The organism is uncultured Tenacibaculum sp. (assembly GCF_947494125.1).
Classification (GTDB): Bacteria; Bacteroidota; Bacteroidia; order Flavobacteriales; family Flavobacteriaceae; genus Polaribacter.
In genome coordinates, this window is record NZ_CANLTU010000003.1 from 173,015 (window position 1) to 288,357 (window position 115,343).

The following is a 115,343-nucleotide window of genomic DNA, read 5'->3' on the forward strand; positions in this document are numbered from 1 at the left end:
GTTACTAAAAAATCATTTCCCCATAAATATGTCGATGCTTTTTCAAACAATTTTTTATTTTCTTTTTCCTCAAAAAACAAAGGTCTCATTAATGGTTTCCCATATTGATTATTCTCATAAACTAAATGATAATTATACGGTAATAACTGATATCTTAATTCTATTGATTTTTTTGCTAATGCTTTTGTTTTTGGTTCTCTAAACACTGGCTCACTGGCTACTTCTTCTTGTGCATGAGGTCTGTATATTGGTTGAAACACACCATATTGTAACCATCTTGTGTACAATTCATCATTCAAATTTGCTCCTGCAAAACCTCCTAAATCTGAATGCATATACCCCAATCCTTGCATTGCCATTTGTAATGCTATTTCTGGCTGACTTTGTAATCCTCCCCAAGTTCTATTTACATCTCCTGACCAAGGTACCATTCCAAATCTTTGTGATCCTGAATATCCTGCTCGCATTAAAATAAATGGTCTTTCATTTGGAAACTCCTCTTGATATCCTTCAAAAATTAATCGTGCCCAATCGTGCCCGTAAATATTATGCACTTCGTCTGCACTTCCTGTTGCATGTTGTACCCAAGTTGGATGCACTTCTGGCTCTCCTAAATCTCCCCAGAAACCTTGTACTCCTAAATCTTTAATATCTTTATAAATATTCCAAAACCACTCTTTTCCTTGTTTGCTATAAATATCTACAATTCCGGTATTTCCAAAATAAAAATCATAAGTAGCTGGCTTACCTATTGAATCTTTTGCCAATACATTTTTTGCTACTGCTTCTTTCCATTTTTTAGAAGTCGATAAAATAAATGGTTCTGTTATTAAAACAGTTTTTACTCCTTTTTTTCTAAAGTTTGAAACCATCTTTTTCATATCTGGAAAAGAATCTTTGTACACTTCTAAATTACCCATTGTGCCTTGAATATCTTTTCCAAACCAGTATAAATCAAGAATTACTGCATCTACAGGTATTTTTTCTGATTTAAATTTAGCAATGGTATTTTCAGTTTCTTTTTGTGAGTGATATCCAAATCGACTAGAAAAATTTCCTAAAGCCCAACGTGGTAACATTGGTTGTTTTCCTGTTAAATTGGTATAATTATCTATTAAATCTAACCATGAATTTCCTGCTATTACTTGATAAGTTTTTCTACCTGAAATAGTTTCATAGGTTAAGGTGTTATTTTGCTTACTATCTAAATCTAAATAACCAATCGGAGCATTGTCAAAATGAATCGCATACAGATTAGAAGAATATACCAAAGGCATCGTAAAGTTCATTAGTTTAGACTTTTCTTCGTAACCATAATGTGCTTTATTATATAACTGTAAGCGGTTACCTCTTCTATTCATACCTAAAGCTCTAGACCCTCCTCCATATAGAACTTCGCTTGGCTTTAAATTGAATTGTAATGTTTCAAAATTATCATTTCTTTGATATCCATTTTTCTCAGAAACTAATTCTTTTCCTTTGTACCAATAAGAAACATTGAATGGTTTTTTCTTAATAATGACTGATACATCATTAGTTTTAAACTTTATTTTCTGTTTGTCTTCTTTAAAATCGACATCAGCATACGTTTCTTTTAAAACGACTGCATGTGAAGCTTTTTGTGTTGTTTTTTGATTTTTAGGTGTAAATGTTGTTTCTGCTATTTTTGAATTCAAAAACTTAATAGAATAAGAACCGTCTGAAACTTTTAAATGCAATTCGTTGTTTAAAAATTCTGCTGATTTAAATTCTCTTTCTTCAATCTCGTCTTTAAATAACCACAAAATGGTTTCTTCAAAATTAGTTCTCCATAATTTTTCATTATGCTTTCCTTCTGGAACAACTTTAGAGTGGATATTTTTTGATGGGAAGTTTTGCTCTTTAAGAACATCTACCATCAAGTTCATATCTCTAACTGTTTTATTTATTTCATTAAAAGCAGTGTTATCTCCTTCTTTTCCTCCTGCTAAAAAATACATTTTTGTGTCAGATAAATTCCCTCGAGTCTTAGAAAAATCTACAATTTCTGGAGCAAACCAAAAAGCTGGTGAGTACACGCCTATTTTTCCAAAAACCTTAGGATAATTTAGCCCTGCATAATGAGAAATTAATCCTCCCATAGAACTACCAATAATTCCTGTATTTGATTTATTTTTTAGTGTTCTGTAATTTTTATCTATATAGGGTTTTAATGTGTTTACTAAAAAATCTAAGTAAGCTTTACCTTCTCCTCCACCGTATTTACTATTCTTCCAAGGAGAATATTCATCTAATCGTTTAGCACCTCCATTATCTATTCCAACAACAATTAGCTGTAAATTTTTATCCTCGTATAATTTATTTAAAGTTTCATCTACACTCCATTCTCCTGAAAAAGAAGTTTTTTTATCAAAAAGATTCTGACCATCGTGCATATACACTACTGGATACGATTTTTTCGATTTAGAATAACCCGGTGGTAAATACAACCGAACTGTTCTTTTTCTTTTTAATTGTGGAATTTCAAACGTTTCTGATATAACCGTTACATTTTTAGAAGCTGTTGAGCTTTTTTCTGAACTCGTTAAATGTGTCCAACCTTCTATCTTTACTTTTAATGTATCATTAGCTTTATTGAACTTATACGTTCTGTTATCTATACTTGTTCCGTCTTCTGCAGACTCTACTGTTTGCCAAGATCCTTGAGTTAACTTAAATAGGATGTTTTTTGATTGATGCGGAAGCGTTATAGAATAAACACCTTCTTTTTTATCTAGTTGATATTCTTTTTTTCCTCCAGACCAACCTTCAAAACTTCCTGATATAAATATTGAAGCTTCTTTTGGTGTTTTATTTGGTAACTCATCTACAATAATGGTTACTTGGGCTGATATATTTAATCCAATTAATATAAATAATATGTTTAAGAGTTTTTTCACTTAAATTTATTGTTTTGTAGTTAATAACAAGCTTCCTTTTTCTTGTAAAACAAGACTATCTTTCCATACAATAGTTTTGTCTGTTATTATATTTTTAAACTCTTTTCCTTTTAGATTCATTTCTTTAAAACGGTTTAAATCTATCGTTAAAGGTTTATCATTCTTATTCAAAATTAAGGCAACTATTTCGTCTTTATATTTTCTAAACAAGAAATATACTCCGTCTTTTGGAGCAAAATGAATTGTTTTCCCTTCGTGTATTGCTTTACTATTTTTACGATAATTCAACAGTTTTGTAACAAAAACCTGCATTTCTTTCTGCTCTTGAGACAATCCTTCTTTTGTAAATACATTTACTTTATCTCCATCCCAACCTCCAGGGAAATCTGTACGAATTAATCCGTGATCTCCAGGATTGGCTGTATCATCCATTAAGATTTCTGTTCCATAATACATTTGCAAAATTCTTGGTAAAACTGCATACGTAGCTAATGCCATTTTTGTATTTATAACATCTTCTTTTAACTGTGTAAAAATTCTACTTTTATCATGATTGTCTGGAAAAATCAGAATGTCTTTAGGTGATTCGTAATGAAAATCATTAGCTAAACCCTCATAGATTTTCACTAAACCTTTATCCCAACTTTCTGATTCATTTAAAGCATCTACTACATTTTTTTGCATTGCAAAATCCATTGTAGATTTCAAATTCGATTGATAACCGTCTTTATTCTTTTTTCCTTTTTGCCAATAACCAATTAATAAAGGATTATAACTCCACTCTTCTCCAACAATTGAAAAATTAGGGTATTCATTCATAATTGCATTTACCCAATTTGCCATAAACTCTTTATTTGGATAAGGATACGTATCTTGTCTAATTCCGTCTAAACCTAATGTTTCTATCCACCAAATAGAATTTTGAATTATATAGGTTGCCATAAAAGGATTTCTCTGATTTAAATCTGGCATGTCAGATACAAACCATCCATCTGTATTTCCTTTTTTATCAATTTCTGAAGCATACAAATCCTGATTAGTGGTTCTCCTATGATTAGAATGTTTTACTGTTTTCCAAGACCAATTCTCTTTATTTTTCTCATAGTGCGCTTGATAATTAATCCAATCTTCAAAAGGTAAGTCTTTCATCCACCAATGCTCTAATCCGCAATGATTTGCTACTTGATCCATTATTAACTTCATCCCTCTGATAGATAACTCTGATGATAATCTTTTATAATCATCTAAAGTCCCAAATCGAGGATCTACTTGATAATAATCGGTCATAGCATACCCATGATACGATCCACGAGACATATCATTAACTAAAACGGGAGTTGGCCAAATAGCGGTAAATCCAAGATTTTTTATATAATCTAAATGATTTGTAATTCCTTCTAAATCTCCTCCGTGCCTTTTGTAATTGTGTTTTCTATCTACTTCTGTTTCCTTAAGGTTTTGAAAACTATCGTTTTTAGGATTAGCATTTGAAAAACGATCTGGAGTTATTAAATAAATAGCATCTGAGCTATTAAAACCTGTAAATTTATCTGCAAGCTTTTCTCTTGATTTTAATTCGTAAGTATATCTCTTTTCTGAATTGTCTTTTAAAGTAAAAACTATATCAAACTTTCCTGCTTTTGTTTTTTTATCAATCTTTAAATCAATAAACAAGTAATTATTACTTTTAGACTTATGAACTTTGTCTATTGTAACTCCTTTATAAGAAATTGTAGGTTTTGCGCTAGCTATATTATCTTCTTTAACTAAAAGTTGAAGTTTGTTGCTTTTAAAATTAACCCACCAATTTGGCGGTTCAACTCGCTCTAAAGATGCGTTAGACACATTTATTTGGACTTCATTTATTTCATTTTCTTTTCTACTAGAATTGCATGAAATAAAAACTAAAATAACAATATATAAACCTATTTTTCTCATAAGATAAAAACCTCACAGATTACTCTGTGAGGAATTAATTTAATTACACAGTAATCATACTATTAGGGGTAATCTTTATACTTTTATCTTCAAATAAGACTTCTAAATCTTCTGTTCCGTCTAATTCAAACTTTGTTTCTTCCTGATTTACAGATACTTTTAAAATTTGATTTCTAAAGTTTACTTTAAAAGAGTATCCTTTCCATTGTTTTGGAATTTTTGGTTCAAAAGAAAGTGTATTTCCTTTAATACGCATTCCTCCAAAACCTTCTACAATACTCATCCAAGTTCCTGCCATTGAAGTAATATGTAATCCTTCTTCTACTTCTTTATTATAATCGTCTAAATCTAAACGAGAAGTACGCAAATAGAATTCATACGCTTGCTCCATTCTACCCAACTTAGCTGCTTGAACACTATGAACACAAGGAGAAAGTGAACTCTCATGTACAGTAAATGGCTCATAAAAATCAAAATGCTTTTCTAATTCTTCTTTTGAAAAGTGATCTTCAAAGAAATAGAAACCTTGTAATACATCTGCTTGTTTAATATATGGTGATCTTAATATTCTATCCCAACTCCATTTTTGATTAATTGGTCGATGAGACTTATCTAAATCTGCTACTGAAACCAATTCTTTATCTAAAAAACCATCTTGTTGTAAAAATACATTATGCTTTTCTGAATATGGAAAATACATGTTCTTTGCTACTTCTTTCCATTTCGCTAATTCTGTATCGTTAAAACTTACTTTTTCTTTTATTCTAATGTAATCTGAAATATGTTCTTTTTGAACTTTCTCAATAGACTCTAAAGCATACTCAATACACCATTTTGCAGCATAATTGGTATACCAGTTGTTATTTACATTATTTTCGTATTCATTTGGTCCTGTTACTCCTAGAATAACATACTTATCTCTTGCCGATGAAAATGTTGCTCTTTGTTGCCAAAAACGTGCAATTCCAATTAAAACTTCTAATCCTTTTTCTGGGATATAAGATTCATCATTAGTATATCTTTCATAATTATAAATAGCAAAACTTATGGCTGCATTACGATGAATCTCTTCAAAAGTAATTTCCCACTCATTATGGCATTCTTCTCCATTCATAGTTACCATTGGATATAATGCTGCCCCATTATTAAATCCTAATTTCTCAGCATTCTCAATAGCTCTATCTAAATGTTGATAACGGTATTCTAATAAGTTTCTTGCTACTTTTTCATCTTTAGTTGCCATATAAAATGGTATACAGTATGCCTCTGTATCCCAATAGGTGCTTCCTCCGTATTTTTCTCCTGTAAATCCTTTTGGGCCTATATTCAATAAAGGATCTGTACCTAAATATGTTTGATTTAATTGAAAAATATTAAACCTTATTCCTTGTTGCGCTTTTACATCTCCAGAAATAGTTATATCTGCAGTTTCCCAAATCTTTGCCCAAGATTTTTTCTGTAATTCTAACAAATCATTAAATCCTAATGATGTTGCTTTCGTTAAAACAGATTTTGCAGCTAAAGTTAGTTCTGCTTTGTCATGATTTCTATCTGCTGTATATCCAGCAAATTTATAAATGGTAAAGCTTTCATTTTTCTTTACTGAAGTACCATAGTTAAACGAAATATTTTTATCAGTTTTAACTACTTCTGGGTCAATATTTATTTTTTCTTCGTTCAATTCAAATTGAGATTCCATGAAAGTACAAGTATGAAAATCTGTTTTCATTGTATGTGCCTCTATAAAAGCTTGAGAACCTTCTGAAGAAACACTTAAAGTATTCCAAAATTGAGCATCCCAATTTGTATCTTCATTTGTAATTTCACTATCTAAATAAGGTTCAAAATTAATTGTTGCATCTGAACTTAAAGGTGTAATTGTATATTTTATAGCTCCTACTTCATCTAATTCTAAACTTAAAAAACGCTTTGCTTTTACAGCTATTTCTATTCCGCTTTTTAAAGTTGCTTTGAAGGTTCTTGCTAACCAACCTTCCTTCATATTCAATTCTCTTCTAAACTCTGTAACTTTCAAACACGTATTTAAATCTACCTGTTCTCCATTTACTTTTACATTAATTCCTATCCAGTTTGGAGCATTTAAAACTTTTGCAAAGTATTCTGGATATCCATTCTTCCACCAACCTACTCTTGTTTTATCTGGATAATAAACTCCAGCTATATAACTTCCCTGAAAAGTTTCTCCTGTATACGTTTCTTCAAAATTGGCACGTTGCCCCATTGCTCCATTTCCTATACTGAAAAGGCTTTCTGAAGATTTTACACGTTCTGTATTAAATCCTTCTTCTATAATACTCCATTCGTTGGATTTGATATAATCTTGATTCATTTTAAATCATTCTATTTTTTAAAACTCTAAGTAAGTTTTGTTTTCTATTTCTTAATTAACTCTTTTAAAAAGTCTACACTTATCTCTGTAAAATCATTAAAGACATAATCTGCTTCCTTTAAAACTTCTTTTTCTCCAATACCTATTGATATCATACTTGCATTATTAGCTGCTTGCACCCCTGCTAAAGAATCTTCAAAAACAATACAATTCTCCGGTGCTACTTCTAATAATTTTGCTGCATTTAAAAACACTTCTGGATCTGGTTTTGCATTTGACACATCATTACCATCAACAATAGCGTTAAAATTCGAGATCAAATTAACTTTTTCTAAAATTTGTCTAGCATTTTTACTTGCTGAACCCAATGATATTGGCTGCTGTTCTTTTATTAAATAGTTTAATATTTTAGGAACATCTGGCAAAATCTCACTTTCATCCATCTTAGCTATATAACTCAAATAATCATTATTTTTTTTTGCCATGAGTTCCATAAATTCATCTTGAGAGATTGTTTTATTTCCCCAAGACAATATTTTTTCTAAAGATTTTACTCTACTTACTCCTTTTAATTGTTCGTTTTGAGTTTCTGTAAAATCTATCCCTATATCATTTGCAAGTTTTTTCCATGCTAAAAAATGATATTTCGCGGTATCTACTATGACACCGTCTAAATCGAATATAAATCCTTTCTTCATTTTATTCTTCTACTGTTTGATATGTAATTGCTTTGGGATTTGTAATTAAAAAGTTTGCTAACCCGGCTAATAATAAACTTATACCCGCTACAGTCATAGCGTTAATAGCTTGTTCTCCCAATAAACCAGATATAAAATTAACTCCCCCAAGAGCTGCAACTATTTGTGGTATTACAATAAACATGTTAAATATTCCCATAATTACCCCCATTTTTTTAGGATCTACAGAACTTGATAACATTGCATATGGCATTGATAATATACTTCCCCAAGAAAAACCTATTAAAATAAATGAGATTGTTAAATACTCTGGTGATGGTATAAACTTCATCATTAAGAAACCTAATCCCCCAAGGATTAAAGAAACCATGTGCACATATTTTCTATTAATTCTTCTTTTTGATGTATACAACACTAATAACAAAGCAAAAACCATAGATGATAATCCATATGTCCCCATATACGACCCTACTAAATTTGACGATTTTTGAAATGCAGTATTGGCTATATTAAAAGCTTCTGCTTGTGCAGTTACTGCCATATCATAATTAGCTTCAATTGGTGCTGGTGTATTAAATACATGCTCGGTAAGTGCTGGATTTGCCATACTCCACATTGTAAAAAAAGCAAACCAACTAAAAAATTGTATTACCCCTAACCTTTTCATTGTTGAAGGCATACTTCCTATATTATTTAAAATATCAGGTATAAATTGGTTCTTTTTTGCCTTTTCTTTTTCAAAAGCCTCCATATCTTCTGGTGGATACTCTGATGTAGTAAAAACTGTGTATAGAATGCTTATTAAGAATACAAAAGCTCCAATAGCAAAAGCTACTTTTACAGACATTGGTACAACTCCTAAAGTAGCTGAATCACTTACTCCGAATTGTGATACCATCCACGGTAAATTACTTGCCACCCAGGTACCAATTCCTATTATTAAAGTTTGTACAACAAAACCATAAGAACGTTGCGATTCTGGTAATTTATCTGCAACCAAAGCCCTAAATGGCTCCATAGACACGTTAATAGAAGCATCAAGAATCCAAAGAAATCCTGCTGCCATCCATAATGCTGATGAATGTGGCACAAAAAATAATGCTAGTGAGCTTAAAACTGCTCCTATTAAAAAATAAGGACGCCTTCTTCCCCATTTCACACTCCATGTCCTATCACTTAAATATCCTATAATAGGTTGTACTAATAATCCTGTTAATGGAGCGGCAATCCAAAGCATTGGAATGTCATCCTTAGCAGCACCAAGAGTTTGAAATATTCGAGACATAAAGCCTCCTTGTAAGGCAAAACCGAACTGAATCCCTAGGAAACCGAAACTCATGTTCCAAATTTCCCAAAAACTTAATTTACGCTTATTCATTATCGTAATTAATTAGTTTATACTACGATAAGCGCTATGACTTATCTATTTATGTGTGGAATATAAATTATTGATAAGTCTTTTTGTCGTGATAAAGATATAATTTAGATCTTTAATTATAAAAAAAAATCACTATTACGATTTCGTAGATTCTCTAATTTTCAAATTACTAGAGATCACTTTTGTTTGAAACCTTCTATTTTCATCTTCATTTTCTATTCTATCAATTAACATTTCTGCAGCTTGTTTTCCCATAGTAAACCCATGTTGAACAACAGTTGTTATTGATGGTGATGAGTATTCAGATATTAAACCATCTGTAAAACCAACTACAGAAATATCTTCAGGAATTCTCATTCCTTTTTCTTTTGCTATTCTTATAGCTATAGCCGCATAAATTTCGTTTACTGCAAATACAGCATCTATTTTTTGTTTAAACAACTCATTTATTTGTGTATAGATATCTCTATCTTCATCTACTTCTATAATTAAGTTTTTATCTATATCTTCACCTACTTCTTTTAATGCTTTCTCATAACCTTGTTCTCTATGTAAACCAACTGTAACATGCTCTGGAGTAGTTACAATTGCAATATTCTTACATCCTAAATCTAATAAATGTTTCGTTGCTTTATAACCCGCTCCAATATCGTCTACAATTACTTTGTCACAATTTATAGAAGAATGTGTTCTATCAAACAAAACTAAAGGAACTTCATTAGATGTTAATCTTTCAAAGTGTGAAAAAGTATTATTCTCTAAAGTTTCTTTTGCTATAGATACTAATAAACCATCAACGCTTCCGTTTGTTAATACATCTATGGTTTCAGCTTCTTTTTGTTCATTATTATTAGAAAAACAAACCATTATGTTATACCCCTTCTTATTTGCTTCATCTTCTATACCTTTTATTACTGTGGAGAAAAAATGATGTACAATTTTGGGTAAAATAATACCAATAACTTTCGTCTTTTGATTTCTTAATTGTAATGCTAAGTTATTAGGTCTATAGTTATAATAATCTGCGTATGCTTTTATACGATCTTTAGTTTCCTTACTAATCTCATAGCTATCTCTTAAGGCCTTAGAAACTGTAGACACTGACACTCCTAACTCCTTTGCTATTATCTTTATGGTAATTTTTGGCTTCATATTTTACAAAACTGATAAATTTTTCGTTTAATATTATCGATATGTTAAGTTAAAGTAAAAAAGTTATTAACACGAAAACGTTTTCGTAGTGTTAATAGTACTTAGATAGACATTTTAATGACTACCTTCACGGGGTGGAATTTAAATTATTGATTGCTTATAAATCAAATTTACAGTTATTATTTAATAATTTATACATGAAAAATTTAAAATTATTGTTCAGTGGAATTCTACTACTTTCCTCTATAACAATGTTTGCTCAACAAACTGTTACAGGTAAGGTCACAGAAAAAGCCACAGGCGAATCTTTGCCAGGTGTAAGTATTATCATAAAAGGAACAGTCAAAGGGACTGAAACCGATTTTAATGGTAATTACAGTCTAGAAAATGTTAAACCTACAGACATCCTAATTTACTCTTTTATAGGCTTAAAAACAAAAGAAATTTTAGTAGGTAATCAAACAAGCATTACTATTACTTTAGAAAACGACGATCAAAACTTAGATGAAGTTGTTGTAATTGGTTATGGTACTACTACAGTTAAAGATGCAACTGGTTCTGTAGAAGCTATAACATCAAAAGATTTTACAAAAGGTAACGTTGTTACTCCTGAAAATCTATTAAGCGGTAGAGTTTCTGGTGTAGAAGTTAAAACAAGTGGAGCTCCAGGTTCTGGATCACAAATTACTATCCGTGGAGGTTCATCAATTACTGCTTCAAACACTCCCCTAATTGTTATAGATGGTTTGCCTATTGAAGAAAATAGTGTAGCAGGTTCTCGTGGTGTTTTAGCTAATATAAACCCAAATGACATTGAATCATTCTCTGTTTTAAAAGATGCTTCTGCAACTGCCATTTATGGTTCTCGTGCTTCTAATGGTGTTATTATTATTACCACTAAAAAAGGTAAAAAAGACTTCACGTTAGATCTAGATTACCAATTTACTTATGGTGAAGTTAGAAATAGAATTAATGTTTTCTCTGCTGACGCATTTAGAAATATAATTCAACAAAAAAGGCCAGGAGATGTTGGTTTATTAGGAACAGCTAATACAAATTGGCAAAATGAAATTTTTAGAACAACAGGTTCTTCTTTAACAAACTTAACTGCAAAAGGTCAAATTTTTGGAGCAATACCAACAAGATTATCTTTAGGTTTTGCTAATCAAGAAGGAAGTTTATTAACATCAAATTTTGATAGAAAAACTATATCGTTATCGATGAATCCTTCTTTTTTAAACGATCATTTAAAAATAAACTTAAACTATAATAGAAATTTTGAAGATAGTCGATTTGGTGATTCTGGTCAAATAGGTGCTGCTTTACGCTATGACCCTACACAACCAGTTTACGATGCTTCTTCTCCTTTTGGAGGTTTTTATCAACATAGAAACGGAAACTTAGTGTTAAACGGAACACAAAACCCTGTTGCGGCTTTATTATTAGCCAATAGTTACGGTAAAGTGTTTAGACATTTTGGAAATTTAAATTTTGATTATAAATTTCACTTTTTCCCAGATTTAAGAGCTGTTGTTAATGTTGGTTTTGATAAAGCTGAGGGAAAAACTTCTTACACAAACGCATTTGATATAGGAAACGCAGATGAAACATTACGTTTTGCAGGTATAGAATCTTCTAGTTACTCAGAAAGAAGTAACCAACTATTAGATGGGTATTTAAATTATACTAAAAAACTAGAGAAAGTAAGCTTCGATGTTACTGCTGGGTATTCTTACCAAAAATTTAAAAATTTTGGAGGAGGTTCAGGAAATATATTAAATCCAACATCTTTTGCTACAACATTTGCAGATCCTAATGTTGTTAATATTGGTTTCTTTGGTAGAATAAAAGTAGATTATTTAAATAAATATTTACTTACCTTAAATTATCGTAAAGATGGAACTTCTCGTTTTAGTAGTGAAAATCGTTGGGGTGATTTTGGAGGTGCTGCCTTGGCTTGGAAAATAAGCGAAGAAGATTTCTTAAAAGACTCTGAGGTTATATCTAGTTTAAAATTGAGAGCTAGTTATGGTTTAACAGGGCAACAAAACTTGCCTGGAGTAAATGATATTTATTTAAATAGATATCGTTTTGGGAATCAAAACTCACAATTCCAATTTGGAAATAACGTTATTAAAGCTACAATTCCATCAGTAATTAATCCAAATTTAAAATGGGAAGAAACTGCTACTTTAGAATTTGGTATTGATTATGGATTATTCAATGATAGATTTGATGGTTCTTTAAATTATTTTAATAAAAAATCAACCGACTTATTATTCAATACTGGTTTACCAGATGGTATTAACTTTAGTAACCAAGTAATACAAAATGTGGGAGATTTAGAAATAAAAGGTATTGAGTTTACTTTTAATGGTGATATTTTAAAATCCGAAGATTTTAACTGGAATTTCACTTCCAATGCAACGTACCTAGATAGAAAAATTACTGCTTTAGCTAATAATAGTGATATTAGAACTGGAGGGACTGCAGGTGGTACTGGTAATACAATACAACTTTTAAGAGAAGGGTTTGCCCCAAGTTCTTTTTATGTATTTAAACAATTATACAACAGTGCTGGTAAACCTATAGAAGGTTCTTATGCAGATTTAAATGGTGATGGTATTATAAATGATAACGATCGTTATTTAAAAGAAAATCCAGCAGCAGATATGATCTTTGGTTTCCAATCTAATTTTAATTATAAGAACTTTGATTTATCTTTTAATTTAAGAGCAAATATTGGTAATCATGTATATAACAATGTAAATTCTGCGAGAGCTCAATATGCGTTATTACAAGACAATGCTTTATTAGGAAACATTCCTACTTCTGTATTAGCTACCGATTTTATAAATACTTCAGATGTTTTAAACTCTGATATTTATATAGAAAACGCTTCTTTCTTAAAAATGGATAATATAACTATAGGATATACATTCGATAGACCTATTAAAAAGTTTTCTAAAAATAGTATTCGTATTTGGGCAGGTATGCAAAATGTATTTACAATTACAAACTATAGTGGTTTAGATCCTGAAGTTTTCGGAGGACTTGACAATACAATTTACCCAAGACCTAGAAACTTCCTTATCGGTACTAATATTAAATTTTAATACTAAAAAAATGAAAAAATATATTCAATCAATAAAGTTCTTATCGTTCTTTGCAAGTATAGCCTTGGTTGTTTCTTCGTGTACTAAAGATTTAAATATTACACCACAAGATGATCAAACGGTATTAAGTGAAGAACTGTTTAAAAACGAAAGTGCTTATAAAGAAGTTTTAGCAGGTGTTTATGCTAATCTTTCATTAACAGGTGTAGATGGACCTGGAAGTTCTAACATACAAGGTTTAGATGCAGGTACTAGTCAATACGGTCGTGTATTATTATATCTACAAACTTTATCTGCTGATCAAATGATTTGGTCGTATGAAAATGATCCTGGGACAAGAGAAATTCAACGTAATATATGGACTGCTCAGAACCCGTTACTATATGGTATGTTTGGTAGAGCATTTGGTTCTGTATCATTTGCTAATAACTTTTTAAGGGAAACTACCGATGATAAATTAGATGCTAGAAATGTTTCAACAGCTACAAGAGCAGAAATTAAAACTTTTCGTGCAGAAGCAAGGTTATTAAAAGCATTAGCTTACTATCATTTATTGGATTTATTTGGAAAAGCTCCAATGGTTACAGAAACAGACCCTGTTGTTAATTTCTTTCCTCCTCAAGCAGATAGAGCCCAATTATTTACGTTCATAGAAAGTGAATTAAAGGCTATAGAAGCTGATTTATTAGATCCTATGTCAAATGAATATGGTCGTGCAGATAAAGGCGTTGCTTGGATGATTTTAGCTAAAATTTATTTAAATGCTAAAGTATATACAGGACAAGATAAATATACAGAATGTTTAACGTACGTTAATAAAATTATTAATGGAGGTTATACATTAGCTCCTAATTATTTAAATAATTTTATGGCAGACAACAATACAAACCCTGCTAGAAATGAAATTATTTTTCCATTAATTTCTGATGGACTTACAACTCAAAACTTTGGTCCAACTACAGTTGCCGTTAACGGAGAAGTTGGTAGTATTGAAGCAAACGGACTTTCGTTAGGTGTTGGTGCCGGCGGATGGGGTGGTGCCTTAAGAGTGAGAAAGCAATTTGCCGATTTATTTAATGGTGGTGTGTTTTCTGGAGATGCTAGAAACACTTTAATTACTGCCCAAAGAGACGCGAATATTACAGATATTTCAGATAAAGATCAAGGATACATTATTGCCAAATATTCTAACCGTACTTCAACTGGAACTAATGGTAGTGATCAGACATTTGTAGATACAGATTTCCCTTTATTTAGACTTGCTGATGTATATTTAATGTATGCAGAAGCTGTTTTAAGAGGAGGAACAGGTGGTACAAATGCCAATGCTGTTACTTATGTTAATCAATTAAGAACTCGTGCAAACAATCCACAAGCAATTACCGCAGCTGAATTAACATTAGATTTTATTCTAGATGAAAGAGCTCGTGAATTACATTGGGAAGCACACAGAAGACAAGATTTAATTCGTTTTGAAAGATTTACTGGTGGTAATTATAATTGGGCATGGAAAGGTAATGCTAGTAATGGTATTTCTATCCCTAATCATATGAATGTATACCCTATACCTAGTAACAGTTTGGCTTCAAACCCTAACTTAACTCAAAACACTGGTTACTAAAACTTGAAAACATTAATTATGAAAAATAAATTTTTAAAACTAACAAGTTTAGTTATAGCATTAGTAATGCTTACCGTATTTAATGCTTGTGACGATACTTCAGAAATATTTACAGTATCAGATGGAACTGCAGCTGTTTTAGCAGATGTTACTATAAATAAAATCACATTAGATCCTATTAATACAAATACACCTGCATTAACTTTAAACTGGTCTGATGCAGATTATACACAACAAACTGCTATAAATTATGCTATTCAGTTTGCTAGCGATGAAGCTTTTACTTCTCCAGTAACAGCTACAACTTTAACAGGTAAAAATGACGTAACATTTTCGATGGCGGAATTAAATTCTGCTGCAGGAAATGCTGGTTTAAATCCATTTGAATGGAGTACTATATATGTAAGAGTTGTTTCTTCTTTAGGTACTCAGAATGGAAATCCGGTAAATTCAAACGTAATTAACTTAATGGTATACCCATACTTTAACTATGTATTTAACGACTTTTACTTAGTTGGAAACGCTACAGCTGCAGATTGGAATAACAACAATAACAACCCAGCTTTATTCCGTAATCCAAATGATGAAAATGAGTATAGTTATACTGCTTATTTTGGAGCAGGAGAATTTAAAATACTTGAAACAAAAGGTTTATGGCAACCACAATGGGGAACAAATGATGGTGTATTAGCTGGTGGTGAATATTCTGGGACTATTGAAGTAAATCCTGGTGGAGGAACCGACCCTGGTACTTTCCCAAATAATAACAATGCAATTACAGCTGGTTTTTATACGCTAACAATAAACTTTGCTAGTAAAAAATATTCTTTCAAATCGTACGATGCTTCAGGAACAACTAGTCCTGCTTCATTAGCTTTAGAAGGGTCTTCCGTAACTGCATCTACGCCGTTAACTGCATTAACCTTCGATGGTCATATTTGGAATATTAGTGGTGTACATTTAACGCCAGGGAATTTAAAATTTGTAACAGGAGCAGGAAGCTCTTGGGGTAGTAACACTTCGTTCTCTGGAACTGCAATAGATGGTGGTGCAGATATTCCAGTAATTGTTGAAGATGATTACGATGTTTGGTTTAATGATTTAACAGGAGAATACATTCTTGTTCCGTTAAACTTATAAAAAATAGATTTTAATATAATCACAATAAAAATGAAATATTTACATAAATTAAGTCTGATATTAATAGCTTTTACGCTAATATTCAGCTCTTGTGATACAGAAGAAAGTTTAAATATTGTTACTCCAGAAGCAAAATTTGTTTTGAATACTCCTGGAATATCAAATGTGTTTTTAAATTTTTCTTTACCAGATAACCCTGCTTTTACGATTACTTGGGTAGATGAAGTTACTGGTAGTTCAGACTATATGGTAGAAATGTCTTTAGAAGATACTTTTGCTAGTCCTATTCTTTTAGGTACAACCGATAAGAATAGCTTTACAATGACAGTTACAGAATTTAATACTGTCTTAAGTAACGCTAATATTAAATCATTTACAGAAACTGGTGTTTATATCAGATTAAAAGCAGGCAGCGTAACTTCTAATACTATCTTATTTCAAGTATCTAAATTTGCTGTAAAAGTTCCTGTAATAACAAGTCCTGATAATACTTTTATTAAGGTATTATCTGATACTGATCCTAGTTTAACTGCATTAACATTAACTTGGGATGATCCTGAAGCAGCAGACAATAGCAGTGTAAAAATTAGCTATGAAGTTGAAATGGCACTTGGAGGAACAAATTTTGCTACAGTTAGTAATATTGGAAGTGTAGAAACTAAATCATTTGAAATTTCTCATGAGGCTTTAAATGATGCTATAATAGCTGCTGGAGGAGTTGCTAGTACTGCTGCTAACTTTGATTTCAGAATAAAAGCCGTTGCAAAAACTGCCTCAGGAGATTTATTCAGAACTTCAGAAATGATTACTATTTCTTTGACTCCTTATAAAGGTGCTGTGCCAGATAACTTATTTATGGTAGGTGCTCATAATGGATGGAATAATGCAGATGCTACGCAACAATTTTATAATGACGGAAATGGTGTATTCTCAAAAGTACAAATGTTCAGTGCAAACGATGAGTTTAAAATGTTACCTACTTCAGGGTCTTGGGACGGAGACTGGGGTGAAGATCCAACAAACGCTGGTAAAATAGTTCAAGATGGTGAGCAAAACATTAAAGTTACAGATGCAGGAAACTATATCGTAATTATCGACTTTAACACTTTAAGTTATAAAATTTCAAAAATAGATAACTTATACATGGTTGGTGCTCATAATGGATGGAACAATGCAGATGCTACACAACAATTCAATACTTCAGGTAACGGAGTGTTCACAAGAATGCAAGCTTTTTCAGCTGGAGATGAATTTAAATTATTACCTACATCAGGATCTTGGGATGGAGATTGGGGTGAAAACAAAAACTCATCAGGAAAAATTATACAAGATGATGAGCAAAACATAAAAGTAGCAGATGCTGGTACTTATATGGTAACTGTTGACTTTAATAATTTATCATATTCTTTAGTTTCAGTTCCTGCAGCTTTACATTTAGTAGGATCGCCAAACGGATGGGATAACACTACTGCTCCAGCATTTACAAAACTTTCAGAAGGTGTGTTTGAAATTTCTCAAGTTTTAACAGCTTCAGATGAATTTAAATTTTTACCAGTACAAGGATCTTGGGATAACGATTGGGGTGAAAGCTCTAAATATCCTGGAATGATTGTAAGAGATGGTGAAAGCAATGTGAAATCTCCCGGAGATGGTACATATAAAATAACTGTAGATTTTAATAAAGGTACAGTAACTGTTGAATAATTTTTTAAAGACTGGTTTAATATTAAGCCAGTCTTTTCTTTTTCTATCAAACTACAATGAAAAAAATCTTACTACTCTTTTTTACATTTATAGTATCAGTTAGTTTGTTTTCTCAACAACAAACTATTGATTTTTCTATAACTCCTAATACATTCAATGAAACAGATGATATTACAATTACTTTTTCAAATATAAATACTGCCACATGGGCTGTGAGTGATTTATATTTATGGAGCTGGTCTTATGATACAAATGATTTAAACTCAATTGATGCTCCAAATAATGGTGCTTGGACAGATTCTAATGAAGCTCATAAATTAACAAATAACAATAACGGAACCTATTCAATTACATTAAAACCTACAACTTTTTATAACAGAACCGGAATTGGTAAAATAGGTTTTTTGGTTAAAGCTAAAGATGGTACTGGAGATAAAAAATCACAAGATATGTATGCCGAAGTTGGTGGATCTACTCCCCCTCCTACTGTTACTGAGGCTCCATTGCCTAGTGGAATGAAAGATGGATTAAATTTAGATCCTAATGATAATACTAAAGCTACTTTTGTTCTTTATGCTCCTCTAAAAGATTTTGTTAACCTTATAGGAAGTTTTAACAATTGGCAAAGAGACGACACAAACTATCTATTAAAAAAAGATAGCAGTAAAGATCGTTTTTGGATTGAGTTAACCAATATAACCCCACAAACAAATATTACTTATCAATATTTAGTAGATGGAAATTTAAGAATTGCTGATCCATACTCAACAACAATATTAGATCAAAATAATGATCCTAATATTAATGCATTAACCTATCCAAATTTACCAACCTACCCTGCTGGTAAAACCGAACACGCTGTTTCACTTTTTAAAACAGGAGAGACAGCATATAACTGGCAAATAACCAATTTTACAAAACCTGCAAAAACAGATTTAGTAATATACGAGTTACTTATAAGAGATTTTGATCAATTACACAGTTTTGATGCAGTTAAAAATCGTTTAGATTATATAGAAAACCTAGGTGTAAATGCTATTGAACTAATGCCTGTTAGCGAATTTGATGGAAATGAATCTTGGGGTTACAACCCTTCTTTCCACATGGCTTTAGATAAATATTACGGAACAAAAGAAGCTTTTAAACAATTTATTGATGAATGTCATAAACGTGGAATAGCTGTTATTTTAGATGTTGTTTATAATCATGCTACAGGGCAAAACCCATATTACAGAATGTGGAATACTAGTAATGGTGGTTATGGTGGACAAGCTGCTGCTGATAGTCCATTCTTTAATGAAACTGCTAAGCATTCATATAGTGTTTTCAACGATTTAAACCATAGTAAACAAGCTACAAAAGACTATGTAAAAAGAACTTCTCAATACTGGATTGATGAATTTAAAATTGATGGATTCCGTTGGGATTTAACAAAAGGATTTACTCAAAATTGTTCAGATGGTAACGATTCTTGTACCAATGCATTTCAAGCAGATAGAGTTGCTGTTTTAAAAGAATATGCAGACTATCAATGGGAAAAAGATGCAGATTTCTATGTTATTTTTGAACATTTAGGAACAAATCAAGAAGAAACCGAATGGGTAAACTACCGTTTAAATGAAGGAAAAGGTATTATGCTTTGGAGTAATTTAAATCCTAAATATAATGAAGCAACACTTGGTTTTAATACTAGTGGAAAATCAGACTTTTCATGGATAGATTATCATAATAGAAACTGGACTGTTCCTGCTAATATAGCCTATATGGAAAGTCATGATGAAGAACGATTAATGTATAAAAACCTTCAATTTGGTAACTCAAATGGAAGCTATAACGTGAAAAATTTAGCTACTGCTTTAGAAAGAATGAAATTAGCAGGAGCATTTTACTTTACCATTCCAGGTCCAAAAATGATTTGGCAATTTGGTGAGTTAGGTTATGACATAAGTATTGAAGAAAATGGAAGAACAGGAAACAAACCTATTCTTTGGAACTACGAAAATGAGCCTAATAGAAAAGCTATCTATGATACTTGGAAAGATCTAATAAAATTAAAAACCGAAGAACCTATTTTTAAAACTGATAATTTCACTCTAAATGTTGCAGAAAGTACTGGGTTAAAAACAGTACACTTAACATTAAATTCAGCAACAGGAAATGAGATAAAATATGTTACAATAATTGGTAATTTTGGTGTTACAGAACAATCTATAGACCCTAAATTTCAAGAAACTGGTGATTGGTATGAATTCTTAGATGGAAATAAAAAAACTGCTATTACCAGTGTAAATAATCTAATAACATTAGCTCCAGGAGAATTTAAAATCTTTGGAAATAATCCTTCAAGCTTATTTACTAATAATGATACAGATGGAGATGGTGTTTTAAATGCTAATGATAGCTGTCCTAATACGCCAGCTGGAGCAACAGTTGATGTTTCAGGCTGTGAAATATTTTCATTACCAGCAGACAATTTTTCATTACAAATATTAAGTGAAACATGTAGGGTTAGTAACAATGGTGTTATTATAATTTCTGCACAAAAAAATCTAAATTATACAGCTACGCTTACAGGAAATTCAGTTTCATTAACTAAAACATTTAATACAACACATAGTTTTGAAAATCTTTCTGCAGAGAAATATGAAGTTTGTATAACTGTAGATGGACAACCTAATTATAAAATATGTTTTAATTCGGTTATTACAGAACCAGAAGATATCACCGTAGCTTCTAAAGTAGTAAAAGAAAATAAAACACTTGAACTTAAACTTGAAGGTAGTAAAAACTATAGCATAACATTAAATGATAAAATATATAAAACATCTAATTCATTTATAGAATTACCTCTTGTACAAGGAGAAAATACGCTAAAGGTTGTGGGAGATAAAGACTGTCAAGGAATTCATGAGAAAACAATTTATCTAGGTGAAGAAGTTAGCACCTTCCCTAACCCTTCAAATACACATATTAATGTCTATTTAGGTACTTTAAATGAGAAAGCATCAATAGCTATATACTCATTAAATGGAAGTTTAATTTATCAAGCATCAGCTAATTCTGAAACAAAAAGAATAGATATTTCAAACTTAACTAAGGGAATGTACATTTTATATGTAATAAAAAACAATGAAAGTAAATCGTTTAAAATAATTAAAGAATAATGACTTTTCGTAATATATATATTGTCCTTTTTTCAAGTATAATTTTAACTTCTTGCGGAGGAGGTGGTGGTGCAGAGGATATTCCTCCTGCAGCTCCTACTAAAGCTACCTTAGTCTTTCCTGAACAAAATTCAGAATGCAACGAAGGAACTATTATAAGTGATGTTCAAAGTTCAGTAACATTTAATTGGTCAGATGCCACAAACACTACCAATTATGAAATTTTTGTGAAAAACTTGGATTCTGATGTTACTTCTACGTACACAAGTAGTACTTCTGAAAAAATAATTACTATTAATAGAGGTACTCCATATTCTTGGTATGTAGTTTCAAAAAATACTGGAACACAAGTAGCGCAAAGTAGCACTTGGAAGTTTTATAATGCAGGAAAACCAGTATCGTCGCATGCTCCTTTCCCTGCAGATATAGTAAGTCCAACAATGGGAGCAAATTTATCAAATACAACAACGTCTGTTAATTTAAAATGGACAGGTAGCGATGTTGATAACGATATAAGTAAATACACTATTTTATTAAATACAACAAGCCCCCCTACTACCGATATTGGTAATACAACTACAACTGCATTAGATACAAATGTAAGTTCTGGTAATACTTATTATTGGAAAGTGATAACTGAAGATTCGCAAGGAAATACATCTTCTTCCGAAATATTTCAATTTAAAGTTATCTAATAAAAAAGGCATTTACTAAGTAAATGCCTTTTTTATTCTCTTCATTTAGGTGTAAACACTAGCCCTAACCTCTTATTTTTCAAAAAAATAAAAAACAATAGCATTAATTCAAAAAAAAGTATACATTTGAAATGATGTTAAACAACAAAAGAAATATTAATTCTTTACCAGTCGTAAATCTTACGACTACTTTTGTTGGCACAACAATTTCTACAATTATTACGGGTACCCTTTAGGGGGTTCGTTATTTACATATCATCTTAGGTTATAGTTATATTTTTGAAAAACTCAAAAAGAAGATAACTCCCACAAAATCAATTTATTATTTTATACATTTAACAATGAAAGTTTTAAAATTTGGCGGATCATCTGTAGCCAATCATCAAAACATCAAAAGAGTTTTACATATAGTAAAACAAGTTTCGAACCAAGAAAAAACAGTGGTGGTGGTATCTGCTTTTGGTAAAACTACCGATAAGTTATTAGCCACAGCTCAAGTAGCTTTAAAAGATAACGATCTTGCCGCACAAGCTGTTTCTGAATTAGAGGAGTTACATTTCTCGGTAATTAATGAGTTAATTTCTGAAGAAAAACAAACAGAAGTAATACAGGAAATACAGCGTCTTTTTAGTAGGTTAAAAGCTATATACGAAGGTATATTTCTTCTACAAGAGCTTTCTTCTAAAACACTGGCAACTGTTGCTAGTTTTGGAGAAAGACTATCTTCATATATTATAGCACATGCAGCAAAAGAATTATTAAACGCAGCACATAAAGATAGTAGAGAACTTATTATTACTAATAATGATTCTTTAAACGCTCAAGTTAACTTTAACCTTACTAACAAAAACTGTAACAACTACTTTAAAGAAAATTCTTTTGATGCAATAATTTTAGGTGGTTTTATAGCTTCTGATGAAAAAGGAGAGACTACTACTTTAGGGCGTGGAGGTTCAGATTATTCTGCAGCTATATATGCGGCAGCTTTAGAAGTAAATGAATTACAAATTTGGACAGATGTTAGTGGTATGTATTCTGCCAACCCAAGAGTTGTAAAACAAGCTTTTCCTATTACACAGATATCATACGAAGAGGCTATGGAATTATCCCATTTTGGAGCAAAAGTTTTATACCCTCCTACTATTCAGCCAGTATTAGAAAAAGAGATTCCAATTCGAATAAAAAACACTTTTGATCCAGAGAATAAAGGGACTCTTATATCAAAAGAATCAACAAACAACAAGCCCGTAAAAGGAATTACACATATTGAGAACATTAATTTATTAACTCTTGAAGGTAGTGGCATGATTGGTATTCCTGGTTTTTCAAAACGTATGTTTGAAACACTGTCACTTCAAAATATAAATGTTGTATTTATTACCCAAGCTTCATCAGAACATTCAATATGTATTGGTATATATCAAGAGGATGCTTTACTTGCTAAAGAATCTTTAAATGAAGCTTTTTCTTTTGAAATTCAACAACATAAATTAAACCCTGTTTTAATTGAAAGTAATCTAGCTATTATAGCATTGGTGGGTGATAGTATGAAAAACCACCAAGGCTTAAGTGGTCAAATGTTTAGTGCATTGGGAAAAAACAATGTAAATGTAAGAGCAATTGCACAAGGAGCTTCTGAGAAAAATATTTCAGCGGTTATTAATAGTTCCGATGCAAAAAAAGCTTTGAATACTTTGCATGAGCAATTTTTTGAAGAAAAAATAAAACAATTAAATCTGTTTGTTACTGGAATTGGAAATGTAGGTGAACGCTTTTTAGCACAAATACATCAACAAAAAGAATTTTTAAAAGAAAATTTAAAACTCAATATTCGAGTAATTGGAATTTCTAATTCTCGAAAAATGCTTTTTAATGAAAATGGGATCGATTTATCTAATTGGAAAGGTCAATTAATTACAGGAGAAAATAGCTCTTTACAATCATTTTTTGAACGCACTAAATCATTTAACTTACGAAACGCTGTTTTTGTTGACAACACAGCGAATCAATTAGTTTCAGAAGTTTATGAAAACTATTTACGTAATAATATAGCTGTAGTTACTTGTAATAAAATTGCATGTGCTTCCAATTTTGAGAATTATAAAAAGCTAAAGAAAATTTCAAGTAAATACAATGTTCCGTTTTTATTTGAAACCAATGTAGGTGCTGGATTACCTATTATTGATACTTTAAAAAATTTAATTGCTTCTGGAGATAGAGTTCATAAAATACAGGCTGTTTTATCAGGTAGTTTAAATTTTGTTTTTAATAACTTTAATGCAGGTTCAACTTTTCACAATGTAGTTCTTGAAGCTCAAAAACAAGGATATACAGAACCAGATCCTAAAATTGATTTAAGTGGTGTAGATGTAGCTAGGAAAATTCTAATTCTTGCTCGTGAAAGTGGATTCGATTTAGAATTATCTGATATTAAAAACAATGCCTTTTTACCTGAAAAAAGTTTAAATTCCTCTAATAATGATGATTTTTACGCAAATTTGACTGAATATGAGGCTGTTTTTCAAAAAATATTCAAAGAAGCAAATGATAAAAACTGTCGCTTAAAATATGTTGCTGAATTTGAAAATGGAAAAGCAAATGTTGGTTTACAACATATTCCTTCAGATCATCCTTTTTATAATTTAGAAGGTAGCGATAATATTGTGCTATTCTTTACAGACAGATACCCAGTAAATCCTTTACAAATAAAAGGTGCTGGTGCAGGTGCTGAAGTTACAGCTTCGGGGATTTTTGCAGATGTAATTAGAATAGGCAACAATTAGATTATGGCAGTGGATAAATATCAAAATATTATACAGACCTATAATAAAGTATCACAACAGTATTATGATAAATTCATGAATACAACTGTATATCATCATAGTTATGGTAAGCTTTTAAAACATACTCAAAAAGCTCATGAAACAGTTTTAGATGTGGCTTCTGGACCTGGAAATATTACTAAATATTTATTAAATAAAAGAAGTGATTTTAAAATCCTGGGTGTTGATGCTGCTGAAAACATGATTCAGTTAGCTAAAGAAAATAATACCGATGCTAATTTTACAGTATTAGATTGTAGAAATATTAAAAAATTAGAACAGAAATTTGACATTGTAATTTTCGGTTTTTGCTTTCCTTACATTTCTAAAGAAGATTGTATCCAACTAATTGAAGATGCTTATAAAGTTTTAAATAAAAATGGATTACTTTATATAAGTACTATGATTGGAAATTACAATACTGATTCTGGTTACAAAACTAGTTCCGATGGAAAAAACAGCATGTTTATTCACTACCATAATCCAGAATATTTAATTGAAACTATACACAATAACAAGTTTCAATTGTTAGAAAATTATACAAAAGAATATCAAGAAGGTACTACTATTGGTGATACTGACTTGTTTTTAATTGCAAAAAAATGAAGTATATAAAAATATTTGCTCCTGCTACTGTGGCTAATGTTTCTTGCGGTTTCGATTCTATGGGTTTTGCTGTAGATACTGTTGGAGATGAAATGTCTTTTACTAAAACCGTAGAAAAAGGAGTAAAAATAACACAAATAACAGGGGCTAATGGATTATCATTAGATCCTACAAAAAATGCAGCAGGTGTTGTTGCCTTAGCCATGCTAAAAAAACATCCTGCAGACTTTGGGATAGAAATTAGTATGCACAAAGGCTATTCACCAGGTAGCGGTTTAGGAAGTAGCGCTGCAAGTTCTGGAGGAGCTGCTTTTGGTATAAACGAACTTTTAGATAGACCCTTTTCTACTTTAGAACTAACAAAATTCGCTATGTTAGGTGAAGAGGCTGCTTGCGGTACTCCTATTGCCGACAATGTTGCTTCTGCAATATTTGGAGGTTTCGTGTTGATTAGAAGCTACGAACCTTTAGATATTGTAAAATTACCTGTACCAGATGAATTACAATTAGTCGCAATCCATCCACAAATAGAGGTTAAAACAAAAGATGCCCGAGAAGTTTTACCTAAAGATGTACCTTTAAAAGATGCCATTACACAATGGGCAAACGTTGGCGGTTTGGTTAGTGGCTTGTATACAAATGATTATCAATTAATAGCTAATTCATTAACAGATGTTATTGTTGAACCAGCTAGAAAACATCTGATTCCTCATTTTGATTTGGTAAAAAATGAAGCAATCAAAGCTGGCGCCTTAGGTGCAGGAATATCTGGTTCTGGCCCAACTATTTTTGCTTTATGCAAAGGTGAAGAAGCGGCAGCCAATGTATACAAAGCCATACAAAATGCTTATAGTGATAAAAACATTGATTTTAATCTTTTTACGTCAAAAATAAATACGCAAGGAGTTAAAATATTAGAAACAAAATAAACACAACTATGAACTATTATAGTCTTAATAAAAAATCGCCCAAAGTTAATTTTCAAGAAGCTGTTGTAAACGGATTAGCTCCAGATCGTGGATTGTATTTCCCCGAGAGTATTACGCCTTTAGACAACGATTTTATTCAAAATATTGGAGAATATTCTAATGAAGAAATTGCTTATCAAGCTATTAAACAATTTGTAGGTGATGAAATACCTACCGAAACATTACAACAAATCATCAAAGAGACATTATCCTTTGATTTCCCTGTAGTTGAAATTGAAAAAAATGTAGGCACTTTAGAGTTATTTCATGGGCCAACAATGGCTTTTAAAGATGTAGGCGCTCGTTTTATGGCTCGTTGTTTAGGTTATTTTAATAGAAATAATGATAATAAAGTTACCGTTTTAGTAGCTACTTCTGGCGATACAGGAGGTGCTGTTGCTGATGGTTTTTTAGGTGTAAAAGGTGTAGAAGTAGTTATACTCTACCCTAGCGGTAAAGTAAGTAATATTCAAGAAAAGCAATTAACTACTTTAGGGCAAAACATTACTGCTTTAGAAGTTGATGGTGTTTTTGATGATTGTCAGGATATGGTAAAAACTGCTTTTTTAGATACCGAAATAAACCGTGTATTAACCTCAGCTAATTCAATTAATATTGCACGTTGGTTACCTCAAATGTTTTACTTTTTCTTTGCTTATAAGCAAGTCTATAAACAAAATAAAGAGGTAGTATTTTCTGTTCCTAGTGGGAATTTCGGAAACATTTGTGCTGGTATTATGGCTCAGAAATTAGGCTTACCTATTAAACATTTTATTGCAGCGACTAATGTTAATGATACTGTTCCTAATTATTTAAAAGAAGGAGTTTATAACCCAAAACCATCAAAAGCAACTATTTCTAATGCAATGGATGTTGGAAATCCAAGTAACTTTATTCGTATTCAAGAATTGTTTAATAACGATTTAGCTTCTTTAAAAAATGCTTTCTCATCCTATTCCTTTACAGATGAAGAAACTCGTAAAGCAATGAAAGTTATTTATAAAAACAGTAATTACGTTGCTGATCCACATGGAGCTGTTGGGTACTTAGGAGCAAAAGAGTATTTAAAAAACAACTCAGACACACTGTGTCTATTTTTAGAAACTGCACACCCTGTAAAATTTTTAGATGTTGTTGAAGATACTCTAGATACACAAGTAACCATACCGGAAAAGATTGAAGCTATTCTACATAAAAAAAAGAGTGCAATTAAAACAAGCTCTTATGATGGTTTAAAAGAATTTTTAAACAGTTAAATAAAAAACCTCATTAAGTGAGGTTTTTTATTTAAAGTTTTAATCTTTCTAAAGCATTCTTTTTATACAAATCTCCAATAGGTATCTCAATTTTATCTATCTCAACATCTTGTTTTGTGTAAGCAGTTATTTTTTGAGAATTAATAATATAAGATCGATGGACTCTTATAAAGCGATTATCTAATTTATTTTCGAAAGCAGAAATTCCGTGTTTAATTACAAGTTTTGATTTTTTAGTATGAATTTTAATATAGTCTTTTATACTTTCTATATATAAAATATCGTTTAATAAAATTTTAATATTCTTTTTGTTACTTTGAACAAAAATATGAGTTGATTCTAATTGTTTTTCACCTGATTCTTTTATTACAATTTGAGTATCTAAAAACTTCTCTATTGCTTTAAAAAAACGATTAAAAACTATAGGTTTTAATAAATAATCTACCACATTTAACTCGTAACTTTCAATTGCATATTCCCTGTGTGCAGTGGTAAATATTACCTTAGGCTTTTTTGCTAAATTTTTTAAAAAATCTGTTCCCTTTAAAACAGGCATCTCAATATCAAGAAACATTAAATCGATATTTTCATTTTTTAAAACTCTATTGGCTTCAATTGCAGAAGCGCAAGTTGCTATAATTTCAAAATCTAGTAATTGACTCAAATGTGTAGCTATTAATTCTCTCGCTAATTCTTCATCATCTACAATAATACATCTATATTTTTTCATCTAGCTTAAGTATTAATTCTAAAATATACTCTTTATTAGTCTCCTCTATTTTTAAAGAATAAGCATCTGCATATAACAAATCTAATTGCTTTTCTATATTCTGCATTCCTATAGATTTTCTGGAAGATTTTTTAGTATCTATATGAGAACTAGGTCTTGTGTTTTTTAACTTAAAGCTCAATTCTTTTTCTGATGCTAAAATATTTAATTTTATCAATCCTTTTTTAAGTTCTTGACTTATTCCATGCTTAAAAGCATTCTCAACAAAGGTTAGTAGAATCAAGGGAGCTATTTTTACATCATACTTAATTTCTTTTTCAAAAATTACCTCTACCCTATTTCCATACCTTACTTTTTCTAAGGCTATATAATTTTCTAACAATTCTATTTCTTTATATAAAGGAACATAACTCTCTTTACATTGATATAAAATATAATCTAATATTTCAGAGAGTTTGGCTATTACTTCTGGGGTTTTATCAGATTTCTTTAAAGCCAAGGCATATAAATTATTTAAAGTATTAAATAAAAAGTGTGGATTTAATTGATGTTTAAGTAAGTTTAATTCTGTTGTTTTTTTCTGTTCTCTTAAAGTTATCATATCCTTTTGATCTCTATAATATTTTATAGCAATCAATATTACAGTTGGAAAAAGAACCCAAGTAATGTTTCTTATGAATACCAGAACTGAAACCATTCTTTCTTTCAAAATATATGGAGGCATTCTACTATAAACCTCTGGATAATTTCTTTCAAAATAATAAACTCGAACTATACCGTAGAGTGATTGCATTAAATATATTGCTATAAGACTAAACATAATAAATAGAAAAGTCTTTCTTTTATTCAATAAAAATGGAATTAGAGTGTATACTATAATTATACTTAATAAAAACTGTAAAAGAACTTTAAACCCTATATAGGTTACTATATAAACTTTATCATGTTCTCGATACCAATATGAGCTCAAAAGGTATAAAAACATAATAACCCAAAAAGTTATATTCCTTATTGTATTTTTTGATAATATCTTGTTCATTAATGCTAAAATATAATAATAAAATACATTATGCCGTCACCCAAATTAAGTAACAAATTTAATTATATAAGTTTCTTTTCAGTATTTAAATAGATAGATACTCATTTAAAGATGCTAAAAACAGTTTTCCTAACTACAAATAATTCCAAACTTAAGAAATCTCTATCTATTTACTAAAAAATACCCTACATCTATTTTTTTAAAAAAAATATAGCTCCTTTTCTAGATTGCAATTAATTATAAAACAAATACAAATGAAAAGATTCCTTTCCTTACTATTTATAATACTATGCTCTATAATAACCTTAACGGCACAAAACAACACAAAAAAGTACTCAGAACTAATTCGAGAAGGTTGGAAACTGTGTTTAAAAAAAGACTTTACAAACTCGGCAAAAATTTATGAACATGCATTTAAAATAAATCCAAAAGCACCTTTGAATGATAGATATAATGCAGCATGTATTAATTCTTTAGCTAAAAATATAAATACTGCATATAAACATTTATTTATAGCTGTTAGAGAATTAAAATGGCATGATATAAACCATCTTAACAACGATACAGATTTATCCAATATGAAAAAAGATAAAAGGTGGGATCAACTAATTTCTTTAATGCGAAAAAATAAGAATAATATTGAAAAGGATTATGATCAAAAATTGGTTTCAATTTTAGATAAAGTCTATTTTGATGATCAAAGTACTCGTAGTCAAATTAGAACAAAAGAAAAAAAATACGGGAGAGATTCGAAAGAGATGAGAGCTTTCTGGGAAACAATTTTAGAGAAAGACTCAATAAACCTACTAAAAGTGAGTAGAATCTTAGATTCACAAGGTTGGCCTAGTAAAAAGAAAATTGGTCAAAGAGGAGCATCTACGCTATTCTTAGTTATTCAACATGCCAATCAAGATACAAAATTGAAATATTTAACAATGATTACAACTGCTATGAAAAACAACGAATTACCTAAAAGACAATATGCAATGTTTTATGACAGATTAGTTCTTGGTCAAGGGAAAAGACAAATATATGGGACACAATTAGCTATGGATAAAAATAGTAAAAAACCATATGTATTACCATTAGAGGATGTTAAAAACGTTGACAAAAGAAGAGCTCAAATGGGCTTAAATTCGATGCAAGAAAACTTAAATAGATGGGACTTAACTTGGGATGTTGAAATATATTTAAAAACGTTGCCAAATATTGAAGCAAAAGAAAAAACATTAAATAAAAAGAATAAATAATGAAATTAAAAAGTTTACACATAGCATTAATTATATTGTGCATAACTAGTTTAACATATGCACAAAACTCTACTAAAAAATATTTTAGACACTTAAAATACAATCATGTTTCTCCTTATATCAAACTTACAGGAATTTATCCAATAGATGAATTAACTGCAAGAAACACATCTCATTATATTTTTATATACAATAACGATAATCAATTAATAGAAATCACTAATAATCATTATTTCACCGAAAGAAGACATCCGTTGGCTTCTATTGGAGCTTATAAAACAATTATTTCCCATAAAAATAATAAAGAAACGAGGGTCTTTTTAAACAAAAATGGAAAACGTATAACAAATGATAGACAAGTTTATAAAGAAATTTTTACTACAAATAAAAATGGCGATTATAAGAAACTAGCCTTTTTTGACTTGAATGATAAAACAATGGAATCCAATTGGAAAATATCAGAATATAATTGGTTTAAAAAAAATGAAATGATAATTGAAAAAAGGTATGGTTTAAAAAAAGAACCTAGAAATCTTTCTACCTATTTTGAGTTCGGTGTAACTGGAATGACGTTCAAAAAAGATGGGTCTCCAATAGGAAATTATAATTTAAATAAAGATTATAAAATAACTAATAATTCTGTAGGAGTAGCTTCTTATCAAGATACCTATGATAAAAATGGTAATCATATAAAATACACTTATCATGATAAAAACAATAAACTTGTAATAAATCAATTTGGTTTAGCAATAGGAAGGAAAGAATATGACAAACTTGGAAACTATATAAAACAAGGACATTATGATATTGATGATAATTTTATAAGAGGTAGAGACATCGCAAACAACCAACATATTGTATTAAGTAAAAAAGCATCTAGAAAAGATACTTTAGAAATTAAAAGAGTTTCATTGGGTTATTTAATTGCTTTACAGGAGTTAAAACCTAACCTAATGAAAGTAGTGATGAATGATAGTTTAAACAAAGTTACCCTAGGCTATAACAGAAAAATAAAAAAAGAAGTTGTTACTGCTATTTCAAGAAAAAGAATGATTCAAAATGCAAAAAATTGGAATAAATCTAATACTAAGTTTCCTCCAGTACCTAATAATCAAATAAAAATATTAGATATCTACCATAGAATTGCTACCGTTAAATTATATTCTGATAACTGGATAGAGTATTTACATTTAATTAAAACAAATGATAAATGGAGTATTATTAATTTATTATGGCAGCATAAAAACACAAAAATGTATCCTTTTTAAATTATTTTTTTATAACCCAAAAGGCACTTCCAATTGGAAGTGCCTTTTGGGTTATAAAAATATTTTCTTTAAAGTAAATATTTATAAGTTATTTTTTGATTTTTTTACCCCTTCTCTCATTGCTTTATCAAATTGAGAATTAGGATATTTTTTTATTCCTTTTTCAAAGAATATAACAGCATTTTTATAATCTTTATGCTTTAAATAAAATTGCCCCAGTCTATTTTTCCAATAGGCACTATCATATCTTTTAGTTTCTAAAACGCCTTTAAACTCTTCCATAAAGAAACTAAAATATTTAAAATTATCACGCTTCCATGCTAACCAAATTAATGAGTTCTTTGTACTGTCATCAATTTTCTCATCTCCTCCAAAACGTTTTGCTCTCTCCTTGAAAAAAGATTTTAAATATGGAATTCCTCCTACTTTCTTATAGGCCTCTATACTTTCAAACACCAATGAATCGTAATTATGATAATAATACATAATACCTTTATACATGGCTAAATGTGGCATTGTTTCATGTACCTCTTCATTAAACAGTTCATACTTCCAAATCAAATTTTTGGGATTATATTTTTTTAATCTTTCATTAAACTTTTCTGTTGAGGCTATATAATAAATATCTCTTTTAGAATTAGCTATATATAAATAAACATCTTTATCTGATTTAAAATCTTTAACAGTTTTCTCTGGTGCTAATCCCCCATCTGTTATAATTGCTCCTTGAAATAAATCTTTTTCTTCTAGAATAAGCTTGCTTATATAATACGCTGCAGCTTCCCATCCATAAATTACTCGCTCGTTCGTAGTTCTAAACTTAGTATCTATAAAGCCAATTACTTCTTTTTTTAAGAATGATGTAAACTTTGCTCGTTCTTTATTAAATAATGTTCTCCTTAATGGATTTTTAGTTTTAATTCCAACGATAATCATTTCAGGAATTGCTCCTGGAGTTCTTAATGATTTCTGTATGGCAACACCATTCGCAAAAAACCACTGACCGTCTAAAACGTACAGTACTGGATATTTTTCTTTAGTAGTATTATAACTTTCTGGTAAATAAACTTGAATTTCCCTATCCTGGTTTAAAACACTAGATTTAATTGTATAATTGGTACCAATAGTAATCTTACTTTCTTCTATTTGAGAATAAGAATGAAAAGTGCAAATTAGAGTCAGTATTAAAATAGCGTGCTTCATCATTTGTTTAAAAGTTAAACTCAAATGTAAAAATATGATTGTCATATGATTCACATTTGAGTTACTTTATATTTTTTTTAACTAAAACTAAAATCTTACTGTATTGTCTACCAAATTCTCATCAGATCGTGTTCCATATGGATCGATGCTGATATAACTAGGCTTTTCCTTTACAATAATTTTAATCTCAGTTTCTTCTTTATTAATTTTTGAAGATTGGTAATATAAAACTGAACTATCATCTTTTACCATAGATGGATGCTTAGTAAATACTCCTATCTTAATAGGTTCATTAATAGAAATTTGTTTAATTTCTCCAGTATTCATTGTTTTCAAACGTTTCGATTTTACTTTAACAGTAACTTCGTATGTTCCATTTGCTAACTCCTTATATGAACTTTCTTCAATTCCTAAATCATAAGTAATCACTTTTTTAAACCAATCATCAATTAATTTATGATGTTCTTGAGGTGTTACTTTATAAAGTTCATCTAAAAATTCAATAGAGTTAGCCTCTAACTTATTAATGTTACGATGTTTGTCTGTAATAGTTTTCAACACATTATTTACTTGCTTCTCGCCTATTAAATCTCTTAATGCCATCATTACAGTAAATGCTTTTCCATAAGCAATATAGCTTTGACCTTCTACTTTGTAAACTGGAGGTTCAAGTTCGCTTGCAAAAGATCTACCTCTAAAATATCTACTTCTAACATTTTCAGTTAAAGTATATAATGCTCTTTTTCCATACATTTTTTCTAGAACAACTGCTTCTGTATATTTTGCAAACCCTTCTACAAATAATGAACCTCCAGCAACTGGTTTAGCTGATAAAGTATGTCCCCACCATTGATGAGCAACTTCATGAATTGTTCTTTTTGCTACAACATTAAAAATATCTTCATTAGTTACATTGGTTAAATACAATCTATCTTCTACCATACTTATAACTCCTGGGTGTGCAAATCCTCCAAATGGCCAATATGCAGGAACTTCTGCTATTCTAACATGATTAAAAGCATATTTCCCAAAGTTTTCCTGACAATAATCTAAGGTATACTTTACACTATTTTCAATTTCTTCTATATTAAAATCATGATTAGCATCATAATATTGCTCTATTGAAATCCCTTTATAATTAGTTTTTTTTAATGCATATTTTGCTGAAAAATAACCAACCTCTGGTAAAATTTTTGTTTTGGATTTATAATGAAAGTAGTTCCTATTATTTTCTGACCATTCTTTTAATAATTCACCAGAACTAATAGCTGTTTGATCTTTAGAGGTCGAAATTATTGTTTCAAAACGAATTCTTTCATTTTTAACACTCTCTAAAACTATATGTGAATCTGAACTATCTTCTTTAACTCTTTCGGGTAAATTTCTTTTTTTACGTTCATTTTTATCAGAAATTTCAAACCCTGTAGTATATCCTAAAATAGGTTCAAAATTCCCAAAACGATTAATATAAGTACCATTATTTACAATTGAATTATCTTCTTCATAACCCTTTACTTCTTTCTTTAATTTAAAAGTACATTTTATAGAATCCTTAGGTTGTAAAGGTTTATTATATTTAAACAAATACGTTCCATACAAAGTATCATGAGTAACTAAATGTGCATTTTCTATCGTGATATTTTCTAAAGAAATTCTTTCTGTTATAAACAGTTCTAATAAAGGTTCTTCACTTTTATTTTTCAACATATAATCTGCTTCAACCGTAAACATTCTCTTTTCTGGATAGATAGCTACTTTTGTCTTTTTTGAAGTCGCATATAACCTCTCTATATTTTCATATTTCTTAAATTTTCGTTCATACCCTTCTCTAAACTCTAATTGATCACTAATTGTTTCATAATTTGAAACAATATTAACGTTGTAATAAACCAAACTTCCAGCACTTAAAAACAATACAAATAATAAAGTAACTACAATCTTTTGCTGGTTTGTCCAATAAAAAACTAATTGTTTTAATTTAACCAAAAAACTAGCTACAACCCCTCTATTCCATATCTTGAATGATAATACAGTTAGTATTAAACCAAAAACCAACCAATACATAGCTAAGTGATTATATAAATTTGAAATACCATTAAAACCATCCATATTATTGTACTCTAGCCTTGGTAAAAAACCTAAACTTATTAATGGATGTTCTAATCCTAGCATATTAGATTTTGTAAAAAAAATAAGAATCAATCCGAAAATCCCCATTCCCATATATTTATTCTTTGCAATACTATTTACAAATAAGGCAATCATACTATATACTACCAATTGCAAACCATAATGGTAATAAATAGAAGCATACAAACTAAATTCAAAATTAGAATACCCTAATGCAACTTGAAAAAGAAGGCACATAATAATCCCAGAAGTAATCAAGATAATTGGCAATAATACCAAAGCTCCAAATTTTGATAAAAAGAAAACCCAGTTCTTTACAGGTGTTGCATCAATAATTAAATTAAAGTTTAAACTACGCTCTTTCCAAACAATTTCTGCGCTATAAAACAATATTAAGATAAAACTAAAAAGAGTTAACGGTGAAAGAATTAAAGCTATCAAACTATTCGTAAATGGATAGTTACTTACTCCATATTCTCCACCACCTATTACTGTTGAATATAATTCTGAAAACACAATAAATAACCACATTACAAGTACTGCAATAAATGGCAAACTTTTAAAAATACTTTTCAACTCTAATTTTAGCAAAGCAAGGAAAGCAAGTTTCTGTGCTTTCAAATTGTGCAATGTTTCTATTGGGGTATATCTTAATAATTGTGTTGTTTCTTTTTTCTGTTTCGTTTCTTTTTTTACTTTTTTAGAAATTTTCCTAAACGAAAAGACTCTATAAGTAGCTAATAAAACCCCTACAGATAATAATACCCAAACTAATCTATTCAATAAAAATAATCCTGAAAAAGATAATAATTGAGTGTTTTTTTGAAAAGGAGTCCAAAATTGAGTTTGCTCAAAAAAAGCTGCTACTCCAAAAGAATCCGCAACAGCAGCTAATGCCATAGCTTCAGGAGTTGCTGGAACAGATTGCGCTAATAACGGAGAGTTTAAAAAAATAGCACTTATAAAATACAGCATATAAATAAATACTGCACTTGCATAAGTTGCAATGTTACTTTTAGTTAATGTACTCACGGAAAACACAATTGCTGAACAAATAAAAATATTAGGTAACACAATATAAAGCCATGGTTGCACATAGGTCATTAATTGAAAGTCTCCTAATCGTTCTGGGGCTAAATTCGAAAAATAATTTCCAAAAATATATCCTATCAAAAATGGAGAAAATGCTAAAACACTAAATAAAAATGTTCCAAAAAATCGGCTCCAAAAATATTGACTTTTTTTAATAGGAGAACTATAAATTAAACTCTCCATATGATATTGCCTATCTCTAAGTGTTGCACTAACAGCAAAAAACATAATAATAAAAACGCTTCCCAAAGTAAAGAGACTTGTATGAAAATAAACTTGGTAAACAGAATTAAAATTTACTCCACTAGGAGCAAATCCTTGCCTACCAACAAAAACTCCTAAAGCTAAAGACAATAAAGAGAATAATGGAAATGCACGCTGTTTTAACTGGTAAAAAACTTCAAACTGTAATATTTTTTTAAACATAATTTAGGCTTTATTACTTGTTTGGTTAAATAAAGTAGTGAAATAAAAATCTTCTAAGTTTGGAACTATCAATTCAAAACTAGCATCTGGTTTTGTTTCGGATAAAACTCTAATTTGTGTTTTTCCTGACACCAATTTTGTAGAAATTACATTGAAAGCTTTCTTATAAACATTAACATCTTTTTTAGGTACTATTTTACTCCAAATTTTCCCCGTAATAGTTCCTACTAATTCAGACGGGTTGCCTTGTGTAATAATTTTGCCATTAGATAAGATTGCCATTTTTGGACATAAATCGCGAACGTCCTCAACAATATGTGTAGATAAAATAACAATAACATTCTCTCCTATTTCACTTAGTAAATTCAAAAATCGATTGCTCTCTTCTGGATCTAAACCTGCAGTAGGCTCATCAACAATAATTAATTTTGGATTTGCTAATAATGCTTGTGCTATTCCAAATCGTTGACGCATACCTCCTGAAAAAGTATATACCGATTTTTTTCTATGCTGATATAAATTAACTTGTTGTAATAAAGCTGTTACTTGTTCTTTTCGCTCTTTTTTATTTAATATTCCTTTTAAAACAGCTAAGTGATTCAATAATTTCTCTGCAGAAATTTTTGGATACACACCAAACTCTTGAGGTAAATACCCTAACTGCTTTCTTATTTCATTTGGCTGTTTAACTACATCTATATCATTAAAAGAAATAGTACCTGAAGATGGTTCTTGTAATGAAGCAATAGTACGCATCAAAGAAGATTTCCCTGCTCCATTAGCTCCTAATAACCCAAACATTCCATTGGTTATTTTTAAATTAATTCCATCTAGTGCTTTTACGCCGTTCGAATAGGTTTTTGTTAAATCATTAATTAGTAATGTATTCATAAATGTTCTTTTTGATGATTTCTATTTTCAACAAACTTATATTTGAAATTAAAAGCTTACTAATAAATATGATTTATCACTACATTATATAGTTATACACAGCTTAAATCATTATAAATTGAGTTCATCAAGAAAAAGTAGTTGTTGAAGTTAATAATTATAGTGTCTATCAATTTTCTTGTTAAGACTATATAACATGAGTATTTTTGAACTATGGTAGATTTTTTAAAGAAATACAAAGCCTTTGGATTCGGTTTTATAATTGTTCTATTAGCAATTATTCTAATGCAGTATTACAAGATTCTTCTTATTCCAGAAGATGCTCCTGTTGAAATTTTTTTCGTATTTACTTTTTGGTGGTTACTAATTTCGATTCCAATCTATAAATTTTCATACCTAAAGAAGAAAAGAAAAACTATCTATAAGTTTTTAATACTTATTATCCTTTTCATAATTACTTTGATAATAGATTCTAATATGAAAATGCCAGACAACCCAATTACATTTTTATTTTTAATGGCATTTTGGATAGGAATTGTATATTTATTAGTACCTGCCTTTGTTCTTAAATATTGGAAATTAATCGTATTATTTTATATTCCTTTAGTATCATACTTCATATATCTTCGTTTATTTTCAGGTGATTTAGAAGCTTATTTAAGAATTAAAAAAGAAATTCCTTTTGCAATTTTCTTTATACCCATTCCTATTTTTTTTGGTTTATGGTTTTACGAACAATGGAAATGGTTAAAAAACTTAAAAGCAGAAAAATCACAAGCAGAATTATCATTATTACGAACTCAAATAAACCCTCACTTCTTTTTTAATACCTTAAATAATTTATATGCTTTAACAGTTACAAACTCAAAACAAGCTCCTGAGGTAATTTTAAAACTCTCAGACATGATGCGCTATACTATTTATGAAGGAGAAAAAGAGTCTGTAACAATAAAAGACGAAATTGAATATTTAAAAAACTACATAGAACTCCATAAAATTAGATATAGAAAACTAGTAGAAATTACCTTTAACCATACCATAAATAATGAATTAACTATTGCTCCATTGTTATTTATTATTCTTTTAGAAAATGCTTTTAAGCATGGAATAGAAACACTTACAGAAAATGCTTACATACACATAAACTTATATGAGGTTAACGATTATATTTGTTTTATAGTTGAAAATAATTTCGATTCTAAAGAGATAAACAAATCAACTGGTATTGGTTTAAAGAATCTAGAAAGAAGGTTATCATTATTATATAAAGAGCAACATAACCTATCTATTAATAAAACTGAAAACACTTATAAAACTATTTTAAAAGTAAAAAAGCATGCTTAAATATATTATAATCGACGATGAACCTTTAGCTCATGAAATTATAGAAGAATTTTGTAGTATGTTACCACATATTCAGTTAGAAAAAAACTGCTATAATGCTATGGAAGCAATGCAATATTTAAATGAGAACACAATAGATTTTATGTTTTTAGATATAAATATGCCCAAATTAAAAGGTTTGGATTTTTTAAAAATATTGACAAAACCACCCAAAACAATTATTACAACAGCCTACAAAGAACATGCTTTAGAAGGTTTTGAATTAAATGTTATCGACTATATTTTAAAACCTTTTAGTTTTGATCGTTTGGTTAAAGCAATTAATAAAGTTTCAGAATCTCAAACCACAAAAACAATTATTAAGGAAATTTCTAGTAATTCTTCTTCAACTAATCGACTCTTTGTTAAAGGAGATAAAAAACACCATCAAATAGATTTAAATAATTTGTTATTTATTGAAGCTTATGGAAATTATACGAAGTTATTTTTAAACGATGAAATGATTATTAGCCACGAAAAAATTTCTCATTATGAAACAATATTAACAAGTGGTAATTTTTTAAGAGTTCATAAATCATTCATCGTTGCTATAGATAAAATCAAATTCATAGAAGGAAATAGAATTCTTATAAAAGAGCATAAAATACCAATAGGTCAAACCTATAAAAACGCTGTTAATAGATTGTATAATTAACTTTTATTAATAACCTCTTTCGCTTTTTTTTCTTAGATTTATGCCAAACCGCTCATCTATATGCATAAACCTACTGATGTTACTCGTCTTTTTGATTTTCCTTATTATCAATTAAAAACATATCCTCAACAAAAATGCTTAGTTTATAAAGATGAAAATACTTGGAAAGATGTTTCAACAGAAGAGTACATACAACAAGCAAATCAAATAAGTAGAGCTTTATTAAAATTAGGCATTAAAAAAGGAGATAAAATAGCAGTAATTACATCCGTAAATCAACCAAAATGGCACATTTTAGATATTGGAGTAATGCAAATTGGAGCCATCAATGTGCCGCTATATCCTACCTTTTCTGAAAAAGATTATGCATATATTTTAAATCACTCCGATAGTATATATTGCTTTGTTTCAGATGATGAGTTGTATCAGAAAGTAGTAAAAATACAAGATCAAACACAGCTGAAAAAAGTGTATACTTTTCAGGAAATTAATACTGATTATGATTGGTCTACATTTTTACTACTAGGAGAAAATAATGAACTACAATCTGATGTAGAAAAAAATAAAGAAAATGTACAAGCTAAAGACCTAGCAACAATAATTTATACATCTGGAACTACTGGAACACCAAAAGGTGTTATGCTTTCTCATAAAAATGTAGTGAGTAATATTTTTGCTGTAGGTAACTCTTTAGATTTACATGACAATCAAAAAAAAGCAATCAGTTACCTTCCAATTTGTCACATATTCGAACGAGCCGCATCTTATTATTGTCAATACATGGGCTTTGAAATTCATTTTGCAGAAAGTATTGAGAAAATTGGAGATAACCTCAAAGAAGTAAAGCCGAATTTTATGGCGGTAGTTCCTCGATTATTAGAAAAAGTTTTTGATAAAATTGTTGATAAAGGAAGTAATTTATCCGGTATTAAAAAACGGTTATTCTTTTGGGCATTAAAACTTGGTGAACAATACAAACCTTATAAAGAAAATGGTTGGTGGTACGAATTTCAATTAAAAATAGCACGTAAACTTATTTTCTCTAAATGGCGAGAAGCTTTAGGTGGACAGTTAGATTTTATGCTTGCAGGAAGTGCACCAATGCAACCAAGACTTATTAGAATTTTTACTGCTGCAGGAATTCCTGTTTTTGAAGGGTATGGGATGACCGAAACATCTCCCGCTGTTTCTGTAACAGATATGCGAAATAATGGTTTTAAAATAGGAACCGTAGGAAGAGTTATTGAAGATGTTCAAGTTAAAATTGCTAATGATGGAGAAATTTTAGTAAAAGGGCCAAATACAATGATGGGCTATTATAAAAACCCAGAACAAACAAATGAAACCATAAAAAATGGCTATTTACATACAGGTGATATTGGAGAAATAAACAATGAAGGTTTTTTAAAAATAACTGATCGAAAAAAAGAAATCTTTAAAACATCTGGAGGAAAATATATCGCACCTGCTGTTTTAGAAAGTGAATTAAAAAAATCTCGTTTTATAGAACAAGTTATGGTAATTGGAGAAAGTGAAAAAATGCCTGCTGCTCTAATTCAAATATCTTTTGAATTTGTACATGAATGGGCTAAAAGGCACAACCATAAAATTAGCAACGTTTCAACAGATGAAAGACTAATAGAACGAGTTCAAAAAGAACTAGATTACTACAATAGAAAGTTTGGGAAATGGGAACAGATAAAACGATTTGAAATTACTTCAGATGAATGGACAACCGATGCAGGTCATTTAACTCCCACATTGAAGATGAGACGCAAAATTATCTTAGAAAAATACAAGGATTTACATAAAAAAATATATAATTCACAATAAATCAACTATTAAGCACAAACTTGTGCAATCGGGCTATTTTTCCTAATTTGCAAAGCCCAAAAATTTGAACTTATGTCGATTGAAATTACCCGTCTTTTTGATTTCCCTTATTATCAACAAGAAACTTATAATTTAGAAAAAGCTTTTACAACAAAATACAATGGTAAATGGCAATCAATATCTACTAAAGAATATATTGATCAAGCAAATGCTATAAGTAGGGGTTTACTTCGTTTAGGTGTACAACCAAATGATAAAATTGCGGTAATATCAACAAACAATAGAACTGAATGGAATGTTTGCGATATAGGTATCTTACAAACTGGTGCTCAAAATGTACCAATCTATCCAACAATTTCTAAAGAAGATTACGAGTATGTTTTAAATCACTCAGAAGCTACTTACTGTTTTGTTTCTGATAATGAAATTTTAGAAAAACTAAATCAAATTAAAGGAAATACAAAACTTAAAGAAGTTTATACATTTGACGATATTTCTGGAGAAAAAAATTGGAACGAGATTTTAGAATTAGGTAACGATAAAAGTAACCAAGAAGAAGTTGAAGAAAGAAAAAATAATGTTACTTCTGATACTTTAGCTACATTAATTTATACTTCTGGAACTACAGGAAGACCAAAAGGCGTGATGCTTTCACATGGAAACATTGTTTCTAATGTTTTATCTAGTGAAAAAAGAGTACCACTTTTATATGGACAGGAACGAGGACTTAGTTTCTTACCTATTTGCCATATTTTTGAGCGTATGATCTTATATTTATATCAATACTGTGGTGTTTCTATTTATTTTGCTGAAGCAATTGATAAATTAAGTGAAAATGCTCAAGAGGTTAAGCCTCATGTAATGACAGCCGTACCAAGGTTATATGAAAAAATATACGATAAAATTTACGCTAAAGGTGCTGACTTAACTGGTGTAAAAAAGAAATTATTCTTTTGGGCAATTGATTTAGGTCTTAAATACGAGCCTTATGGAGCTAATGGATGGTGGTATGAAAAACAATTAAGCATTGCACGTAAATTAATATTTTCAAAATGGCAAGCTGCTTTAGGTGGCGAATTAAAATTAATGGTTTCTGGTTCTGCTGCTTTACAATCTCGCTTAACAAGAGTATTTGCTGCAGCTGGAATGCCTGTTATGGAAGGTTATGGACTTACAGAGACATCGCCTGTTATTTCAGTAAACGATGTCCGTAATGGCGGTTTTAAAGTTGGTACTGTAGGTAGAATGATTGATGGTGTAGAAATAAAACTAGCTAATAACGGAGAAATATTAGTAAAAGGGCCTAATGTAATGCAAGGGTATTATAAAGATCCTGAAAAGACTGCTGAAGTATTAAAGGATGGATATTTTCATACTGGAGATAAAGGTGAAATCTGTGATGATGGATTCTTAAAAATTACTGGTCGTACAAAAGAAATGTTTAAAACTTCAGGTGGTAAATATGTAGTACCGCCTTTATTAGAAGGAGAATTAAAACAATCGCGTTTTATAGAACAAGTAATGGTTATTGGTGAGGGTGAAAAAATGCCTGCTGCATTAATACAACCTAATTTTGAATTTATTAGAGAATGGGCAGTAAGACATCAGGTAAGCCTAGGAGATAATAATGATTTAATAAAAAACCCTAAAGTTATAGAACGTATTGAAGAAGAAGTTTCTTTATGTAATTCTAAATTTGGTAAGTGGGAAATGATTAAAAAGTTTGAATTAACTGCTGAAGAATGGTCTATTGATGGTGGTCACCTTACTCCTACCATGAAAATGAAACGAAAAATAATTAAAGAAATTTATAAAGATTTATACGATAAAATTTATAAAAACTAATTTTATAAAGTGTTGTGAAAGCAACGCTTTTTTCTTTTTAAATTATGACTAAATTTATTCATTTCTCAACTAACATAAATTCAATTTCTTTACCTAATCAATTTGATTACCCTCATAATTATACACCTCATAAATTAGCTAAAGAAGCTGCAAAAGAATTACAAGAGTATTTAAAAAATCAAACAGATTTTAATCACAATTTCGGAATAGATAATTCAAATTCAGAAAATGTATTAGGTAAAATGTTTGGGGTTTTAGTTGTTAAAAATACTAACGAAGAAATAGGCTATTTAGCAGCCTTTTCTGGAAAAATTGGTGATAATACTCAATACAAACATTTTGTTCCTCCTGTATATGATGTATTAGATAAAAATGGTTTTTATTTAGCTACTGAAGAAAATCTTAATCAAATTAATCAAGAGCTTTCAAATTTAGAAAATAATCCTAAATATTTAAAAATTAGAAATGAGTATACTTCGCTTCAATTATTAAATGAAAAATTACTACTTGAAGAACAATTAAAAATAAAAACTAGAAGAAAACTACGAAAGCAAGAATCCAAACAAGATAATCAGTTAAATATAAATGAAGAATTCTATTTACGCGAATACGAAGTTTATTTAAATGCAAAAACACTACATATAAAAAAAGAATATGCTAGATATCAAGAAAAAATAGATCAATTTAAAAAGCAGCGTAAAGAGCTTTCTGCTTGGGTACAAACAGAAATTTTTAAGCACTATCAATTTTTAAATTCTGAAAAAGAAAGCCAAAACCTTTTAGATATCTTTAATGATTCAAAACAAAACATCCCTGCTGGTTCAGGTGATTGTTGCGCTCCAAAACTTTTACAATACGCTTTTAAACATGACTTAAAACCTATTTGCATGGCAGAGTTTTGGTGGGGAAAACCTTTAGCTACTTCTGTACGAAAACATAAAAATTTCTACGCTGCTTGTACTGGAAAATGCAAGCCTATTTTAACTCATATGCTAAAAGGAATTCCTATTTCTAAAAATCCTTTATTAGAGCAATTATCAACTTCTAAAAAAGAAATAGAAATTATATATGAAGATAGCTTTTTATTAATTATCAATAAACCTAATGAATTACTTACAGTATCTGGTAAAGAAATAGAAGACTCTGTTTATCTACGTATTAAAAAACTATATCCAAAGATTACAGGTCCCATAATAGTTCATCGCTTAGACATGTCTACTTCTGGTATTTTATTAATTTCAAAAAATGAAGAAATATATAAAGCATTACAAGCTCAATTCATTAACAGAACCATTAAAAAACGCTACGTAGCCTTATTAGATGGAAAACTACAAAAAAACAACGGTAAAATTAATCTTCCTTTACGAGTTGATCTAGAAGACAGGCCAAAACAATTAGTTTGTTATACCCATGGTAAAGCTGCTTTAACCAAATGGGAAATTATTAAAGTTAAAGATGGTAAAACAAAAGTTTACTTTTACCCTATTACTGGACGTACACATCAACTACGTGTACATGCAGCACATAGCTTAGGTTTAAACACTTCTATTGTTGGTGACGATTTATATGGTACAAAAGCTGACAGATTACATTTACATGCCGAATATATTGAATTTATTCATCCAATAACAAAAGAGAAAATGAGTTTCACCTCAACTTCTCCTTTTTAAAATAACACAAAATTATAATAAACTATAGCTGTTCCAGTACCATCATTTTATATATATCTTAAATAATTAAACATTTAGAAAGTATTAGCTTCATTTCGGAAAGTTTTTAAGCTTTTCATAAACCTTTAAATTACTTTTGAATAAAGAAAAAGTAAAAAAAGAAATGAAGTTTACATCAAACTGTTTAACCATATCAAAAACGAAACTTAAAACGCATAAGGATGCTTCGTTAATATTAAAAAAAGCTAAATCAATATCAAAAGAGTTAGGCGTTATTGATGATGATTTATATAAGCATCACACAACAATGACAAATTATCTATATGTAGATGCTCCTATAAATAAAATGGTTAATGCAGTGGTTACCTATGATGTTTTATACTTTCTTGATGATTTTTTTGGAGAAGATACTAATAAAGGATTATTAGTAGACTTAAAAAAAGTACTAGCTATTTGGGCTGGTAATACTCAATATAGTGATTCTAATACTAAAATTGATAACTTATATAAATCGATATTTTACATAAGTAATTCTATAAAAAAAGACAGTCCTTCTTATTTTTTTAATAAGTATACGCAATCTATAACTGAACATTTATCATATTCTTTAAAAAGTATTCCATACACTACAGTAGATGAATATATTGCTATTAGGTTATATACTGGAGGAATGTTTCCTGTAATCGATTTAATAGAATATATACACTCTATTTATATATCTCCTGAAATACTTAACAAAGTTTCTTTAATAAAAAAGTTACGAGAACAATGTGCCTTGATCGGTGCTTTATCAAATGATTTATTTTCTTATGCTAAAGAAAAACATAGTAACTATAATTTAATTAATGCATACCTCTTATCTAACGAAGCTGACAATTATAACGATGCTGTAAATAAATCGATTATAAAGGTAAATACTATACATTCAGAATTTCAATTGACTTTAGAAAGAATAGTTCAAAAATCAACAGAATTGAACCCTACACATAGAGCTATTGTTTTAAAATACATAGATGCTATAAATGTTATCGTCTCTTCAAGTTATCATTGGCAAAAAAGCACCAAACGATACCTACATTCAGAAAATATCTTTGAAGATATGAAAGTATAAAAACTATTCTACATATTTTGTTTTCTTCAATGTACTTAAGATAATAAACGATATTAAAAAGAAAATAGCTAAGCATAACACACTCCATTGCATTGAGTTTGTAATAGCATATAAAGCACCATAAACTGCAGTTCCTAATACGATTGCTATTTTTTCGGTAACGTCATAAAAACTAAAATAGGTCGCATGATCTTCTGTTTCTGGTAATAATTTTGAGTAGGTTGATCTTGTTAATGATTGAATTGCTCCTTGCACCAAACCTAACAAACCTCCTAAACCATAAAAGTAAATTGCTACATTTTCTTGATTCTTATCTAACATAAATGCAGCAAAGCAAACCAACATCCATATCCCAATTGTAACTTTTAAAGCTGTAAAGTTACCATACTTATCAGAAAACCTTGAAAAGAAAAAAGCCCCTGCAATAGCTACTATTTGCACCAATAAAATAGTGATAATCATATTTGTTGATGGTAATTCTAATTCTGTTGAACCAAAAATAGCTGCCATTAAAATTATTGTTTGAACACCAATGCTTAAAAAGAAAAAGGCTAGTAAAAATCGTTTTAAAGTAGGGTAGTTTAAAACTTCTTTAAAAACTATTTGTAACTCTCTATATCCTTTCCAGATATAATCATTGTCTGGTTGTTTATTATAAATATCACCTGGTAACTTACGAAAGGTTATTTGTGCAAAACCAATCCACCAAATTCCTACCATAACAAAAGAAAGTCTTGAAGCCATTCCTGATGTAATACCTAATGTCTCAGGAAACATAATCATTCCTAAGTTTATTAATAATAAAATTACAGAACCTATATAACCATATATAAAACCTTTTGCACTCGCCCTATCTTGCTGTTCTGGTAATGCTATCTCAGGTAAATAAGCATTGTAAAATACCCAACTTGCCCAAAAACCGATACTTGCCAAAATAGTAAACCAGATTCCAATCCATACTGTATCTATTCCATCAAAAAAGTATAATGATGCTACAGACAAACCACCTAGCCAACAAAAGAATTTCATAAACTTCTTCTTACTACCAGTATAATCTGCAATACCAGATAAAATAGGTGAAATAAAAGCTACAACTAAAAAAGAAAAAGATAATGCATAGCTATACAAACTATCAGGATGCTCCCAATCCATTCCTAAAAAACGAACCGTTTTACCTTTTGTTACTGCGCTATAATACAATGGAAAAACAGCTGTACTAATTACTAATGAATATACCGAATTAGCCCAATCGTAAAATGCCCAAGCATTAATTAGCTTTTTATCTCCTATTTTATACATATTTTAACCTCTTCTATAAATAAAAAAACCGTTCAAAAATTGAACGGTTTGCAATATAATATAAATTATTGAGCTCTTTATTTTTTAGCAGGAACATTGTATTTTGCTGCTAAACGCTTTGCTTCTGGTAAAAACGCTCTTAACGTTTGTATACGATCTTTGTTTGATGGGTGTGTACTTAATATTTGAGATGGTTCTTTTCCTTTTGAACGTTCACTCATTCGTACCCAAACTTCAGCAGCTTCTTCTCCATTATATCCAGCCATAATCATAAAAACTAAACCTAATTTATCTGCTTCTGTTTCATGACTTCTACTAAAAGGTAACATAACTCCAACTTGAGAACCTATACCATACGCCATATTCCAAATTTTAGCATTCTTACTATTTTGTGTTCCTAAGGCTACTGCAGCACCTCCTAATTGTTGTAATTGTCCTGTAGACATACGCTCTTGTCCATGTTTAGCAAAAGCATGCGCTACTTCATGTCCCATAACAGCTGCTACACCATCTTCATTTGCACACATTGGTAAAATTCCTGTATAAAAAACTACTTTTCCTCCTGGTAAACACCAAGCATTAACCGTTTTATCTTCAATTAAGTTAAATTCCCATTTGTAAGCATCAGCTTCTGCTTTCATACCATTTGCTCTCATAAAACGATCAACTGCTGCTGATATTTTTTTTCCAACTCTTTTTATCTGATTTGATTTAGCTACATTTTTAGATAATTTATTTTTCTCTAAAAATCCTTTATACTGTGCAAAACTAGCAGGTAATACTTGTGAATCATTTACAAAATTAATACGCTTCCTCCCTGTAATTGGCACTGTGCTACACTGCATTAAGAATACTGTTAAAAACGCTAAGGCTATACTTCTTTTCATTATTAATGTTTTTATTTGTTTGAGTTATATAATTGTGACACATTACTAAAAAAAATGTCACAAATTTTAGAACGCATTATATCTTTTAAAATTACAAATTCTATCTTTATCCTAAAAATCAATTTCATGAATTTTATCAATTCAAATATATTCCCTCCTAGCCTATCAATTCCCAAGCCTGTAATTGCTGTTGCTAAGCTTACCCAAATTATCTCAACTTCTTTAACTGCTAAATTAGGAGCAAGGCTTTTTATTACGCCAATTAATTTCTCAATTCCTAAAAGAGAAAAAGTAATGTTAGAAAGTGCTCAAAAGAAAACACTAAATGTTCCATCAATAAATCAAAATATTCAAGTTTTATCTTATGGATATTCTAAAAAGAAAGTTTTATTAGTTCATGGTTGGGCAGGTAGAAGCACTCAATTGTTTATGATTGCTGATAAACTTTTAGAGAAAGGATATATGGTTATTTCTTTTGATGGTCCAGCACATGGAGCTTCTACAGGTAAAACTACTATGATGCCTGACTTTTTAGATACTATTATTGAAATTGATAAACAATATGGTCCTTTTGAAGCTGCTGTTGGGCATTCTTTTGGAGGAATGTCTTTATATAATAGCATTGATAGAGATAAGTTTACTATTAAAAAACTAGTTACTATTGGTGCTGCTGATAAAATTTCTGATGTTATTTTAAACTTTACTAATAATTTAAAAGTGAAGCCTATTGTTGCTAAAAAAATTAAAGCTAAGTTCGATAAACAATGGCAAATTGATATTGATAAACATTCTCCAAGTATAGTTGCCCAAAACGTTACAATTCCAACTTTAGTTATTCATGATTCTCAAGATGGTGATGTTCCTGTAAGTTGTGCCCAAAACATTCGTCAAAATCTACAAAGCGGGACATTACTCATTACTCAAGGTTTAGGGCACACCAAAATTTTACGTAATAAAAATGTAATAAATCGCGCTGTTAACTTTATTATACAAAACGAATGAAACAATTATTAGCTATCTTATTTTTAAGTCTATTTGTTAGTTGCGCTGGAAATGCTCAAACAAAAGATAAAAAACAATATAAAGTTGAAAAAACAGCATCTGAATGGAAAAAAGCGTTAACTCCTAAACAATACTACATATTGAGAGAAGCAGGAACCGAACGTGCTTTTACTAGTAAATTAAACAAAAATTATTCTAAAGGCTTGTATGTATGTGCTGCTTGTAATACTCCTTTGTATAAATCTGAACATAAATTTGATTCTGGTTCTGGTTGGCCTTCTTTTGATAGAGAAATTAAAGGAAATGTTGAATTGGATGTTGATTATAAAATAGGATATGCCCGTACAGAATTAAAATGTAATACCTGTGGAGGCCACTTAGGACATTCATTTAACGACGGACCTCGAGAAACAACAGGTAAACGTCATTGTATAAATGGAGCCGCTTTAAAATTTATTTCTAAAAAATAAATTCGAAAAAACAACGTACATTAGAGCTAATAAAATTAGCTCTTTTTTATGGATACATCTTACTTAACTAGCGTTAAAAAACAATTTGAATACTATAAAAGTTTAGGTGACAAAACTTTCGCTCAACTTACGGAAAAACAATTCTTTTGGCTACCAAATACTGATGACAATTCTATTGCGATTACAATAAAGCATATTGCTGGAAATATGCTTTCTAGATGGACAAATTTTTTAACTGAAGATGGTGAAAAAGAATGGCGAAATAGAGATGACGAATTTATAAACTCTTTTACCACAAAAGAAGAGGTTATTACTTATTGGGAAATGGGATGGCAATGCTTATTTAATGCCTTAAATTCAATAACTCCAAAAAACTTTGACTCCATAGTATATATAAGAAATCAAGGTCATACGATTACTGAAGCGATTAACAGGCAACTATGTCATTATTCTTACCACATTGGTCAAATAGTGTTTTTAGGCAAGTTGCTTTTAGGTAACGAATGGGAATCATTATCTATAGCAAAGAATGCTTCGAAAGATTATAATACTGATAAATTTTCAAAAGAAAAATCACGTACACATTTTACAGATGATTTGTAAGTAAAACTATAAATTTGCCACATGCAAAATTATCTTTTCACCTCAAATCGTTTAGGCTTTAGGAATTGGAAAAAATCTGATGTTGATACTTTACATGAAATTAATTCTAATGAAGAAGTAATGCGTTATTTTCCAAAAACTCAAAATAAAGAACAATGTTTAGACTTTATTCATCGAATGCAAAAGCAATTTTATGATAAAAAGCTTTGTTATTTTGCTGTGGAAATTATAAATACTAAAGAATTTATAGGTTTTATCGGACTTTCTGAGCAAACCTATGCTGCAGAGTTTAACCCTTCTATAGATATTGGATGGAGATTACACCCTAATTTTTGGGGTAAAGGTTTTGCTACTGAAGGTGCAAAAAGATGTCTTGAATATGGTTTTTCTCAATTAAAGCTAAAAGAAATTGTATCTGTAGCACCTGTAATAAACATTCCTTCCATTTTAGTAATGGAAAAAATTTGCATGAAAAAAGTAAAAGAATTTAAACATCCGCTTTTAAGTAACTTCCCTAAAATAGAACCTTGCGTTTTATATAGCATTAATAGTTAGTTCCCTTCAAACCAATTTTTAAAAGCAGCTACCTTTTCTCTACTTACAATGATATCTTTCTCTACATTTACTTTAGGTGTTATTTTTAAACGACTACTAGAATAAACTACCACATCTTCTACGCCATTAAGATTTACAATAAAAGTTCTATTTACTCTAAAAAAATCTGATGAATCTAAAATATTGATTAAATCTTCTAATTTATAATCAAGAATAAATTTTTTATTTTCTTTGGTTACTAAATATACAGTTCTACCTTCTGCATAAAAAAGTAATATATCTATTGTTTTTATTGAGTGAATATGGTTACCTAAACGAACTAAAAATCGATCTTTTGTTTTTAATTTTGTTATACTGTTTTTTACTTCGTTGATAGTTTCTTCATTAACAAATAAATTTTGCATAGCTTTTAACTTTACCATTGCCTTTGATACATCGGTAAATGTTATGGGCTTTAATAAATAATCAATACTATTTACTTTAAATGCATCTATGGCATATTCATCAAAAGCTGTTGTAAAAATCACTGGTTTATCTATTTTTACTTGGTTAAAAATTTCAAAACTTAATCCATCAGTTAGTTGAATATCCATAAAAACAACATCGTACTCAATCTCTTTTTGAAACCAATCTACAGCTTCTTCTATACTACTAAGTTTAATTACTATTAAAGCATCTGCGTTATATTTCTGTATATATCGTTCTAACTTTTCTGCAGCTAAAGATTCATCTTCTACAATTACTACATTCATTTTTTAAGCCTTTTGTATAGTTAACTTAGGTACCAAAATTCTCCTCATCATATTAGTTTCTTCTACTTGTATCTTTTTAATGGTATAAATGCTAAAAACTCGTTCTATTTCTGATAATATTTCAGGTTTAAATTGTGTTGTAATTTTATCGTTTGGATGATATTCTATTATATAATAACCTTCGTCTTCTTGAAGAACGATGTCTAATACTATTGCTGATGAAGTTATAGTTGTTCTTACTATTTGCTCTATAATAAACAATAAACTTTTTGGTACCGTTAAAAAAGTAGATTTTAAACTATTAATCAAAACTATGTTTCTATAAGGCAAATAATTAAATAAATAAATTAATTCATTAGCTATATTTATTTCTTCTTCCAAAGCAACAAGTTGCTTCTTATTACTCGATAAAATGTATCGGTAAATAGTTGCTAAATAATCAATAAAATCATCTGTTTTATCTTTTTCTTGTTCAATAAGAATTAACAATACTTCAAGGCTTTCAAATAACAATTTAGGGTTTATTCCTTGTTTAAAATCAATAAAATCATCTTCAACAGTTTGTTTTATTTTCTGCTCTTTATACAGTTTTTCAGTATTGATTTTATATAAGTATTGATGACTTATAAATAGTAAAATGTAAATAAGTGTTATTACACAAAAAACACTGTTAAAAAGCCATAACTCTTCTGTGTTTGGTGAAAAACCTAGTATTTTCTTATAGTACAATGTAATAGATATGCTAACTATAGTAATACATAAAAACAACGAAATTAGTATTTGTACTCCTATATTTAGTACAATAATTTCTAGTTTAGGCATCTTTTTAAAAAAGATTAATAATAGTCTTGAAAACTCTTGAACTATATACGACAAACCAATACACACATATAATTCCTCTCCTAAAAATTGCTCTTGTAATTGCGGTACATTATTATTTACCAATAATATTAACAAGTAAATAACGGCTCCACTAAATGCAGGACTTAATAATCTAAATAAAGGTTTATGGATAAATAATTTCTTCATCGTATGATAGGCACTTTAACAATAAAATTATTTCCGTTAGTTATAATGATTCCTTCACCGTGTAATAATAAATACCTAGAACTAATGTTTTTCAATCCTATTTTAAAAGAATTTACCTTAAATGGTATTGAAGTTATGTTGTTTTGAATAGTAATATATTTTTGATCTGAAGTAATATGAATAGATAAAGGTTCTTCATCACTCATAATATTATGTTTTACAGCATTTTCTATTAACATTTGTAATGTTAAAGGCGGTATTTTTGTTTCTAATAAATCATCACTTATTGATATTTTACATCTAAATTTATTTTCAAAGCGAGTTTCAACCAAATAAATATAAGAATATACAAAGTCCAATTCTTCTCGTATAGTTATCAATTTTGAATGATAGCTTTTCAAAGTATAATCGTACATTTTTGCTAGCTTACGTATAAATAACTTGGCTCTTGTTTCATCTTTATAAATTAAGGATGATATCGTATTTAATCCATTGAATAAAAAATGAGGACTTAATTGAGATTTTAAGGCATTTAACTGCAATTCTACTTGTTTACGTTCTTGCTTAATTTCTTCAACTTGAATAGTTGCATATGAATAATAAGAATAAAGAGCGAAATATATAATTTGATATATGATGGTTATTATAAATAATAGTATGCCTAGTTTTATGAATGCTGATTGATAATTAACCAAAACGCCTTCAGGTAAACTGTATAAATAAAACAATATCAAGAACAACGAAGAAGCAACTATAAAATGAGCTATAATTCCTAATAATAACCTGGTTCCTACTTGTTTTTTCCAAGGAATACTTTTATCTAAAAGTTTAGTTGTTATATAACAACTATATCCTATAATTATCCCACTTAATGCAGTTAGAACAAATTTATCTAAAGTGAAATTTTGTTGTTCGCTAACAATCAGATAATATCCTAGCAAAGTTCCAATTAAAACTCCTAATAAAACTATGAAAAAATGTTTTTTCACTTTAGGTTGATTGATTAGTTGATTGATTTTTTGCATAAAACTAAGGTAAGTAAATTTCGTGTTTGATATTTACTTACCTCAGTTTAGTTTTAATAGATAGCTTTCATAGCTCTTCCAAAATAAGTGTCAGAACTTAATGATTTTGCTACGTTCATGTACGTATCTTTTACTCTTTGATTACTGTTTTTTACTTGAGGAGCAAAAGCAACTAAAGAACTTGATAAATAATTATTTGAACTCATACTCTTTTTCATCGACTTTAAAGTTCTTATCAATTGACTTTCTGTTAATTTTTTCTTTGCTAATTTTTTATAAATACCAGAAGCATAATAGTCTGAACTTACATTTTTAGAAACTAATTCTAATAATTTATCTAATGATTTATTATCTAAATCTTTTTTTAATAATTCCTTAATAATATTTGATGCATAATGATCTGAACCAACATCATCCATTGATGAAATAAAAGTATCGTAGTTTTCTGAAGATAAATTCTTTTTCTTTAACGCTTTCTTTAAAACTTGTGTTTTATAATAGTCAGAACCTATATTCTTTGATAGCTTCATTATTTTATTCATATTAGACTTATTCAATTCTCTATTATTTAAAATATCCGATAATACCTGAGATAAATAATGATCTGAACCAATACTTCCCGAAATTTGTAACAAATCAGTTAATTGATTATCTGAAATATCATTCGTTTTAATAGCCTTTCTTAATACTTGAGATAAATAATAATCAGAACCTATATTATTTGAAGCTTTTATATAAGCAGATAACGTTTCTGAACTTGAAAGAAATGCTTTTTGATTTTTTTGTAAAGTCTGCGCCAAATAATAATCAGACTTAATATTCTTTCCTGCCGACTGTATTACTTTAACTAGTGCACTATTGTTTAAATCTTTTTCTAATAAATAACCAAAATATTTTGACTGAACAAAATCGCTTTCTAACAGTCTAATTTCAGCTAATACTGCATCTACTCCTCCTCTATTGTAAAATCTATTTACTCTAGATTCAGCTGCTATAACAGTACTCCTTACAATTTCTGGTAAAATTTCTGCTAACCATGCTTTTCCTTCCGGGTTATAAGCTTTTTCGCTCCACCCAACATAATATTTTTTATTTAGCTTTCCACTTTCAGCTTCAATAACAATTTTTCGTTTTTTACCAAAACTCGATTTTTTTATTTCTATAAAACCCCCTCTTGAAATATCAACAATATCCTTATCATCGTCAGACAATGTAATTTTACCTTCGTACTCTACGCTGAAATCATTTTTTTTATTTTTTACATGAATTTTACTTACTCCATTACTTGTTGAAGTAACATGTGTATAAGTATCTTTATTAGAAACTTTAGATGTCTGTGCTGAAGAAATAATTGTGCTAAACATAAACACAACTAAAAAAGCAATAGTACTTACTCCTTTTTTAAAATTGAAAATTGATTTCATAATACCTGTTTTTGATTTTGATACTTCAAAAGTATTCTCTCAATAGAATAAAAAAAAATCGGATGTAGTGAATTGCAGAATTAATGTAGTCAATTGTTGTTCCTTTTTATTTTCATACTTTTAGGTCCTTAAATAAGATCATTATGAACAAAGAAAATATTGTTGATTTACTAGAGAGAAAGCACCAGGAGTTATTCAAATGGATAAAAAACCAACCTGAAAACAGCTTTGAAAAGGGACCTAATGGTAAATGGACATTAGGGCAACATACTGTTCATTTAGTAGATTCTATAAAACAATTAAATACAGCATTAAGCATACCTAAATTTATTTTGAAATATAAATTTGGAACCTCAAATCGAGAAGTTCGTTCGTATGATGAAGTTTCAAGTCGTTATCAAGAGAAACTTTCAAAAAATCAAGATAGAGCAAGAGAGTTTAATATTTCAGTAAAAACTCCAAATCAAAAAAAGTTTAAGCAATTACTCAGCACTCTTCAAATTCAAAACAAAAAATTACAATACAAAACGCAACGTTGGAAAGATAAAGATTTAGATAATTTAATTCTACCACATCCACTTATGGGTAAAATGCCTGTGCGTGAAATAATTATGTGGACAGCATATCATACTGATCATCACATGAATATTTTAAAAGAAAAACACAATTTTTAAATTTTCTATTTAAAATTAAAATATTCAAACAAACTGCTTATAAAAAACCTACAGTCCTAACAACTAAATTCTTATATTTGTGCCTCTAAAAATGAAGCCGACACATGTTTAATAATTTAAGCGAAAAGTTAGATAAAGCGTTACATACGCTGAAAGGACACGGGAAAATTACCGAAGTTAATGTTGCAGAAACTCTAAAAGAAGTTCGTAGAGCTTTACTAGATGCCGATGTTAACTTTAAGATAGCCAAAGAGTTTACTAAAAGAGTACAACAAAAAGCAATAGGACAAGACGTATTAACTACGTTAAATCCTGGGCAATTAATGGTTAAATTAGTTAAGGATGAATTAACTGAATTAATGGGTGGAGACACTGTTGGTATTAATTTAAAAGGTTCACCTACCGTTATTCTAATGTCTGGTTTACAAGGTTCAGGTAAAACTACCTTTTCTGGTAAACTGGCTAACTTCTTAAAAACAAAAAACTCAAAACAAGTTTTATTAGTAGGATGTGATGTTTATCGTCCAGCCGCTATTAACCAATTACAAGTTGTTGGAGAACAAATTGGTGTTGAAGTTTACGCTGAAGTAGGAAACCAAAATCCTGTAGAAATTTCATTAAACGCTCTTAAGCATGCAAAAGCAAATAGCAAAAATGTGGTTATTATTGATACCGCAGGTCGTTTAGCTGTTGATGAAGAAATGATGAATGAAATTTCTAACATTCACAAAGCAGTAAATCCTCAAGAAACATTATTCGTTGTAGATTCTATGACAGGACAAGATGCTGTTAATACAGCAAAGTCTTTTAATGATGTTTTAAATTTTGATGGTGTAGTTCTTACCAAATTAGATGGTGATACTCGTGGTGGTGCAGCTTTATCAATTAAATCGGTTGTAGACAAACCTATTAAGTTTATTGGTACAGGCGAAAAGATGGATGCAATTGATGTATTCCACCCAGATCGTATGGCTGATCGTATTTTAGGAATGGGAGATGTTATTTCATTAGTAGAACGTGCCCAAGAACAATACGACGAAGAAGAAGCAAGAAAATTACAAAAGAAGATTGCTAAAAATCAATTTGGTTTTGATGACTTTTTAAGTCAAATTCAACAAATCAAAAAGATGGGTAGCATGAAAGATTTAGTTGGAATGATTCCTGGAGCAGGAAAAGCTTTAAAAGATGTTGATATTGATGATGATGCTTTTAAAGGAATTGAAGCTATTATACAATCTATGACTCCTCTTGAAAGAAGTACACCTACAACTATAAATGCAAGTCGTAAAAAAAGAATTGCAAAAGGTTCTGGAACTTCCGTACAGGAAATAAATCAATTAATGAAACAATTCAACCAAATGAGCAAAATGATGAAAATGATGCAAGGCGGTGGCGGAAGAAAAATGATGCAAATGATGAAAGGTATGAAATAATACAAAAGAGAAGCTTTGGCTTCTCTTTTTTTATATATACAACTTAACAACAAACCCACACAACACACTAAAAATGATTTTACTAGACGGTAAAAAAACATCTGCAAACATTAAAGAAGAGATTGCTCTTGAAGTATTAGAATTAAAAAACCAAGATAAAAAAACACCTCATTTAGCTGCTGTAATAGTAGGTAATGATGGAGCTAGTTTAACTTATGTAAATGCAAAAGTTAAAGCTTGTGAGCGTGTAGGTTTTGAATCTACTTTAATTAGATTACCCGAAGAAACTACCGAAGAAGAACTCTTAAATGAAATAAGTATTTTAAATGTTGATAATGATATAGACGGATTTATTGTTCAACTTCCACTACCCGATCATATTAACGAACAAAAAATATTAATGGCAGTAGATCCTAATAAAGATGTAGATGGTTTTCATCCTACTAATGTTGGAAAAATGGCATTAAACTTACCTACGTTTATTTCTGCTACACCTTTTGGTATTTTAGAATTATTAGATCGTTATAATGTTGAAACTAGCGGTAAAAACGTAGTAGTTATTGGACGTAGTCATATTGTTGGAAGTCCAATGAGTATATTATTATCTCAAAAAAGAAAAGTTGGTAATGCTACAGTTACTTTAACCCATAGTAGAACTAAAAATTTAAAAGAAATAACTTTACAAGCAGATATTATTATAGCAGCAATTGGTATTCCTGAATTCTTAAAAGCAGATATGGTAAAAGACAATGTTACTGTTATTGATGTTGGAATTACTCGCCTTGCTGATCCTTCTAAAAAGAGAGGCTTTCGTTTAGTTGGTGATGTAGCTTTTAATGAAGTTTCTAAAAAAGCAGATTTTATAACGCCTGTTCCAGGTGGTGTTGGTCCAATGACAATTGCAATGCTTTTAAAAAACACATTACTATCAGTAAAAAACAAACAAGTTTAAGTCTAAAATATAATTTATAACAAAATGGAGATGTTTAAAACATCTCCATTTTTTATTTAAGAAATTTAATCTAAGAAATAGATTTTATATTGTATTGCTATTCTATCATATTCACCTCCATAATATCCATCTATAGAATTTAAAAATTCATAATGACTTCCGTCATTTGTATTTGGTACAGAAATTCTACTATTACGACTGTCATAACCTACCCATTCTTTCTTTTCTGCATTATATTCATATACAATAGCTGCAGTACCTCCATCAGCTTGAACTACATAACTAGCATCAGCTTCTCCAGCTACAGAAACAATTCTAAAACGTTCTCCATTTATTTGATCTACTTCAAAATCTATAAACTTACTACGGTTCCAAATATTTTTAGTGGTATTAAAACGATAAAAATCCCTTACAGAATGCTCTCTTCCAAATCCCCAGTTAATCGAAGATTCAACATTATACCAACTATTTGTAGTTTCATTATACTTTTGTACACTAAATGCTCCAAACAACTCTAAACCAGATGTACCATGATCATATCCCCAATAATTAGTAGAAACTGATAAAGGATTAAATCTAACTTTTCTTCTACTTACTAATTCACAATCTCTTTGTGTGTACTTAACATTACTAACAACTTTGAATGGTGAATTATTTGACACATAATTTACTTTATATGAAATTGGGTATCCAGGATTCGTTCTAGACACATTTGCTCCTTTCTCTAAAAAAGAGTTTATAGCCTTTAAATCTCCTCCAAGTGCGCTTAATCCAGCTGCAATACCTGGTTGCGCATCACCTCCAATTTGCTTCACTTTTACTGTAGTATTCTGTAATGTTTCACTATACTTAGTAGACAAGTCAGCACTTATAGAACCTATAGCTCCTTTATATGCAAAATTTAATGCAGCTGACACATTTCTAGCACTTTCAGACGATTCATAAATTAGAGTAAATAATCTACCATAGGTTACAGACTCTACATAACCAGCAGGATTCATATCTACATTTGATACATTATCCTTATAATCTGTAATATAAGTACCTAAATCATCTGGAGTAACATTAGTGTTATACCAACCTCTTTCTCCTATTAATTGTGCTTTAGGTGTAACAGTAGCTGTAAAAAAACGTTGTTTTAATGTTACCACATAACGTGTTTTTTTCTCGTTAAAATTAATTCCTAATTCACCAGCTACATCAGCTCCATAACCTGAATATCCAGCTTTTAATGCAAACTGTAAATCACTAGAATTATGCACTCTTTCTATTGAAACTTCAAACGCTGCTGGAAAGCGTGCACCAGAGTCATAGTAATTCCCAAGAATTCTATTTAACTCATTTCGTACAGTACCAGGAGAAGGGTTTCTTACTACTGTAGATGTTGATGCAGCTGTTCCAGAAATAACGTCCAAGCCTATTTCTATTGAGTTTCTATCTTCTCCATAAAAAGGCACCGATGTTGGCGCTCCATTTTGAATTGATCTAGCAGCTACTATATTACCTGGCCATAATAAGCTACCGTTAGGATTAATTAAGAAAAAATCTGAATCTGTTTTGTCAAAACTTACTTCTCTCTCTACACAATTAGCTTCTACTTCTGATCTAGATGCTGCATTGCTTTTAATCTCTTTAATTTTTACATTACTTATTCCATCAGGAATATCTTCATTTAAATATTGACCATTAGATTCTTTCAAGTTACTTACTTCAAAGACTTCCTCGTCTTTACAAGACACAAACATTGTTAAACACAATGAAAGTACTGTATATCCTATATATTTTTTCATTTTTGAAAAATATTTTTATACGTTAATTATAATTTATTAATAAAAAATAAGGAAAAACAAATCAGTTTAGATGATTGTTTTAAAAAGGTATTCCTACCGAAGAAATCAATCCTTTATTATATTTCTTAGAAACGAAATATGTATAAATGGATATTCAATAACTATAATGATATATTTAATAATTCATTACGTATTCTGATTGCATCCGGGGGGCTATGCCATCTCTTATTTTCGCAATAACTAACTTATAATTATGTTGACTAGTATACCTAACTAAAATTAAATTATTGGCTGCCAAAACTACACCTTTATATCTAAAAAACAACACTTTATTAATAAATATTCATAAAAAACACACAAAACACAACAATACCCTATTAAAACAAGGATTTACATGAATTAAATTCAAATAAAATTAATACTCTTTTTTAATTATTTGAACGTAAAAACATATATAAAAACAAAAAACGGCTAAAATGTTAGACACATTTTAGCCGTTTATATTTTAAGTTGAGATTTATTTTTATTCTGCTACTTTTACTTTAATTTCTTTTCTTTCCTCATCTTTAATAACATTTCCTCCTAAAATAGATCTGAATTTACCTAAATCTAAATTCTTATCATCCATTTTAGTTTTCTTCATCATCTCCATTATTTTAGCAGGGTTCATGTTATCTCCTAAAAGACGAGCTATACCAACGCCCATATCTTTACTATAACCAAAAGCAATTATTTCATCAATAGCATCCGCTTCACCTGTATAATAAATTACAGCTGTAGCTCCATCTTTTTTAAAATTGATTAATTTTTTATAATCAGATTTTTTTAAAATTTCTTTTAATTTGTTCTTTTCAGCTTCATAAGTTGCTTCGTCTGTATCCTTAAACGGTAAACCTGTAATGTTTATCTTACGAATACTTTCGTATGCTTTTTTATCCTCCTCCGATGCATTATCCATACTTAACTGTAAAAGACTAGCAGGTACATCTAGAGAAACGAATCCTTTTTTATCTTGACTTTCTACTAAGTAACCTTGTAATGATTTTTCGTTTTTACAGGAAATAGTAGCGAATGCCACCAATAATAATGAGTATATAAATAATTTTTTCATCAGAGTATTTTTTAATTTAGTTAGAAAGTGAAAGTTGAGAAAATCTCAACTTTCACTTTTTTATTTGTTTTTAATTACTTCTTTTTATCAGAATATTTACTAGCTATTTTCGATAATTTATTTACATCGATATCTCCAGTTAAAGAAATAATTGTAGAACTTAATTTTCCATCTTTACTACCTCTATTCATGTTCTTTACAAACATTAACACTTCACTAACAACATCTTTATTTTTTGTTGCTTTTACGTAAATTTTCACTCTAGATCCTTTGTCTTTAACACGCATTAACTGTGTTAAATTAGATCCTTTAATTGCCGAATTTACCATACTCTCCATTCTTGAAGCTACACTTGAATCTTCTGTAGAAAATACTTTTAATTCATTTAATCCTTTTGCTGTATTAAAAATTTCCATGTCTTCTGATTTTGCATCTGGAAACTTTTTTAACAGGTCAAACATATCTTTAGTTACCACTACAGATGATACTTCATCAATATCTTCTAATTTATCAAACAATGATTGTCCAAAACTAAAGTTTGCTGTGATAACAAATGCGAATAATAATATTATTTTTTTCATGATTTTCTTAATTTAAAAAGTACTTGGTTTACTTTGGTTTACTTAATAGTTTACTTTGTTTATTACTTTGTTTACTGTTTCTTCATAGGTGTTTAATTGTTGTATCGCATCATTCCCTTTGTTTAAGTTGTTTGAAACTGCATACAATGCTTCGTTTCCTTTGTTTAAATTGACTGAAACCATTTGCAACGCTTCTTTAATTTGTGCAAACTGTTTTCTTTGCTGATGCTTTTGATACTCCTCATTACCTATAAAGACACTAAATAGTAAGACTACTGACGCTGCTACTGATAACCATTTCCAGTTCTTCTTAGTTTTCTCAGGTTTTAACTGAATGGTTTTTGTATAGGTTTCGCCTTTACTTTGTTTAAAATAACCAAATAACATACTATACTCTTCTAAATGTGGTGCCACATTACTAGAAGTAAAATACTCTTGTAGTATTTGTTCTTCTTGAAGGGTAGTTTCTGCGTCTAGATATTTATCTACTAATTTCTCTATGTTAGCTAACTCCATAGTTGTGTTTTTTTATTAGTTCTTCTCTTATTGTTTTTCTTGCTCTTGATAAAGCTACTCTAACAGCGGTTGGTTTCATATCCACCATTTTACATATTTCATCAAAATCATATTGTTCTATATCTCTTAATTGAATAATTATTTTCTGTTGTTCTGGTAATTTTTCAATTAGTTGATGTACTTGATTTACACTATCATTATGTTCTACTTTCTTGTCTAAAGACGTATCTTTTTCTTTATAATTACTATGAACTAATGTTAAATTACTAGCCTGTTTCGATTTTAATCGATCATAACAATAATTTTTTGTCATTGTCATAGCAAATGCTTCTACATTCTTATAATTAGACAATTTCTCTTTGTTTCTCCACAATTTAAAAAACAACTCTTGTGTAGCATCTTCAGCTTCCTCTCTGGAAACTAAAAGTCTTTTTGCTAAACGAAAGACTTTGTCTTTAAATGGTAATACAACTTTTAAAAAGTCTGATTGGTTCATTGTTTAGTTGATTAGTTTAGTGCAAACTGAAATACTATATTAATATCGGGTTTACATAACTACGACGAGATAGTTATAAGTTTGTTACATCAATTTTAAAAAAAATAATATTATTGTTTAAATTGCGTTGTATTATAGCTAATATATTCCATATGAAATTACTTAAAGCATTTTTTATTGCCTTTATAATTATATCGATTACATCTTGTAGTGAGAAAGAAGACACACCAGCTGATATTCAAATTCAAAACTTTGTTTGGAAAGGATTAAACGCCTACTATTTGTGGCAAGATCAAGTTCCTGATTTATCTGACAGGCGTTTTAAAAATGATCAAGAACTATATAGTTATTTGTCTGGTCAAAGTGATCCTGCTGCTTTTTTTAGTAATTTATTATACATTCCTAATGAATATCCTAAAGATCCTAATAAAACATATTCTTGGATTGTTGATGATTATGTTGCTTTAGAACAAGCTTTTCAAAGTATTCGTTTAACGAGTGGTATGAAAGTTAAAGGTAAAGATTATTTAGACGGTTCAGGTAATTATTATGTATACGTTTATGATGTTGTAAAAGGTTCTAGTGCTGAAGCAAATGGAGTAACTAGAGGAATGTTAATTACTCAAGTAAATGGTACTGCAATTACCGCCACCAACGTAAACTCTTTATTTAGTGGTAATTCTTTTACTATACATTTAGCTGATTATAATGCTGGAAACCCAACTACTAATGGTGCTACCATCGTATTAACGAAGTCGCAATTAACAGAAAATCCTATAAAAGAAGCTAAAGTTATTACAAGTGGTACTAAAAAAATTGGATATATTATGTATAACCAATTTTCAAATTCATTTGATGGGGAGTTAAATGCTAAATTTTTAAAATTCAAAAACGAAACTATTGATGATTTAATTATAGATTTAAGATACAACGGTGGTGGTTCTGTGCAAACAGCAGTATATTTAGGAAGTATGGTTACTGGACAGTTTAAAGATGAACTTTATTCTAAACAAGTATGGAATAGTAAAGTAATGGCTGTAACAGACCCTAACCTGTTAATTAACAACTTTACGGATAAAATTTTAAATAAAGATGCTAGCGGTACTATAGTTTTAAACGAAACTATTAATAGTTTAAATTTAGGTACCATCTATTTTATTGTATCAGATAATACAGCTTCAGCTTCTGAACTTATAATAAATGCTTTGTCTCCTTATATTAATGTAAAATTAGTTGGAGTTCAAACTTACGGTAAACATGTAGGTTCTATTACTCTGTATGACTCTGAAAATTTCAGAAAAAATGGTCCTAATTTTAGAACAAACCATACATGGGCTATGCAACCTATAGTTTTAGAAATACAAAATAAAGATGGTCAAAATAAACCTGAAGGTTTTATTCCAGAAGTTACTTTAGAAGAAAACCCTGGTAATCTAGGTATTATAGGAGATCCTAATGAACCTTTATTACAAAGAACCATACAATATATTGTTACAGGATCTAAAGGTATTTCTACTCCTTCAAAAAGTAAAACATATACTTCATGGAATTCATCTATGAACAACATTGATTATAACAATATGTATATTGATTTTAAATAATCTTTATAAAAATTATTTAAAATAAAAATCCAGCATAAATGCTGGATTTTTTTATAATAAACTCATTTGTTGATTATTTTCTTCATTAGGTATTTTTAAATTAACACCTAACTCTTTATTTAGTTTCTTAATAAAATAAGCTGCTAATAAAGGAGATTCAACTTCTAAATTTTGATGGATAAAAAAGTGAATATTTTCTAATCCTAAATTACTCCATTCTTTTAATCTGATAATCCAATCATCTAAACGTGAATAATCAGATAAATGATTAGCTCCAACATAACGTATAAAAGCCTCGTTATTTGTTAAACGCATATGCATCATATCTCTTCTACCAGCAGTATCAACTAACACATTAGCTATCTTATTTTTTTCAAACAGTGTTGTAAATTCATCAAAAACAACTGAATCTGCATACCAATCTTTATGCCTTAACTCTACAGCTAAAGGAATTCCTTCAGGCCAACTAATAATAAAGTTTTTTAGTGTTTCAAAATTTTCAGGTCCAAAATTAGAATGCATTTGTAAAAAAATAGTTCCTAATTTTTCTTGCAAATGTGCCGAATTATCCAAATATAAATTAACAATATCTTGTACTCCTTGTAAACGTTTCCAATGGCTTATCTCCTGCCCTATCTTTGGAAAAAACTTAAAGTTTTCTGGAGTTTTCAACTTCCATTTTTCAAATTGCGCTGCTGAATATTGACGATAGAAAGTAGCATTTAACTCTATTGAATTAAACTGCTTAGAATAATAAGCTAATTCATCTTTAGTACCTTTAGGGTAAAAACCTTTTAAATCAGCTTTGTTCCATTTGGCACAACCAACATATACACTTGGAGTATTACTCTTTTTATAAGAGCTCAATAAATCGTTCGTTTTTTTATGGGTAAATGGTAATGAAAAATCTATTAATTCAGGATGATCAACTTTTCCAAATTTCATATGTTATGCATTTTCTAAACCTTCTTCTATTTCTTGATTATCTATCATTTCTGGTCTAAATTCGCTCATCTTTTCATCATCAAGTTTCTTCGCATACTTATATCCTGATTTCCACCATTTTTTCATTTTCTCTTTCTCAAAAACCAATGAATTTGTTGTTAAAACAGTTGGTGTATAGTACAAATTCAATTTCACATCATGTTGCTTTGCAGATAATTTACCTATAGTAATATTATGCTTTTCAACATTTTCAAGCATAAAATCAAAAGTATCCATCATTAAAGAAAACGGATTTTTGGCTGGTAATCTATTAATTTGAGTAACTTCTGTAGCTAAGATTATAGCGTCAACTTCTTTTGCTCCTCTTAAAATAGCTTCTCTAATTGGAACTAAACTTCCAAAACCTCCATCAGCATATTGACAATGATCTTTTTCTAACAAACTCATAAATGGCACATAATTACACGAACCCCAAATCCAATCGCAAAAATCATCATAACTACAATCTAAAATAGACTTATATTCGATTTGATTTGCTGTTAAATTAGAAACAGTTACCACTACATCTTTGTTAGCTTCTCGTATTTGATGATACATCTTTTTGCTAACGCTTCTTTTTATTAACTTTCTAAGGTTTTTACTTTCTCCAAAAGTTTTTCTTCCATTTAAAAAGTTCCAAAAAGTATTTCTATGCCTTATAGAAATTACTTTAGCTCCATTTACTCTTTTTATTTTAAAAGGACTATTGCTAAAAATTGCTTTTTGATCTACCGAAGTATAAACCTCTTTTAACTCATCAACCATACCTAAGGCTAAATGAGAAACCATTAAACTCCCCGTGGAAGTACCTAAAAACATATCGTAATCCTTCTTCTTTTGCTTCATTAAATATTGAGCAACACCACCTGCAAATGCTCCTTTACTTCCACCCCCAGAAATTACTAATGCTTTTTTCATAGAATTAAATTGATTTATCTATTTTTATTTCTGTAAAAATATCAAAAAATGAAACGATTTTCACTTTTAATTTTAGTCGCATTTATTTCTTTTTCTTGCAGAAAAGAATATACGCCAAGAAATATTAATTCAGTAAAAATAACTGAATATAAACAAGATAGCATAAGCATTCGCGCTATTAAAGTAATTAACCAAAATGAATTATTGTATGCTGGTTCAAAAGGTGCTATAGGTTTAACAGAAGATGGAGGGAAATTCTGGGATATAAAAAACTTAAAGTATAACGATTCTATTATACCTAATTTTAGAAGTATTGCTGTTAATAATAAAGGTGTATTCGCTCTTTCTGTTGCTAACCCTGCATTATTATATAAAGTAAATTTAGAAAAAGATACCATTGTTTATAAAGAGGAACATGAAAAAGTATTTTATGACAGTATGAAATTTTTTAATGATGGTGTACATGGGATTGCTGTAGGAGATCCTACCGACAATTGCCCTTCAATAATTTTAACTAATAATGGTGGTGATTCTTGGACTAAATTAGATTGTGAAAAGTTACCTAAATTTGAAGAAGGAGAAGCTTTCTTTGCCGCTAGTAATACAAACATTGCTATTATAAATAAAACTGTTTGGATAGCATCTGGAGGTACAAAAGCTAGGATTTTAAAATCTACTGATTATGGTAATACTTGGAAAATATACAATACTCCTATTATACAAGGAAATGGACCTCAAGGAATATATTCTATAGATTTTTATGATGAAAATAACGGTATTGCTATTGGAGGTAACTACGCTAAAGAAAATGATAATTGTGCTAATAAAGCAATTACTTCAGATGGTGGAAAAACATGGACTATAGTCGCCGATAACCAAAACCCTAACTATAAAAGTTGTGTGCAATATGTACCAAATACTAAAGGAAAGGAAATTTTTGCGGTAGGTAAAACTGGTATTTCTTTTTCTAATGATGGAGGACATACTTGGAAGCAGGTAAGCAAAGACAGTTATTATGCTATTCAATTTGTAGATCAAAATACAGCTTGGTTATCTGGACATCAAAAAATTGGAAAACTAACTCTTTCAACAAAATAAGTTAAAACTAAATTTCATCTTTAGTAAATCTTAATTATTTGTTAAAACAATATACATTCTGTTATAAAAAGATACCTTTATCCTAATAATCAACTTAATCATCAATGAAAAAAACACTCTTACTCCTATTATTCATGTGTTTATCTACAGTATACGCACAAGAATATTTTCCAAGTAACACTGGAGTCAAAACATCAAAAAACAAAATATTTGCATTTACAAATGCTAAAATTTACGTTAGTCCTAATACAATTATTAAAAAAGGAACATTACTTATTAAAGACGGTAAAGTTTTAAGTAGTGGTAAATCTGTAGCAATCCCTAAAGGAGCACAAGTAATTAATTTAAAAGGAAAAACTATTTATCCATCATTTATCGATGTCTATTCAACTTTTGGAATTCAAACACCAAAAAGAGAAAGAGGAACTGGGAAACGTCCACAATATGATACAGGTAGAAAAGGATACTACTGGAACGATCATATTAGACCTGATGTTGATCCTTTTAATAAATTTAAATTTGATGCTAAAAAAGCAAAAGAATTATTAGACTTAGGATTTGGAGTTGTAAATACACATTTAGAAGATGGTATTATGCAAGGAAATGGAGTGTTAGTCGCTTTAAATCCAAATAGTAACAATGCATATCGAATTTTAAATAAACAGTCTGCAAACTATTTATCATTCAGTAAAAGTAAAAAATCTCGTCAAATGTACCCTACTTCTCGTATGGGGGCAATGGCTTTATTAAGACAAACTTATTTAGATGCAAATTGGTATGCAAAAGGTAAAATGAAAAACACCGATTTATCATTACAAGCATTAAATAATAAGAAAGACTTACCTCAAATTTTTAGAGCTGGAAATTATTTAGATGATTTAAGAGCTGATAAAGTTGGTGATGAATTTGGAATTCAATATACAATTGTTGGTGGCGGAGATGAATTTGAACGTATTCATGATATTAAAAAAACCAATGCTACTTTTATAATTCCAATAAACTTTAGAAAAGCATACGATGTAAGTAATCCATTTTTAGCAAATAAAATTGCTTTAAGTGATATGCGTAAATGGAATCAAGAACCATCTAATCCATCGGTATTGGCAAAAAATAAAATTCCTTTTGCTTTAACAACCTATCAATTAAAAAAGGTTTCAGAGTTTACAACAAACTTACGTAAAGCAATTAAGTACGGGTTAAACGAAACCAAAGCTCTAGAAGCTTTAACAACAGCTCCAGCTAAAATTCTTAAAAACAATAAAATTGGAAATTTAAATAATGGAAGTTATGCTAACTTTTTAATTACATCTGGAGATATTTTTGATAAGAATACAACCTTATATGAAAACTGGGTTCAAGGAAATAAAAACATTGTAACCCCAATAAATATTAAAGATCTTTCAGGAGATTATACATTAACTGTTAATGGTAAAACATATAAAATGACAGTAAGTGGAAAAGGAGCTAAACAAAAAGCTGCAATAAAACTAGGTGATAAAAAAGTGAATTCTAAATTTTCATTTAAAAATAACTGGGTATCGATTACTTTAAGAGAAGGAAATAATTTTACTCGTTTAACTGGCTTAGTAGAAACCAAAAACTTAAAGGGAATTGCTGTTGACAATAACGGAAATGAAACACAATGGACTGCTGTTTTTAATTCTAAAAAGAAAGACAAAAAAGCAAAAAAAGAAGACAAAACTCCTGAAGTATTAGCCGTTTCTTATCCTAATATAGGATATGGTAATTATACAAAACCAAAACAAGAAAACATTTTAATAAAAAATACTACAGTTTGGACTTCAGATAATGGTAATGTTTTAAACAATACAGATGTTTTAATTAAAAATGGAAAGATTAGCAAAATAGGTAAAAGTCTTTCAGGTAGAGGCGCAAAAATAATTGATGGAGCTGGAAAATATTTAACAGCTGGTATTGTAGATGAGCATTCACATATTGCTACATCAGCAGTAAATGAAGCTGGACATAATTCAACTGCAGAAGTTACTATTGAAGATGTTGTAAATCCAGATGATGTTAATATATACCGAAACTTAACAGGAGGTGTTACTTCAATACAGGTATTACACGGTTCGGCAAATCCTATTGGTGGTCGTTCAGCTATACTTAAATTAAAATGGGGTGAAAATGCTGATGGATTAATTTATAAAAATTCTCCTAAATTTATCAAGTTTGCTTTAGGAGAAAATGTAAAACAATCAAACTGGGGAGATTTACAAACAGTACGTTTTCCTCAAACACGTATGGGAGTTGAACAAGTATATATCGATTATTTTCAAAGAGCAAAAGAATACGATGCTAAAAAGAAAAGTGGACAACCATACCGTAAAGACATCGAGTTAGAAACTCTAGCAGAAATTATTAACAAAGAACGTTTTATTTCATGTCACTCATATGTGCAATCAGAAATAAATATGCTAATGAAAGTTGCAGAGAAATTCAACTTCAACATTAATACATTTACGCATATTTTAGAAGGATATAAAGTAGCTGATAAAATGAAAAAGCATGGTGCTGGCGGATCTACTTTTGCCGATTGGTGGGCTTATAAATATGAAGTAAATGATGCAATTCCATACAATGCAGCAATTATGCATAAACAAGGAGTTACAGTAGCAATTAATTCAGATGATGCTGAAATGTCTCGTAGATTAAATCAAGAAGCTGCCAAATTAGTAAAATATGGAGGTTTATCGGAGCAAGAAGCTTGGGCAACTGTAACAATAAATCCAGCAAAATTATTGCATTTAGACAAACAAACAGGAAGTATTAAGGTTGGTAAAGATGCAGATGTTGTATTATGGAGTGGAAACCCGCTTTCAGTATACTCAAAAGCTGAAAAAACAATTGTTGATGGAACAGTTTATTTCGATATTGATAGTGATTTACAAAAAAGAAAATCAATAAAAGAAGAACGTTCAAAATTGATTAACATGATGTTGAAAGAAAAATTAAAAGGAGCAAAAACACAAGCACCTTCTAAGAAAACTAAAAAATTATTTCACTGTGATACTGAATAAGAATATAAAAAAATCAAACATGAAACTAAAACTAATATATAGTCTATTATGTTTCTTATTCATAGGAAATATAATAGCACAGCAAACCCCAGCGCCAAAGCAAACTAGTGATTATAGTATTGAAGGTGCTACTGCACATTTAGGAAACGGAGAAGTAATAGAGAATTCATTAATCATGTTTTCAAAAGGTAAAGTTTCTTTTGTTGGAAGTGCTAATATGAGAATAGCTCGTATAGGAACAATAATTAATGCAAAAGGAAAACATGTATACCCAGGTTTTATAGCTGCAAATACATCATTAGGATTGGCAGAAATTGATGCAGTAAGAGCAACGAGAGATTTTGATGAAGTTGGAACAATGCTACCACATATACGTAGTATTATTGCCTATAATACAGAAAGTAAAGTTATAGAAACCATGAGGCCTAACGGTGTTTTTATGGCACAAATAACACCAAGAGGAGGAGTTATTTCTGGAACATCTTCAGTAGTACAATTTGATGCCTGGAACTGGGAAGATGCAGTTTTAAAAACAGATGACGGTGTACATATGAATTGGCCAAGTAGTTTTAGACCTACAAGCTGGAGCTTTGGTGGCGTTGGTAACTTTAAACCAAACAAAAACTATCAGAAAAGTATTGACCATATAAAGAAATACATTACCAATGCTAAAACTTATTTAACAGGTAAAAAAGAGGCTAAAATACTTCCATATGAAGCATTACAAGGAGTACTGAATGGTACACAAAAAATGTTTGTTCATGTAAATGGTCAAAAATCAATAACAGATGCTGTAAATACTTTAAAAAAGTTGGGTATCAAAAATATTGTAATAGTGAAAGGTAGAGAAGCAGAAAAAGTAGCTGATTTATTAAAAGCTAACAATATACCTGTTATTTTAGAAAGAGCTCACCGATTACCAGGAGGAGAAGATGAAGATTATGATTTGCCTTTCCGTTCTGCAAAAATATTAAGTGATGCAGGTATTTTAGTTGGTTTAGGTATGGAAGGAGACATGGAACGTATGAATGCTCGTAACTTACCTTTTTATGCAGGTACATATGCTGCTTATGGTTTAGGAAAAGAAAAAGCTATACAGTTAATAACTCAAAACAATGCTAAAATTTTAGGCGTTGATAATAAAGTAGGAACACTAGCAGTAGGTAAAGATGCAACCTTATTCATATCTGAAGGAGATGCATTAGACATGCGAACAAACATTTTAACAGATGCTTTTATACAAGGTCGAAAAATAAGTTTACAAACACATCAAACAAAATTATGGAAACGATATTCCAACAAGTATAAAAATCAATAAACTAAAAGCTCGGTATTTACCGAGCTTTTTTTTATAACAAAATAAAGTCTTAAATATTTATCTAAAAACTAGTAAATCAAACACCTTATATTAGGTATTTTTGCAACATGAAAATAATTAGCAGTACACAGAATACATACATAAAAGATTTACTAAAACTGCAAGACAAATCTCGTGAACGAAAGAAAAAAGGTTTATTTTTAGTAGAAGGACAACGCGAAATTTCATTGGTAATTAAAGGAGATTATCTAATAGATACCATATTATTTGTAGCTGAATTATTTTCAGAAAAAAGTTTACAAGAAATACAACAACACACCTCACATTGTATTGAAATAACAAAAGAGGTATATCAAAAGCTAGCTTATCGTGATACAACAGAAGGAGTAATTGCTGTTGTAAAAACTAAAAAATTTGAACTGGATTCAATTCAATTTAATACACCTACTCCACTTGTTTTAGTATTAGAAGGCATTGAAAAACCAGGAAACATAGGTGCTATGTTACGTTCAGCAGATGCAGCAAATATAGATGCTGTATTTATAGCCAACCCTAAAACAGATTTATTTAATCCTAATATAGTGCGATCAAGTGTAGGTTGTTTATTTACCAATCAAATAGCTGTGGGAAGTACAGAAGAAGTAATTACTTTTTTACAACAAAAAAACGTTAATATCTACAGTGCAACTTTACAAAATTCTAACGAATATCATATAAATGATTATACGCAAGCTACAGCATTAGTTGTTGGTACAGAAGCAACAGGGTTAACACAGGAATGGAGAGAACAAGCAACGCAGAATATTAATATCCCAATGCAAGGAGAAATAGACTCTATGAATGTTTCAGTAGCAGCCGCTATATTAACATTCGAAGCCAAGAGACAACGAAATTTTAAATAACATATTTAAAGGTCTCTTAAATTCAAATCTATTTGTATGAGCTTGATCTTTTAATTACTTTTGCGGTCGATTATATACTTATGGAAAAATTAAAACAACGTTGGGGTATTGAAAGTAATTGGGCAATTGTAGCTATTTTAATTGTTTTTGCAATTAATGGTTCATTTGCTGCTTGGGTTGCTAAACCAATTACTGCTTTTTTGGGACTAGATCCTAACACTACAGCTGCTTGGTTGTATTGGCCATTACGTATTTTACTTATTTTTCCTATTTATCAAGCTACATTACCAATAGTTGGTTGGATATTTGGTCAATTTAAATTCTTTTGGGCTTTCGAAAAAAAGTTTTTAGGTCGTTTAGGCTTAGGATTTTTATTTAAAAACTAATTCTCAAATCACATCATTATAATTAATTATATAGTCAAAATTAAACTATATATAATTTCTTACGAAAAGAATTAATTTTCTCACAAGGAGAAATCACTCTAAATCTATTTAGTTATTTTCACTTTTTATAAAGGGGGAAAACACCTATTTTTTAAAATATCACTTTTCAACAATGATCTATATACATCTACAAACAAGATATTTAGGTATTTAATTTTAGTAAATTACATTTTAAACTCTGTAAAATTCGATTCATTTTCTTAACTTATTTTAAGTTTACTAGAAGCTAACTAGTAAGTTATAATAACTTTTTATGTCCCCCTTTTATCTCTTTAGCTTTTAAAATAGTTAGCATTTGAAAGGTCGTATAATTAGTTATAAACCAACCAAACTTAAAATAACTAACAATGACTAACAAAGACAAAGAAAAGCCAACAGCAAATAATGTAAAATGCTGGGACAGTGATGGAAGTACTCCTTTAGTAACGCAACGCCTTAAAGAGATGTTTGTAGAAATGGGGCAAAAAACCAGAATTGAAAAAGGGCAAAAACCAGCAGAGCGTGCAGTTTTCAGGAAGCAACATGGAATTGTTTATGGAAATTTTATTATAAATAAAGACATTCCTAAAGAATACAAAATAGGAATATTTGCTGGAGATTCTTATGAATGCGCCGTACGTTTCTCAAGTGACACTTCTCCTACTTCTCCCGACTTACACAGTACATTAGGATTAGGTTTAAAGTTATTTGGTGTTGAAGGGCCTAAACTATTTGGAGAAGGTAGCAATGCTGATTTTATTTTTCAAAATATAGATCGTTTTTTTGCGCGAGATGCACAACAAATGTGCAGTTTTACAACAGCTGGTGCCATAGATCATGATTATGACGCTTATATAAATAAACATCCTAAACTTCATAGCATATTAACAGCAATGACCAAAGAAGAAGCTAGTTGCTTAAGTGCTGGTTATTGGGCTATCTTACCTTTTCAATTAGGAGAAAATAATATTGTAAAATATCGTTTAGTACCAGACGAGACTTATAAAGGAGCTCCTTTTGACGATACTAATTACTTGAAATTAGACTTAGAAAAACGCTTACGAAATAAGAGCGCTAAATTTAGGTTTGAAATACAACCTAGAACTAATGAAAATATGCCTTTGAACGATGCTCAAGAAGTTTGGAGCGTAGAAGAAAGTCCATATATCTGTATTGCTGAATTATATTTAGAACAACAAGACATTACCGCTATTGGACAAGCTGAATTTGGTTCAAATTTATCATTTAATATATGGAGAACCTTAGAAGCTCATAAACCAATAGGCTCTATAGCTGAAGCTCGAAAAACTGTATATGCAGCAAGTGCTGAAGCTCGCCATCAAGCAAACGGGCAACAGCAACAAGAACCAAAAGAACGAGGCTTAGATTTTAAAGGAAATACTGATGAAGATAGTAATTGTATAGTAAGAGCAGGTATATACCCACCTATCGGAATTACTAGAGTAGGAAATAGTAAAGACGAATATTTCATTGGTCCTTTGGTTGATGAACCAGAAGTTAAAATAGATGAATATGCATACAGAGATAAAACTGGTGCTTTAAAAAGACAAGCAGCACAATTTAGAATTTACGGATTTAATGCAGCAGGAAAAGCGGTAAAAGAATTAACATCTGACAATGCAAAAATTACTTGGCATAGTCATTTAGCAAATCAAAAAGCATCGTGGTATCAATTTCAAATAGCTTTAGATATTCCAGATGCACAAGATCCAAATATACCACCATCGTTACTTCGTAATATTGATGTAAAAGATAGAAGTACTTTATTAATAGATGGAGGTGCACAAAGTATTTCTGAACCTAATGTAAAAGAAGGGCATCAGTTTAAGGGTGAATTTCAATCAAAAGAAGTATATCTTGGAGAAATGCGTACCGATGAAAAAGGACGTTTAATTATGTTGGGTGGTCATGGAAAATCAGAAAACATTAATGGTGAAATAGCCATTACATTTGCCAATAATGAAGGTTGGTACGATGATACTTCAGATGGACCAATTACTGCTGAAGTAGAGTTTGAAGGTGTACAATTAAAAGTTGAACCAGCTTGGGTTGTTTGTGCTCCGCCAGATTATGCTCCTATGCAAAAATCGGTTCGAACTATGTGGGATTTAATGCGTGATGTTGCAGTAAATTCAGGTATGTTAGAACGCCCTGCAAGACCTTCATTTAAAAAAGATATTCTACCTATTTTCGAAAGAATGACAAATTTGCAATGGGTAAATGCTGGATTTGCTGCTGCTTTTGGTTGGGGAGGTCAATTTGATTATACAACTATTGAATGGGTAAAAAAGCTAAACGATCCTTCTTCTGCTAATTATGAAATGCGACGTACCATTTCAAATAACTTCCGTCGTTATGATGTTTCTGGTGCAGAAGCACCACAGTTATGGCCTTGGACTTATGGAGATGCCGTAGCAATTCCTACAACGGGATCTGTGCGTCAACACTCTACATTATCTGGTTTACAATTAGAATTTTTAGATCAATGGGTTAAAGGAGATTTTGATGCTGATTTTGTTGATATGACCGGTTGTCCACATGTTCCTGAACCTATTAAAATTGACAATTTACCTATTGCTGAACAACCTGATATGCTTACCAAAGCGGCTATGGAATTTTGTTTAGCTGATGCTTTTCATCCTGGTTGCGAAATGACTTGGCCAATGCGAACTTCTGGAATGTATTCAGCTCCATTTAGACTACAACATGCTCCAAAAACTCCTTTAGTAGATACTTCTTATTATGGTTCTACTATGAATAGTGATGTTTTAACGCTATCTGCTGGACCTTTACTAGGTGGGCAAGTTGCTGGAGGAATTACACGTTGGATGGCAATTCCATGGCAAACAGACACAGCAAGTTGTAGAGATGGTTATACCAAAACTTACGATCCGTATTTACCAACATTTTGGCCTGCAAGAGTTCCTAATAATATTTTAAGTGAAGAACGCTATAAAGAGGCTGTAAATCCAGACATTTCAGAAGAAACACGCAAAGAAGCTTTTGCATATCGCTATGCATGGTTAGATGATTTACCTTTAGATGGCGAAGCGCCTACCCAAACAAATCAGATTAATAGCATGATTAAATATTTTGATAAACTTGCTGTTGTTCAAGCTCGCCCAGGAACACCACAGGATTCAAATTTCCCTCCAGAAATGCAAGTAGGTATTATACCTAATGCTGAACAGGAAGCTCTTCTATTTACTGAAGCAATGGATGAACTTCATCGTATTTTAGGTGATAAGAAAAGTTTAGGTAAAACAGAAGAAAATTTATTAGAAACTGCAGTAAAACAATTATCTGATAAAGAATTATTTACTGAACAGGAATTAATGAAAAGTGCAAAAAATGATTTAATAGCATTGGTAGAGCATGAATTAATTGAAGACTTTAATGCTACTGAAAGTGTACGTAAATTAATAGGTTTATTAGCTTCTAAAACTCATGAAAAAGCAAAAACACAAACCATGCAACATCAAAAAACTTCAAGAAAAGAAGTTGGTGTTCCAGAGAAAATGGTTCGTTTCCAAAGATTCATGCCTAAATAAAAAATAGTTGATCCATTTAGAAACAGATATTTTAATTATTGGTGGCGGCATTGCTGGTTGTATTGCCGCCATTTCATTAGCGAATACACATCGAGTAATATTAATTGACAAAAATAAAGAACCCAATGAACGTATCGGGGAGTCTTTAGCTCCTGCTGCTCAACGTATTCTTAAACAACTTAATTTAATAGAAGATATAGATAAAGCATCTGTATACAATGAACCTTTATATATTAAAAATATGGGAATGCAATCCTTTTGGGGAAGTGACAAAGTACATATTGTTGATCATTTACGAAACCCTGATGGATTTGTTCAAAGTTTAAATAGAAAAAAATTTGAAAGTTATCTTAGAGAATCTGCCTTAAACAGAGGTATTAAATGTCTTTGGCCTGTAAAATTGCAAACTAGCAATTACGAAACTAATTACTGGCATATTACAGCAAATTCAAATGAAAAAATAGGTCAGAAAAACTATCATATAAAATCTAAATTTGTAATAGATGCATCTGGAAGGCAATCAAATTTTGCACGTAGTTTGGGTGTAAAACGTGAAACTATTGATAAATTAATAGCATGTTGGGCAACCATGCCTAATTATTTGCAAAATACCATGAGTACCATTTCTGCTTGTAAAAATGGTTGGTGGTATAGTGCTGTTCTTCCCAATAACAAAAGAGTAATGGCTTTTCAAACTGATGCTGATTTAATTGATAAAAATGATATTAAAAAATCAACTTTTTTTATTGAATTGGCTAAAGAAAATAAAGAAATGGAATGTATTTTAAAAGAAACTAAAAGCGAGCTTCAATTCCATGGAACTGTTGCTGCTAATTCGTCACGATTAAAACAATTTACAGGAAAACAATGGGCTGCTTTAGGTGATGCTGCTATAAGTTTCGATCCTCTTTCTTCGCAAGGGATGTACAATGCAATGGCTAGTGCTATGCAACTTACAACTCTTATTATAAATCATAATTTAATACATGATTATACCATTGAAAAAGATAAATCCTTTCAACATAATTATACTCAGCAAATTAATGCCATTTGGAGTCACTATCTACAGCATAAAAAACTGTTTTATAGTGCAGAAATGCGTTGGAAAGAAGCCTCTTTTTGGAAAAGAAGATTTTAGATAACAATATTATACTTTAATTATTTTATGAATAGGAATTGGAAGTTGTACTCCTTCGGCTAAAAAACGTTTATGTACCGCTTCTTTTAATGCACATTTTGTTTTAAACTCACGGAAAGGTTCATTTAACCAAACATAAGCACGCATATGAATATGATCTGTATGTACGTCAATTACACGCACATCTACTTGTTCTGCATCTGCCATTACTTGTTCTGGAGTTCTAAAATCAATTACTGTAGGTAATTTTATAGCTTCTTCTTGTATAATTTGTCGTGCTAAATCGATATCGGCTTTTATACCCAACTTAAAATTATTAAAACTTAATACATGAGAATCCTCAATAGTATGATTTAATACCGAATCTGTACTAATTACCGAATTTGGTATAATTAATCGCTTGTTCTCAAAATTATTAATCACCGTATGACGTAGCGTAATATCTTCTACAATTCCTACTCTAGTTTCATCAAGTTTTATATAATCTCCGACTCTAAATGGTCGAAAAATAACAATAAATGCTCCTGCTATTAAATTAGATAATGCTGCTTGTGCGGCAAAACCAATAATAGCTGCTAAAATACCAGCTCCAGAGAATATTAATGTAGCTTTACTTCGAAAAGCAGGTATAGTCATAATAATATAAACTATCCCAAAAAGGCCTAAGAAAAACTTGACTGAATTTCGTAAAAACAAAATACTTGTTCTTCCATAACGATCTGTTTTTCTACGCTTTATTATTTGAACGATGATATAACGAATTATTCTCGATAATATCCAAGCTACAAGTATAACTATAAGTATATAGCCTAGAATTCCAAAAAAAGAATCTAAATTAAACTGATATGTAAATAGGTCTTTCATTATTTTGAAAGATTAAATGCTTTAGTCGCGTGAATTGTAGTTGTATCGAAAACAGGGATTGATACATCTTCTTGTTTTATTAATAAAGGAATTTCTGTACATCCTAAAATAACTCCTTCTGCTCCTCTATTTTGTAATTTATTTATAATTATTTGATACACTTTTTTTGATGTATCGCTTAAAACCCCTCTTGCTAATTCATTATATATTACATCGTGAATTATATCTCTATCTTCTTTTTCTGGTAGTACAGTTTCTATTCCCATACTTTTTAAGACATCGATAAAAAAAGTTTTTTCCATGGTATATTTTGTACCTAATAAAGCTACTTTTTTAAGTTTCTTTTCTATAATTATCTCACTAGTGGCTTCTGCTATATGAATTACTGGAATACTAACAGCTTGCCGAACCTCTTCAATAGTTAAATGCATGGTATTAGCACAAATTAGAATACAATGAGCACCTGCTACCTCTAAACTCTTAGCTGCGTTTACCATTATTGTTCCTAAAAGATCCCACCTGCCTTCTATCTGTAATCTAGAAATCTCTCCAAAATCTACAGAATTAATAAGTATTTTAGCCGAATGCTTTTCGCCATACATATCAGCTGCTAAGTTATTTAGCACTTGATAATACATGATAGTTGACTGTGGTGTTATACCTCCTATTAATCCTATTGTCTTCATTTAGAATAAACTTTCTTGACTATCGTCTTCTTTTGCCTTTTTCTTTTGAAGTGCACGTTCTAAAGCCTTTTTTGCTTTATCTTCTTTCGAATTTACAAATTCTTTTTGTGGCACTTCCTCAATATCTAAAGGCAAACTATTTTCAACAACTTCTTCCTCTTCGTTTACCTCAATTTCCTCTACTTTTTCTTCTTCTGGTTCTTCGTATGGCAAAGACTCTAATAAATTAACTGTACGTATTTTATCTGTTGTTAATTGATTTCCTTGTGCTTTTATTCCTTTTATTGAAATAAAATCCTCGAAATTTACAGTTATTTTATCTAAGCTTCGCTTAGAAAACAACACCTCAGCCATTGGACGGTAATCTGTTGAAATAATTTCTAATTTCGCTTTCTGATCATCTGAAATAAAAAGCTCTTCTTTATCGGCTGTTTCTATTAAAAAACGTTTTACATAATAACGTTCTTTTTCTCCATCAAAGTAAATAGCAGAAATAGGTTTATTCGGCTTCCATTTTTCTAAGACAATCATGTCACTTTCAAAATGCATTGCTAAATCTGGTGCTACTGCTTTAATTTTTCCCGATTGGGTTGCTATTAATATTTTATCTTCAGCCCTAAACTCTCCTAATAATTCTCCTCTATCATCTACATTTAAACGTTGAACTGCATCGTCAAACCATATTTTACGGGGTTTTAACGTAGAAACTCCTGCTGATTTAAATTCAATTTTCTTAATTGCAAACTTCGTTATTTGATTACCACGAACTGCACGTCCTTTAATAGCTAAATCGGCAAAATCGATATCCCATTTTAGCTTTTTTATACTACCTACAGATCTTAAATTAATAGTAACAACCTCTGCTTCGCCATTAGGATTTACTGTAAAATATAAAACCTTAGAGCCTTTATTTCCTGTAGTTAAATCGTACTCTTTATCGCGTGTTACACTCGTTACATTAAAACGCTTCATATAACTCGGGCCTTTTACACCGTCTTTATACATCATATTATACACGGTACGCTTGTCTTTCTTTTTAAAGATTGCTATGTGAATAATGTCTTTACCTACAAATGTTTTAGAAGCTACCTTGGTAACAATCATTTTACCATCACTTTTAAAAATGATTATATCATCAATATCAGCACAATCTGTAATATATTCGTCTTTTTTAAGTGAAGTTCCTACAAAACCTTCTTCTCTATTTACATAAAGTTTTGTGTTTCGCATTACTACTTTGGTTGCTACAATATCATCAAAAATTCTAATTTCTGTTTTACGTTCGCGGCCTTTACCGTATTTCGCTTTTAAGTTTTTAAAATAGTTTACAGCAAATTCTATTAAATTATCTAAATGATGTTTTACCTCTGCTATTTTCTCTTCTAAACTTTCAATATGTTGTTTCGCTTTGTCAATATCGAATTTTGAAATTTTCTTTATTCGAATTTCTGTTAAACGAACAATATCTTCTTCTGTTATTTCTCTTTTTAAATGCTTTATATGTGGTTGTAAACCTTTGTCAATTGCTTCAATTACACCTTCCCAAGTATCAACCTCTTCAATATCACGGTAGATTCTGTTTTCAATAAAAATTCGTTCTAAAGATGCAAAATGCCATTGCTCTTGCAATTCATTTAATTGAATTTCTAATTCACTTTTAAGCAACTTTACTGTTAAATCTGTAGAATGTTTCAACATTTCAGAAACTCCTACAAATACAGGTTTATTATCTTCAATAGTACAAGACAGTGGTGATATTGAATTTTCGCAATTCGTAAATGCGTATAATGCATCTATTGTTTTATCTGGTGATATTCCGGCAGGTAAATGCACTAAAATTTCTACATTTGCTGCTGTATTATCTTCAATTTTTTTAATCTTAATTTTACCTTTCTCATTTGCTTTTAAGATGCTATCAATTAATGTTGTTGTCGTTGTAGCAAATGGGATTTCGGTAATTACTAATGTCTTTTTATCTAATTGAGATATTTTTGCTCGTACACGTACCTTACCTCCTCTTACTCCATCATTATAATTTGTAAAATCTGCAATTCCTCCAGTTAAAAAATCTGGAAAAATAGTAAAACTTCTTCCTTTTAAATATTTGATTGAAGCATCAATCAACTCATTAAAATTGTGTGGTAATATTTTTGTTGATAAACCAACTGCTATTCCTTCTGCTCCTTGTGCTAATAATAATGGGAATTTTACAGGTAAATCTATTGGTTCTTTTCTTCTACCATCATACGACATTTTCCAATCTGTCGTCTTTGGATTGAAAACAACTTCTAAAGCAAATTTTGATAAACGTGCTTCAATATATCTTGATGCTGCTGCTCTATCTCCTGTTAAGATATTACCCCAGTTTCCCTGCATATCAATCAACAGTTCTTTCTGCCCAATTTGCACCATAGCATCTGCTATTGAAGCATCTCCGTGCGGGTGATATTGCATCGTATGACCAACGATATTCGCTACTTTATTGTAACGTCCATCATCTAAATCTTTCATAGAATGCATAATTCTACGTTGCACTGGTTTTAATCCGTCTTCTAAGGAAGGAACTGCCCTTTCTAAAATTACATACGAAGCGTAATCTAAAAACCATTCTTTATACATCCCGGTAACTTTCGTTATCGTTTCGACCGAATCGGTCTGATGATGCATTTCTTCGTCGTGTTCGTTTTCGTTTATTTCTTCACTCATTGAATAATATGTATTCGTTTAAGAGTTTATTTATTGTTCTTTTTACTAAGCATGAGAATTAAAATGCAAACCAATGCAGCAACAATCATGTTTATATAGTGCTTTTTATTAATTGTCCAACTCAAATTATCAAAATCAACATTTAATAAATTAATGAAAAAAATAGTAAAAGCAATTATAATATATATCCTTACTCTCCTTGACTTATCCATTATTGCTTTTATTTTTAATTTGTAGCGAAACTATAATCAGAATAGCCGCTAAAACTCCGAAAATAGCTCCTGAATTATCTTTACTTAATAGATTATTCCAATCTATTTGAAACAACCAAAAGAATAAAAATAGTACAAATAAAGCTGTTATAATATTCTTTATTTTCTTTATATTATACTTCTTCTTCCACGACATCTAATTCAACTTTTAAATTTTCAATAATGAACTTCTGTCTGTCTGGTGTATTTTTTCCCATATAGAACTCTAACATTTGTTCTATCGACATTTCTTTATCTAACATTACCGGATCTAAACGGATATCATCACCAATAAAATGCACAAATTCGTTCGGAGAGATCTCTCCCAATCCTTTAAATCGAGTTATTTCTGGTTTCCCTCTTAATTTATCTATCGCCTCTTTTTTCTCTTCTTCTGAATAACAATAGTAAGTATCTTTCTTATTACGGACTCTAAATAGCGGGGTTTCTAAAATATATAAATGTCCTTCTTTAATTACTTCTGGAAAGAACTGTAAAAAGAACGTAATTAATAACAAACGAATGTGCATACCATCAACATCGGCATCGGTAGCAATTACAATGTTGTTATATCGTAAATCTTGTAAACCGTCTTCTATATTTAATGCTGCTTGTAATAAATTAAACTCTTCGTTTTCATATACTATTTTCTTACTTAATCCGTACGAATTTAAAGGCTTTCCTTTTAAACTAAAAACAGCCTGTGTATTTACGTTTCTAGATTTTGTAATAGATCCAGATGCTGAATCTCCCTCTGTAATAAATAACGTTGAATCTAAATAAGCCTCTTTTTTTGTATCTCCTAAGTGTATTCTACAATCACGTAATTTCTTATTGTGTAAACTTGATTTCTTTGCTCTATCTTTTGCTAACTTTCTAATTCCCGAAAGCTCTTTTCGTTCTTTTTCAGCTTGTATAATTTTACGCTGTAACTTCTCTGCTGTTTCTACATTTTTATGTAAAAAATTATCAAGTTTCGTTTTTAGAAAATCGTTAATATATGTTCTTACCGTTGGTAAATCTCCTCCCATATCTGTAGAACCCAACTTTGTTTTTGTTTGACTTTCAAAAACGGGTTCCATTACTTTAATGGCAATGGCAGAAATAATTGATTTCCGAATATCTGATGCTTCAAAATTCTTTCCGTAAAACTCACGAATGGTTTTTACAATAGCTTCTCTAAATGCTGCCTGGTGTGTACCTCCTTGTGTTGTATGTTGCCCATTTACAAATGAATGGTACTCTTCTGAATATTGTGTTTTACTATGCGTTATAGCAACTTCTATATCATCTCCTTTTAAATGAATAATCGGATATAACATATCCTCTTGACTATTGTTATCTTCCAATAAATCTTTCAACCCATTTTCTGAAACATATTTTTCGCCATTAAAAACAATAGTTAACCCTGTATTTAGATATACATAATTTTTAAGCATTTTAGAAACATACTCGTTTCTAAACTTATAATTTTTAAAGATAGTTTCATCTGGAATAAAAGAAACTTTCGTTCCTTTTCTACGTGAAGTTTCTTCTAAAAATTCTTGATTGGTTAAATTACCTTGCTCAAATTCTGCTGCTGCAGATTTACCATCTCTTGATGATTCTACTCTAAAAAATGAAGAAAGTGCATTTACTGCTTTGGTACCTACCCCGTTTAAACCTACCGATTTTTTAAACGCTTTAGAATCGTACTTACCTCCTGTATTCATTTTAGATACTACATCGACCACTTTACCTAAGGGAATACCACGACCGTAATCTCTAACAATTACTTTATTTCCTTGAATAGAAATTTCGATGGTTTTACCCGCCCCCATCACATATTCATCTATTGAATTGTCAAGAACTTCTTTTACCAAAATATAAATTCCATCGTCTGGAGAAGATCCATCTCCAAGTTTACCAATGTACATTCCTGGACGCATTCGGATGTGTTCTTTCCAATCGAGCGAACGTATATTATCTTCGGTATATTTTGTTTCTTTAGTCATAAAGTATAAGGAAATTGAAGTCTCTGCTAAAATAGTATTTACTCTGTAAAAACAAAAAACTCTGTTGAATTAGTTTTCAACAGAGTTCGTTTTTTTATTTTAAATACCTAAAGTATAGGACTATTTTTTTATAACATTAAAATACTGCAAGTATGTTTTAAAAAACAGATTCAATATTTATTGTAATTATAGCAGATGCTTTTAAGTTAGTATCTGATACTTCTACCTCTATTATAAATTTATCCTCAACAAGTTTTTTTGTTTCTGGTTTTACTCTTAATGTTCCATCTTCTGATATCATAAAAAAATTACTATCATCCTTTTTTATTGAGAATGTTAATGCATCATCTTCTAAATCTGTTGCTATTATTTTTAATGTTATTATCTCATTTTCTTTAACTTTAAATGTTTGTTCTTTTATAATTGGTGCTGTATTTACAATAGCATTATCCTTTGAACACGAAGCAAATTGAATTAATAAGAATAGTGCGAATAACGTGGTGATTTTTTTCATTTTATATTATTTATATGTTTTTTGCACACAAACGTATAGCATACCTTTTGTTATTAATTAATTTTATTTCCCAGCGTCCTTTTTTTATTTCCAGATATAAAAAATGCTGTTAGTTTGTATACTAACAGCGTAATTATTTACTTATTTTCTAATCGCTTTAATTAATCATATACTATTTAAAACATCTCAAATACGATCAATAATACTTGTTCTAAATCAATCCAAAATCTTTAGTAATTGCTATTAACTGAGTAGGATTATTTGCATTAAAACTTTCTTTTAATATTTTTAATCTTTTTTCAATAGAACTAATACTATTCGGTTTGATTTCTTTTATTTTTAACTCTTTACTAATTTCTTTTTGGTCTAGTCCATTTGCTAATTTCTTTAATAATATCACATCATAATCTGTAATTTCAAAACTCTCTTTTTGTTTTAAAACATGCGATAATTTTGGAGATATAAAAAACGTATTATTATCTATATCTTGAACTGCTTTTTTTAATTCTTTTTCTCCATGTATTGATTTCCATACATAAGCATTTATTTTTAGTTTATTACACAGTTGTTGCACCCTGTATGGTTTATCTTCTACAGAAAAAACAATTGTTTTTAATAATGGTTGTATTTTTTTCGCTTCTAGTATTAAATCTTCTCCTGTATGCAATCGTTGCGGATTTGGATTTTCTAAGAATGATAAATCACTAATTAGTAAATCAAAAGGTTCTTTATCTAGCCATGCTTTCTTTAACTTTAAAAATGCTTCATCGCAATATTTTGCGTATTCAATTATTGGAATTTCTATACTCTTTAATGCTGATTTTATTCCGCTAGACATAAAATCTGCGTCTTCTGCTATCAATACTTTCTTAAACATAACTACTTTTTAAACTGAAACTTAACTTGAAAACCTTTTTGTGTTTCTAATTCAAAAATAATAGTTCCTTTAATCGATTTAATACGGGTTTCCATATTTTGCAACCCACTTTTTATTTTTAAAGTATCTATTCCTATTCCGTTATCCTTATATTGTACCTGTATAGTATCCTTTGTAATTGAAAATGTAATTATTACTAAACTTGCTTGGCTATGTTTCTTCATGTTTACCAGCAATTCTTGCAATAGTCTATATAAAACTATTTGCTTTTCTTTACGTAAAATATTTACATGAACTTCAGTTAATCCTTTGTTCATTATTTTACAGGTATCTGTTGTAAAATCTACAAACAATTGTTTTAAAAAATCTTCAAATAAATATCCTGTAATTACTGGGCTATTTTCATGTGAAATATTTCTGGTTAGTGAATATATTTTTTCTAAATCGTATAGTATAGAAGTATCTTCTCGTTCTTCTTTTTGCAATTTATTCATAACTAAATACATATCATTCGCTAATACATCATGAATTTTTTTAGCCAATCGAGTTTCTGTATTATAAACTTCTATAATTTTTTCTTTTTTAGTTTTCTCTCTCTTGTAGAAAAAATAAGTTATAAATCCTAAAAATGATGTGAGCCCTATAAAAAACCATTGTTGTTTTTGTGATTTTTGTTGTTCCGCTATTAATTTATTTTCAATAGCCTTTTTCTCATTTTTTTCACTTTCATACTTTATTAAAGCATATTTATATTGCGATTTCTCTTTTGCTAATTGCAAGCTATCACCTATTCTAATTCTCTCATTTAAATAAACAAATGTCTTTCGAGGTTCTTCTTTTGAAGTAATTTTATCTATAGCTTCCATAACGTCATAGGGGCTTTTCTCTTTCTTAGAAACCTTATACATTTTATAAGCATAATCTAATGATTTCCTATTATCTAAGCCATCATAATAATCTGATAAATGTGAATAACTAGCCATTAAACCGTTAAAGTCTTTTTTATCTTCTCTAATTAATTTAGCCTCAATAAATTGGAACAATACTTTGTTTTTATAATTTCCCAACCACCTTGTATATGCTAAATTATCAATAACTCTAGCTTTACTTTTTAATTTTTTTCTATAATTAACAGTATCTAATAAACTCTCAAAAATGATTATTGCATCTTGAAATTTTTTATTATATCGTAGTGCATTAGCTTTAGCATTTAAATAAATATATGTTTGATCAGATTTACTATTTATCGCATAATCATAATTTTCTATTGCTTCATTATAAAAACCTCTTTTCTTATAATTTACTCCAATATTATAATAAGTCCTAGCTATATCCTTTTTATTTTTTTTATTAAAATGACTTAAAGCTTCTGTATATGTTTTATTACTTAATATTAAATCTCCAAAACTAGACTCTAATTGAGCTAAAACTCTATATATTTTCCCTACAATTAAACTATCTTTTAATATTATAAATTCCTTAAGACTTTTTCTATAATATATATAAGCTGAATCTTTTATACCTTTTTTTGAATAATAATTCCCTAAATTAAATCTGCTTTTACCTTTATACTTAACGTCATTTAACTTTATCGATTTTTTTTCTATTTCTTTTAAATAAAAAAATGAATTTTTATTATTTAATCTTTTTTTTGAAAGATTAAACATCATTTCTAATGTTGATAATTTTATAGTATCATATTTTTTTTCTTTTAATATTTTTTTTATCAATAAATCTTTTTCTTCATAATCTAAATTAGTAGTTTCTATATTAGCTTTGAACTTATCCTTTTCATTATTAAAATCTTTTTTTAAACAGCTATTTATTATAGACATTAATAATAATACAACTATGCTTTTTCTAAATTTCATCATTATCCAAATATAAAAAAGGATATGAAATATTTCATACCCTTTTTTTAAACTTATAATAATCTATTATAAATCTTCTTCTTCTATTGGATCCTCTTCTCCTCCTGTATCATCATTATTTCCTGTATCACCATTACCTGTGATATTTTGAAGCTCTTGTTCTGGAACTACTTTCTCTTCTAAATCTGTACAAGATGTAAATACTCCACTTACTACAAAAACTATGATTGTTAAAAATACTTTTCTCATTATTTAAACTTTTAAAATTATTACCCTGTCCAAGCATTTTGCTTAGATCTTGGAAGTGTTTGAGAACACTTAAAATTTTAAAAGAGTCGCGCGCCTCTTTCGCGGGAAGTGAAGATTAAAATCAGTGGCATTTAGTAGCTTCCCTTCTAAGAAAATTCACTGATTTAAAATCTATTAGAAGAATTAATTGATATCTGTTTTATTATTGACATCAACTAATTCTGAAGCAAATATTGTAGGTATTTTGAAATTACTATGGAAAATAATTAGAAAAAAAATGGAAAATATCTTTCTCTTTTACGGGTTCCCTTTTCTTTACTTTTTTCGCCCTATCTACATTTGCGAAAACCCATAAAAACCTACAATGCTCAAGGAATTATTAAAACAACTTTATTTAAATCTTGAAAACGAAATTGAAAATGACAGAAAAAATAAAACAGGAAATTTTGATTTTTTTGAAGAAAGAATTTTAAAACAAGAACGCTTTAGTAAATATAAAAATGTAAGCGTTACACCGAAAACAATGAAAAATTATTATGAGAAACATGTTGAAGGCAGAAAAAACAAATCAAAAGAGCCTACTATAGATTTAAAAAACCTAATAGCCGAATACTTAAATTATAAAAACTATGCAGACTTTGTATCGAATTTTACCCCCGCTAAATTTTCTAAAGGCAAGATTACTAAATCAGTAAAATACTCTCCTTTAAAACTATATAGAAAACTTAGTTATGAAATAACTGTAAGTTACTCTATTTTATTCATGACTATTTTCTCTCTATTTATTTATAAAAATAATTATACTACAAACAATAATTGTATTCTTTTACATGATGTGTATTATGAAAAATCTCCTTGTCCCATAAAAGTACCTATTAATAATCATGCAATAAATATTACTGTTTTAAAAAAAGAAACTGCAGAAAAAAATGCTTCTTTTTTTTAATTAAGGAAAGCTACTATTTAGTATTGAAAGAATAAAAGTATCTTTCAGATAGAGTCCCCCATCCCCCGATTAAAAACACATTTTTTTATAAAAAAACGCCATTAGTTTAATACTAACAGCGTTTAATAACTTATTATTTATAAGATATTTTATCTTCTACTATAATTAGGAGCTTCTTTGGTAATTGCAACATCATGTGGATGACTTTCGTTAATTCCACTTGCGGTAATACGAACAAATTTTCCTGTATTTTTTAAGGTTTCAATATCTTTAGAACCACAATAACCCATACCTGCACGTAATCCTCCAACAAATTGGTGAATACTTTCTTCCAATTCTCCTTTATATGGTACACGCCCTACAATTCCTTCTGGTACTAACTTTTTAATATCATCTTCTACATCTTGGAAATAACGATCTTTAGAACCTTGTTTCATTGCTTCAACAGATCCCATTCCTCTATACGATTTGAATTTTCTTCCATCGTAAATAATGGTTTCTCCTGGAGATTCTTTTGTTCCTGCTAATAACGATCCTAACATTACACAATCTGCTCCCGCTGCAATTGCTTTAGGAATATCTCCTGTATAACGAATTCCTCCATCAGCAATTACTGGAACACCCGTTCCTTTTATAGCTGCTGCTACTTCAATAACTGCAGAAAATTGTGGAAATCCTACCCCAGCAACAACACGCGTAGTACAAATAGATCCTGGTCCAATTCCAACTTTTACAGCATCTGCTCCAGCTTTCACTAAATACTTAGCAGCTTCTGGCGTTGCAATGTTTCCTACTACAACGTCTAACTGTGGAAATTTCTCTTTAACCGCTTTTAATACCTTAACAACACCTTGTGTATGTCCATGTGCCGTATCAATAATTACAGCATCTACTCCTGCCTTTACCAACGCTTCTGTTCTTTCAACAGCATCGTGTGTAACACCTAATGCAGCTGCAACACGTAAGCGACCGTAGCTATCTTTATTTGCTGTAGGTTTTAAAGTAAGCTTGGTAATATCTCTAAATGTAATTAACCCAACCAGTATATCATTATCATTAACAACTGGAAGCTTTTCAATCTTATTTTCCTGTAAAATAACTTCAGCTTGCTTTAAGGAAGTACCTTCAGCAACAGTTACTAAATTTTCAGAAGTCATAACTTCTACAATAGGACGATCGTTATTTTTTTCAAAACGCAAATCACGATTGGTAACAATACCTACCAATTTTCCTTCAGCATCAACAATAGGAATTCCTCCAATTTTATGTTCACGCATTGCTTGTTTAGCATCTAAAACAATTGCGCTTAATGATAAAGTAATTGGGTCGATAATCATACCGCTTTCTGCACGCTTAACTTTGCGCACTTCTTGTGCTTGTTGAGCAATAGTCATGTTTTTATGTAATACTCCTATACCACCTTCTCTAGCCATGGCAATAGCCATTGCAGATTCGGTAACAGTATCCATAGCAGCAGAAACTATTGGAACGTTTATCGTTATGTTTTTTGTGAATTTTGTTTGTATCGAAACTTCTCTTGGAAGTACTTCAGAGTAAGCTGGAACTAATAAAACGTCGTCGTACGTTAAACCTTCGCCTACAAATTTTGATTGATGAGCTTGCATGTGCAATTAATTTAGTGTGTTGTTAATTAATTGCGTACAAATATACTATAAATAATGCAAACTTTATCTTTAAATTAAGGTTAACATAAGTCGCTTTAAAACTTTATTTAAAATAAGTCTAAATAAAATTTGCGTAAACAAAAAACTAAATTACATTTGCATCTTATTTTAAATAAATCTAAATAAAACACAATGAATTTTAAATTTAAATCCTTATTTGTAGCTATTATTACTGCTACATTATTGGTTTCTTGTAGCGATAACAATGATGTTCCACTAACTAAAGTGAGTAAAAAACTAGTTATTGAAAACTATGCTGCTATTGTATTACAAAATTATAAAGATGCACTTACTGATGCACAAGCTTTAGAAACTGCTATTAATACTTTTGCAACTACGCCTACTGAGGCTAACTTTACTACTGCTAAAGCTGCATGGAAAACTGCAAGAGAAAGTTATGGAACAACTGAAGCTTTTCGTTTTGCTAGTGGTCCTATAGATATTGATGATGATGCTCCTGAAGGTTTATTAAATTCTTGGCCATTAGATGAAAATTATATTGATTATGTTGATACTGATGCCAATTCTGGTATTGTTAATAATCCAACTACATATCCTACAATCACAAAAGCTTCTTTATTGGGTGTTAACCAACCTGGAAGCAACGAAAAATCAGTTAGTATTGGTTACCATGCTATTGAATTTTTATTATGGGGACAAGATTTAACTGCTCCTGCTGATAAAAAAGCGGGTCAAAGAGCATATACTGATTACACGACTAAATCTAATGCAGATAGAAGAAAAGAATATTTAAAAGTTTGTGCAGATTTATTAACAGATCACTTACAGTTATTAGTTACTGCTTGGGAAGGTTCTTATAAAACTACTTTTTTAGCTTTATCTGAAGAAGTCGCTTTAAAAAACATGTTTACTGGTATTGCTATTTTAACTAAAGGTGAATTATCTGGTGAGCGCATTTTTGTTGCTTATGACAACAAGAATCAAGAAGATGAGCATTCTTGTTTTTCTGATAACACAGACAGAGATATTCGCTTGAACCTAAATGGTATTGTAAATGTTTACAATGGTACTTATAAAAATATTAGTGGCCCATCTATAAAAGACTTAGTTAATGAAGCTAAAGCTACATTAGGATCAGAAATAGCTACAGCTTTAACGGCTGCTCAAACTGCAGTAAATGCAACAGCTACTCCTTTTGACTTTGCTATTTCTGATGCAACTGAAAGACCAAAAGTTTTAGTATCTGTAAACTCATTGAACAGTTTAGGAGATAAATTTGTTGAGGGAGGAACTGCTATCGGATTAAAAATATCTGCAGAATTACCTGACTAATTAAATCATTACAAATTATAATTAATCAGAGTCTTGAAAAAGGCTCTGATTTTTCCGTATAAAATGAATACATACAAACATTTTTTATTTTTAGTATTATTAACTTCTATTATAAGTTGCTCTAAAGAAGATGTATATACTCCTTTAGTTGCTGAAGAACACGAAGAACTCTCTGGTGGAGAAACTACTATTTTTGATGGAGGCGTTAATGCTTTTGGTATACAAGCCTCTAATTTAAAAGGAGATAATGCTTTATTTTTCTTCACAGGAAATTCATTGTTTAATCAGAATTGGGTTACCGCTCCAGCATCAACGACTGCTAGAGATGGTTTGGGGCCTTACTTTAATGCTCGTGCTTGTTCTACTTGTCATTTTAGAGATGGTAGAGGTCGTGCTCCAGAAGTAATTGGTGAAATAAATCACGGATTATTATTACGTTTAAGTACTCCTGGAATAACTAGTACTGGTGCTAGCAATCCTGACCCTATTTATGGTGGTCAATTACAAGATCAATCTATTCAAAACACTACTACAGAAGGTAGCTTTGATGTTACTTATACTCCCGTATTTGTAAACTATCCTAGTGGGGAAACTGTTACTTTAAGAAAACCTAGTTATACTATTAAGAATTTAGCTTATGGAAATTTAGCTTCTAGTGTTCAAATTTCTCCAAGAGTAGCGCAACAAATGCCTGGATTAGGTTTGTTAGAAGCAATTCCCGAAGCTACTATTTTAGAATTTGCTGATGAAAAAGATGTTAATAACGATGGTATTTCTGGTAAACCAAACTATGTTTGGGATGTAGAAAAGCAAGCTGAGAGTATAGGTCGTTTTGGATGGAAAGCAAATCAACCCTCTATAAAACAACAAGTAGCTGGTGCTTTTTCTGGCGATTTAGGCCTTACCTCTTCTTTATTTCCTAATGAGAATTGTCCTGATGGTGTAGATTGTTCTCAATTTCCTAATGGCGGAACCCCAGAAGTAACAGATAAAGCTTTAAGTAGAGTTACTATTTATTCTAGTACTTTAGGTGTACCTGTTCGTAGAAATCATGATGATCAAGAAATTTTAGAAGGAAAAGAATTATTTAATTCTATTAATTGTAAAGCTTGTCATATTCCAAAAACTATGACTGGTACGCATTCTATACCTGCACTAGAAAATCAAATTATTAGACCTTATACAGATTTACTATTACATGATATGGGTAATGATTTAGCTGATAATGCTCCTGATTTTAAAGCTACTGGTAATGAATGGAGAACTCCTCCTCTTTGGGGTATAGGGTTAATTGAAACCGTTAACGGACACACTAATTTACTACATGATGGTAGAGCCAGAAATATAGAAGAAGCTATTTTATGGCATGGTGGTGAAGCTGAGAAAGCGAAACAAGACTTTGTAAATTTATCATTAACTGAAAGAAAGAAAGTATTAGACTTTATAAAATCATTATAAGAATGTTACATTTTAATAAAAAAATATTAATCGTTTTTAGTGCACTATTAATTATTACTTCTAGTTTATTTATAAGCTGCGACGATAAAGGAGTTACTGAAGATAGATATCAAATAGAATATTATAGAACAGCTCAATTAAAAAATATTTACAACAATGGAATTGTAACGTTAACTGATACGTTTGGTCAAGAAGTAATTCAATTAAAGGAAAGTATTAATAATTTAAAACAAACTACTACACTTAACAATTTAGTTAGCGCTCAAAACAATTGGAAAGATGTAATGAAAACATGGAAACAATTAGAGTTATATAATTTAGGTGCTATTCAGAATAGTTTTATTCATTTTGAAATAAATCGTTGGGAAACCAATACCAGTTTAATTAACGACTATATTGACGGAAGTGATGCTATTAACGAAACATATGTTGAATCTAAAGGGTCTTCTGCTAAAGGATTATCTGCTATAGAGTTTTTACTTTTCTCTTCAGAAAACAATCAAACTGTGTTAAACACACTTACTACTGCTTTAAATAGCCAAAGAAGATTAGACTATCTTTTAGCATTGTCTGAAAATCTTGAAAAGAAAGAAACTAAATTAAAAACACTTTGGACAAACAGTGAAGATACTTTTTTAAATTCTTTACAAAACGGTATTAGTGGTAGTCAAAACCAACTTACCAATGCTATGGTTTCTTTAATAGAGGAAATTGTTATTTCTAAACTAGGAAAACCTTTAGGTGAAAAAACAGGAGGAATAATCTCTATTAATTCATTAGAAGCTTATAGAAGTGGTTTTTCTCTTGAAATCATCAATCAGCATTTAATTGCTTTAGAAAAATGTTACTCTGGTAATTTTAAACAAAACTCTATCAAATGGGGCTATGATAATTATTTAGACTTAATTGGTTCAATTACTTTAAATGAAAAAATTAATACTGCATTTGCTAATTGTAAATTAAAGATTGAAGCTGTTAAAAACCCATTACGTGAAGAATTAATTAATAACAAACAAAATGTTGCTGAGTTACGTAGTTCTTTTACCAATTTATTAGTTTTAATAAAAGTAGATTTAGCAAATGCTATTGGATCTACAATTACTATAAGCGATAATGATGGTGACTAGTAAATTAAAATCATACTTATTAAAAAACACATCTATATTACCTCTTGCCATTTTTAGAATGGCATTTGGTTTTTTATTATGTTTTTCTTTGTTTCGTTTCTTATATAATGGCTGGATAGAAGATTGTTATACGAATCCAAATTTTCATTTTACATATCAGTTTTTTGATTGGATACGTCCTTTTAATGTTACTACCATGTATACTATTGTTATTATCTGTGCACTTTCTGCTCTTTTAATAGGTTTAGGTTTCTTATATAGGACAGCAACCATTGTATTCTTTTTTACATTTACGTACTTAGAATTAATAGAAAAATCGTGGTATTTAAATCATTATTACTTTGTATCACTCGTTGCCTTTTTACTAATTCTAGTTCCAGCAAACCGAAATTTCTCAATAGATATAAAATTATTCCCGAAGATAAAACTGAATAAAACACCCAATTGGACTGTTGATATTTTTAAACTTCAATTAGTTACCGTTTACTTTTTTGGTGGAGTAGCTAAACTAAAGCATGATTGGTTGTTTAATGCTCAACCTCTTAATATTTGGTTAAAAGCTAGAACAGACATACCAATAATCGGTTCTTTATTTGAATATGATATTACTCCTTATATTTTTAGTTGGAGCGGAATGTTGTACGATTTAATAATTCCATTTTTATTATGGACAAAGAAAACGCGTCCTATCGCTTACTTTTTTGTTGTTATATTTCATGTTTTAACACACATATTATTTAACATTGGAATGTTTCCTTGGGTAATGATTTTTGGTAGTTTAATTTTTATTACACAGCAGGAATGGAAGTCTATTTTTTCATTTATTACGTTTAAGTTTAAAGGCAATGAAATTAAAACATACGCTCCATTTAAAACACCAAAATTTATACTCTCTTTTTTAGCGTTCTTTTTTACTTTTCAAATTCTATTTCCATTACGTCATCACTTATTAACTGATAATTTATTGTGGACAGAAAATGGTTTTCGTTTTTCTTGGAATGTAATGTTAATGGAAAAAAATGGGTATACTGAATTTAGTATTATTGACAAAAATTCTACTAAGCATTGGGTTGAATATCCTTCTAGTAGATTATCTATTGTTCAAGAAAAGCAAATGAGTTTTCAACCAGATATGATATGGCAATACGCTAAATATTTAGAAAAGATATACTGTGAGAAAGGCTATAAAAATCTTGAGATTTATGTAAACTCTAAAGTTTCTTTAAATGGACGAGCATCTCAAACATTTATTGAACCCAAAAAGAATTTACTCGAAATAAAACAAATTGATGATATTTATAACTGCGTTACTAAATTACAAAATTAAAGAAGTTTTTTTAAGCTTCTTTTTTTATGCGTAATTGACTCAATATTATAAGAACAGATAATCCAAATGACATAGTCATAAATAGCCCTGAAGCCATAATAATATACTTCATCCAAGTAATTCCTGTCCACATTAAATAAATACCTCCGAAGGTTAAAACAATAGAAACAAAAGGTTCAATCATTAAAAACAATTTTACTTTTTTATTTATGCCTGTAGTAGATAAAATAGCTGCTAATAAAAAGAAAATTACCGACAGTGACAATATATGATTATGCACCATAGTTTTTATCTCTCCCTTAGACTTTTTAAACTTCATAGTACTTGCCTCTTCATCATTTTCATTTCCTAAATAGCGTTCTTCAATTCCTTTAGGATTAGAGTTTGTAGTATCTTTAACAAATGATATTCCTCCAAAAAAACCAATACTTAAAGTGCATATGAAAGCAAGTATTAATAGTTTTATTTCTTTTGGGAAAAGGTGAATTATTCCGTGAATTTGCATTTATAGCACTTTATTTTGGTGAAGAATTTCTAAATTTTTAAGAAAATTATTTACAGCAATTGTCATAGAAGAAGCTGAAATTGTAGCTCCAGATATTGCTACTATATCTTTTTCATATCTCAATTTATCTTTTGGTGTTTTACCTATAAATTGCTTTAACCAACGCTTACTTCCGATTTCTCCTCCGTAATCTTCTCGGTAAATTAATACTTTAGTTTTAGCTACAATTAAATTTTCATCTAATAAAATTAAATAGTCAAACTCATCTGTTTTACTAGGAGCCTTATCTAAAAAAGCATACCCTATTGTTTTTTCGTTTATAGCTATTTTAAATAAATTATCTTCTTTAATTTTCTCTTTTAACTGATTGTTAATTGAATCTGGAACTATTACCTTATCTAAAGTAAATTTTTCAACACTAAAAGTTTTTCTAATTTCTTTTTCAACTTTTTTCTTAAGTCTTTTAGGAATACTAAACGATACTAAACCTATCGATGTAATAATTGCCAAAAAAGGTAAAAACATTCGTATTTTCATATTGCAAAAATATTAGAATTAGTCTAAATAAAAAACAAAAATCGAACCAAATTATAAAAACTTGATTCGACTTTTGCAAATAATAACAAACTTTTAATTGGAATTAGAACCAAACACCAAAACCTAAGTTTAATTGTTTAATTGTTTGACCTCCAACTACAGCATTGTTTTTAAATTGGTAATCTGCTTTAAATGCAGCTCCTGGAGCAACTTTATAAGTTAAACCAAAAGTCCATTCATTACGATCGTAAGCAAGATTTTTAACTAATCCTCCTTCTGTTGATGCATGCGTATCATAATCTTCGTAACGTGCAAAAGCAAATAATTGTTGCTTTTTATCTTGTGGTAATAAGTTATATGCAGTTTCTAAATACCATCCTTGTAAAGCGCTTCCTAAATCAGAACCGTAATAAGCATTGTATTCTTTAGAATCTGAAACACTAGCATGAATAAACTGACCTCTAGCAGTAAAACGTTGGTATGCATAACGAGCATCTAAACCTAACATTGCAACTCCTACATCAGATCCTGCTATATCTTGAATAGCTCTTTCAGATTGAGTTCTTCCAAAATATCCAGATAAACCTAAACGTAAACCTGGTAATCCATAATAATCTAACTTACCAGAAAAGTTAACATTATTCATCATAGATTCAGCTCCTTTTTGACGTCCATTACGGAAACCGTTTGATCCTCCTAATAATTTAGAACCGTTTTTAGAAACAAATCCGTTAAACATATAAGCTTGGTAGCGTAAAGATGCTTCATCCCATCTACCTGAAACTCCTAAACCAATTTCTCTCCAAGTTGAAGGTATAATTGATTTATCCATACTTGGTCTTTCAACTCCATTGAAAGTTGTTGGCTCGTGGTATTCATTTACAATACCCATTGGTACTAACATTAAACCTGCTCTTACATTTACATTATCAGTTACACTGTACTGTAAGAAAGCTTGCTCAACATATACTTCTTTTACGTGTTCAAACTCTAATTCTGTTATGAATTGAGTTCTTTCGTTAAATTTATAACCAAATAACATTACAACTCTATGAACATCTAATTCTGCATTCTTTCCTGTTGCTCTGTTATAATGTACTTCTCCGTATCCACCAACTGTTAAACCTTTTTGATTTAAGTTTGATGATAAAATACGTTGTGCAGCATTCTGCTGACTTTGTGGGTTTGTAGGTATACTATCTTGTGGTGCAGATTGTGCATTTGCAAATAAAGATGCCCCCGCTAATAATGAGAAAAATATTTTTTTCATTTTTATTTAGATTTACTTTAAATAAGTTTTTGTTTACGGGTGCAAAAATAGTGGAGTTTATTAATTCAACAAAGTTAATTAAGATTTATTTTAAATAAACTTTAACAGTCTATTTAAAATAAATCTTAATTAATTATAAATCAATAAATTACTTATTTTCTTTCAAAAATTCTATAACAGCTTTTCTTATATCAAAGCTCAATTCTGATGATTCTGGCTTATAAACATTAAGAACTCCTGGGTTTTTATCTGATAGCATTGGAATATCAAGACCTCTAAGTAAGTAATCTGAAAAAGCTACTTTGTAAACTTTTTTATCTTCTATTACTTTTCCATTAATTACCCATTCTTCACCTGCCTTTTTAACGTTATAACGTTGTAAATAAGCTCCAGTTCCTACAGATTTTAATCCGTAGTCTAAAACTTCTTTAAGTAAACTTCCTTTAATATCAACTTTAAGAATAGCTCCTCCATATGGTAATACTCTAAATATATCAACAATATTTACATCACCTTCTAATTCGTCATCTATACGAACTGAACCTCCATTTACCAAGGCACAATCTACTTTATTATCATAAGCAAAGCTCATTGCTTTTGTTATGATATCTCCCATATTTGTTTGTACTGTTCTTATTGGTGTTTCTCTAGCATCTAAAGGAATAGTTGCTTTGTAAATTACTTCATACGGATTTGGTACAATGTCTTGTATTTTATTATTTAGAACCTTTTGCCATTTTTCTACAACAACATTTACCTTTTCATCAGGTAAAATTTGATCATTTATTTTTTTTAATTCAGATTTAAATTCAACTTTTTTTGTTGTTGGATCGTATTCAAATCTATGTATGTATACCGTTTTTGCATTAGCATCTGCCTTAGTAATAATAACCTCTCCTACCTTATCGTAACTATTTGTATGCTCATGTCCTCCCATAATTAAAGGAACATTTGGTAACATTTCAGCTATCTTTTTATCTTGAGTTATTGAAGCATGTGTTAAACCAATTACAACATCAACTTTGTCTTTGATGTCATTATAAGATCGTTCTATTTCCTTATACATGTCTCCATAATACACATAACTTCTTGGATTTGATGGAATACATACACTTATAAAACCTACTTTTAATGTTGTTCCATCTTCATTTTTAAATTCTTTTATAAATGAATCTTTTAACGATTTTTTTTCTCCGTTAACTATTTTATGAAAATACTCATGTTTACCGTCAACATTATGCAAAACATTGGCTGATATCCAATCAAACTTACTTTCATTTAATCTTTCTTGTAAGTTCGTATAACTTAAATCAAACTCATGGTTTCCAAACGCTACTAAATCAAAATTCATAGCATTCATTACTTCCACCATTTGCTTCCCTCTAACTCTAGAACCATTTACTTTCATAGTTCCTATTAATGAAGGGTTTAAAAAATCTCCTGCTAATACAAGCATTGTATTTTTATCTTCTTTTAATAACTCTTGATGTACAGTTTCTACTCTAGCCATACCTCCAAACTTACCTCCTTGAATTGGTGCTATTTCATATACGTCATTTAATTGAAGTATATTAAAGTTGATTTTACTTGTTTCTTTTTTTGAGTCACAACTAACCGTAACAATAGCTATGGCTATTATTAAAAAATATTTTATTGATTTCATTAAGCGTTTTTTTAAATTTTACTTTACAAACTTAGTGTAAGTACTTGCGTGTATTCTTTCTTATTTGTTTTCGATAAGCTACTAACTCAGGAAATTGATAAAAAAAATTTATTTTTTTGTCAGCTATTGTACGTGGCTTTCTAATTCTTCTTGATCTCAAAACAAAAGCAGTCCAGCTTTCTACAATATCTTCTTCAGGGCTTTCTGCAGCATAATCTGTTAAAAATTCTGAACGATTATTATTATACAAGTCGTATAATTTCTCTACACAATTTGCTTCTGTATAGCAGTATTTTTTCTGAATTGTATCCCACCTTTCTAACAAATTTCCTTTCCAAAATAAGTTTACAAATCTGTTTATATAACTATTCTTATAGGCTTCTCCCTCCAAGGTTAAATACAATTCTCCCTCTTTTTGTCTTTCTTTAGTAGTTGGCCTTATTTGAGTTCTATTTAAAGTTAACAAATGTCCAAACTCATGAACCATTGTGTATACAGATTCATGTAACCTTCTCTTATCCTTTGTTTTAAGATCTACATCTTTAATATCGATTTCTAACTGCCATTTATCATTTCTAGAGTTTAAAGAAACAAGAGCTCCTGTTTTCTCGTCAATTCCATCAGTCATTAAAACAATACGTTTAATGTATTTTTTTGTTAGCTTTTGAGGGAAAATTCTATTAAATTCATTCCAATAATAATTAGCTAAATCATTTTTATTAGATTTATTTTTTAATAAAATTCCATTTTTTATTTGCCATACTCCTACTCTTCTATCAATTGTTGATTGATAAAATGTAGAGAATAAGAAAAAAAGAGTTATAATTTTAAACTTCATTATTTATTAAAAAACTTCTAGTGCTTTATTATACGCACTTTCAAAACTCATTGGTTTAATATTAGTTTCAACTTTCTCAGCTGTAAAATAAGATAATAATTTTTCAGTTGGCATATTACCTGTTAATTCATCTTTTGCCATTGGACAACCTCCATACCCTTTAATTGCTCCATCAAAACGACGACAACCTGCTTTAAAAGCACTGTTTACTTTTTCGTGCCATTTTGTAGGGGTTGTATGCAAATGAGCTCCAAACTCAATTTGTGGGTAACTTGGTATCAAATTTGAATATAAATAATTGATATCCTCTGGAGTTGAACTACCAATTGTATCTGATAATGATAATATTCTAACACCTAGTTTAGATAATTTTTCAGTCCACTCTCCTACTATATCTACATTCCAAGGATCTCCATACGGATTTCCAAATCCCATTGATAAATATGCTACAACTTCTTTATTTGTTCTATTTGCAATAGCCAATACTTCCTTTAATGTATCTATTGACTGTTCTATTGTCTTATGTGTATTTCGCATTTGAAAATTTTCGGAGATTGAAAAAGGATATCCTAAATAATTAATCTCTTCAAATTGAGATGCATCATTTGCACCACGAACATTTGCAACAATTGCTAATAATTTACTTTTTGTTGTTGATAAATCTAATTTTGATAAAACCTCTGCGGTATCTCTCATTTGAGGAATCGCTTTTGGTGAAACAAAACTTCCAAAATCTATTGTATCAAAACCTACTTTTAACAATGAGTTAATATATTTTGCCTTCAACTCTGTTGGAATAAAATGACTTTTAATTCCTTGCATTGCATCCCGTGGGCATTCTATAATTTTAACACTGTCAATCATTGTGCCAAATATACATATTTAGATTCATTTTTTCTGTTCAACTTTCTCTTCATTTGAACACGATAATTTAAAACAGCTAACCTTTTAAATAACAAATATTTACATTCCAAAAACAACAAATCTCAAAAAAAAAGTTACTTTTATTAAAAATAAACTGTCACAATTTAAAAAGTAAATTGTCTCTAGTATAGAATGATTTCTTTGGAGTCTAAAAAAACACATATCAACCAACTAATCGAACGCTGTAAGAAAAACGATAGCACTGCGCAAATGCAAGTGTATGATGCCTATTATAAAGCAATGTATAATACATCATATCGTATTTTAAAAGACGAGTTTGAAGCTGAAGATTTAATTCAAGAAGCTTTTTTAACCGCTTTTTCTAAGCTACATACTTTTAAAGGTGAAGTTACCTTTGGAGCTTGGCTTAAAAGAATTGTAATTAATAAAAGTTTAACCCAACTCAAGAAGAATATTCGTTATGATGAAGTAAAAATGGAGGTAGTTTCAAACTATGAAGTTGAAGAAACAACTATAGATTATAGTTCTTTAAATGTAAAACAAGTAATGGATAGTTTACAAAGTTTAAAAAACAGCTATCGAGTTATACTTACATTAAATTTAATTGAGGGATATGATTATGAAGAAATTTCTCAAATATTAAAGTACACCAACGAAAATGTACGTACTACTATATCTAGAGCAAAAAAGAAATTAAAGCAAGTTTTACTTGCCAACACTAATAAAACACAAGTATATGGAGGATAAATTACATCAGTTTTTTGATGAAAATGATTTCGATATTTTCGAACCTCATTCTGGTCATTTAGATCGTTTTAAAAGAAAACTAGAGCAGCCTAAAAAAAATAACAAGCCAACTATATTTTGGATGAGTATTGCTGCTTCTGTTGTATTGGTCTTAGGTTTTTATCTTGGTAGCTATCAACAAAAAAGTGTTTACGATTTAGCAGATGTGTCACCAAAAATGGCAGAAGCGCAAAGTTTTTTTGTTTCAACAATTAATCAAGAATTAAAAGAAATTGAACAGTATCGAAATATTGAAACAGAATCAATAATAGAAGATTCTTTAGATGAAATTGAAGATTTAGAAGATCGCTACAAGACATTAATTACAGAGTTAACAAAGAATGTAAATAAAAGACAGATCATTCAAAAAATGATCACAAATTACCAACAAAGATTAGAAGTTTTAGAAAGACTTTTATTACAATTAGAATTACAAAAAAACCCAGCAAAATTAGAACTTAAAGACGATGAAATTATATAAATTACTTTTCTTATTTATTCTTTTTCCTACTATTTTAATAGCAAATGATGATAAGAAACATGAAAAAAGCAAAACCATAAGTAAAAACTTTACAGTTAATAAAAACGCAACTTTATACATTAGTAATAAATATGGAAACTTAAATGTTACTACTTGGAACCAAAACCGTATAGAGATTGAAGTTAAAATAACTGTAAAAGGTGATGACTTAAGTAATATTGAACAAAAATTAAATGCTATAGATGTTCACTTTGAAGCTTCAGAAAGCTTAGTTGAAGCACGTACTAAAATTGAAAGCACAAAATCTAAATGGTCTTGGTGGGGTAAAAGTAACACCAATTATAAAATTAATTATTTTGTAAAAATGCCAATAACCAATAATGCTGATTTAAATAATAAATACGGTAGTATTGAACTTGGATCTTTAGAAGGTAAGGCTAATTTAAATTGTGATTATGGAAATGTAGAAGTTGACAAACTTTTAAACGATACAAACTCTATTAATTTAGATTATTGTGGTAATTCAGAAATTAACTTTATGAAATCTGGGAGTGTTAATATTGACTACTCTAAATTACGAATTGTAAACTCTGAAGATTTAAAAGTAAATGCTGATTATTCTACTATAAAAATAGGTACCACTACAAATCTTAAATTTAATAGCGATTATGGTAGTATTTCTGTGAATAATGTTTCTACTATTGTAGGTGGTACAGACTATGCTGCTATTAAAATTGGAACGCTAAAAAAAGCGCTGAAAATTAATACAGATTACGGTAGTATTAGAGTTCAAGATATTGCCAAAGGTTTTGAAAACATTACTATTGATGGTAGCTATGCAGGTATTAAATTAGGTACTAGTAGTGATAATAATTTTAACTTTACTATAGATTTAGGATATGCTGGCTTTAATTATCCAAAAGATAATGTAGATATGTTTAAAAGCATCAAAAAAAGCTCTAAAAAGCATTATGAAGGTACTTTTGGTAAAGGAAACTCAAACTCAACCATAAATATAAAATCTAGGTATGGTGGTGTTTCTCTTAAAATTAATGATTAATTCTTTTTCTTTTAATCATAGATAAACAAATTAAGTAACGTGCAACATAATACATAGCTGTATATACAATTACGTAAACTAGATTATAGTCTAAAAATTTATTAAAAGCTATTAAAACATCGGCAGTTACAATAAGTAAAATACCAAATAAAAAGAACTTACTTTTTTTATTCATTTCATTTAAATAATTAAAGAAAGCTAAGCCTATCATTATTGCTGAAGTTATTCCCATGAATAAAAACGATAACGATATTTCTTGCAGGTATGGTTTTAGCAAAACAAAAATAGTAGTAAATAAAAGTAAACTAGGGATTACATAAATTAATAACATCTTAGGTTTTGTTTCAAACAATGCTCTTCTAGATATAACAATGTATAAAACTCTATTTGCTAAGAGTAAGAAGATTCCAAGCATCATAAAAGAATCGTCGAAAATTAAAAATGTATCTGATGCTATCGAGTTCATTAAAATTAATAAGTAGAAATAATCAATTTTTTTTGAAGTACTTAAATACAAGAACGACAAGGACATCAATGATAAAATTTTTATAATCATCTCAGTAATTGAGTTGCCCGTATCAATAAAAAACAAAGAAACAAAACACGTTAAAAAATAAGCTACACTATATAAATTAATATTCTGGGGCATATGTACAAAACTTAAATATAACCAATTTTAACTTTAAAATAAACAAAATGAAAAAACAACTTATTACAGCCATTATAATTTTACTTTCTCTTAACGTTAGTGCTCAAAGTTGGTGGAATTCTAAAAAGGTAAAAGGAAACGGAAATGTAGTTACTAAAACTAGATCTATTGGCTCTTTTGATAAAGTGAGCGTAGGTGGCTCTTTTGACGTTAATCTAGTAGATGGTACTGAAGGTAAAATAACTATTAAAGGTGAATCTAACTTACTTCCTTATATTGAAACTGAGGTAAGAAACGGTAAATTAAAAATTAAATTTAAAGAAAACACAAACATTAGAACTACAAAGCGATTAGTTGTTACTGTTCCTTTTGAAAGAATTGAAGCTGTTTCTTTAGGTGGTTCTGGAAATATTTCTGTGCAAAAACGTATGAAAGCTGACGATGCTTCATTTAATATTGGTGGTTCTGGTAATATTACTGCTAATGTTGATGCTAACAATGTAAAAGCTTCTATTGGTGGTTCTGGAAACATTAAATTAAAAGGTAAAACGGACAACTTTAAATGCTCTATTGCTGGTTCTGGTAGTGTAAAAGCTTACGATTTAGACACAAATACTTTAAAAGCTAGTATTGCTGGTTCTGGTAGTGTACAAACAAGTGTTAGCTCTAAAATTAAAGCTAGTGTAGTTGGTTCTGGTAGTGTATATTATAAAGGGAATCCTAAAATAGACAGTAATTCTATTGGTTCTGGTGATGTTATTGACAGAAACTAAGAATTAATTAAAAGAACTTAAAATAAAAACCCTCATTGAAATTATTTCAATGAGGGTTTTTATTTTATTAAGTGTAGAAAAATGTTAGTTTTTTTGTTCTAATAATTTTTCTATTTTCTCTAACCTAGCTGATAAGCTTTGTAATTTCTTTAACTCATTCTCTTGCGCTTTTATCTTCTTTTCCTGTTGAATTGTATACAAGGTTAACTCTTCTATTTTCTGTAATAACTTAGCATCCATTTCTCCTAAAAAGAAACCATCTTTTTTTACTTTCGCAGCACTTGGTATATCTTTTAAATGTCCTTTTTCTTTAATATGAGTTTCTACTTCTTTTAACGTTGGTAGCTTATAATCGTTATAAAACACAAAATCTGACCAGCCTGTTGCTTGCACTTTAATTTCTCTTGCTCCTATTGATCCTTCTACTGCTAATCTATGGCTTCCTGTAGTTGTTGTTCCTATTCCTACTTTACCATCTTTTGTTATTCTAAACCTTTCTACAGATGCTCCCGTTAAAGTTGGAGATGTAAAAATTCCAAAATCTGCTCCACTACTTCCTTGTCTCATATGCTTTAAAAAAGTACCACTAGCCCCTCCTCCTGCATTAAATCGCATAGACACTACATCATTTACACTCCCTGATAAATTAGTTAAACTTAACACGCCATTTGTTGTATCCGCACTATTTTCATTAATTGTTAATTTTGAATCTGGTTCTGTTGTTCCTATTCCTACATAACCATTATAATCAACTCGCATTCTTTCCAAAGGGGCTACAGTTCCTGAACTTAAAGTTTTTGTTGAAAATGTAATCGCACCTCCTCTATCTGCTGTAGAATAACTTCTTTCTATAAATGATATTCTATTTACAGCGTGAGGAGTACTATTTTTATAAGTTCTTCTAAAGTCAACTATTCCAGTACCAAATCCATCATAACCAACATTTGAATGGCTAGTTGTCAGATATATTAAATCTTTAACTGATGTTCTCGATTCTGTATTTACTTCTGCTATTTGAAGTTTTGCTTTAGGAGCTGTAGTTCCCATCCCAATATTACCATTATACTCTATAGTTAATTTAGCATCCGTTAAATTTGCCGAAGCACTGTTATTGGCTCCGTTATTCAAGATGTGTATTTTACCTCTAGCAGCAGCATCTTGTCTTTCAAAAGCAATAGCAGACTTTCTATAATAATTGTTCCCCGGTTCTAAATAGCCAAAATGAATACCAGTCCAAGTGCCAGAACTTATAGTACCACCAAAACTTGCTGCTAAATTATTTGGCGAAGCTGATTTAACATCTAAAGGTGTTTGAGGTGTTGTTGTTCCTATACCTATATTACCTGTAAGCTCTAACTTATTTTGAGCTCTCAAATGAAAGCATACTAATAAAACGCCAATACCTAATATTGTCTTTTTCATAATTATTTTTTTAAAAAATTTATAAATTAAGAAGAAATAAAAACACGAAAAATCCTTTAATTACCTAGCAAAATTTATTTCTTTTTAAATACAAATATACATTTAAAAACAAAAAAAGAGTTCCCATTTAGAACTCTCTTATTAACAAAATAATTATTGTTTTATTTAGTATTTAATCTTGCTTCTATTTTAGACAATCTGTTAGACAAATCCTTCAAAGACTTTAATTCTCCCTCTTGTTTTTTAATTTTTTTATCCTGTAAATTCATTTTCTCCTCTTGTGCTTTAATCTTCTTTTCCTGTTGAATTGTATACAAGGTTAACTCTTCTATTTTCTGTAATAACTTAGCATCCATTTCTCCTAAAAAGAAACCTTCTTTTTTTACTTCTGCAGCACTTGGTATATCTTTTAAATGTCCTTTTTCTTTAATATGTTTTTCAACCTCATTTAACGTTTGTAAATTATATTCTTTTTCAAACACAAAATCTGCCCAATTCGCATAAGTAGCTACCTTAACCTCTGTAGTTGCAATTTTACCATTTACCCCTAGTTTAAAACCTTTAGTATCTGTTGTTCCAATTCCTACATTACCATCCACAACTAAACTATGAACTGTTTTTCCGTTTGGTTGAGCTGCATTTTTAAAATAAGTAACATGTTGAGCAATACCACTTCCTGGTATTGTTTTAGGTGCTATTTCAAAAACACCGTTGTATCCTGTAATAGCTGCTCCAGTTTTTAAAACTACATCTTTATATACGTTACCTTCTCCAATTCTTAAATCTCCTCCTACTGTTAGTTTTGAAGATGGATCTATTGTTCCTATTCCAACATAACCATTTGGAAGGATACTCATTACTTCTTCTTCTGAAGTATAATCTGCTCCTCCATGCTGAAATATAGCTAATCTTCCTCGTCCATAACCACCTATATTAATTTTTTGTAACGACGGTCCTGTTATTTGAGTTCCGTTTGAATATCCAAACAGAGAAAGCTTTGGGCTATTTAAATTAAAATTCACTGTTTTATTTGACAAAATTATCCTGTCTGAATCTTCTCCAGAAATTTGTAATTTAGCTCCAGGAGAAGTTGTTCCTATACCTACGTTACCATTATCTCCAATAACCATCCTTGTTTGTTGAGTTCCTGCATAACCATTTCTTGTTCCAAAAGCTAATCCATTATTTGATGTTTTATCCTCAATACCAAAATCAATAAACCCTTGAGGTGTAGCATCAACTACTCTTTGTAACCTTACAGATGTATTAAACCATGTAGTACCATTTGTATTTCTCTTATTTAAAATTTGAAACTTTGAAAAATTACCCACTACATTTCCTTCAAACTTAGCTAAAATTGACCTATCATTACTTATAGCTCCCAACTCTGCTGCTCTAATATGTAATTGGGTATCTGGATTAGTAACTCCTATCCCAAAATAACCAGCATTATTCATCACAATTTGCTCAGTTCCACTATTACCAAAAGAAATCCCTCCTGTATAAGAGGTTAAAAAAAGCTTTCTTCCTACAGATTCAATTCTGTTTCTAGAACCATCCCACTGGCCTAATTCAATTGAACTTGTATTGTCCTTAATTTTAAATCGGGTATTAACTTCATTATCTTGTTGTGCCTTAATGTTAGTACATAACATTAGCAACAAAACTCCTAGTATTGTTTTTTTCATTGTAATAAGTTTATTTTTAATTATAGAAATAAAAAGCGCGAAGTAATTTTATATTTATTCATAGCAATATTTATTTCTTTTTCAACACAAGACTACAGATTTTTTTTTAAAAAAAAGCTCCCAAATGGGAGCTTAATATTTTATTTTAAAATCTTCTTACTTTAACGAAGCTAAACTCGATTTAATGGTTTCTATTTTAGCTAAAGTGTCTGATTCTTTTTTCCGTTCTAAAGTTATTACTTGTTCTGGTGCATTACTTACAAAACGCTCATTAGATAATTTCTTTTGAATTCCAAATAAGAAACCTTCAGCTCTTTTTAACTCTGCTTTTAACTTCTCTGTTTCTGCCTCTACATCTATATTTTCAACAGATATTGGTATAAAATATTCATTTGATTTTACTCTAAACGAAGCTCCTTCAACCTTTTCTGAAACATAATTAATAACCGAAGCATTGGTTAATTTTTGAACTACAACATCAAAATCTTTTGTGAAATTTTCATTATTTACAACAAACAATTCTACTGCTTCTTTAAACGAAATGTTTTTATTTTTTCTAATCGTTCTAATACCAGAAACAACATCCGTAGCAAATTCAAACTGACTAATGATTGTTGTATCAACTTTTTTAACCTCAGGGTATTTTGCTATAATTAAAGCTTCTTCTGGAGTTCTTTCTGTTATATGCTGCCATACTTCTTCTGATAAGAAAGGCATAAACGGATGTAATACTTTTAAATTATCTTCAAAAACAGCAATTATCGCATCAAATGTTTTTTTATCAATTGGTTGTTGATACCCTGGCTTTACCGCTTCTAATAACCATGAAGAAAAATCATCATTGATTAGTTTATAAATTGCCATTAATGCATCCGATAAACGATATTTAGAAAAATGATCTTCTATTTCTGCCAATATTGTTTGAAACTTCGCATTATACCATTCTAATCCAATTTTAGCAGCTTCCGGTTGCTCTAAAGAAGCATCTACTTCCCAACCTTTTACTAAACGGAAAGCATTCCAAATTTTATTAGAAAACCCTTTTCCTTGCTGGCATAAATCTTCATCAAACATTAAATCGTTACCAGCCGCAGAACTTAATAGTAATCCAACACGAACTCCATCTGCACCATAATCTTCTATTAATTTTAATGCATCCGGTGAATTCCCTAACGATTTAGACATTTTTCTACGTTGCTTATCACGTACTAAGCCTGTTAAGTATACATTTTCAAATGGTCGTTCATCTTTATACTCATATCCTGCAATAATCATACGAGCTACCCAGAAAAATAAGATATCTGGACCTGTAACTAAATCGTTTGTTGGATAGTAATATTTAATTTCCTCATTTTCTGGATTGTTAATTCCATCAAAAACAGACATTGGCCATAACCAAGAAGAGAACCAAGTATCTAAAGCATCTTCATCTTGCTTTAAATCGTTAATTGTTAGTTCTGCATTTTTAGTTTTTTCTTTCGCTAAAACTAAAGCATCTTCAATATTCTCTGCAACTACAAAATCTTCTTTACCATCTCCATAGAAAAATGCAGGAATTTGTTGTCCCCACCATAATTGACGAGAAATATTCCAATCGCGAATATTTTCCATCCAATGACGATAGGTATTTTCAAACTTCTTTGGATATAATTTAACGTCGCTATCTTCTCCTAATACAGCTTCAATAGCTGGCTTAACTAAATCTTCCATTTTTAAGAACCATTGATCTGATAATCTTGGTTCAATAACAGCTTTTGTTCTTTCTGAAGTTCCTACCTTATTTGTATGAACTTCTGTTTTTACTAAAACTCCGTTTTCTTCTAATTCTTTTGTAATTTCTTTACGAGCTACAAAACGATCTTTTCCTTTATAATGTAATCCAAAAGAATTTAAAGATGCATCTTCATTAAAAATATCAATTACTTCTAACTTATGCTTATCTCCTAAAACCTTGTCATTTTCATCATGAGCTGGTGTTACTTTTAAACATCCAGTACCAAACTCTACATCAACATATTCATCTTCTATAATAGGAATTACTCTATTACATATAGGAACTATAGCTTTTTTACCTTTTAAATGGGTAAAACGCTCATCATTCGGGTTAATACAAATTGCCGTATCTCCAAAAATAGTTTCTGGACGTGTTGTTGCAATTGTTAATTTTTCATAAGATCCTTCAATTTTATATTCTAAATAATAAAGGTTCCCTTGTTTTTCAACATGAATTACTTCTTCATCTGATAAGGTAGTTTTTGCTTCTGGATCCCAATTTACCATTCTATAACCTCGATAAATTAATCCTTTGTTGTATAAATCAACAAATACTTTTATTACTGATTCAGACAAGGCTGGATCCATAGTAAAAGCTGTACGTTCCCAATCACAAGAAGCTCCTAACTTTTTTAATTGCTCTAAAATTATTCCCCCATATTCATGTTTCCACTCCCATGCGTATGCTAAAAACTCCTCACGAGTTAAATCATTTTTATCAATTCCTTGTTCTTTTAACTTCGCTACAACCTTTGCTTCTGTTGCAATTGATGCATGATCTGTTCCTGGAACCCAACATGCATTTTTGCCTTGTAAACGAGCACGACGTATTAATACATCTTGAATTGTATTGTTTAACATATGCCCCATATGTAATACTCCTGTTACATTCGGTGGTGGTATTACAATTGTATATGGCTCTCTATCATCTACTTCCGAATGGAAATAATTGTGTTGCATCCAGTAATCGTACCACTTTCCTTCTACCTCTTTTGAATTATATTTTGATGGAATATTCATATATTTGTATATCTTTATGACCAATTATTATCTAATACTCAGTCTTTGGCATTATTTTTGAAATTTAGAAAGCAAAAATACAACTATCTATGAGGTACAGAAAATATGATGTTGGTTTTTTTGGTACTAAAAAAATAATACTAAATTTGTAACGGTTTAAACCCCTAAATTAATTTTATCAATTATGAAAACAATTTTATCATTCCTAGCTGTTTGTTTTATTACGTTAACAGTAAATGCTCAAGAATTTAAATTTGAAAGTGAAACTATTGACTACGGTAAAGTAGCTATTGGATCTGAAGGAAAGCGTACATTTGAGTTTACCAATGTTGGTGACGCTCCTTTAATTATTAAAGATATAAAGTCAACTTGTGGTTGTACTGTTCCTAAAAAACCTGAAGCTCCAATTATGCCAGGTCAAAAAGGGCAAATCGAAGTTTCTTACGATACTAAAAGACCAGGAGGTTTTTCAAAAGCTATTACAGTAATTTCTAACGCTAAGAAATCTAGAACAATGCTTAAGATTAAAGGTTTTGTTTCTAAGAAAGCTGCTCCTGCTAAAGAAAAAAGCATGATGAGTGATAGTGAATAATTATACAACTTTCATTTAATATAAAAAAATCCTCTCCAAATTGGAGAGGATTTTTTTATATTCTTTTTTCTAATCTAAATTCAAATTTAAGGTTAGTTATTCCTCTTTTAACCTTTATTTTCATTCTTCTATTTGGTTTTGTTTGAAAAAGAGTTATTATTTCTTCTAATTTAAATTCATGAGCTGGTTTATTATTAATAGCCACTATAACATCATCTTTTAAAATACCTGCCTTATATGCTGGTGAACCTATAACCACTTTATCTACTTTAAATTTAGGTTTAAACCGGTAATTATAAGTATTTACAAATGAAATTATATTATTTGATGATTGATTTCCATCGCTACGAGAATCTAACATTCTTGTTATTGCCTTTTCTTTAACTAATTCTTGTCCATCATAAATAACATGTAAACCACTCATGTTATAGTAAAATCCACTTTTTAATGATGCATTCTTTTTTAAAGAGATTTTTTTATTCGGATAATCGATCCAAATTTTAAAGCGTTTTAAAATATTGCCTCCTATACTTCCATTTCTTTCTTTAAATTGACGTGCATTAAATGTTGATGATGAATCTAAAAAAGATACTGTAGGCTCTTTTAATATAAACTTCCCTATTGATACTGAAGGAATTTTACTTCTATTTCCGTAAATAGTACCACTAATACCTTCACCTAATATATCTTTAAAATGCTTTATAGGTGTTCTTATCATTTCTTTGGTACCTTCAAATAGCCACATTGCATCACTACCACCAGTATCAATCAATAATTTTAAAGGAGTCACTATATTATTTACAGTATCAATTCTTGCTCCTACATTTATATATGGTTTTTTTCGATAAAATTGCAATGGAAAGACTTCACATTTTCTACATTTTCGGCTCTTATATGTTTTAGGATTGTAAAAAACAATTCGTTTAGTATTATAATTTATTTTAACTATTACATCCTTTAACAAATCATAACCTATAATACCATGTATAGTAGTTCCCATTTTTGCCGATAAATTAAAGGCATCTTTTAAAATTACATACAAATCTTGATTTGAACTCATCAATTTTTTAACTCTAAATTGATTTCCTTTTGATAATAACGCTTCAATAGGTTCTCCATCTCCAAGCCCTCTTATAAAAACTTTTTTAACATTATTCAATCCTATACTATCTCTCTTTGTTAAATTAAATAAAATAGTTTTATTTACTCCAGTATCTAATATAAAAGATAACTGATGTCCATTAATCTCTAGTGGAATAATAATTAAATTATTTATCAAATCAAATGTTAACTCTTGTTTATCAGCATTATTCCCTAAAAAATGAAATTTTTTTTGAGAATAAATTGATAAGCATAAAAAGAAGCAAATAATATAAAGTATACGTATTTTCAAATGGGAAAGTTTTAAGGTTAATCTTAAATATACAACCTTCAGTTCATATTTTCATTTTTTTAAGATTTTTTTAACCTCTCATTTTCGTAAGAAACTAGTTTATTTTATCAATTTTATTTTGCAAATTTGCCATACAAATAACTAATTCTATTTACAATGCCATCTATTTCTATAAAAGGAAATTCTATGCCGCAGTCACCAATTCGTAAATTGGTACCTTTTGCTGAAACTGCTAAAAAGAACGGAACAAAAGTTTATCATTTAAACATTGGTCAACCAGACATAAAAACTCCTCAAGTTGCCCTTGATGCTGTTAAAAATAATACGATTGAAGTATTATCTTATGCTCGTTCTGAAGGTTCTGAAGAATACAGAACTAAATTAGCTAATTACTATGCTAAAAATGATATTCATGTAAACGCTAATAATATCATTGCTACTACAGGTGGTTCTGAAGCTTTATTATTTACCATTGGAAGTATTACAGATCCAGGTGATGAAATTATTATTCCTGAGCCTTTTTACGCAAACTATAACGGTTTTTCAACCGCTTCTGGTGTAAATGTAGTTCCTGTAATTTCTAAAATAGAAGACAACTTTGCGTTGCCTGCTATTGAAGATTTTGAAAAGTTAATCACTTCAAAAACCAAAGCTATTTTAATTTGTAACCCTGGAAATCCAACAGGATACTTATATAGTGAAGATGAGATTGAAAAACTTAAACAAATTGTTTTAAAGCACGACTTATTTTTAATTGCTGATGAAGTTTATCGTGAATTTACGTACGATGGTGAAAAACACAATTCTGTAATGACCTTAGAAGGTTTAGAACAAAATGCAATTATGATTGATTCTGTTTCTAAGCGTTATAGTATGTGTGGTGCAAGAATTGGTTGTATTGTTTCTAAAAATGAAGCTTTTATTAATACAGCTATTAAATTTGCACAAGCGCGTTTAAGCCCTCCTACCTATGCTTTATTAGCTAGTGAAGCTGCTTTAGATACTCCTCAAAGCTATTTTGATGAAGTAATTGAAGAATATGAAGATCGTAGAAATACGCTTATTTCTGAATTGCAAAAAATTGAAGGCGTAAAAGTTGCCAACCCAAAAGGAGCTTTTTATTGTGTTGCTGAATTACCTGTTACTAATGCTGATGATTTTGCTCAATGGATTTTAGAAGAATTTAATCATAATAACGAAACTATTATGGTTGCTCCTGCTAGTGGTTTTTATTCTACCAAAGGTGAAGGAAAAAATCAAGTTCGTATTGCTTATGTTTTAAACAAAACAGATTTAAAACGTTCAGTAGAAATTTTAAAAATTGCCTTAGAGCAATACAACAAATAACATTGAATATTCAAGAAAATATATCATTAAAAAAATACAATACGTTTGGTATTCATGTGAATGCTAAACGTTTTGTATCTATTGATTCTCTATACGGTTTACAACAATTATTAAAAAAAGAACAAGATATTTTTTTAATTAGTGGCGGCAGTAATATGTTATTAACTAAAAATATTGAAAAGCTAGTTGTTCACTTAAATCTAAAAGGAATTTCAATTGATCGAGAAAATCATAATGATATTTATTTAACTGTTAATGCTGGTGAAAACTGGCATGAATTTGTTCTTTGGTGTGTTTCTCAAAACTATGGAGGTATAGAAAATTTATCTTTAATACCTGGAAACGTTGGTACTTGTCCTATTCAAAACATTGGTGCTTATGGTGTTGAAGTTAAAGACACTATTACCCGTGTTGAAGCTATAGATATTAAAACAGGTAAATTGATTGAATTCTCAAATACTGAATGTAAATTTGGTTATAGAAACTCTATTTTTAAAAACGAGGCTAAAGGCAAGTATATTATCACTTCTGTAAGCTTCCAACTTACAAAAAGCGAACACAAGCTAAATACCTCTTACGGTGCTATTGAAACAGAATTAACTTCCAAAAAAATTACAAATCCAACTATAAAAGATGTCTCAGATGCTGTAATTGCTATTCGTCAAAGTAAATTACCTGACCCTAAAAAAATTGGTAATAGTGGTAGTTTTTTTAAAAATCCTGTAATTTCAAAAGAACACTTTGATAAATTACAAAGTAAATACCCTAATATTCCTAGTTACGTAATTTCTGACACTGAAATTAAAGTTCCTGCTGGATGGTTAATTGAACAAAGTGGATTTAAAGGGAAACGTTTTGGTGAATATGGTATACATGAAAAGCAAGCTTTAGTTTTGGTTAACTATGGAGATGCTACTGGTAAAGAAATTTACGAGTTAGCTCAAGAAATCCAAAACACTATTAAGAATAAATTCGATATTAATTTAGAAATAGAAGTAAATGTAATTTAACTTTCTTTTTTCAAAATTTCTATATGGCGAATTAAACGTTCTGTATCTAAACCTAAAGTACCGTTATAAACTCCACGTATTCTTCCTTTTTTATCTATTAGTACAAAATTTTCTGTGTGAATAAAAGCATTTTCATCTTGAGTTTTTTCAAAATC

The 115,343-nt window shown here is 29.7% G+C and carries 91 protein-coding genes (2 of these 91 running past the window's edge); 45 read left to right on the forward strand and 46 right to left on the reverse strand.

Going from position 1 to position 115,343, the window contains the following annotated elements:
• The 6 genes from Q0881_RS07605 to Q0881_RS07630 form a co-directional block, all read right to left on the reverse strand.
• Window positions 1-2,918, reverse strand: the 5' portion of a protein-coding gene (locus Q0881_RS07605) for a TIM-barrel domain-containing protein (protein WP_299158481.1). 565 nt of this gene lie to the left of the window's left edge; the window shows 2,918 of its 3,483 coding nt (coding positions 1-2,918); its start codon is at window positions 2,916-2,918; its stop codon lies beyond the left edge, outside the window.
• Between the two features lie 6 nt (window positions 2,919-2,924).
• On the reverse strand, window positions 2,925-4,856 hold the full coding sequence (locus tag Q0881_RS07610) for a glycoside hydrolase family 13 protein (RefSeq protein ID WP_299158484.1): 1,932 nt from the start codon (window positions 4,854-4,856) through the stop codon (window positions 2,925-2,927).
• A gap of 43 nt (window positions 4,857-4,899) precedes the next feature.
• Window positions 4,900-7,206 carry a glycoside hydrolase family 65 protein gene (locus Q0881_RS07615; RefSeq protein ID WP_299158487.1) on the reverse strand — a complete coding sequence of 769 codons (2,307 nt, stop codon included), beginning with the start codon at window positions 7,204-7,206 and terminating at the stop codon, window positions 4,900-4,902.
• A 44-nt stretch (window positions 7,207-7,250) separates the two neighbouring features.
• Window positions 7,251-7,904: a beta-phosphoglucomutase gene (gene pgmB, locus Q0881_RS07620; RefSeq protein WP_299158490.1), complete on the reverse strand. Its 654-nt coding sequence runs from the start codon at window positions 7,902-7,904 to the stop codon at window positions 7,251-7,253.
• Between the two features lies 1 nt (window position 7,905).
• Window positions 7,906-9,282 carry an MFS transporter gene (locus tag Q0881_RS07625; protein ID WP_299158493.1) on the reverse strand — a complete coding sequence of 459 codons (1,377 nt, stop codon included), beginning with the start codon at window positions 9,280-9,282 and terminating at the stop codon, window positions 7,906-7,908.
• Between the two features lie 135 nt (window positions 9,283-9,417).
• Window positions 9,418-10,434, reverse strand: a complete 1,017-nt coding sequence (locus tag Q0881_RS07630; protein ID WP_299158496.1) for a LacI family DNA-binding transcriptional regulator — start codon at window positions 10,432-10,434, stop codon at window positions 9,418-9,420.
• A gap of 197 nt (window positions 10,435-10,631) precedes the next feature.
• On the opposite strand from Q0881_RS07630, the gene Q0881_RS07635 reads away from it, so the two are divergent.
• The 10 genes from Q0881_RS07635 (at window position 10,632) to thrC (ending at window position 27,526) form a co-directional block, all read left to right on the forward strand.
• A complete protein-coding gene (locus Q0881_RS07635; RefSeq protein ID WP_299158499.1) occupies window positions 10,632-13,550 on the forward strand; it encodes a SusC/RagA family TonB-linked outer membrane protein in 2,919 nt (972 codons plus the stop codon).
• Window positions 13,551-13,560: 10 nt separating this feature from the next.
• Window positions 13,561-15,171: a RagB/SusD family nutrient uptake outer membrane protein gene (locus Q0881_RS07640; RefSeq protein WP_299158502.1), complete on the forward strand. Its 1,611-nt coding sequence runs from the start codon at window positions 13,561-13,563 to the stop codon at window positions 15,169-15,171.
• 18 nt (window positions 15,172-15,189) lie between these two features.
• Complete coding sequence (locus Q0881_RS07645) at window positions 15,190-16,311, forward strand: SusE domain-containing protein (protein WP_299158505.1); 1,122 nt, start codon at window positions 15,190-15,192, stop codon at window positions 16,309-16,311.
• A gap of 30 nt (window positions 16,312-16,341) precedes the next feature.
• Window positions 16,342-18,015: a SusE domain-containing protein gene (locus Q0881_RS07650; RefSeq protein WP_299158508.1), complete on the forward strand. Its 1,674-nt coding sequence runs from the start codon at window positions 16,342-16,344 to the stop codon at window positions 18,013-18,015.
• A 56-nt stretch (window positions 18,016-18,071) separates the two neighbouring features.
• The gene (locus tag Q0881_RS07655) at window positions 18,072-21,179 is read left to right on the forward strand and encodes an alpha-amylase family glycosyl hydrolase (protein WP_299158511.1); all 3,108 of its coding nucleotides are present in this window, start codon (window positions 18,072-18,074) and stop codon (window positions 21,177-21,179) included.
• Window positions 21,179-21,874 carry a hypothetical protein gene (locus Q0881_RS07660; RefSeq protein WP_299158514.1) on the forward strand — a complete coding sequence of 232 codons (696 nt, stop codon included), beginning with the start codon at window positions 21,179-21,181 and terminating at the stop codon, window positions 21,872-21,874. Before Q0881_RS07655 ends, Q0881_RS07660 begins: the two co-directional genes overlap by 1 nt.
• A gap of 341 nt (window positions 21,875-22,215) precedes the next feature.
• The gene (gene thrA, locus Q0881_RS07665; protein ID WP_299158517.1) at window positions 22,216-24,657 is read left to right on the forward strand and encodes a bifunctional aspartate kinase/homoserine dehydrogenase I; all 2,442 of its coding nucleotides are present in this window, start codon (window positions 22,216-22,218) and stop codon (window positions 24,655-24,657) included.
• Window positions 24,658-24,660: 3 nt separating this feature from the next.
• Window positions 24,661-25,302 (forward strand): class I SAM-dependent methyltransferase, encoded by a 642-nt coding sequence (locus Q0881_RS07670; RefSeq protein WP_299158520.1) that lies wholly within the window; start codon window positions 24,661-24,663, stop codon window positions 25,300-25,302.
• On the forward strand, window positions 25,299-26,231 hold the full coding sequence (locus tag Q0881_RS07675) for a homoserine kinase (RefSeq protein ID WP_299158523.1): 933 nt from the start codon (window positions 25,299-25,301) through the stop codon (window positions 26,229-26,231). The genes Q0881_RS07670 and Q0881_RS07675 overlap by 4 nt, the downstream gene beginning before the upstream one ends.
• Window positions 26,232-26,239: 8 nt before the next feature.
• Window positions 26,240-27,526, forward strand: a complete 1,287-nt coding sequence (gene thrC / locus Q0881_RS07680; protein ID WP_299158525.1) for a threonine synthase — start codon at window positions 26,240-26,242, stop codon at window positions 27,524-27,526.
• Window positions 27,527-27,557: 31 nt separating this feature from the next.
• Here thrC and Q0881_RS07685 read toward each other — a convergent pair whose 3' ends face one another.
• The gene (locus tag Q0881_RS07685) at window positions 27,558-28,256 is read right to left on the reverse strand and encodes a response regulator transcription factor (protein ID WP_299158528.1); all 699 of its coding nucleotides are present in this window, start codon (window positions 28,254-28,256) and stop codon (window positions 27,558-27,560) included.
• Window positions 28,243-29,049: a histidine kinase gene (locus Q0881_RS07690; protein WP_299158531.1), complete on the reverse strand. Its 807-nt coding sequence runs from the start codon at window positions 29,047-29,049 to the stop codon at window positions 28,243-28,245. Before Q0881_RS07690 ends, Q0881_RS07685 begins: the two co-directional genes overlap by 14 nt.
• Before the next feature lie 500 nt (window positions 29,050-29,549).
• On the opposite strand from Q0881_RS07690, the gene Q0881_RS07695 reads away from it, so the two are divergent.
• Both Q0881_RS07695 and Q0881_RS07700 read left to right on the forward strand, forming a co-directional pair.
• A complete protein-coding gene (locus tag Q0881_RS07695; protein WP_299158534.1) occupies window positions 29,550-30,545 on the forward strand; it encodes a DUF6624 domain-containing protein in 996 nt (331 codons plus the stop codon).
• A complete protein-coding gene (locus Q0881_RS07700) occupies window positions 30,545-31,813 on the forward strand; it encodes a nuclear transport factor 2 family protein (protein WP_299158537.1) in 1,269 nt (422 codons plus the stop codon). Before Q0881_RS07695 ends, Q0881_RS07700 begins: the two co-directional genes overlap by 1 nt.
• Window positions 31,814-31,894: 81 nt before the next feature.
• Here the strand turns inward: Q0881_RS07700 and Q0881_RS07705 are convergent, their stop codons facing one another.
• The 3 genes from Q0881_RS07705 to Q0881_RS07715 are packed head-to-tail and all read right to left on the reverse strand — an operon-like array spanning window position 31,895 to window position 37,555.
• On the reverse strand, window positions 31,895-33,061 hold the full coding sequence (locus Q0881_RS07705) for an alpha/beta hydrolase-fold protein (protein WP_299158540.1): 1,167 nt from the start codon (window positions 33,059-33,061) through the stop codon (window positions 31,895-31,897).
• A 42-nt stretch (window positions 33,062-33,103) separates the two neighbouring features.
• Window positions 33,104-36,664 carry a M1 family aminopeptidase gene (locus Q0881_RS07710; protein WP_299158543.1) on the reverse strand — a complete coding sequence of 1,187 codons (3,561 nt, stop codon included), beginning with the start codon at window positions 36,662-36,664 and terminating at the stop codon, window positions 33,104-33,106.
• 3 nt (window positions 36,665-36,667) lie between these two features.
• Entirely contained in the window at window positions 36,668-37,555 is an 888-nt protein-coding gene (locus tag Q0881_RS07715; RefSeq protein ID WP_299158546.1) for an ABC transporter ATP-binding protein, read from the reverse strand.
• 213 nt (window positions 37,556-37,768) lie between these two features.
• Between Q0881_RS07715 and Q0881_RS07720 the strand changes: the two genes are divergently transcribed.
• From Q0881_RS07720 to Q0881_RS07745, 6 genes are all read left to right on the forward strand, one after another.
• Window positions 37,769-38,899, forward strand: a complete 1,131-nt coding sequence (locus tag Q0881_RS07720) for a histidine kinase (protein WP_299158549.1) — start codon at window positions 37,769-37,771, stop codon at window positions 38,897-38,899.
• A complete protein-coding gene (locus Q0881_RS07725; RefSeq protein ID WP_299158552.1) occupies window positions 38,892-39,593 on the forward strand; it encodes a response regulator transcription factor in 702 nt (233 codons plus the stop codon). Before Q0881_RS07720 ends, Q0881_RS07725 begins: the two co-directional genes overlap by 8 nt.
• Window positions 39,594-39,653: 60 nt before the next feature.
• A complete protein-coding gene (locus tag Q0881_RS07730; protein WP_299158554.1) occupies window positions 39,654-41,426 on the forward strand; it encodes a long-chain fatty acid--CoA ligase in 1,773 nt (590 codons plus the stop codon).
• A gap of 72 nt (window positions 41,427-41,498) precedes the next feature.
• The gene (locus tag Q0881_RS07735) at window positions 41,499-43,271 is read left to right on the forward strand and encodes an AMP-dependent synthetase/ligase (RefSeq protein WP_299158555.1); all 1,773 of its coding nucleotides are present in this window, start codon (window positions 41,499-41,501) and stop codon (window positions 43,269-43,271) included.
• A gap of 44 nt (window positions 43,272-43,315) precedes the next feature.
• Window positions 43,316-44,941, forward strand: a complete 1,626-nt coding sequence (locus Q0881_RS07740; protein ID WP_299158558.1) for an RluA family pseudouridine synthase — start codon at window positions 43,316-43,318, stop codon at window positions 44,939-44,941.
• Between the two features lie 136 nt (window positions 44,942-45,077).
• Complete coding sequence (locus Q0881_RS07745) at window positions 45,078-46,052, forward strand: hypothetical protein (RefSeq protein WP_299158560.1); 975 nt, start codon at window positions 45,078-45,080, stop codon at window positions 46,050-46,052.
• Between the two features lie 3 nt (window positions 46,053-46,055).
• Here Q0881_RS07745 and Q0881_RS07750 read toward each other — a convergent pair whose 3' ends face one another.
• On the reverse strand, window positions 46,056-47,351 hold the full coding sequence (locus tag Q0881_RS07750; protein WP_299158563.1) for an MFS transporter: 1,296 nt from the start codon (window positions 47,349-47,351) through the stop codon (window positions 46,056-46,058).
• 77 nt (window positions 47,352-47,428) lie between these two features.
• Window positions 47,429-48,238 carry a M48 family metallopeptidase gene (locus Q0881_RS07755; RefSeq protein WP_299158565.1) on the reverse strand — a complete coding sequence of 270 codons (810 nt, stop codon included), beginning with the start codon at window positions 48,236-48,238 and terminating at the stop codon, window positions 47,429-47,431.
• A gap of 126 nt (window positions 48,239-48,364) precedes the next feature.
• On the opposite strand from Q0881_RS07755, the gene Q0881_RS07760 reads away from it, so the two are divergent.
• The 4 genes from Q0881_RS07760 to Q0881_RS07775 are packed head-to-tail and all read left to right on the forward strand — an operon-like array spanning window position 48,365 to window position 50,868.
• Complete coding sequence (locus Q0881_RS07760; RefSeq protein WP_299158567.1) at window positions 48,365-49,240, forward strand: alpha/beta hydrolase; 876 nt, start codon at window positions 48,365-48,367, stop codon at window positions 49,238-49,240.
• Window positions 49,237-49,710, forward strand: a complete 474-nt coding sequence (gene msrB, locus Q0881_RS07765) for a peptide-methionine (R)-S-oxide reductase MsrB (protein ID WP_299158569.1) — start codon at window positions 49,237-49,239, stop codon at window positions 49,708-49,710. The genes Q0881_RS07760 and msrB overlap by 4 nt, the downstream gene beginning before the upstream one ends.
• A gap of 48 nt (window positions 49,711-49,758) precedes the next feature.
• On the forward strand, window positions 49,759-50,313 hold the full coding sequence (locus Q0881_RS07770; RefSeq protein ID WP_299158572.1) for a DUF1572 family protein: 555 nt from the start codon (window positions 49,759-49,761) through the stop codon (window positions 50,311-50,313).
• A 21-nt stretch (window positions 50,314-50,334) separates the two neighbouring features.
• A complete protein-coding gene (locus Q0881_RS07775) occupies window positions 50,335-50,868 on the forward strand; it encodes a GNAT family N-acetyltransferase (protein ID WP_299158574.1) in 534 nt (177 codons plus the stop codon).
• On the opposite strand, the gene Q0881_RS07780 is transcribed toward Q0881_RS07775, so the two are convergent.
• Genes Q0881_RS07780 through Q0881_RS07795 form a run of 4 tightly spaced genes read right to left on the reverse strand, consistent with a single transcriptional unit; the run spans window position 50,865 to window position 55,098 of the window.
• A complete protein-coding gene (locus Q0881_RS07780; RefSeq protein WP_299158576.1) occupies window positions 50,865-51,620 on the reverse strand; it encodes a LytTR family DNA-binding domain-containing protein in 756 nt (251 codons plus the stop codon). The two genes, Q0881_RS07775 and Q0881_RS07780, sit on opposite strands and share 4 nt — an antisense overlap.
• Before the next feature lie 3 nt (window positions 51,621-51,623).
• Window positions 51,624-52,649: a histidine kinase gene (locus tag Q0881_RS07785; RefSeq protein WP_299158577.1), complete on the reverse strand. Its 1,026-nt coding sequence runs from the start codon at window positions 52,647-52,649 to the stop codon at window positions 51,624-51,626.
• Window positions 52,646-53,674: a histidine kinase gene (locus Q0881_RS07790; RefSeq protein WP_299158579.1), complete on the reverse strand. Its 1,029-nt coding sequence runs from the start codon at window positions 53,672-53,674 to the stop codon at window positions 52,646-52,648. The genes Q0881_RS07785 and Q0881_RS07790 overlap by 4 nt, the downstream gene beginning before the upstream one ends.
• Window positions 53,675-53,727: 53 nt before the next feature.
• Window positions 53,728-55,098 carry a hypothetical protein gene (locus Q0881_RS07795; RefSeq protein ID WP_299158581.1) on the reverse strand — a complete coding sequence of 457 codons (1,371 nt, stop codon included), beginning with the start codon at window positions 55,096-55,098 and terminating at the stop codon, window positions 53,728-53,730.
• Window positions 55,099-55,241: 143 nt separating this feature from the next.
• On the opposite strand from Q0881_RS07795, the gene Q0881_RS07800 reads away from it, so the two are divergent.
• The 3 genes from Q0881_RS07800 to folD all read left to right on the forward strand — a co-directional run bounded on the left by Q0881_RS07800 (window position 55,242) and on the right by folD (window position 58,157).
• Window positions 55,242-55,772 carry a DinB family protein gene (locus tag Q0881_RS07800; RefSeq protein ID WP_299158583.1) on the forward strand — a complete coding sequence of 177 codons (531 nt, stop codon included), beginning with the start codon at window positions 55,242-55,244 and terminating at the stop codon, window positions 55,770-55,772.
• Between the two features lie 104 nt (window positions 55,773-55,876).
• On the forward strand, window positions 55,877-57,205 hold the full coding sequence (gene ffh, locus Q0881_RS07805) for a signal recognition particle protein (RefSeq protein WP_299158586.1): 1,329 nt from the start codon (window positions 55,877-55,879) through the stop codon (window positions 57,203-57,205).
• 73 nt (window positions 57,206-57,278) lie between these two features.
• The gene (gene folD, locus Q0881_RS07810) at window positions 57,279-58,157 is read left to right on the forward strand and encodes a bifunctional methylenetetrahydrofolate dehydrogenase/methenyltetrahydrofolate cyclohydrolase FolD (RefSeq protein WP_299158589.1); all 879 of its coding nucleotides are present in this window, start codon (window positions 57,279-57,281) and stop codon (window positions 58,155-58,157) included.
• 65 nt (window positions 58,158-58,222) lie between these two features.
• Here the strand turns inward: folD and Q0881_RS07815 are convergent, their stop codons facing one another.
• From Q0881_RS07815 to Q0881_RS07835, 5 genes are all read right to left on the reverse strand, one after another.
• Window positions 58,223-59,947 (reverse strand): thiol-activated cytolysin family protein, encoded by a 1,725-nt coding sequence (locus Q0881_RS07815; protein ID WP_299158592.1) that lies wholly within the window; start codon window positions 59,945-59,947, stop codon window positions 58,223-58,225.
• 523 nt (window positions 59,948-60,470) lie between these two features.
• Window positions 60,471-61,058 carry a DUF4252 domain-containing protein gene (locus tag Q0881_RS07820; protein WP_299158594.1) on the reverse strand — a complete coding sequence of 196 codons (588 nt, stop codon included), beginning with the start codon at window positions 61,056-61,058 and terminating at the stop codon, window positions 60,471-60,473.
• 74 nt (window positions 61,059-61,132) lie between these two features.
• A complete protein-coding gene (locus tag Q0881_RS07825) occupies window positions 61,133-61,639 on the reverse strand; it encodes a DUF4252 domain-containing protein (protein ID WP_299158597.1) in 507 nt (168 codons plus the stop codon).
• 42 nt (window positions 61,640-61,681) lie between these two features.
• A complete protein-coding gene (locus tag Q0881_RS07830) occupies window positions 61,682-62,155 on the reverse strand; it encodes a hypothetical protein (RefSeq protein WP_299158600.1) in 474 nt (157 codons plus the stop codon).
• Window positions 62,142-62,651, reverse strand: coding sequence for a sigma-70 family RNA polymerase sigma factor (locus Q0881_RS07835; RefSeq protein WP_299158603.1), 510 nt, complete (start codon window positions 62,649-62,651; stop codon window positions 62,142-62,144). The genes Q0881_RS07830 and Q0881_RS07835 overlap by 14 nt, the downstream gene beginning before the upstream one ends.
• 152 nt (window positions 62,652-62,803) lie before the next feature.
• Between Q0881_RS07835 and Q0881_RS07840 the strand changes: the two genes are divergently transcribed.
• Complete coding sequence (locus Q0881_RS07840; RefSeq protein WP_299158605.1) at window positions 62,804-64,252, forward strand: S41 family peptidase; 1,449 nt, start codon at window positions 62,804-62,806, stop codon at window positions 64,250-64,252.
• Between the two features lie 51 nt (window positions 64,253-64,303).
• On the opposite strand, the gene Q0881_RS07845 is transcribed toward Q0881_RS07840, so the two are convergent.
• Complete coding sequence (locus Q0881_RS07845; protein WP_299158608.1) at window positions 64,304-65,197, reverse strand: DUF72 domain-containing protein; 894 nt, start codon at window positions 65,195-65,197, stop codon at window positions 64,304-64,306.
• 3 nt (window positions 65,198-65,200) lie between these two features.
• Window positions 65,201-66,154 (reverse strand): patatin-like phospholipase family protein, encoded by a 954-nt coding sequence (locus tag Q0881_RS07850; protein ID WP_299158611.1) that lies wholly within the window; start codon window positions 66,152-66,154, stop codon window positions 65,201-65,203.
• 48 nt (window positions 66,155-66,202) lie between these two features.
• Between Q0881_RS07850 and Q0881_RS07855 the strand changes: the two genes are divergently transcribed.
• From Q0881_RS07855 to Q0881_RS07885, 7 genes are all read left to right on the forward strand, one after another.
• On the forward strand, window positions 66,203-67,252 hold the full coding sequence (locus tag Q0881_RS07855; RefSeq protein WP_299158614.1) for an oxidoreductase: 1,050 nt from the start codon (window positions 66,203-66,205) through the stop codon (window positions 67,250-67,252).
• Between the two features lie 104 nt (window positions 67,253-67,356).
• Window positions 67,357-70,293, forward strand: coding sequence for an amidohydrolase family protein (locus Q0881_RS07860; protein WP_299158617.1), 2,937 nt, complete (start codon window positions 67,357-67,359; stop codon window positions 70,291-70,293).
• Window positions 70,294-70,312: 19 nt separating this feature from the next.
• A complete protein-coding gene (locus Q0881_RS07865; RefSeq protein ID WP_299158620.1) occupies window positions 70,313-71,611 on the forward strand; it encodes an amidohydrolase family protein in 1,299 nt (432 codons plus the stop codon).
• 107 nt (window positions 71,612-71,718) lie between these two features.
• On the forward strand, window positions 71,719-72,513 hold the full coding sequence (locus Q0881_RS07870) for an RNA methyltransferase (RefSeq protein WP_299158623.1): 795 nt from the start codon (window positions 71,719-71,721) through the stop codon (window positions 72,511-72,513).
• A gap of 80 nt (window positions 72,514-72,593) precedes the next feature.
• Complete coding sequence (locus Q0881_RS07875) at window positions 72,594-72,899, forward strand: DUF6787 family protein (protein WP_299158626.1); 306 nt, start codon at window positions 72,594-72,596, stop codon at window positions 72,897-72,899.
• A 407-nt stretch (window positions 72,900-73,306) separates the two neighbouring features.
• Window positions 73,307-76,510, forward strand: coding sequence for a LodA/GoxA family CTQ-dependent oxidase (locus Q0881_RS07880; protein ID WP_299158629.1), 3,204 nt, complete (start codon window positions 73,307-73,309; stop codon window positions 76,508-76,510).
• A 7-nt stretch (window positions 76,511-76,517) separates the two neighbouring features.
• Complete coding sequence (locus Q0881_RS07885) at window positions 76,518-77,648, forward strand: tryptophan 7-halogenase (RefSeq protein ID WP_299158634.1); 1,131 nt, start codon at window positions 76,518-76,520, stop codon at window positions 77,646-77,648.
• Window positions 77,649-77,657: 9 nt separating this feature from the next.
• Here the strand turns inward: Q0881_RS07885 and Q0881_RS07890 are convergent, their stop codons facing one another.
• The 9 genes from Q0881_RS07890 to Q0881_RS07930 form a co-directional block, all read right to left on the reverse strand.
• Window positions 77,658-78,512: a mechanosensitive ion channel family protein gene (locus Q0881_RS07890; protein WP_299158637.1), complete on the reverse strand. Its 855-nt coding sequence runs from the start codon at window positions 78,510-78,512 to the stop codon at window positions 77,658-77,660.
• The gene (locus Q0881_RS07895; RefSeq protein ID WP_299158640.1) at window positions 78,512-79,198 is read right to left on the reverse strand and encodes an aspartate/glutamate racemase family protein; all 687 of its coding nucleotides are present in this window, start codon (window positions 79,196-79,198) and stop codon (window positions 78,512-78,514) included. Before Q0881_RS07895 ends, Q0881_RS07890 begins: the two co-directional genes overlap by 1 nt.
• Window positions 79,199-81,904: a DNA gyrase/topoisomerase IV subunit A gene (locus Q0881_RS07900; RefSeq protein WP_299158643.1), complete on the reverse strand. Its 2,706-nt coding sequence runs from the start codon at window positions 81,902-81,904 to the stop codon at window positions 79,199-79,201.
• Between the two features lie 204 nt (window positions 81,905-82,108).
• Window positions 82,109-82,312, reverse strand: a complete 204-nt coding sequence (locus tag Q0881_RS07905; protein ID WP_299158646.1) for a hypothetical protein — start codon at window positions 82,310-82,312, stop codon at window positions 82,109-82,111.
• On the reverse strand, window positions 82,290-84,149 hold the full coding sequence (locus Q0881_RS07910) for a DNA topoisomerase IV subunit B (protein WP_299158649.1): 1,860 nt from the start codon (window positions 84,147-84,149) through the stop codon (window positions 82,290-82,292). The genes Q0881_RS07905 and Q0881_RS07910 overlap by 23 nt, the downstream gene beginning before the upstream one ends.
• Before the next feature lie 157 nt (window positions 84,150-84,306).
• Complete coding sequence (locus Q0881_RS07915; RefSeq protein WP_299158652.1) at window positions 84,307-84,663, reverse strand: Ig-like domain-containing protein; 357 nt, start codon at window positions 84,661-84,663, stop codon at window positions 84,307-84,309.
• A 211-nt stretch (window positions 84,664-84,874) separates the two neighbouring features.
• Window positions 84,875-85,540 carry a response regulator gene (locus tag Q0881_RS07920; RefSeq protein ID WP_299158655.1) on the reverse strand — a complete coding sequence of 222 codons (666 nt, stop codon included), beginning with the start codon at window positions 85,538-85,540 and terminating at the stop codon, window positions 84,875-84,877.
• A gap of 2 nt (window positions 85,541-85,542) precedes the next feature.
• Entirely contained in the window at window positions 85,543-87,414 is a 1,872-nt protein-coding gene (locus tag Q0881_RS07925) for a tetratricopeptide repeat-containing sensor histidine kinase (protein WP_299158657.1), read from the reverse strand.
• 63 nt (window positions 87,415-87,477) lie between these two features.
• A complete protein-coding gene (locus Q0881_RS07930; RefSeq protein WP_299158659.1) occupies window positions 87,478-87,660 on the reverse strand; it encodes a hypothetical protein in 183 nt (60 codons plus the stop codon).
• Window positions 87,661-88,024: 364 nt separating this feature from the next.
• Between Q0881_RS07930 and Q0881_RS07935 the strand changes: the two genes are divergently transcribed.
• Window positions 88,025-88,606 (forward strand): hypothetical protein, encoded by a 582-nt coding sequence (locus Q0881_RS07935; protein ID WP_299158662.1) that lies wholly within the window; start codon window positions 88,025-88,027, stop codon window positions 88,604-88,606.
• A gap of 149 nt (window positions 88,607-88,755) precedes the next feature.
• Here Q0881_RS07935 and guaB read toward each other — a convergent pair whose 3' ends face one another.
• Window positions 88,756-90,231 carry an IMP dehydrogenase gene (guaB, locus tag Q0881_RS07940; RefSeq protein ID WP_299158665.1) on the reverse strand — a complete coding sequence of 492 codons (1,476 nt, stop codon included), beginning with the start codon at window positions 90,229-90,231 and terminating at the stop codon, window positions 88,756-88,758.
• A gap of 192 nt (window positions 90,232-90,423) precedes the next feature.
• On the opposite strand from guaB, the gene Q0881_RS07945 reads away from it, so the two are divergent.
• From Q0881_RS07945 to Q0881_RS07960, 4 genes are all read left to right on the forward strand, one after another.
• On the forward strand, window positions 90,424-91,584 hold the full coding sequence (locus Q0881_RS07945) for an imelysin family protein (RefSeq protein WP_299158668.1): 1,161 nt from the start codon (window positions 90,424-90,426) through the stop codon (window positions 91,582-91,584).
• Window positions 91,585-91,647: 63 nt separating this feature from the next.
• Entirely contained in the window at window positions 91,648-93,042 is a 1,395-nt protein-coding gene (locus tag Q0881_RS07950) for a di-heme oxidoredictase family protein (protein ID WP_299158671.1), read from the forward strand.
• A 2-nt stretch (window positions 93,043-93,044) separates the two neighbouring features.
• Window positions 93,045-94,169, forward strand: a complete 1,125-nt coding sequence (locus Q0881_RS07955) for an imelysin family protein (protein ID WP_299158674.1) — start codon at window positions 93,045-93,047, stop codon at window positions 94,167-94,169.
• Window positions 94,156-95,496, forward strand: a complete 1,341-nt coding sequence (locus tag Q0881_RS07960; protein WP_299158676.1) for an HTTM domain-containing protein — start codon at window positions 94,156-94,158, stop codon at window positions 95,494-95,496. Before Q0881_RS07955 ends, Q0881_RS07960 begins: the two co-directional genes overlap by 14 nt.
• Before the next feature lie 10 nt (window positions 95,497-95,506).
• On the opposite strand, the gene Q0881_RS07965 is transcribed toward Q0881_RS07960, so the two are convergent.
• From Q0881_RS07965 to Q0881_RS07990, 6 genes are all read right to left on the reverse strand, one after another.
• The gene (locus tag Q0881_RS07965) at window positions 95,507-96,001 is read right to left on the reverse strand and encodes a hypothetical protein (protein WP_299158678.1); all 495 of its coding nucleotides are present in this window, start codon (window positions 95,999-96,001) and stop codon (window positions 95,507-95,509) included.
• Entirely contained in the window at window positions 96,002-96,538 is a 537-nt protein-coding gene (locus Q0881_RS07970) for an FMN-binding protein (protein WP_299158680.1), read from the reverse strand.
• Between the two features lie 103 nt (window positions 96,539-96,641).
• Window positions 96,642-97,808 (reverse strand): porin, encoded by a 1,167-nt coding sequence (locus Q0881_RS07975; RefSeq protein WP_299158682.1) that lies wholly within the window; start codon window positions 97,806-97,808, stop codon window positions 96,642-96,644.
• Between the two features lie 148 nt (window positions 97,809-97,956).
• Window positions 97,957-99,471, reverse strand: coding sequence for a bifunctional metallophosphatase/5'-nucleotidase (locus Q0881_RS07980; protein ID WP_299158684.1), 1,515 nt, complete (start codon window positions 99,469-99,471; stop codon window positions 97,957-97,959).
• Window positions 99,472-99,502: 31 nt separating this feature from the next.
• Window positions 99,503-100,309 carry a hypothetical protein gene (locus Q0881_RS07985; RefSeq protein WP_299158686.1) on the reverse strand — a complete coding sequence of 269 codons (807 nt, stop codon included), beginning with the start codon at window positions 100,307-100,309 and terminating at the stop codon, window positions 99,503-99,505.
• Window positions 100,310-100,315: 6 nt separating this feature from the next.
• Window positions 100,316-101,173: a hydroxymethylglutaryl-CoA lyase gene (locus Q0881_RS07990; protein ID WP_299158688.1), complete on the reverse strand. Its 858-nt coding sequence runs from the start codon at window positions 101,171-101,173 to the stop codon at window positions 100,316-100,318.
• A gap of 201 nt (window positions 101,174-101,374) precedes the next feature.
• Here Q0881_RS07990 and Q0881_RS07995 point away from each other — a divergent pair, with 201 nt between their 5' ends.
• From Q0881_RS07995 to Q0881_RS08005, 3 genes are read left to right on the forward strand one after another with little or no spacing between them, the layout of a single operon-like run.
• Window positions 101,375-101,941, forward strand: coding sequence for an RNA polymerase sigma factor (locus Q0881_RS07995; protein WP_299158691.1), 567 nt, complete (start codon window positions 101,375-101,377; stop codon window positions 101,939-101,941).
• A complete protein-coding gene (locus Q0881_RS08000; protein ID WP_299158693.1) occupies window positions 101,931-102,461 on the forward strand; it encodes a hypothetical protein in 531 nt (176 codons plus the stop codon). Before Q0881_RS07995 ends, Q0881_RS08000 begins: the two co-directional genes overlap by 11 nt.
• Window positions 102,448-103,521: a hypothetical protein gene (locus tag Q0881_RS08005; RefSeq protein ID WP_299158695.1), complete on the forward strand. Its 1,074-nt coding sequence runs from the start codon at window positions 102,448-102,450 to the stop codon at window positions 103,519-103,521. Before Q0881_RS08000 ends, Q0881_RS08005 begins: the two co-directional genes overlap by 14 nt.
• Here Q0881_RS08005 and Q0881_RS08010 read toward each other — a convergent pair.
• A complete protein-coding gene (locus tag Q0881_RS08010) occupies window positions 103,511-104,170 on the reverse strand; it encodes a lysoplasmalogenase family protein (protein WP_366139557.1) in 660 nt (219 codons plus the stop codon). The genes Q0881_RS08005 and Q0881_RS08010 overlap by 11 nt on opposite strands.
• A 47-nt stretch (window positions 104,171-104,217) precedes the next feature.
• Between Q0881_RS08010 and Q0881_RS08015 the strand changes: the two genes are divergently transcribed.
• On the forward strand, window positions 104,218-104,943 hold the full coding sequence (locus tag Q0881_RS08015) for a head GIN domain-containing protein (RefSeq protein ID WP_299158699.1): 726 nt from the start codon (window positions 104,218-104,220) through the stop codon (window positions 104,941-104,943).
• An 84-nt stretch (window positions 104,944-105,027) separates the two neighbouring features.
• On the opposite strand, the gene Q0881_RS08020 is transcribed toward Q0881_RS08015, so the two are convergent.
• The 3 genes from Q0881_RS08020 to Q0881_RS08030 form a co-directional block, all read right to left on the reverse strand.
• Window positions 105,028-106,365, reverse strand: a complete 1,338-nt coding sequence (locus tag Q0881_RS08020; protein WP_299158700.1) for a hypothetical protein — start codon at window positions 106,363-106,365, stop codon at window positions 105,028-105,030.
• Between the two features lie 161 nt (window positions 106,366-106,526).
• Window positions 106,527-108,053: a hypothetical protein gene (locus Q0881_RS08025; protein WP_299158702.1), complete on the reverse strand. Its 1,527-nt coding sequence runs from the start codon at window positions 108,051-108,053 to the stop codon at window positions 106,527-106,529.
• Between the two features lie 156 nt (window positions 108,054-108,209).
• Entirely contained in the window at window positions 108,210-110,846 is a 2,637-nt protein-coding gene (locus tag Q0881_RS08030) for a valine--tRNA ligase (RefSeq protein ID WP_299158704.1), read from the reverse strand.
• A 184-nt stretch (window positions 110,847-111,030) separates the two neighbouring features.
• On the opposite strand from Q0881_RS08030, the gene Q0881_RS08035 reads away from it, so the two are divergent.
• A complete protein-coding gene (locus tag Q0881_RS08035; RefSeq protein ID WP_299158706.1) occupies window positions 111,031-111,438 on the forward strand; it encodes a DUF1573 domain-containing protein in 408 nt (135 codons plus the stop codon).
• Between the two features lie 55 nt (window positions 111,439-111,493).
• On the opposite strand, the gene Q0881_RS08040 is transcribed toward Q0881_RS08035, so the two are convergent.
• A complete protein-coding gene (locus tag Q0881_RS08040; RefSeq protein ID WP_299158708.1) occupies window positions 111,494-112,831 on the reverse strand; it encodes an aspartyl protease family protein in 1,338 nt (445 codons plus the stop codon).
• Window positions 112,832-112,987: 156 nt separating this feature from the next.
• Between Q0881_RS08040 and Q0881_RS08045 the strand changes: the two genes are divergently transcribed.
• Together Q0881_RS08045 and murB are read left to right on the forward strand one after the other, a co-directional pair.
• Window positions 112,988-114,178, forward strand: coding sequence for a pyridoxal phosphate-dependent aminotransferase (locus tag Q0881_RS08045; RefSeq protein WP_299158711.1), 1,191 nt, complete (start codon window positions 112,988-112,990; stop codon window positions 114,176-114,178).
• A 2-nt stretch (window positions 114,179-114,180) separates the two neighbouring features.
• Window positions 114,181-115,188, forward strand: a complete 1,008-nt coding sequence (gene murB, locus Q0881_RS08050; RefSeq protein ID WP_299158714.1) for a UDP-N-acetylmuramate dehydrogenase — start codon at window positions 114,181-114,183, stop codon at window positions 115,186-115,188.
• On the opposite strand, the gene Q0881_RS08055 is transcribed toward murB, so the two are convergent.
• Window positions 115,185-115,343 carry the 3' portion of an SCO family protein gene (locus Q0881_RS08055; RefSeq protein ID WP_299158717.1) on the reverse strand. The gene runs 510 nt beyond the window's last position, so only the last 159 of its 669 coding nucleotides appear in the window; its start codon lies beyond the right edge, outside the window; its stop codon occupies window positions 115,185-115,187. The two genes, murB and Q0881_RS08055, sit on opposite strands and share 4 nt — an antisense overlap.

Excerpts from the sequence above, each read along its gene's own strand:
- Q0881_RS08045 (WP_299158711.1), top strand. The coding sequence starts at position 112,988 with ATGCCATCTATTTCTATAAAAGGAAATTCTATGCCGCAGTCACCAATT.
- Q0881_RS07645 (WP_299158505.1), top strand. The coding sequence starts at position 15,190 with ATGAAAAATAAATTTTTAAAACTAACAAGTTTAGTTATAGCATTAGTA.
- Q0881_RS07650 (WP_299158508.1), top strand. The coding sequence starts at position 16,342 with ATGAAATATTTACATAAATTAAGTCTGATATTAATAGCTTTTACGCTA.
- Q0881_RS07755 (WP_299158565.1), bottom strand. The coding sequence starts at position 48,238 with ATGAAAAGAAGTATAGCCTTAGCGTTTTTAACAGTATTCTTAATGCAG.
- Q0881_RS07870 (WP_299158623.1), top strand. The coding sequence starts at position 71,719 with ATGAAAATAATTAGCAGTACACAGAATACATACATAAAAGATTTACTA.
- Q0881_RS07905 (WP_299158646.1), bottom strand. The coding sequence starts at position 82,312 with ATGTCGTGGAAGAAGAAGTATAATATAAAGAAAATAAAGAATATTATA.
- Q0881_RS07835 (WP_299158603.1), bottom strand. The coding sequence starts at position 62,651 with ATGAACCAATCAGACTTTTTAAAAGTTGTATTACCATTTAAAGACAAA.
- Q0881_RS07960 (WP_299158676.1), top strand. The coding sequence starts at position 94,156 with ATGATGGTGACTAGTAAATTAAAATCATACTTATTAAAAAACACATCT.
- Q0881_RS07840 (WP_299158605.1), top strand. The coding sequence starts at position 62,804 with ATGAAATTACTTAAAGCATTTTTTATTGCCTTTATAATTATATCGATT.
- Q0881_RS07760 (WP_299158567.1), top strand. The coding sequence starts at position 48,365 with ATGAATTTTATCAATTCAAATATATTCCCTCCTAGCCTATCAATTCCC.
- Q0881_RS07890 (WP_299158637.1), bottom strand. The coding sequence starts at position 78,512 with ATGAAAGACCTATTTACATATCAGTTTAATTTAGATTCTTTTTTTGGA.
- Q0881_RS07955 (WP_299158674.1), top strand. The coding sequence starts at position 93,045 with ATGTTACATTTTAATAAAAAAATATTAATCGTTTTTAGTGCACTATTA.
- Q0881_RS07845 (WP_299158608.1), bottom strand. The coding sequence starts at position 65,197 with ATGAAATTTGGAAAAGTTGATCATCCTGAATTAATAGATTTTTCATTA.
- Q0881_RS07770 (WP_299158572.1), top strand. The coding sequence starts at position 49,759 with ATGGATACATCTTACTTAACTAGCGTTAAAAAACAATTTGAATACTAT.
- Q0881_RS08005 (WP_299158695.1), top strand. The coding sequence starts at position 102,448 with ATGAAATTATATAAATTACTTTTCTTATTTATTCTTTTTCCTACTATT.
- Q0881_RS07925 (WP_299158657.1), bottom strand. The coding sequence starts at position 87,414 with ATGATGAAATTTAGAAAAAGCATAGTTGTATTATTATTAATGTCTATA.
- Q0881_RS07685 (WP_299158528.1), bottom strand. The coding sequence starts at position 28,256 with ATGAAAAAATATAGATGTATTATTGTAGATGATGAAGAATTAGCGAGA.
- Q0881_RS07855 (WP_299158614.1), top strand. The coding sequence starts at position 66,203 with ATGAAACGATTTTCACTTTTAATTTTAGTCGCATTTATTTCTTTTTCT.
- Q0881_RS07965 (WP_299158678.1), bottom strand. The coding sequence starts at position 96,001 with ATGCAAATTCACGGAATAATTCACCTTTTCCCAAAAGAAATAAAACTA.
- Q0881_RS07950 (WP_299158671.1), top strand. The coding sequence starts at position 91,648 with ATGAATACATACAAACATTTTTTATTTTTAGTATTATTAACTTCTATT.
- thrC (WP_299158525.1), top strand. The coding sequence starts at position 26,240 with ATGAACTATTATAGTCTTAATAAAAAATCGCCCAAAGTTAATTTTCAA.
- Q0881_RS07800 (WP_299158583.1), top strand. The coding sequence starts at position 55,242 with ATGAACAAAGAAAATATTGTTGATTTACTAGAGAGAAAGCACCAGGAG.
- Q0881_RS07900 (WP_299158643.1), bottom strand. The coding sequence starts at position 81,904 with ATGAGTGAAGAAATAAACGAAAACGAACACGACGAAGAAATGCATCAT.
- Q0881_RS07975 (WP_299158682.1), bottom strand. The coding sequence starts at position 97,808 with ATGAAAAAAATATTTTTCTCATTATTAGCGGGGGCATCTTTATTTGCA.
- Q0881_RS07710 (WP_299158543.1), bottom strand. The coding sequence starts at position 36,664 with ATGTTTAAAAAAATATTACAGTTTGAAGTTTTTTACCAGTTAAAACAG.
- Q0881_RS07830 (WP_299158600.1), bottom strand. The coding sequence starts at position 62,155 with ATGGAGTTAGCTAACATAGAGAAATTAGTAGATAAATATCTAGACGCA.
- Q0881_RS08000 (WP_299158693.1), top strand. The coding sequence starts at position 101,931 with ATGGAGGATAAATTACATCAGTTTTTTGATGAAAATGATTTCGATATT.
- Q0881_RS07825 (WP_299158597.1), bottom strand. The coding sequence starts at position 61,639 with ATGAAAAAAATAATATTATTATTCGCATTTGTTATCACAGCAAACTTT.
- Q0881_RS08025 (WP_299158702.1), bottom strand. The coding sequence starts at position 108,053 with ATGAAAAAAACAATACTAGGAGTTTTGTTGCTAATGTTATGTACTAAC.
- Q0881_RS07730 (WP_299158554.1), top strand. The coding sequence starts at position 39,654 with ATGCATAAACCTACTGATGTTACTCGTCTTTTTGATTTTCCTTATTAT.
- Q0881_RS07945 (WP_299158668.1), top strand. The coding sequence starts at position 90,424 with ATGAATTTTAAATTTAAATCCTTATTTGTAGCTATTATTACTGCTACA.
- Q0881_RS07715 (WP_299158546.1), bottom strand. The coding sequence starts at position 37,555 with ATGAATACATTACTAATTAATGATTTAACAAAAACCTATTCGAACGGC.
- Q0881_RS07915 (WP_299158652.1), bottom strand. The coding sequence starts at position 84,663 with ATGAAAAAAATCACCACGTTATTCGCACTATTCTTATTAATTCAATTT.
- Q0881_RS07655 (WP_299158511.1), top strand. The coding sequence starts at position 18,072 with ATGAAAAAAATCTTACTACTCTTTTTTACATTTATAGTATCAGTTAGT.
- Q0881_RS07820 (WP_299158594.1), bottom strand. The coding sequence starts at position 61,058 with ATGAAAAAATTATTTATATACTCATTATTATTGGTGGCATTCGCTACT.
- Q0881_RS07785 (WP_299158577.1), bottom strand. The coding sequence starts at position 52,649 with ATGAAGAAATTATTTATCCATAAACCTTTATTTAGATTATTAAGTCCT.
- Q0881_RS07670 (WP_299158520.1), top strand. The coding sequence starts at position 24,661 with ATGGCAGTGGATAAATATCAAAATATTATACAGACCTATAATAAAGTA.
- Q0881_RS07985 (WP_299158686.1), bottom strand. The coding sequence starts at position 100,309 with ATGAAGTTTAAAATTATAACTCTTTTTTTCTTATTCTCTACATTTTAT.
- Q0881_RS07860 (WP_299158617.1), top strand. The coding sequence starts at position 67,357 with ATGAAAAAAACACTCTTACTCCTATTATTCATGTGTTTATCTACAGTA.
- Q0881_RS07935 (WP_299158662.1), top strand. The coding sequence starts at position 88,025 with ATGCTCAAGGAATTATTAAAACAACTTTATTTAAATCTTGAAAACGAA.
- Q0881_RS07675 (WP_299158523.1), top strand. The coding sequence starts at position 25,299 with ATGAAGTATATAAAAATATTTGCTCCTGCTACTGTGGCTAATGTTTCT.
- Q0881_RS08010 (WP_366139557.1), bottom strand. The coding sequence starts at position 104,170 with ATGCCCCAGAATATTAATTTATATAGTGTAGCTTATTTTTTAACGTGT.
- msrB (WP_299158569.1), top strand. The coding sequence starts at position 49,237 with ATGAAACAATTATTAGCTATCTTATTTTTAAGTCTATTTGTTAGTTGC.
- Q0881_RS07910 (WP_299158649.1), bottom strand. The coding sequence starts at position 84,149 with ATGACTAAAGAAACAAAATATACCGAAGATAATATACGTTCGCTCGAT.
- folD (WP_299158589.1), top strand. The coding sequence starts at position 57,279 with ATGATTTTACTAGACGGTAAAAAAACATCTGCAAACATTAAAGAAGAG.
- Q0881_RS08030 (WP_299158704.1), bottom strand. The coding sequence starts at position 110,846 with ATGAATATTCCATCAAAATATAATTCAAAAGAGGTAGAAGGAAAGTGG.
- Q0881_RS07780 (WP_299158576.1), bottom strand. The coding sequence starts at position 51,620 with ATGAATGTAGTAATTGTAGAAGATGAATCTTTAGCTGCAGAAAAGTTA.
- Q0881_RS07705 (WP_299158540.1), bottom strand. The coding sequence starts at position 33,061 with ATGACAATCATATTTTTACATTTGAGTTTAACTTTTAAACAAATGATG.
- guaB (WP_299158665.1), bottom strand. The coding sequence starts at position 90,231 with ATGCAAGCTCATCAATCAAAATTTGTAGGCGAAGGTTTAACGTACGAC.
- Q0881_RS07815 (WP_299158592.1), bottom strand. The coding sequence starts at position 59,947 with ATGAAAAAATATATAGGATATACAGTACTTTCATTGTGTTTAACAATG.
- Q0881_RS07615 (WP_299158487.1), bottom strand. The coding sequence starts at position 7,206 with ATGAATCAAGATTATATCAAATCCAACGAATGGAGTATTATAGAAGAA.
- Q0881_RS08035 (WP_299158706.1), top strand. The coding sequence starts at position 111,031 with ATGAAAACAATTTTATCATTCCTAGCTGTTTGTTTTATTACGTTAACA.
- Q0881_RS07640 (WP_299158502.1), top strand. The coding sequence starts at position 13,561 with ATGAAAAAATATATTCAATCAATAAAGTTCTTATCGTTCTTTGCAAGT.
- Q0881_RS08020 (WP_299158700.1), bottom strand. The coding sequence starts at position 106,365 with ATGAAAAAGACAATATTAGGTATTGGCGTTTTATTAGTATGCTTTCAT.
- Q0881_RS07630 (WP_299158496.1), bottom strand. The coding sequence starts at position 10,434 with ATGAAGCCAAAAATTACCATAAAGATAATAGCAAAGGAGTTAGGAGTG.
- Q0881_RS07610 (WP_299158484.1), bottom strand. The coding sequence starts at position 4,856 with ATGAGAAAAATAGGTTTATATATTGTTATTTTAGTTTTTATTTCATGC.
- Q0881_RS07920 (WP_299158655.1), bottom strand. The coding sequence starts at position 85,540 with ATGTTTAAGAAAGTATTGATAGCAGAAGACGCAGATTTTATGTCTAGC.
- Q0881_RS07695 (WP_299158534.1), top strand. The coding sequence starts at position 29,550 with ATGAAAAGATTCCTTTCCTTACTATTTATAATACTATGCTCTATAATA.
- Q0881_RS07980 (WP_299158684.1), bottom strand. The coding sequence starts at position 99,471 with ATGAAATCAATAAAATATTTTTTAATAATAGCCATAGCTATTGTTACG.
- Q0881_RS07750 (WP_299158563.1), bottom strand. The coding sequence starts at position 47,351 with ATGTATAAAATAGGAGATAAAAAGCTAATTAATGCTTGGGCATTTTAC.
- Q0881_RS07795 (WP_299158581.1), bottom strand. The coding sequence starts at position 55,098 with ATGAAATCAATTTTCAATTTTAAAAAAGGAGTAAGTACTATTGCTTTT.
- Q0881_RS08015 (WP_299158699.1), top strand. The coding sequence starts at position 104,218 with ATGAAAAAACAACTTATTACAGCCATTATAATTTTACTTTCTCTTAAC.
- Q0881_RS07930 (WP_299158659.1), bottom strand. The coding sequence starts at position 87,660 with ATGAGAAAAGTATTTTTAACAATCATAGTTTTTGTAGTAAGTGGAGTA.
- ffh (WP_299158586.1), top strand. The coding sequence starts at position 55,877 with ATGTTTAATAATTTAAGCGAAAAGTTAGATAAAGCGTTACATACGCTG.
- thrA (WP_299158517.1), top strand. The coding sequence starts at position 22,216 with ATGAAAGTTTTAAAATTTGGCGGATCATCTGTAGCCAATCATCAAAAC.
- Q0881_RS07725 (WP_299158552.1), top strand. The coding sequence starts at position 38,892 with ATGCTTAAATATATTATAATCGACGATGAACCTTTAGCTCATGAAATT.
- Q0881_RS07990 (WP_299158688.1), bottom strand. The coding sequence starts at position 101,173 with ATGATTGACAGTGTTAAAATTATAGAATGCCCACGGGATGCAATGCAA.
- Q0881_RS07850 (WP_299158611.1), bottom strand. The coding sequence starts at position 66,154 with ATGAAAAAAGCATTAGTAATTTCTGGGGGTGGAAGTAAAGGAGCATTT.
- Q0881_RS07740 (WP_299158558.1), top strand. The coding sequence starts at position 43,316 with ATGACTAAATTTATTCATTTCTCAACTAACATAAATTCAATTTCTTTA.
- Q0881_RS07865 (WP_299158620.1), top strand. The coding sequence starts at position 70,313 with ATGAAACTAAAACTAATATATAGTCTATTATGTTTCTTATTCATAGGA.
- Q0881_RS07720 (WP_299158549.1), top strand. The coding sequence starts at position 37,769 with ATGGTAGATTTTTTAAAGAAATACAAAGCCTTTGGATTCGGTTTTATA.
- Q0881_RS07775 (WP_299158574.1), top strand. The coding sequence starts at position 50,335 with ATGCAAAATTATCTTTTCACCTCAAATCGTTTAGGCTTTAGGAATTGG.
- Q0881_RS07700 (WP_299158537.1), top strand. The coding sequence starts at position 30,545 with ATGAAATTAAAAAGTTTACACATAGCATTAATTATATTGTGCATAACT.
- Q0881_RS07660 (WP_299158514.1), top strand. The coding sequence starts at position 21,179 with ATGACTTTTCGTAATATATATATTGTCCTTTTTTCAAGTATAATTTTA.
- Q0881_RS07625 (WP_299158493.1), bottom strand. The coding sequence starts at position 9,282 with ATGAATAAGCGTAAATTAAGTTTTTGGGAAATTTGGAACATGAGTTTC.
- Q0881_RS07895 (WP_299158640.1), bottom strand. The coding sequence starts at position 79,198 with ATGAAGACAATAGGATTAATAGGAGGTATAACACCACAGTCAACTATC.
- Q0881_RS07635 (WP_299158499.1), top strand. The coding sequence starts at position 10,632 with ATGAAAAATTTAAAATTATTGTTCAGTGGAATTCTACTACTTTCCTCT.
- Q0881_RS07690 (WP_299158531.1), bottom strand. The coding sequence starts at position 29,049 with ATGCAATCACTCTACGGTATAGTTCGAGTTTATTATTTTGAAAGAAAT.
- Q0881_RS07875 (WP_299158626.1), top strand. The coding sequence starts at position 72,594 with ATGGAAAAATTAAAACAACGTTGGGGTATTGAAAGTAATTGGGCAATT.
- Q0881_RS07970 (WP_299158680.1), bottom strand. The coding sequence starts at position 96,538 with ATGAAAATACGAATGTTTTTACCTTTTTTGGCAATTATTACATCGATA.
- Q0881_RS07880 (WP_299158629.1), top strand. The coding sequence starts at position 73,307 with ATGACTAACAAAGACAAAGAAAAGCCAACAGCAAATAATGTAAAATGC.
- pgmB (WP_299158490.1), bottom strand. The coding sequence starts at position 7,904 with ATGAAGAAAGGATTTATATTCGATTTAGACGGTGTCATAGTAGATACC.
- Q0881_RS07735 (WP_299158555.1), top strand. The coding sequence starts at position 41,499 with ATGTCGATTGAAATTACCCGTCTTTTTGATTTCCCTTATTATCAACAA.
- Q0881_RS07790 (WP_299158579.1), bottom strand. The coding sequence starts at position 53,674 with ATGCAAAAAATCAATCAACTAATCAATCAACCTAAAGTGAAAAAACAT.